Consider the following 115,343-nt stretch of genomic DNA (forward strand, 5'->3'; position numbering starts at 1 on the left):
ATTTGATTTAAATATAAGTGCGGTGGAAGAAATGAAAAAATATGGAGCCAATGGAGTATCTAAACTAAAAGATCTCATTCAAGCATTAGAAAAACCACGAGTTCTTTGGATTATGGTCCCACACTCCGTTGTTGATTCAGTTATTCGTGAGATTACACCATTTCTAAGTGAGGGAGATATCGTGATTGAAGCTGGTAATTCTCACTATAAGGAATCCATTCGTCGATACAACGAGCTAAAGGAAGTAGGCGTAAGCTTTATGGATGCCGGTACGTCTGGTGGGATGGAAGGTGCTCGCAATGGAGCTTGTTATATGATTGGAGGAGATCCTGAAGCTTGGAACATAGTCGAGCCAATTTTTAGTGATACAGCTGTAGAAAATGGGTTTTTATATGCTGGGAAATCAGGTAGTGGCCACTTCTTAAAAATGGTCCACAATGGAATTGAATACGGAATGATGGCTGCTATTGGGGAAGGCTTCGAAGTATTAGAAAAAAGCGATTTCGATTTTGACTATGAGAAGGTAGCAAGCGTTTGGAATCATGGTTCCGTTATTCGTTCTTGGCTTATGGAGTTAACAGAGAATGCATTTTCCAAAGATGCTAAATTGGATGGGATTAAAGGGATTATGCACTCATCTGGAGAAGGGAAATGGACGGTTGAAACGGCTTTGGATCTACAAGCTGCCACACCTGTGATCGCCATGTCATTATTAATGCGCTATCGCTCCTTAGACAAGGATACGTTTACAGGTAAAGTAGTGGCTGCTTTGCGAAATGAATTTGGCGGACATGCTGTGGAAAAAAATTGATTTGGATAGAACAACCCAAAATAGCTATGAGGAGGAAATGTAAGGATGACTATTTCGTTTGATTACACCAATGCTTTACCATTTATGAAAAAGAGTGAAGTAGAAGGATTAAGTGAATTTGTAAAAGTGGCTCATGGAATGCTTCATGAAAAGAAAGGTTTGGGTTCTGATTTTCTTGGATGGGTTGATTTACCATTAACCTATGATAAAGAAGAGTTTTCACGTATTAAACAGGCTGCAAAAAGAATACAAAATCAATCAGATGCCTTGATTGTTATTGGCATAGGAGGTTCTTATTTAGGCGCAAGATCGGCAATTGAAGCTTTGTCTCATGGTTTTCATAATCAAATAAACGGTAAGACACAAGTTTATTTTGCTGGGAACAATATCAGTTCCACTTATCTCACGCATTTATTGGAGCTATTAGAAGGAAAAGATATTTCGGTGAATGTGATTTCTAAATCAGGAACAACAACAGAGCCTGCCTTAGCCTTCCGTATCTTTCGTGACTATCTAGAACAAAAGTATGGAAAGGAAGAAGCAAGAACACGTATTTTTGCCATTACTGATCAGGAAAAAGGTGCATTAAAAAAACTTGCTGACGCAGAAGGATATGAAACATTTGTTATTCCAGATGATGTAGGTGGAAGGTATTCTATGCTAACAGCTGTAGGTCTCTTACCCATTGCTGTAGCAGGGCTAGACATTGATCAAATGATGGCAGGAGCTGCATCTGCTGCGCGTAAGTACAATAATCCTGAATTAATAACAAATGAATGCTACCAATATGCTGCCGTACGAAATGCACTCTACAATAAGGGAAAAGTGATTGAATTACTGGTTAATTATGAGCCGTCTCTTCATTTTGTATCCGAATGGTGGAAACAGCTGTTTGGGGAAAGTGAAGGAAAGGATCAAAAGGGGCTTTTTCCTGCCTCCGTTGATTTTTCAACAGATCTCCATTCAATGGGACAATATGTGCAAGAAGGTAGACGAAACCTTATAGAGACTGTTTTACAAATTAAGAAACCTAAAATTAAACTAACTATTCAGGAAGATCTAAACAACCTCGATGGATTAAACTTCCTAGCAGGAAAAACAATGGATGAAGTTAACAAAAGTGCATTTCAGGGTACACTTTTGGCTCATGTTGATGGGGAAGTACCTAATCTAGTAATTGAACTGGATGAAATGAATGAATACACATATGGTGAATTAGTTTATTTTTTTGAAAAAGCTTGTGGAATTAGTGGCTATTTATTAGGAGTTAATCCATTTGACCAGCCGGGAGTGGAAGCATATAAAAAGAATATGTTTGCTTTACTTGGCAAACCCGGTTATGAATTAGAGAAAAAGGCCATTATGGAACGCCTTTCTTTATCTAACAAATAGATAATACTATAGTATACTTTTATACACTATGTAAAATTATTGTTAGTATATAAAAACATAGTGCGTACTATTTAAAAAAGCAATACGATGTATAATCACATTTGTAAGCAAGAGGAACTTTAAGGGTCAATAGAAAAACTCTATATTAATACAGAGTTTTATCAAACTTTATTTCAAATCAACAATAGTTAAAAATGAAGCCGATCCCTTTAGGGGAATCGGCTCTCTTTTGTATGAAGAATATATTCAAAAAACTTTTTGGTCAAGTGCTTTGAAACTATCGACAACTTTTTATTCAAGTGTCATTCTTCTTGACTAGTTTATAGTCTCATTTCAATATTCCTCGAATCTGTTTTGTTTAAATGAAACGAGTATTTGATAAAAACGAGAGCAAGAATAACAAATAAACTACCGATCCAACTCAAATATAAAATGTTAGTATACTGTATAATGATACCTCCTAAAGCAGAACCTAGCATCATCCCAATGTTCATTAATGCTGTATTAAAACTTAGTACAGTTTCAGATGATTGTGGTTTTAGTGAAATCAAATAAAATTGCTTTGCAGGTGTTGTTGTCCAAGTCGCTGCACCCCAAACTGTCAACGTTATAAATACACCTAGTGTCGAATGCTGTGTAAATGTTAATACAAGTAATGCAACTGCATGAACGAATAAACTAATTGATATCGTTCGATTTGGTCCCCACTTGTCTACAGCGTATCCACCAAAACGTGAGCCAATAAAAGCAAAAGTGCCTAAAACAAATAAGGCTAGACTAGTCATCTCTATTGAAAAACCTGCAGAATTACTTAACAATGGAGAAATATAAGCAAACACCATGGTATAACCTAATATCCAGAAGATAGTAGTTGTTAATCCGGTGATTACCCGTTTATCCTTTATAATTTGTATCTGTTGTTTAAATGGTACGGGCTCATTACCCTTTATACTAGGTAATAATTTGTAAAGTAAAAGTAAAAGAAGTACTGTAACGAAAGCAATGATAAGAAAAATGTAACGCCAATTCAGATAAGCAGCTAAAAATGTCCCTATAGGTACACCAAGTACTAATGAAACGGTAAAGCCAGTGATAACCGTTGCCATGGCACTACCACGTTTTTCTTCTGTAGCAATTTGAGCAGCATAGTTTGTTGCAACGACAATGTAAAGCCCACCACTCATTGCCATAATGATTCTTGACAACATTAGCAGAATATAATCATAACTAAAAAATGCTACAAGATTACCTAAAATAAATGTAAAAATAGCATATAATAATACTTTTTTGCGCTTAAATTTCGCTGTTAACAGAACTAGGGCTAATGCTCCAACTGCATAAGATAATGAATAGACGGTTATCAGCTGTCCTGTTAACGAGATAGAAACATCTAAATCGTAAGAAATAATTTCTAAAATTCCAGAAACAACAAACTCTGCTGTCCCTGTAACAAACGCTCCTAAAGCTAATAGAATAATAGTTAATTGGTTTCTGTTCTTTTCCAACTTGTAAATCTCCTTTACTATTTAATGAGTTGATCTCATTTTAAATTGCATGTTAACATAAGTAAAATTGATGTTTTTAATAAAGGAGATGAGTAAATACTCATGAGCGTTGTTCGTTTTGAAATTATATCTAAAGTAATGGAGTTAAGAAGTTTTACAAAAGCTGCCGAAAAATTAAATATGACTCAATCAGCAGTTAGTCATGCCATTTCCAGTTTAGAAACAGAATGGGGCGTTTCATTAATAATTCGTGACCGCAGAAAAGGTATAGCACTTACAGAAATAGGGCAAAAAATCCTTCCACATATAAGAGAAGTGTTGAAAAGAATTGAAACAATTAACCAAGAAATTGCGTTAGCAACGAACTTAGAAACGGGGATCATTCGTATTGGTACTTTTGCGAGCGCTTCTTCCTGCTTATTACCTAAATTGCTTGCAAAATTTCAGAAAAAACATCCTAAAATAGAATTTAAGTTTTATGAAGGGACATATGAAGAGATTACGGAATGGTTACAATCTGGAATTATAGACATTGGGTTTGTTGTAAAAGGGAAGTCAAACCCTGGTATTGATCTAGTTCCTCTCTTGAAAGACAAAATGGTAGTAGCTTTTCATCCCGAGCACAAATTCCTTCACAAAGAAACGATAGATATGCACGACTTAGAGAAAGAACCTTTCATTATGCCAACTGGAATGTACCAATCACATGTAGAGGAGTTATTTGAAGAAGCACAAATCAAACCGCCTATCCGTTTTGAAGTACACGATTGCACTACCATTGCTAATATGGTACAAGAAGGGCTTGGCGTTACCGTCGGTCCAGAGTTGTTTTTGAAAACTCAACAAAACATCAAGATAGGAAAACTTAATTTAACAAATTACCGTGATGTTGGACTAGCTTGTTCTGCAATTTCTGAAGCATCTCCGGCTGTAAAAGAGTTTCTCATGGTTGCTAAAAATGTTTTTATTGAGTCCAATAATACTATAGACTCTCAAACTTTATTTAATTAATTGTTGCAACATTCCCTCCCTGTTAAAGTTTTTGAAAAATTTGGGGAAGCTCTCTCAATTCATCCAAAATTAACGTTAGTTGTTAAAGAGATAGCCTTCCCAAACAAGTTTTTAAATACAAATCCAAAAAAGTCTTATGCTATTTTATTCATTCTTACTTCATTAAATTATCGTCAATCTACTTTAACAATCCTATCATTTCTTTTACGACTGTTCTGTCAAACTCTTCTGTTCTATCTTCTTCATGAGTACCTTTATTTAAATAATTCCATTCAATAGGATTTTTGTTCTCCATGCCCAATAAAACTTTCAACGATGAAGCTACATTTTCAAATTCATCTATTGAATTTTTATCAATGAATTTTCTTAATACCTGAGTGATTGACATTAATTCCGGTGGTTTCCCTGGAGAGCGCATAGTATAATTTATTATTTAAATTGCGTTATTTTATTCTTTATTTTGCGTGAATATCAATAAAGGATTATACATATTAACATGACTAATATGTATAATCCTTTTATATTTATTCCACAAACGCGCCCGATTGCTGAACTTTTGGTGTTTTTCCAGGTGACCCCTCAACCCTCGAATTGTTTCTTAACCCCTCTTTACATTTTTTTCTATCTATCATGCCGTTTTTGGACTTATCTCAGACCTACCCACCATAAGGACACCAGTGGAAACCTCTAAGGTACTACACAACTGCGCAAGAGACATACTGGCCACCTGCTGGCTTAACCATACACATAAAGCAACTAATTCTTGCGCACGAAACTTACTATCACGTTGAACAAAGTTGGTTTCTCTAGCCAACTGTTTAAGAATATCAGAAGACAAGGAATCATGTAATGATTGGGCAAAAAGGTCAAGTTCATTTGAAATAGAAGCAGCCATTATACCCCCCATCCTTTCACTTATTTAGGAAAAGAATAGCGCTTTTTGTCGTTATGGGGGTAGTAAAATAACTTAGCTTGATGGCGATGTGGTGGGACCCCTAAATGGATAAATCATTACCCATCCCAAATACATCCTTGGAAAAATCTAATACATTCTTGTTCTTAATCTAATTGAAAACGAGAAAATATTTTCCACACTAATTCGTTACGATTTGAAACATTTACTTTTTGAAATATAACCTTCAAATGATCCTGCACAGTGTAATTAGAGATTGCTAAATTTTGAGCAATCTCCTTTGTAGGAATACCTTTTATAACTTCAAATACTACTTCTTTCTCTCTCGCTGTAAGATGATATGCTGTCATTAGAAAAGACAACATCTCTTTCGATGACGCTTCGTTTAAAGAAATTGCAATTTGTTGTTTTTGCTCGTTTGTTTTCATAAAGGAAGCTCTTATTGCAATATAGCCTGTTTCTTTAATCGGCACTAGCAAGGAGGCCTGTGCTTTCCACTTATTTGCTAATAATTTTGCATAAACGGCCTGTATGGGCTTTGGTATATAAGGTTCAGATAATTGCTCATGTATTCTTAAAATTGAAAGCAATTTTAATGCCTTATCATTCATCGAAATGGGCTTTAAATGCTGATCAAAAATAATAATACCTTGTTCACCCTCTCTTACAGGTAGTCGCTCTTCGATAATAAAATGATGGTATGCTTTTAGTGCCTCTCCTATTAACGGAATTAGCAATTTCACTTGTTCTAGCTCTGCATCCTGGAAGTAAGGATCGCCATTCGTCTCTTTTTTGAATAATGTTAAAAATCCATAGCATTGTCCTTGAAACATTAAAGCTGCCCTTATTTCATCCGTAAATCCATTTGGTTGAAGCACCTCTTCATAACGTACACTTTTAGACATCAGCTGCCCAATTGTATCACTCAGTCTGCCAATCTGTTGTCCACTTTGAACTAAGTATTCGTATTTATTGACATCTGGCTCACTATACTCTAGTTCCATAATTTTATGATGAATATCCTCTAATGAATCCTCCGTGACAGCTCCTACTGAACAATGCGTACAAGTATCAATTACTGTGCAACAATACGCATGAAAGCTTATGTGCTGCTGAAGTTCTTTAATCATATGCTCTCTATATCTAAATGAGTTTTTACTTTCCCTCAAAACTTGCTCTGACTTTCTACGCCAATACTGTATATTCTTCATCTCTTTAATACCTCCCCCCACATTTATGGGATAGTAAAGCTTAAATATATTTTTATAATTGAGAATAGTTCTTAATTATATTTTACAACAAGGAGGTACATTCGTTTGAAAAAATTTTACCCTTTTTTTTTACTTTTCATCATCACTGTACTAGGTGGTTGTGTAGAGGAGGACTCATCGCAAGATGTTGACCTTGTCAAAGAAGAAACTTCTACTACCTTCACGGCGACGATTAGCTCACCAAAATCGCCTGCTATTTTCCCGATTATTTTAGTAGCGCATGAACAGGAGGGCGCAGAGCTTATCAAATGGGAAACGTCTGATACACTTTTAACGCAAATTCAAAATGAAGAAGCACAGTTTTTCATTCTTCCTCTTAATATTGGCGCTAATCTGTATGCCAAAGGTATGCCTATTCAGCTTCTTCAAGTTAATACATGGGGCTCAATGTTTTTAGTTTCTACAAATGGTACGATTCATGACTTACAAGATCTTGCAGGAAAAACTATTTTTGTACCAAGCCAGGGAGGACCTCCTGATATTTTAACTAATTATTATCTTAATCAGGACAATATCAAAAATGTAACATTATCATTTGTCAATCTATCTGAAATTGGACAGCAAATTGCATCGGGGACTATCGAAAATGTCGTTTTACCAGAGCCGATGTTAAGCATTTTACAAGCAAATGTCCCGTTGGAATTACATACAGTGCTCGATTTCAATGAGGCATGGGAGGAACATTTTGATCAATCATTACCACAGGCTGGCGTTTTTGTAAAACAGGAATGGGCAGCAAATCATAAGCAAAGTATTGAACAATTCCAAAGCTTATCTGAGGACGCCATTACAAATCTACAGCAAAATAATGAAGCTGCGATTCCTCTAATAAGCAAATACTTTGATAGCACGGAGCAAATTATAAATAACGCACTAGCCAATAGCTCTCTACACTTCCATACAGCACAGCAGTCAAAGGAAGAAATAGAGGCATATTTTAATCTTTTAATCGATGTTGCACCTGAATCCATAGGTGGTGTTTTACCAGATGAAAACTTCTATTACACTCAATAGTACATTGCAAGGACTGGCTAGCTTACTACTGATTATATTCTTTTGGATGCTACTTGCTATCCAGTATTCAGATATTATTTTACCGAGCCCGCTTAAAATTATAGCAGTACTGAAGGAGCTTGTGATAACACCTCTATTTTGGTCCGCATTTTTTATGACGATGCTATCATTTATCAATGGCTTATTACTATCCTTATTTATAGGTAGTAGTTTAGGGATCTAACAGGATTATCTAAAACACTCAAAAACTTTATTCAACCGATTATATCCATTGTTCAATCCATTCCACCTGTTTCTTGGATATTATTTACGGTTTTATGGTTTGGTGAAAACGGAGGTGCTCAAATCTTTATTGTTATCATCACATTAGCTCCTATATTTTTCTTTAACGCGATGAAGGGAATTACCAAGACACCAAAAGAATTGTTAGAGATGGCGCAATGTTTCAACGTGTCTCAAAAGAAGGTCATACTTGATATTTATTTTCCACATGTTTTTCCATATTTACAATCTTCTCTCCTTGTTGCCATTGGGATGGGTTGGAAAACGATTGTCATGTCCGAGCTCATTGTTGGACATGTTGGAATCGGACAGCAACTGAGCCAAGCACGTATTTTTTTCAATACATCGACCGTCTTTGCTTGGACGGTTATTCTCGCCATTGTCGGATTAGGGATGGAGCGACTCGCCCAAAGATTAGTGAAAGGAAAAAATGAGCATGTTAACAATTGAAAATTTATGTTTCAAGAGAGATAGACAAGTGATTTTCCATCAATTCAATTTACAACTTATGGATCATCAAGTGACATGCTTTTTAGGATCATCTGGTATTGGAAAAACGACATTACTCAAGCTCATAGCAGGTTTACTTGAACCAATGGAGGGACAGTTACCTCGATCATCTGAGTCTTTAGGTTATGTGTTTCAAGAACATCGTCTAAAACCGAATTTAACTGTTTTTGATAATATTGCTTGGGTGATGAAGCCTGCTATTCACAAAGAACGCATAAATCAATTGTTAAAAATAGCAGGATTAACTCATGCTAAAAACTACTATCCTCATGAATTAAGCGGTGGTATGAAACAGCGAGCTTCCATTCTTCGGGCCCTCGTGAATAAGCCCGATTTGATACTGATGGATGAGCCATTTCAAGCACTCGACTCACAATTAAAAAAAGAGATGCTGCAATTCATACAAACACTTTGGAGCGAATGCAAGCCAACTATTTTACTTGTTACACATGATTTAGAAGAAGCTGTGTTTTTAGGTCATCGCATTATCGTATTGGGCAACACACCAGCCCAAATAATAGGAGATTTTACTAGGGATTCCTATCACACATTTACTCACGACATTCATCTAAAAATAGAAAAATTACTTGAAAAAGAAATGGAGGATTTTCGTGGAAACACAGAATTGGCATCATCCGATTGTTTATAATTATCAACAAACCATTCGTAACAAAATTATCGGCTACGACCTTATTTATGAAATAATGATTAGTATGTTAAAGTGCAGTGACTGTCCACAAAACATTCTCATCATTGGTGCGGGTGGTGGCCAAGAGCTGTTAACGCTAGGGAAATTATATCCCTATGCGACTTATACAGCAGTGGATACATCTATGCCTATGCTAAGGCTTGCCCAGCAGCAAATTGCACAGTTAGCTCAACAGCTTAATATCGAATGGCATAACGGCGAATTATCTTCACTTAAGGCTAACAAGTCATTTGATATAGTAACTTGTCATTTAGTCCTTCACTTTTTAAAGGAAATGAATGAAAAAAAGCAACTGCTTCAACATATTGCACATAGCTTAAAGGCTGGTGGTACTTGTTTTATCTCATCAATTAATGCAAATATAACAGGTCCTACTTTTTCACAGCAGCTTCGACTTTGGCAAGAATCAATGCGTCATAACAATCTTTCTGTAGACGATTTAAACCATTTCGAACAATCTTTTGGCTCTACTACCCACCCTATTCCATTAGACAAGCTTATAGCATTACTACGAGAGACTGGCTTTCAAACAATCATTCCATATTTTAAATCGCACATGATTGACGCATTAGTCGCTATTAAATAAACAAGGAAAGAGATAATCAAATGAACAGGAAGCTATATTAATTGTAGGAGGATACGGAGAGGTTGATGGAAAAATAACAAAACTATGGTTACCTCATTACCCGAACAAAATATACGTTGCAGGAAGGAACTTAGGAAAGGCACAGCAATTTTGCACACAGTAGCAAAACCTTACTTTACCATTGCAACTCGATGTAACAGTAACGGTAAAACATATTAACTTAACATAAATAAATGAATGGATTATTGAAAGCAACAAATGAGGAAAATCCCCTTAAACCCTTTAGACATAAGGTGTTAAGAACCCAAAATTTTTTGAACACAACCTAAGCGTATGTTTTCCGCGATTTGCTAGTATGATCCCTGTTTTACTTATTTAGTTTAGTTACTAAATAATTTAACAATGTAAAGATAGGTACTGATAGAAGTTTAGGGGGGATTTGATTGAAAGAAAAAATCATTGTGGTCGGTGGGTATGGTCAGGTTGGTAAAGTGATCTGCGATGAATTAGGAAAGATTTATCCATATAAGGTGTACGCTGCTGGACGTAACTTCCAGAAGGCAGAACAGTTCTCGATTCGTACAGGGAGAAAAGTGTTACCTCTACAACTCGACGTGAATGAACCGATAGCTGTTGCTTTGAAATAAAGTTTGATCAAAAACATCTTACAAACCCGTATTTTATGGTAAATAAGAAGAATCCATTTCAAAAAAAGATTGATCAAAATGGATTCTTCTGCAGCAGATTTAAGTTTGATTTTTATAAAAAAGTTTGATCATTTCTGTGATCTTTATTCACCGTGGAGACTTCATGTTATTCAAGTGAGTATTGTCGTGATTATTTATACGCTTATGGTACTTGTGGTTTTCCGCAAATGGGAAAATACTTTCTTTGCAAAAATATTGTTTTTTTGATTGGAGTGATCGAAATATGAAACAGACAAAGGTGGATCGTACAAAGTCAGGCAGCCAGCATCTAGGCCAATTAATTATGCTGCTCCAACGTTTAGAGAAACATCCACACACGTTTGGAGAGGCGGGTCCTTTGACACCGAGTGAGATTCATACTATTGATGCGATTGGCGTGGAAAGAGGTGTGTTAATGAGTGAACTCGCCAATCGCCTTCAGGTAACCAAGGGAGCCGTTACGCAAATTATTGTCCGATTGGAAGACAAGAACTTAGTGGAACGAACTCCAAATCCAACCGATTCAAGAAGTGTGATTGTATCTTTGACCAAAAAAGGCAAAAGTGCCTTTCGAGCCCATGAAGAGGTGCACTTACGTTTCTATAGAGAGTTGAGTTCACAATTAAATGAGCAGGAGATTGAGATTTTTGAGAAGTGTATAGAGAAGCTGTGTACCCATTTACGAAAGTAATTTTTTTGTTTATTTAGTTTAGTAACTAAATAAAATTAGCGATGGAAAGATAGGTACTGATATGAAGTTAGGGGGTATTTGATTGAAAGAAAAAATTATTGTGGTTGGTGGGTATGGTCAGGTTGGCAAAGTGATCAGCGATGAATTAGGAAAGATTTACCCATATAAAGTGTACGCTGCAGGACGTAACTTTCAGAAGGCAGAACAGTTCTCAGTTCGTACAGGGAGGAAAGTGTTACCTCTACAACTCGACATGAATGAACCGATAGCTGGCGATTTTTTTCGTGATGTTTCCATGGTTGTCATGTGCTTGGACTTGAAAAATACCGACTTTATTCAATCGTGTGTAAAGCATCAGGTTGATTATATTGATATTACAGCTGATTATTCTGTGATGTCAAAAACACAAGAGATTCGTCCTGAGGAATCGACAGTTGTCCTAAGTGTCGGTTTGGCACCCGGAATAACCAACATGCTAGTGAAACAAGGGAAGAATCAATTGGATCAGGTTGATTCCGCAGATATTTATATTTTGTTAGGTTTAGGGGAGGCGCATGGACGTGCAGCGATTGAGTGGACAGTTGATAATCTAAGTGGTGATTATTCAGTCATCGAAAAAGGAAATAGAAAACAAGTTACTAGTTTCTCTGCTGGAAAGAAGATGGATTTCTCAAATAGATTAGGAACAAAAAAAGCTTATCGGTTCAACTTTTCTGATCAACACGTTTTACCTCAGACTTTGGGTATTCCCTCTGTTACCACTCGCCTCTGTTTTGATTCAGCGGTGATGACAAGTTTAATAGCGAGTTTAAAACGTATAGGGATTGTACGGTGGTTGAAGCATCCCTTGATCAGAGAAAAGGTAGTGGATCTCTTTGAAAAATCGCAGTGGGGATCAGAAGTATATGTTGCAAAGGTAGATGTTACAGGGCAGTTGAACGGTCAGAGTGTACGTTATCTAGGTTCGATTGACGGAGAAAAAGAGTTTGTTGTAACAGGAAAAGTTGCGGCCTATGTGGCGAAAAATGTCTATGCAGGGCAATATCCACCTGGTGTATTTCATATAGAAGAGCTGTTTCAGCCAACTGATTTATTTATTGATTTAAGAAACATCGTCACATTGGAAGAAAAAATACTGGAGGTATAGAAAAATGGAGATGAAAAAAAAGGCAAAAAAAGTACCAGGTCCTAAGAAGATCCCCTTTATCGGTAATCTGCTGGAAGTAGGTTCAAAGCTACATGAATTTTTTAAAACTTGTGTAGAAAAGTATGGTCCGGTTGTTCGCATACGGTTGGATAAAGACCGCGATACATATCTGTTAAGTCGTCCGCAGGATATTCAGTATGTCCTTAAAAATTCACAGAAACTATTTTCAAAAGGGTATCATAGGGATCGGATTCTTAGTATGGTGCTAGGCAATGGTCTAGTCACGAGTGAAGGAGATTTCTGGCTCAGACAACGAAGATTATCGCAGCCAGCGTTTCATAAACATCGCATTGAAAAATATGCGGACACTATGACTCACTATGCTAGCCGAATGCTTCGCAACTGGGAAAATGGCCAAATGCTTGATCTTCATAAAGAGACGTTGCAATGTACCATGGAGATAGTTGCCAAAACACTTTTTGATATAGATCTACAAGATGCCGAACATCAGGGATCAAATCAAGTTGGTAAAGCGCTTGATCAAGTTTTTCACGAATATGTTAAGCAGTATACAAGCATTACTCGTATGTTGCTTGATATGCTCCCTTTTCCTCTACCTACTTCTGGAAATAAACGACTACAGGAAAGTATTCAGCAATTGGATCAAGTGATCTATGAAATCATTGAGCACCGAAAAAAAGAGAATAGGGATCATGGTGATCTTCTTTCTATGCTGATTGCAGCACAAGATGATGATGGAAAAGGAATGACTTCTACACAATTAAGGGATGAAGTGATGACGTTATTTCTTGCTGGTCATGAAACAACGGCTAATGTATTATCATGGACTATCTATCTACTCGCTCAACATGCAGATGCGGAAGAAAAGTTAGTTACAGAGTTAGAAAATGTGCTACAAGGAAGACTTCCTTCTTTATCCGATATTCCACATCTTTCCTACACACAAGCAGTTATCAATGAATCAATGCGCCTCTATCCGCCCGTTTGGTTTATTTCTCGTGAACCACTTGAGGATATATGGATCGATGATTATTGTTTACCAGCAGGGTGTGAAGTTGCAGTTAGTCAGTGGGTGATGCATCGGCACCCAGATTATTTTCCAAAACCGGATTCTTTTATTCCCGAACGATGGTCCCGTGAATTTGAAAAAAGTTTACCTTCCTATGTCTATTTTCCGTTTGGCGCAGGGCCACGAGTCTGTATTGGAAATAATTTCGCGATCATGGAGGCCGCTTTATTGCTGGCTTCAATTATGCAAATGATTCACATAGAACTCAATCATAAACATGACGTGGTTCCAGAACCTTCGATTACACTACGACCAAAAAATGGGATTCGTGTACGTGTCGAAAAGAGAAACAACTAATAGTTTAACCTTATTACCCGGTTTCTTAGTTTCATTATCGAGCATTCCAATTGTGTATGTAGTAGAGGAATGCTCAATTAGTTTAATTACTAAACTATAAAGGATGAGCCGATCCCATGGATATCACATTGATTTTTAGTAAAAACAAGCCATTCTTCATGATGGTTGCTATATGTATGGGTGCTTTTGTTTCCCATTTTACAGCTGGAGTTGTGAATGTTTCACTTCCACATCTCTCAAAAGTATTTCACACTAACTTAGGAACGGTGCAATGGATAACGGTTGGCTATTTACTTGCCATCGCCACACGTTCTTCTAATAGCCTATCTTTCATTTTGATTGTATGAGCAACTTCATATACGCCTTGTCCTTTATCAACTGTTAATAAAAAGTCCGTTGTCATGACAATAAGATCGCCTGTTTTTGGATCAGCCGGATGTTTAATTCCAAGCTCTTCTGCAATAACAATCGTCTCTTCTTGTGGTAATAAAGGAAATTGCTCGCGAATATCTAAGATGACATCAGAAAATTCAGTCAAATAAAAGTAGTTTCGTTCTAGGTCTGATAAAAATTCATGTTGTCTGCCAGTTTTTATACCTTTTAATCTCGTTGACCGACCTAATGAGGAAACGTCTTGAATCTTTTACCACGGCTGATAATTTGCCCCACTACCAGTTCCCCGGCCCTCTTTAATCCACTTATCAATTTTAGATGTTCTTTTTCTTTTCGACACAAAAACACCCCTTTAGATAATCATATCCAAAGGGGCAAAGCTTCGCAACTTTTTTATAAACGTCACAACTTTATTTTAAACATCGCATCTTTTTTATAAACATCGCGACTTTATTTCAAAGCTACAATAAACAGTGCTTATTCCAGGAATTAAAAACAATATTGGAGCTTCCTCTTTTGGGAGCGAATAAATAGATAGAGTCATAACTTAAAAGTTTTAATAGTCTTTTTTTAAGTATTGAATTATCAAGGTGCTGGAAAGTGCCATAACTTAGCGCCGAAAGTGATATGAGTATTAGAAGAAGTTTGCATTCTTCAACAAAATGGACCAGATAATGAAATAAGACTTTCAAATTAAGTAATAAATTTGAAATAACCGGAAATATGCAAAACAGTACAGGTTATATGGACAGAATGATTATATTATGATACTCAGGTAGTAGGTTTTGATTTTTATAGTAATTGTAGGAATCATATCCTTTTAATGCTATAATAATTGTGAAGTAATTCACAATATAAAAGGGGTGATTTTAGTGCTGATTTTCAAGTTGAAGACGGCATTATATGCATCTTTAATTTTTACATTGGGTTTTTGGCTGTTAGGATTGGTCCAGGAAGGAGAGATTTTCTTTTCCTTTATACTGGTAATAATGTTCCTTTACTGCCTGTTTGGAACTGTGATTTATGGAGTTCCGGTTTCAATTCTGTCCGACTACCTCACAAAGAAGTTAGTCCAGTGGAGGTTTGCTGCGGCGGGATTTATACATACGATTTTAGGAGCAGCAACTTATCTTATAATGGAAGGTCTTGCTTTTTTTGCTCTATTGGCAGCAGTAATCTTCTTTATGGTGGATGAGTGGAGGAAATGGGATCGGGAAATGCCTGCCGGAAAAATCGCTGCAATGAACGCCGCGGCATTTCTATTGGCAGGTTTGCTGCCGATGGGCATTCTCTGGATGCAGGGAAAAGCTGAAATGGAAGAAAAGACAATTGATCTGTATTTGATACCAAAAGGATATGTTGGACAGGTGACCATTATGCATGAGTTCGAGTATGCCCCCGAGCCAGAAACAGAAGGGAAGTATGATGTGTTCAGCGTAAACAATAAAGGATATGCTGTAACCGCTTTGCCGCCAAGTGAGGGCTTGATTGAGGACTTATACTATTTTGTTGATGAAAAGGGAAAACGTGAAGAGATTCCTGAGAGATGCATCGAGGTGGGTGGAACTGGTTCAACAATGGGGGATGGGTATGAGTATTCCTATACCCAATTTACTGTTGGATGCAGTGAAAATATTAACCAAGAAGATCTTTACTATTTAAACGAAGGACCATCTGTTGAAGACATCCTTTATGAAGAAGGCGTCTTTGATAGGGAAGAATATCAATTCGTACCGAAGGAGTAAAAATAATTTTGTGAAAATGGTTTTTTACGCACTAACTTCCTTATACTCCATAAACTAACGATCACTATATATATCAGTCGCTTTTTTAAATATGGTTTATTAAGCAAGGAAATACTGACAAACAATTAGGGTTTATAGAAGAAGATCGATATAAAGTTCTTAAAAAAGAGACTCTGTTGTTTGACCAAGACTATCTTAAAGAGTTGAGAAGGAGATATGAAGATAGTAAGAAGAAGTATGCCGTCATCATGATCATTGGTGTTTTTTTACTCGTAGGAGGTGCCATCCCTTTTTTGTTTGAAAGAAAAGATATCACTTCAGGAGAAATGGTCCCTTATTTCCCGGTTTGTGTGGTTTTGATTGCTTTTGGCTTCTACATTTTCATTCGCACCCTATCAATACTGGAGGCATATAAACTACTAGCGAAAAATGAGGAATATATTAATCGGACAGGTTTTAAGCTTCTAAAGAAAATGAGAAAAAAGGTAGATAATCTTTAATAGGTTTTTGTGTTGTTTGGTTTCTCTTGAATAGTTCTTTGCCCTATGATCAGTAAAGCAAATGACAACTTATTTCTGTGTTTTTCTTTCGGATGTCGCTCTTCAAGAAAAGGGTACAATTATGAGGATCCAATATACTATTTTTTAGTAGAGTTAAGTGTTTTACATTAAAAATTAACAACATTATTTTAACCCCGTCTGAAAATCAGAACGGGGTTATGCGTGTTTAAGGTTTTAAAACTAAATAACTTTATCGTTACACCGGTTACCGTTAATGATTACCATGAAGATGAACCAGCCCTGCAAATCTGAATTTTGGAATCAATTAGCTTCATTAGATACATAGAATTGAATGAATTGGATTAGTTGGGGCGCCGTATGCGATGAAGTTCGCACGTACAGATGCTAGCAGGGGGATAAGGGAGAGATAACGTATCTGTCATGAATAAGGATTTGCGCACATTTTACATGAAAATGGCCAGATTCTTGAATAATGGAGAGGATTCTCTGACTCGAAATCGTAACTTAATTTAGGAATAAAAAGTTGAAAATATTTAAAACTTTACTTTCACATAATATAATGGTTTATAGTTTTAATTTTATGGCTTTTTGGCATAAATTGTAGTGCGAAGTTTAGCTCTAAGGACACAACGTTCTGAATTGTCGGTGAGTACAGGTTTCGTGAAGATAGGGTATAGATGGAGAATTCTAATATATTCAGCCTTGGCTAAGAAGATATATCGATACTAGGATTGAGCAGCCATTGAATGAATTGGGGCTACCTTTGATTGCTCTAAATGGTTACATTGGGAGCATATATGCTGGTAAATATGCAAGAGCATGTAAATTTGATGTGAATTGGGTTGGAAAAGTATCTAATTTTAAATATCAGTAAGGAGTTATTGAATGAGTTTAAAAAAACGATTATTATTTGGTAGTGTTTTCTTTGTAATATCGTTAACATTAATTTTTATAAATTTTAAACCAAGCGTATTTCAGAGTAGTTTACTTACTTATACAGCTCTCTGCACAATTTTTATCATAAAGTTTATAAAGAAGGAATAGTTAAAGAAAAGCGTATGCACAGAAACCTGTGGCATACTTTTCTCGTTTTGCTATCAGCCCACAATTCGGCACTCTTCTTTGACCCCTCAAATTTTCGATTTGTAATTTTGTTGACGGAGAAACATAATCATAGTCAATACCAGCAAATGATTTAAGAATTGCCTCAAATACAACTTGTGCTCCCTCAGGAGGTACAGCCATACCAATCTGCTTTCTAACCTGTTCTTTGTTTCCACAAAAAACAAAATCATCAAGAAATGTTTGTAGTCTCGCTCTTTCTCGATTAGTTAAAGCATGTGGTTCATTCCAGTGATACATATGAGTACCATCACTACCAGTAACTGTGTATGCTGGTCGCTGCGAATCTAAACGTTTGTATATTGAGTTCAACCTAAGCTCCCATTACCTTTAGCTGTAGGTGCTCAGGAATACCTGGATACCAAGCATTTTCTCTGGAATAAAATTGAACATATCTTTTACTTTTTGAGTATGTCGTGACATTTCATGATTGGGTGCCCCTTCAGGCTTAGTGATGGGGTTGCTGCTAAGCACACCGAAAAGTAATTCTTTGAACGAATACTAATACCTACGTTCTTTTAACCAAGGGCAAAGTAAAAGTTTGGGATGTTACCAATAACCACTGTTTTTGTACTGTATCAAGTAAACTTAAAGCATACTTGATCCTACAATCTTTAGGATTTACTATAAAGACATTACCATGAGGCTTACCAAATACCTTCACCATAATGCTGTGTATATTATGAACTATTTACTTTGCGATCTAGATCAAGAACCCTGTCATCAAGCCAACCCTTGATCATTCAGTCTGTAAAAAAGGCTTTAATGTATTTGAAGGCATTTATAGAATGTTCAAATCATTCTTTGATACTTTTATGTAAAATGGTTTGATTAAGTAAAGCGACTTTAACACGAGAAAAGACAGATTATGTTTTTAAAACTAAATTCATCTTTTTTACTATTCTATTAAAGGAATAGCGCCCAGTATTGAAGAAAAGGGCCATATAATGAGGTGTGGAATAATGAATGATTTTTATACAGCATTATCTTATGTAAATAAAATGATTTACGAGCCCAATAACGTAACTGTAAAGTTGGTTCAAGAAGAAAAGCAAAATTCTAAATATGGTGCTGGTACATTTCGATTATCTTCTAAAACTGTTCGATTCAGAGTTGCAAATATAACCCCCACCAAAGTAGGGCAGTTTGTTGCATTTTGGGAAAAAGATGAAAATAATAAAAACCAGCCCTATTCATATGGGGAAGCACCTGATTTATTAGTTATAACTACTTTTAAAAATGATAGTGAGTTTGGACAATTTATTTTTCCAAAAGAAATTCTTTTTAAACAGAATATTCTTAGGTCCAGTTCAACTAAGGGAAAAATGGCAATAAGGGTTTATCCTAGTTGGGATAAACCGACTAGTAAACAAGCGATGAAAACTCAAAAAAGGCAGTTGCCTTATTTTGTTGATATGAGTAATCCGAGTGAATTACCGATTGACAAAATAATAGAATTGTATTCGTTGTAATCCTCTGCAAAACGGGCGCTTTCCTTTAGGAATGTGTCTTTTTAATTTTTCCAGAATGAGAAATGGATTTAAAAGAAATCATTTTATAGAGGGAAAACAGACCAAGAGTAATAACTCGGTCTGTTTTTTAACTATTAGATCTGTTTTTGAGTTATGTAAGTTTTTACGGTTGGTGGTTCATATGTCTTAAATTTATCAAGTAACCCTTTTGGTTCACTATCAACTAATGCCATATTACGGTACTTTTTATGTAAAAACTGTTCCTCTGACATATGATTAAATAACGCAATAAGAGGATCATAATAATGATTAATATTTAAGAGACCACATGGTTTATGATGAAGTCCTAATTGAGCCCACGTAAAAATCTCAAAGAACTCTTCTAAAGTCCCTGGCCCACCAGGCAAAGCTATAAATCCATCTGCCAAATCTGCCATTTTCGCTTTTCTCTCATGCATAGAATCTACAATGATCAACTCTGACAGGTTCTTATGGGATATCTCTCTCTTTTCTAGAAAACTTGGCATAACACCAATTACATATCCCCTTTCTTCTAAAACTGAATCGGCAACAGCGCCCATAACTCCAACACTTGCTCCACCATAAACAAGTGCAATATTTCGTTTAGTTAGTTCTTTACCAAGTTTTTTTGCACCTTCTATATAGACATTAGATGCTCCATTACTCGATCCACAAAATACGGCTAACTTTTTCAATATATCCCCTCCTCAATAATCACTATTAAAGATTATATTAAACTTTCATTTTTTTGTTAAACTTAAGTTATTGAATTGGGGGTTAGATGAAATGAATGTCACTGAATTTCAACAATGGGTAAAGGATTATTATGAAAGTAGGGGCTGGTCTGAGTTAGACATTTTTATTCGTATTGGCTTTTTAGCAGAAGAAACGGGCGAAGTTGCACGAGCTATAAGGGCCCTTGAGATAGGTAGGGATAGGCCAGATGAAGTTAAGGGTTCTTATGAGGAAAATAAACAAGAGTTAACGGAAGAATTAGGAGATGTATTAGGTAATTTAATTGTGATTGCAAACAAGTACAATATCCCTCTAGAAGAAGTGTTTCAGGTACATAAAAAGAAACTGTCAGAACGTTATTCTAATGATTAGGCTTTAAAGCCTTTTTTCGGGCGCAATTGTTGAGCAAGAAATAAAAGGGTGATACATATTATACATGACTAATATGTATCACCCTTTATTTATTGACTTTCTAGTTTTTAGGTCTTGATAAGTTTTTCTGGCTGACCTTATCATTACAAACACAGCTAATTGTCAACAGACCTTTTTAGTGCCGCTCTCTATGGAAAGCTTCCACTAGTGAAGATGCCAGACCTGCTTTTAGAGGTGAAAGTTGGACAGGATTTGGTGAGCGATTTATCTATTTATAGGGACATGACCGAGTGGGAAAATGTTATTATCGATCCTAATTTTTCTTTTGTTCAGCGTAAAACTCATCGATAGCCCGAATCCAATTCTTTCGGGCAAGGCTTGCCGCTTTCTCGTTATTCTTATTTTCAAAGGCCTGTAAAATGGCTTCATGTTCCTGTATGGAATCATTTGTAAGAATGATAGATTGATGAAAATAAAGGCGGAGAACATGAGCCTGGAGATTTGAAACTGAATTCGTAATATATTTATTCTGTGCATTCTCCACAATGATAGTATGAAACTGTTCATCTTGCTTTAAAGCTGAATAAGAATCGCCTTTTTTAATGGCGTCAGCAAATTTAGAATTAATCTCACGCAATGAATCAATCGTTTCCTGACTAATAATCGGTGTTGCCAATTCGGCAGCTAAGGCTTGCAAGACACCTAAAGGAGGCAAAATTTTGTTAATATCCTCTTGATTAACCGATGTGACTTGAGTTCCAACCCCTGGAAACATTTCAACAAACCCTTGAACATGAAGTAATTGCAGTGCTTCTCGAATAGGAGTTCTGCTTACTCCTAACGCTTGGGCAAGATCAGCATCATTAAGCTTTTCTTTAGGCTGAAGGGTGCCATCAATGATCCATTCTTGAATTTGAGTAAATGCACGATTTTTTGCAGATATACGAGTAGGGGATGAAAAATTGGTAGGGATGGGCATGATCAAAACCACCTTTTGATTTTTCATAAGGTAAATTGAAATAAATTTTATCTTCAATTACTAGTAGAACATTCTAGATAGATATATTGAAAGTGTATACGATTCTCTTTAAAAATGCAATATATTACATAAACGTACAAAAAAACATGTGATATATTGCATAAATATTTTGTATGTGATATCTTTTGGTAAGCGATATATTACATACATATACGGAAGGAGGGATAGAGAGTTTAGTAAATTAGTATAAACTAAATTGTTTGAAAATTTAAATTAAAACGATAGTTGTGATAATATCAAATGGCTTTTTACTATTTTTTGAATATAAATTCTAAAAATGTATGCTGCTTATTTTAAGAAACTGAATCATCCAGATTTATAGACTTCTAGGAGGAAATCATATGACGAATAAAATACCATTTTCATTTATAGTGACAGTTGGCTTTATGCTATTTGCTTTATTCTTTGGCGCAGGAAATTTAATTTTCCCTGCCATGCTTGGTCAATCAGCGGGAACGAATATATGGTCAGCTAATGCTGGGTTTATCATTACTGGAGTTGGCTTACCTTTACTTGGTGTCATTGCATTAGGGATATCAGGAAAAAGTGATTTGCAGTCATTAGCAAGCCGTGTACACCCTATTTTCGGTATCATCTTTACTGTTGCTCTTTATTTATCAATTGGACCTTTGTTTGCCATCCCAAGAACAAGTACTGTTTCATTTGAGATCGGGATTAAGCCGTTTATATCTGAAGAATACAGTGTTATTGGTTTAATGATCTTTACCCTTATCTTTTTTGGAATTACAGCCTATTTTTCATTAAAGTCTACTAAGATTGTTGATCTTGTTGGAAAATTTTTAACACCACTTTTATTACTTTTTATTGCGATTCTTATCATAACAGCCATTTTTAATCCTATTGGGCATTTTCAAGCGCCTGCTGAAAACTATATGAATAATGCCTTCTTTAAAGGATTTCAAGAGGGATATCTTACAATGGATGCCCTTGCAGCTTTTGTATTTGGAATTATTGTGATCAATGCGGTAAAAGAAAAGGGTGCCTCTACTAAGAAGGAAATTATGATCGCTGTGACCAAAGCAGGATTCATTGCAGCGGCACTTCTAGGAATCATTTACACATCTCTTTCCTTTATAGGGGCTTCAAGTGTAGAAGGTCTTGGATTTTTAGATAATGGAGGAGCCGTTCTTTCAGGTGCATCCAATCATTACTTCGGTTCATTTGGCGGAATTCTGCTTAGCTTAATTGTTTTTGGCGCTTGTTTAACAACTAGTATTGGACTGATCACTTCATGTTCTTCCTATTTCACTAAAGTGATGCCAAGTATTTCTTACAATAAATTCGTCATTATTTTCTCTGTTTTTAGTGCGGGTTTAGCCAACTTCGGCTTAAATGAATTAATTGCTGTCTCTGTTCCAGTTTTAGTAGCCATTTATCCATTAGCGATCTGTTTAATGGCTTTAACCTTTTTACATCCATTATTTAAGGGTAAAAAAGAGGTTTATCAAGGAAGTCTGTTATTAACGTTTATTGTAGCTTTATTTGACGGATTAAACGCTGCGGGAATTACTATTGCTCCAATCAATGACCTATTAGCTACTGTCCTCCCGTTGTATGAAGTAGGCTTAGGTTGGATCGTACCAGCTATCATCGGCGGAGTTTTAGGATATGGATTCGGGATGGTGACAAAAAGTAAATCTCCTTCTGCTCAAGTTGAGAAATATAGCTAATGGTAATAAAAAGGTCAGTCAGTTTTTTGTAACTGGCTGACCTTGATTTCTTTTAAATAGAATTTGGCGCTATTTTTATTTTATAGGAGTAATATGATGGATGATGATTTAGTGAATGAAAAGCAACTTAATTAAATTAAACAAATTATTTCAAAATAAAAAATAAAGTAGTCTATTCAATCGCAAAAGTATTTAACTATTGAATTAGAAAAATCAAAATAAGATTAAGGCATATGATCAAATCATTCTAGCGGGGAAAAATTGATATACCAATGTTTCGGAGGGTAGAATAGGGCGTGATTGCTGAACAAAAGCCAGCCGCTTTTTTACTAGACGAATCCGAATAGTACTATAAATGATTGGGTGTAAATAATAATTAAGAAAACTAGCTAATCTTGTCATGTGAAGGTAGATGGGTTTTTAAAGTTGGATATGCAAACACTTAAAATATACGTAAAGTATCGATCAAAGTGACACCGAAGTATTCAAAAGGTAGTTCAAGATCAGCAAGCAAAAGGCATGAAAAAACTTTAAAGAAGTGGAAAAAGTGCTGTTTGAAGAATTTGGAGGGATGGTAGAAGCCAGACCACAAAGCATACCAGTTACACAGAAGTCTTTACAAATATGATTTTGAAACTCGAAAAACAGGACAAGCAGATTGTAGCACTATAGCAAATGGTGATGGAATTAACTAAAGCAACACAAGAACTGCCTTATCCTGTAGATCATGCATCAGAAATTAAAGAAATTAAGGAACGTACAGAAGTCATCATGAGAATAGAAAAAGAAAAGAACTCCTTTCAAGGTTGGCAGAAGAACGAAAAGATACAGAAGAGATGGAAAAAGAAATCAAATGATTAAAAGATAAATTAGATATTGTCGTTGACTATAGTCAAAAATAAGAGAATCAACCAAAAAAGAATATATGGCAGCGATTTTCGGTTATAGGGCAGGAGTAAACCTGCTTTTTTCGTTCCTATTTTTTATTGGAGCAGCTGTTTTTCAATTTGAATAATGACGTTCATTAAAAAATGAAGCCATATCGTTTGGAAATAATGTCATGAAATCCTAAAGAATTATATAAGTGCTTTGTAACAGAGTTGTTGATTCCTGTTTCAAGTTCAATTCCTTTTAATCCTTCATTTTCAGCCCAATGAATAACATAAAGTAAGATTTTTTTTGCAATCCCGCGATTACGATGTTCATTATGAACAAATAGGTCATTCAGCCAAATGTATTTTCCGCCTTTTTTTAAGCTAATGCCAATATTAAAAAAAGCTAGACCTAAAACGGTTCCTTGCTCTTCTGCTACAACAATTTTTGATAAGGAACCTTCCTGTAGTGATTGTTGAATCCCATTTAATAATGTTTGATAAGATTCGTCTGTGTGAGTACGAGTCATTTGCTGCATTAATAAATCAGCAATCTTTTTTTGCAGTTCATCGTCTGCATGTGCTGGAACCTCATAAACCTTCATGTTTGGCCCTCCTGTTTCTCCCAAAAAATAATAAATCACTCTAAAGCACATTTTAACTGATAGAGAGTAAAAATTTAATATAAAAATATTTTTTATTTAGAGTGAGCATTATGCCGAATGATTTATATTGAGAAGTCCCTGTATGATACTCAGAAGGTATGAAATAGAGTTAAGTGGGAAGTGTCATTTATGGATAGTCATTTGTTCCTGGTTTGCTAGATTAAATGGAACTTTTTGCATGCTATTTCTTAGTTAAATAGATTCAAATTTCTGAATATTGAATCTTATATCTTGATATTCCTTTTTCCGTCCTCTTAAGTTAGACATGTAGAAACCTAACTAAAGGAGGAAAAAGATGAAGAGATTGTGGAAAGTTAGTATAGCTGTGTTAGTAAGTATTTTACTAGTTGTAGGAACCTTGCCTTTAAACGGGCAGGCTAAAAAGCCGAAAAATGAATATGATGGCTATAGCCAGGTTGATGTCGGAACGGATGGTATGGTCGCCTCAGCCCATCCACTTGCCTCGCAAATTGGAGCAGATGTCTTGAAGAAGGGCGGTAACGCCATTGATGCCGCTATCGCAGTCCAATTCGCCCTCAATGTTGTAGAACCGATGATGTCCGGCATTGGCGGCGGCGGTTTTATGATGGTTTATGATGGCAAGACGAAAGAGACGACTATTATAAACGGCAGGGAAAGGGCACCGGCCGGAGCAACACCAGATATGTTCCTGGATGAAAACAGAAAACCGATTCCATTCGCTGAGCGTTCCACCAGCGGTACGGCAGTCGGGGTCCCAGGCACCTTGAAAGGATTGGAAACCGCTCTGGAAATGTGGGGAACACGTCCGATGCAGCAGCTAATCGGTCCTGCGATAAAGCTGGCTGATAAAGGCTTCCCGATTGATTCAGTATTGGCCGATGCGATTGCCGATAATCAGGATAAGCTTAGTAGATCGGCTGCCGGGGATGTGTTTTTGCCAAATGGCCAGCCTTTGAAAGAAGGGGATCATCTTGTACAGAAAGACCTAGCAAAGACTTTGAAAATGATCCGTTCTAGCGGAGCCGATGCTTTTTATAATGGAGAAATCGCAGAAGCGCTTGCGGGTGTGGTACAGGATTTCAGCGGATCAATGACATTGGGAGACCTTGCAAAATATGATGTAACCATTGATGAACCGATTTGGGGAGACTATCAGGGATATGAAATAGCAAGCATGCCTCCACCAAGCTCGGGCGGCGTATTTTTGCTGCAGATGCTGAAAATTCTGGATGACTTCAATCTATCACAATATGATCTAAAATCCTGGGAAAAATATCATTTACTTGCTGAAACTATGCATCTAGCTTATGCAGACCGCGCGGCATATGCAGGGGACCCTGAATTTGTAAATGTTCCGATTAAGGGGTTGCTTCACCCGGATTATATTAAAGAGCGCCAGGAGCTGATCAGCCTGGATGAAGTAAACACAAATCCGGCAGCGGGAGATCCGTGGAAGTTTGAAAACATTGAAGCTAATTATGAAGCAACTTCCCAGCCAAATGACCGCCAATATGGCGAGACCACTCACTTCTCTGTAACAGACAGATGGGGAAATGTGGTTTCATACACAACAACCATTGAACAGGTTTTTGGAACGGGCATTATGGTTCCAGGATACGGCTTCATGCTGAATAATGAGCTGACAGACTTTGATGCGGTGCCGGGCGGAGCGAATGAAGTGCAGCCGAACAAGCGCCCGCTTAGCAGCATGACACCGACGATTGTCTTTGAAGACGGAGAACCTGTTTTAACAGTCGGTTCACCTGGCGGCCCGACCATTATCACTTCCGTGCTGCAAACGATTCTTTATGCAATTGAATATGATATGGAACTAAAAGCGGCAGTTGAGGAGCCTCGGATTTATACAAACAATTTGAATTCCTATCGATATGAAGAGGGAATCCCTTCAGATGTTATTGATTATCTGAAGGGAATGGGTCATAAATTCGGTCCAAGTCCGACAACAATCGGAAATGTACAAAGCATCTTGATTGATCGCGAAAATGGAATCTTCAAGGGCGTGGCAGACTCAAGCCGTAACGGCGCTGCCATTGGTGTTGATTTGAAAGGCAAGGGTAAAAGAAAATAAAATCATAGAAAAATAGCGTCCTGCTTATGTGGGGCGCTTTTTTGCATGGATTGTTTTAAAGAACGGATAAGAATTCTAAAACAGACGGTAAAATAGGAAGGTGCACGGAAATCAGGGAAAGTGATTCATATATTTTAAAATTCGCACACAAACATATTCTGGAGAATCGTATTTGAGAATCGAATAAATGTAGTAAAGGATTGTAAACCTATTTGTAAGGCATAACCTTCATTGCAAGGTGCTTGCTGCGAGCTTTAAAAATGTGCAGCAAATTCACAATGTTGGCATTCAGGGAGCTAATGGAGTTACAGCTGCACCGGAAATGATTGAAGCATCCTTGGCACATCCTTCTACACATTCAGTGTTCAACAGTTCAACGATGAATGGAAAAAGTTTTATGGGAAATTTTGATTCTCATTCCCATTATTTTCGTTATATAAAATCGAATATAAAGAATATATAGAATATTTTAAAAATACCATTTACAAACTATCAGGATTCCTTATATAATCTAAATGTGGACAGTCGACTAATTATAAGAAAATACTTTAAATGGGTGAAAGAACGTTTTAAGTTAAATGTCGACAAGCGATTTTTTTACATAAAATGTATTTAACATATCCACAAACTTTCCATTCATTTCAACTCACCATGCTTCCACAACACTCCATAGTTTCTCATAAGCTTTTTTAAGAAAATTTTCACCGTAACTTTTATATGTAGATTTAATCACCGGAAATATTAATCCATTGTAAGGGGGGAGTCCTTCTATTTTATCCTCTAGGTTATAAACTTCATCAAGAGGATGATCATGAGCCGATGGAATTATAAAAGTTTACCGATCACCCTAGTTCAATCCACAAAAAAAGGAAAACAGATATTTAAACGTAAAATAATGACGATATATACTATTCCTTTTACTCTATAGTGTCGACAATCGACATTAGATGAAATCCGATTTTCCATGTTAATCATTACAAATAAGGGGAGTGGAATATGGAAACCAAACTTAATAAAACACAAAGTACTCTAATCAATCCTCCAACTTCTTTAAAAGGAAAATTGAAGTTCGTAGGTCCTGGTCTGATCGTTGCAGCTACTGGAGTAGGTGCAGGAGATTTCATTATGGCTACGATTGCCGGTACAAGCTTTGGGTGGTCCCTGATGTGGGTCATTGCTGTTGGGGCATATATTAAATATGTGTTGAGCGAAGGGGTTGGCCGCTGGTATTTAGCTACCGGAAAGACTTTTTTGCAAGGTTGGCATTCGTTGGGTTGGTGGGCAACCGTCTACTTCGGTATTTATTCTGTGATTTTCGGGATTATATACGGTGCTGCTGAGCCAGCTATAAGTGCCTTGGTCATCACAGCGATGTTTCCGGGAACTTCCTTCGAGTTGTGGGCCATTGTTTCGGGAGTGGCAGGGTTTGTTTTGGTTTGGTTCGGGAAATATGAATTTTTGGAAAAGTTGATGACGGTACTAATAGGGATCATGTTTGTTACCGTCATCGGTTCCGCTGTCATTATTTTGTTGAATATAGGGAATGTTTCATACAGTCTGGCTCCTTCAATACCGGAAGGATCATTCTTTAAACTTCTAGGGATCATTGGCGGTGTTGGTGGCTCTATTACTCTAACCAGTTACAGTTATTGGCTGCATGCGAAAGGTTGGAAGGGAAAGAAATGGATTCCTATCATGAAGATTGATTTAGGCACAGCTTTTACGATTACTGGAATGTTTGCGATTGCAGTAATGATTATTGCTGCTGAACTGTTATTTGGTTCAGGCACAACGATCAGTGGTAATGAAGGTCTCCTTGGACTCGCGGATACTTACGGAGAACGATTCGGGAGTGCAGCCCGTTGGATTCTTTTGATTGGGATTTGGGTGGCGGTTTTTACATCTATTATTGGACCGTGGCACGGAATATCTTATCTTTTTGCCGATTTTGTGCGTATCGTTCGAAATAAAGGAAAGAGCATCGATAATGATGAACCGATTTCCGAAAAGGATCCCGCATTTCGTATTTATCTTGCTTGGATGACATTTCCACCGATGTTGCTGCTGTTATTTAATCAGCCGGTAGCCATCGTCCTTATTTACGGTGTGCTTGGTGCCATATTTATGCCTATTCTTTCGATTGGACTACTCATTCTATTAAACTCAAAACGGGTTGACCCGGATTACCGGAACGGAAAAATCAATAACATCGTTCTGGGATTAATCATAATGCTTTTTTTATACCTAGGTGCAAGTGAGCTTTATCACTCATTTTTTAGTTAAAAGTTTTCTGATCGTTTTTTTGGAAGGGGCATAGTTTTTTAAGATAAAAAATGATTTAGCAACCAATTTACATGGGAAGTATATAAGAAAAACAAATTATGTAACTATGATTCTACCAAAATATAAAAATACTTATCGAAATAAAGAAAAGGAGAGGTAGAAATATGGACATTTGTTTCAAGAGTGCTCGTGACCTTGCAGCTACCATCAAACGAGGGGAGTTATCAGCATATGAAGTGGTAGAGGCACACCTAGATCAAATTGAGCGTGTAAATCCGAAAGTAAACGCAATCGTTTCTCTAGTAAAGGATCGAGCGTTGGAGGAAGCGCGTTCAGCGGATAAAAGGTTTGCAGCGGGTGAAGAGGTTGGGCCACTGCACGGTCTTCCAATCGCATTTAAAGATACCCATGCGACGGCGGGGATTAGGACCACAAACGGCTCCCTCGTGTTAAGGGATAACATTCCCGAACAAGATGAACTGATCGTTGAGCGTCTACGTAAAGCTGGAGCTATTACGATTGGAAAGACAAATGTTCCTGAATTTGCTGCAGGAGCACACACTTTCAATGATGTGTTCGGTATGACACGAAATCCATATGACCTTAGTCGGACAGCTGGCGGAAGCAGTGGGGGAGCAGCTGTCGCGGTATCTTGCGGTATGTTACCGTTGGCAGATGGTAGTGATATGGGTGGATCTTTGCGTTTTCCGGCTGCTTTTAACAACGTTGTGGGTCTTAGGACATCACCTGGCCGTATACCGACCTATCCGAGGCAAGCCGCTTATTCCACGCTTTCGGTGCAAGGACCGGTAGCAAGAAACGTAGCTGATACAGCATTTATGATGTCCGTCATCGCGGGACCAGATGCTCGATCACCGATCTCAATCGAAGAGTCTGGAACTAGGTTTCTTGAGCCACTGGAACGTGATTTAACTGGTTTGCGGGTCGCTTGGTCTCCTGATCTTGGGGGAGCTGTCCCTGTCGATCCAATAGTGAGAAGTGTTTTTGAGCAGCAAATTAAAGTGTTCGAGGACCTAGGCTGCGATGTTGAGGAAGCAAGTCCAGACTTCGCAGGTGCTGAGGAGACCTTTAGGGTGTTGCGTGCGTGGCAATTCGAAATGTCTTACGGGGAGCTGGTTGATCAATACCGGGAACAAATCAAATCCAGCTTTGTGTGGAACCTAGAGGAAGGGCGACGTTTGAGCGGCCCTGACATTGGCCGTGCAGAACGACTTCATGGTGCTCTTTACGAACGGATGCGCGTATTTTTCGAACAGTACGATGTACTCCTGCTCCCTGTAAGTCAAATACCGCCATTTGACGGTGATCTTGAATTTCCGCAAGAGATTGTCGGAAACTCTATGGAAACCTATCTTGATTGGATGCGGTCGTGTTATTACGTTTCTGCCACTGGTCACCCAGCACTATCGGTTCCTGGTGGATTTACTCCCGCCGGATTGCCTCTTGGATTACAGATTGTTGGCAGACATCGTGCTGATTTCGAGGTCCTCCAGGTTGGTTATGCGTTTGAGCAGGCAACTGGGTACGGGAAGCGGCGACCGGCACTTGCAAAAACTCCCGAGGTATCATCTTAAGTCATGTAAAGTGAATTTTTGATAGATCAATTAAATCGTTTCTACTTAATGTTGGTGTTGATTGATAATTACAGATTACTTGTTCATTATTTGATAGAAGCTACCAGTAATCATGGCAATATAAAACACTCTTTTAAAGGGGCTGTCTGATCAGTAAATTTTACTATCAGACGGCTCATTTTTTTGATTTACCTTCAGCATTCGTACGAAAATCATTCCAGCTCACTCTTAGCATAAGGAATATCATCATTTTCCTTAACTTGAATGCAGTTATGCACAATTTTTTGATTTTACGCATGTGATTGATTAGGAAATGTACTAGAATCTAAATTCATGCACGAAAAGGACTAGGAATAATGCACGAGATTCCAAATTTATGCACATGTTAATTGTAGAGGAACGTATCAAAAATATTAACTGATACTCCTAATAAAACAAAGGCTGTCCTAAAACAAGGAAGTTAGGAATTATAGGAAACATTCCGCTACACTCTTCTTCCATTTATTAGAAAGAAACTAAGGAACAAGTTTACCATTCCTCCAGCTCTTTTCGATTAGGAGCTTGGGGTGGTTGCTCCAGCCATTTACGATCAACCATGATGTTAAACCCATCTTTGGCATAAATTAAAATTTCCCCAATGAATTTACTGTAATGAGTAGCCAAGTCCGTTCTCATAGATAAAGATAAGGCGTGTCCGATAAGTGTAATATCGATGGAATTCAAAAAATGAAAAAGTGCTACGATGAGTTTTTCAGAAAAAGGTGAAGTTGTTGAATCTGTTACTTCCATACTAACTGGAACTGTTCCTAGAAGATCTTCTTTTATCAATAGTTCGTTAAAAAATTTAATTTGTTTTTCAGATATTTCTTTCCCATTCTTTATAAAACCTTTAATCTCTTTGTCCTTTACCACTTGAAGTAAGCCTAAACAAAGCAAAATAGAAAAATAATTTCGCTCAACATTAAAAAACACCTCTGTGAGCTCAACGGCATTTAAAGGTCTTTTTTTTCCAATAACTCCATTGATATATGATTGTTTTTCGATATATTCCACTTTTTTAGGATAACTAATCATTGGAGGTCTGTCATAAATACCTTTGGATAGCATTAAAGTTGTGGAATCCTGATAAAGTTCTGAAGATTGGTTTAAAGCTTTTGTGAAAAAGTCAAGAATATCATGTCTAGCAATATTAGAGGTAACGAACGCATGGTTGATCATGCCCATTCGACTCATAGTGTAAATAAAACTTAAAGCAAAGGGATCATGAAAAAGTGGTGGAGCTGATAAATCAATATCCTCATCCGAAAATCCGTGAGGTAAGGGGATATTTTCCTCTGAAAATATTTCACTAATTTGTTTCAAATGTGCAATCGAAATGTCCAATGCTTTTTGAAGGATAGTTTTTATTTCGCCATCTTTTATATGATGAAGGAAATATTTCAACAAGCAAACGGTCATTTTTTCTTGAATGTAAGTTCCCCACAAGCCTCCAATTTCAGGACTTGATAACCTAATGTTATGATCAGTCATAGATACCTCCTAAATATAAATATATCTACTTTTTAAAGTGTCATTATATCCTAATATTATTCATTTCATTGAAAGAATTTCTTAGAAAAAGAGTTATTAAAGTTGGAAGTATAATTAAAAGGATTTTCTAATCATAGTGCCTCTTACTTATGCGACCTATCTACACGATCAAGGTCAAGCATTTGGCTCTGCCTATTTAGGATTCTTATTGCTTTCAAAAGCCTTGTAATGCTTGTGGTGAATATTATACATTCGGTAAATAAGATACCCGAACAAGATTGTGAATACTTGTTCGGGTATAGATAATAGCTAAATTTTATTTTCCTTCTAAATACATAGGAACTCCAGGGCCAACTGGAATATCCAACAGAGCAAACGCCGTAAACATAATCATCCAGGCAATAAGAAAAGCAATCGTATAAGGTAAGATCAAAGCAATATGAGTTCCTAATCCAGCTTTCTTGTCATATTTCATTAAAAAACCTAACATGACTGCCACAAATGGTTGCATGGGTGTAATCATATTTGTAACGGAATCACCAATACGGTAGGCCACTTGTATAAATGCAGGATGAAAGTCTAATAACATATACATAGGCAGTACTACAGGACCTAATACGGACCAAAGTGCTGACCCGCTTGTAATAAACAAACTTGAAAGGGAAGTTACAATGATCAGCAATAGGATAGCTGGTAATCCTTCCACATTTCCTGACTTAAGAAGTTCAGCCCCCTTAACAGCTGTAACAATGGTTAAATTACTCCATTCTAGATACGCAATAAATTGCGCAATGATAAATACTAATACAATGAATCCAGACATATCTTTTATGGATTCTCCCATATAGGTAGCCATATCTTTCACATTGTTTATTTTTTTTGCTGTTATTCCATAAGTTAATCCTATGATAATAAAGAAAAGGAATACTAGAGTATTTATCACACTCATAAATAAACTGGTTTCTTCTCCGCTAAGCGGTGATGATGGAATAAAAAAAACACAGATGATTAAGGCAAAATAGATAACGGCTGCAATAAGTGTATTACGTAAAGCTTTGTTTATTAATAGACTATCTACATTATCATTGCTCTCCACCTGTATCTCTACTTCTCCTGTATATTTTCCTAATCGAGGTTCAACAATTTTCTCAGTAACAAAGACACCGACGAATGTAAGGACAAAAACAGACGCGCTCATAAAATACCAATTATCCACTGAATTTACCACTAAATTTGGGTAGATGGTTTGGACAATTTCTGTTGAGATCCCAGATAACATGACATCAAAAACCCCAACAAATAAATTTGCAGTAAAACCACAACCAGTGGCTGCGATTCCAGCAGCTAATCCTGCCATGGGATGCCTGCCGAAAAGATGAAAGATCATGGCGGCTATTGGAGGAACAATAAGATATGCTGAGTCCGCTGTAATACTCCCCATAATTCCCATAAACATGACGGCATAGGTAATAACGGATTTAGGTGCTTTCATTAGCGTCTTTTTTATAGTGGCTTCAAATAATCCAACTTTTTCAGCCACACCAATTCCAAGAGCAAAGACTAGTACTAACCCTAAAGGTTTAAACTCTATAAAATTACTAAACAAGGAGGTTAAGATGTATTGTATTCCCTCCACAGAAATTAAACTCTTTACCACGGTATTTTCATTTGTCCCAGGATGGATGACACTTGTTCCTAAAAGACTGAATACCCAAGATGCGATGATGACAAATAAAGTAATATAGAGAAAAATTCCAACAGGATGGGGAAGACGGTTTCCTAGATGTTCAATTCCGCCTAAAATATCAAAATTTTTCTTTTTAAAAGATTGGTTGGGCTCCATAATCAAACACTTCTTCCTATACAAATTTCTCTTCGCCAAGATTATTTTGTTGCGATTTCTTATATTCTCCAAGGGCATGTATGACATGGTACGTACATTTGATACCATTCAAAAAATGATCTATTTTAATGTTTTCATTAGGAGAATGATTTCTTTGATCAAAATTTGCATAAGGCATAATAATAGAAGGAGCGTTTAAGATTTTGGTCCACACATAATCTGGTAGTGACCCAGCTAAACTTGGCTGGATTAAAGGTTCCTGATCAAATGCCTGATGAATAGCGTGGGTGACACATTTCACTATGTCCAGATTTGCTGAAGTCTTTGATGGTTTCATAGACCCTAAATACCTTACTTCAATATCAGGATCGTGAATTTGTACATGCTGACATATCTTATTGAAAATGTCCATTGGATCTTGATCAACTACTAGACGGGCATCTATTTTCACTGTTGCATGTGAGGGGATAATGGTCTTAATCCCTTCCCCTGCGTATCCACTTTGAATACCGCATATATTAAACGTGGGCTCCATTGTTAGTTTCCGATAATAATCTTCTCCCTCTAAATTCAATGGACGATAACCGATTTTCTCTCCAATATCCTTGACATCAAATGGAAGTTTATTAAGCAACTTACTATCTGTTTCAGACATTGGCAATATATGATCGTAGAACCCTTTAATGAGTACCTTGCCATTTCTATCACGCATCGTTTGTAATAAATCTATTAATTTCCAAGCAGGATTAGGCAGGATATTGCCCGTATTTCCAGAATGATTGTCCCAATCGGCCCCTTTGGCTTTTAATTCAAAAGACAACATACCTCTGACTCCTAATAATAAAAGGGGGGAACCGCTATTATGTGAAGAACCATCCGCTGTATAAACAAGGTCAGCCTTTAATAGATCCTTATTGTCCTCTACAAAGTTTGGAAGGTTAACACTTCCTACTTCTTCTTCTCCTTCAAACACAAACTTTATATTAATGGGTAAATCCTGATGGTGATCGATAAATGTTTTAATCCCAAGTAGTTGGGCTATCAGTTGTCCTTTATTATCTCCTGCTCCCCGACAGTAGATTCGTTCATCCCGTATGGTTGGTTCAAAAGGAGGCGATATCCAATCCTCGAGAGGGTCAGGAGGCTGAACATCGTAATGTCCATAGATTAATAATGTAAAATGGTTTTCATCAGTTATGGTTTCTCCATAAACAACGGGGTGCCCATTTGTTTCAATTAATCGAGTCGTAATTCCGAGATCTCCCATAAAATCCTTAAGCAATTCCGCACATTCGTGAATTCCTTCATTTTGTGCACTAATGCTTTTTTGTCGTAAAAGAATAAATAATTGTTCTAAGAACTCGTTCTTTCGACTCCAAACGTATTCGTGGATTTTTTGTATATCTACATTCATGGTTAACTCTTCTCCTCTTTATATAATAAATACGGAAAGTCAATTGTCGACTTCATTTAGAATCCAAGGGTTCTCTATTAGAAGAGGTCCATTCTGGGTTTTGACTAATACAGGTTCTCTTATTGCTTTTCCATACTCAAATAAATTCACAGCTCCCACAGGTGTTTCCATTTGCACATCAATTCTTACTTCGCTTTTTTGAAATTCAAGGAGGATAGATTGAGCCAAATTTTTTTCTAAGCGGTGGGGGGTCCGAATAATTAAATCGATGTCGCTTTCAGGTGTGACGGTTTCCTTTCCGCTTGCAAGTTCAAATCCGACGCTTCCCGTGGGTCCCCAAAGAAACTGATAGTGCTGAAGTAAACGGTCTATGCTATTAAGACATATAAAAGCTTGCACTTTTTTATAGCGATGATGTTGTTTCCATCGTTGATTCTCGGTTAGTTGTTCCGGTGTTATTTTTCTTATGAATTGACTTTTAGGAAGAAAAGCGGCAAACCTCTGATTCCTTTGTTTTCCTCTAATTCCTACAGCTATTTGGTTTTTTGGTGCGCGTGCCCGACGAACAACAACAAAGGGGGCACGGTCTAAGGAAGTTTTCACCCAATCGGGCATCGGTGAATGAATAACCAAATCTGATGAATCTGAAATTTCTAATAAATCGTGAGGGGCTAATTCCATTGTTCATCTAACCTTTGTCTGACTAATATGGAGCCTGCCCTCCCATGCGGTTCACCATCGTAGGATGAGCTATGTCTGTGGCTCAAGTCTCTTGGATTATTTTCAATATCCTCGATTGCATTCTTGATTTTTTTGATTATCATTTGACGATCCTCATTATTTGGATGATTAGCATTAACCTTCGTTATTAATTCAAAGAGGGATCCTAACTTTTCAAAGGATTGAATATCGTAAGCCATCGCTGGCACTTTTTTGGTTGCTTCTTCAAGCTCCGATAGACTCCGTTGTGTAATTCTAGCTGCAGATTGTTTAGACATTACATGTACATTCACACCCTCATCGTCTAATGCGAGAAGACGGTTCGCTTGTAAGCCGTGTGAAAGAAACGCGCCTGAAATGGCTTTTCCAGGGATAAAGGCAATGATTGGATGACCTGCTAACCTTGCAGAGGCATAGGCATCTACAGCGGCAGCGCAAGCTTGGTGAATACCTAGAAGTTCTTCACGATATCCGTAAGCTTGACCTGGTACATCAACAATTGCTACAATGGCACGCTTTTCCCCGTGTTGATCCTCTTCAATGGCTTCACGAATATGTTTAGCCAGCACCCATCCTTCTTCAAGGCCAAATTCCCCGGATCGGGCTCTTGGAAAACGATTGATTTCATTAGGAACAATGGCTAAAAAACGAATAGGTTTGTTGCCAATAAAAGTATCGGCACAAAGTACGGAAGGGATTTCACCTATATTTTCTGAGCCCTTGGCTAATAAACTAAACCATTTTCCGCCTCTACTTGTCATCTGATTTTTATTATTATTTGATCGATTTTGTTGGCGAATGGAAAAGGAATTATTTGATTTTCTCCACAATCTTTGGACATCTTCGGGTGCAAGAGGCAAAGAGGGTTCGACCAACCCTAGAAAAGCAAGAAAACGATCTACTTGAGAACTTTTTGGTGTCATATTGGTTCCCTTTTTTATAATAGAAAGAATCGCATCCTTGATCATTTGAACATCATCTTCCGTCATTATTTCGGCAAATCCTGCTGCCACTCTTTGTTTGCCGCCGACTGAATTCCAAATCTTTAGCCGGTCCATCGAATCGAGTTCACGGATCCCTGCTTCTTGCTCAATGACTTCAGGACCATTTAACCCAAGACGTCCTTCACGAGTCATGATTAAGGCACTACACAATCCAGCAGTAATGGACATACCACCGAAAGCACCTATTTTACCTGGAATGATTCCTGTAACAGGTACAAAAGAACGAAGCTCTACAATGGCCGAGCCAATTTCAGCAATTGACAGTAATCCATAGTTTGCTTCTTGAAGTCTTACACCCCCAGTATCAAATATAAAAATAGGGTAGATAGACACCCCAGCTTTATTTTCCTTTAATGCGAGCTCCAAGGCACCGGCAATCTTCGCACCCGATACTTCTCCAATTCCGCCGCCCTGAAAATTCCCTTCAATAGAAATAATTAATACTTGTTGCCCGTTTAATTCACCTTTTGCAATAATGACACCATCATCACTCTGCGGAACAATTCCTTGTTGCACTAAGTGTGGAGACTCCATTTCATCGAATGGACCTAATAATTCTTTAAATGTTCCATCATCGCATAATACACGGGCTCTTTCTCGACCTGTACATTCCACAAGACTATTTCTTAATGGAGTCAACATTACAGCTCACCTCCAATGCTTGTGCTAATCTTAATGAGACAACTCCGGGAGTTGCTCCAAAGTCATTAATTTTTATTTTTGCTGATACTTCATTTTGAGAAAAAAATCTCTCCAATACAGACTTCCATGTGTCATTAAATCCGGTGGTGCCAGTTCGGATGGTCACCTCTGTATACTCCTTGTCAGAAGGTTTCATGATGATTTCTAAATCCCCTGATCCCACTACTCCTATGTGGGCTTGTGATTCAATTTTTTTGGTTGCTGGAAAGCTATAGGTTAAGACTTCCAATAGGATTCCCTCCAATGGATTTTTTTTCATATCTGATTGTTTTTTCTTGGTAAAGATAATCAAGAAATAATGTAGCAGCCAATAGGTCAGCACTTCCACCCGGAGAAGCGTTGAATAAATGAAGTGTGTGATCTAGTTTTTCTAAAATCACCCAGTGTCCAGCATCCCACTCCAGTCCTCTTTCTAGTATTTCTTTCGCTTGCTGTTTTGTATGATATAAGGCATCCATCCCACCCCTGTGTAAAATACATGTATCGTCAATGTTTGCCATTAGGGATAGCAAAGCATTCAACCTTGATAAATCTTCCGAAATGCCTTTAGTTCTTGAGTCATGGAGGATAGGAAAAGAAAATTCTCTAATATGCGGGAATCCAAGAAGTGCTTCTCCTTTTGCACCCAACACCCCGTATTTTTCATTAACACGCAATCCATTAGTCTGGATTTTGGGTTGATGACGGTCATGAAAACGAGCAAGCCTTCCTGCAGAGTGGACGATGGTTTCCATGGTGTCATTCCTGTGCATTGCTGCGCTAGAAACAAGCAACCCAAGAGCCCAAATCGCTCCTTTATGAGTATTAATACCACCTGTTGTCTTAAACATAGTGGCTTCTCCACTTCGTCCAATGGCAGCAATCTTTTCCCGCAAGGATAGGGAAGGTTTCTCCTTATAACTTGCTTCTGCAATTGATCTGAAAGTAGAACTAAGTCCATAAGCTGATTTGATCATTAGATCTAAGGTCATATCTGTGTGTGTGCCTGAATCCTTTTTATCAACAAGCCCTGGTTTTGGGGTAAGTTCTGCTTCCTCAATCAAAGCTTTCACTGCTAAATTTGAAAGGTGTAAACTAAACTGTTGCGCATTATTCTCAATCATCGTACCCTCCTTTTTACCAGCTTCTAAATTTCATTGGTGGTTCATAAAGACCTTCCGACCAATCCACCAGGTCTGCTACATTTTTTGCAGCTAAGAGTGACCGTTTTGCGTCTGTACGGCGAATTCCTAAGTCTTCCGGCAAGGCAATTAGCCCTTCTTTTCTCAATTTGTCTGACCGTTTTACATCGTGTTTGAGACCAATAGGTGTTACGCCAGCGATGGCTTCAATAGCTCGTTTGCGTTCTTCTATGCTAGTTGCTTTATACAAGTAAGCAATTCCTTCTTCTGTTACAACATGTGTGACATCCTCTCCATATATCATGATTGGGGTCGTTGCCAAACCTGTATCATTCTTAACATCCAGCGCATCCAAGGATTCAACAAACACTGGTTTATTGCCTGTCTGGAAGGTTTCCGCTACTTGAACAACCAATTTCCTTCCCCGTGCAAGTGGATCATCATGGGTCATCATATTTAACCAGGCTGGAGTAGAGTGGCGTCTTCCACCGGGGTCATGTCCCATATTAGGTGCCCCTCCAAATCCTGCGAGTCTGCCACTTGTGACAGTGGAGGAATTTCCCATTCGATCAATTTGTAGAGTAGAACCAACAAATAAATCAACTGCATATTGTCCAGCAAGTTGGCATAGTGTCCGGTTGGAGCGCAGACTGCCATCGCGACCGGTAAAAAATACATCCCTGCGAGACTCGACATATTTCTCCATCCCCACTTCTCCGCCGAAGCAATGAACACTTTCTACCCATCCACTTTCAATGGCAGGGATTAAGGTTGGATGGGGGTTCAGAGCCCAATGTTTACAAATTTTCCCTTTCAAACCGAGTGATTCCCCATATGTAGGAAGCAATAGCTCAATAGCTGCGGTATTATAACCGATTCCATGATTTAAGGACTGTACTTCATGTCTTTCATAAATGCCGCGGATCATCATCATGGCTTGAAGCACTTGAATATCCGTAATGTGCCTTGGATCTCTTGTAAAAAGAGGTTCTAATTGGTACGGTTTATCCGCAACCACAACATAATCAATCCATGACCCAGGTATATCAACCCGTGGAAGCTCGTCTGTTAATTCGTTCACTTGAGCAATCACAATACCATCACGAAACGCTGCTGCTTCCACAAGTGTTGGAGTCTCTTCTGTATTGGCGCCAGTATATAGATTCCCAGCACTGTCTGCTTTGTCTGCTGCCACTAAGGCAATAGAAGGGATTAAATCAATGAACAACCGACCGTACAACTCCACATACGTATGGATCTCACCCATTGTTAGTTTTCCATCTTCAAGCATTTGTGCCATTCGGAGACTCTGGGGACCTGCATATGAAAAGTCGATTTTCTTGGCTATTCCTAATTCAAAGAGGTCTAAATGTTCCGGACGTGAGATACTGGATATAATCATGTGCAAATCATATAACTTCTTTGGGTTTGTTTGAGACAAAGCTTCCGAAAGAAATGCTGCCTGTTTTTGATTATTTCCTTCTAAGACAACACGATCACCCGGCGTTATCAGATTTTCCAGAGCCTCTACGATTCTATTAGTTGGAATAATGTTATCTCTAGTGATGTCTTTCATTTGCGCTATTCGTTTCTCTTTTGCCTCTAATCGGGTCTTCCATGAACGTTTCTGAACTCCTGCATGTATGGATCCCATTATCCTAACCCCTTTCATGTATGAGTAATCATTCCTTTTATCTCTGTTCGAAAAAACGTTGCGCTAAAACTGACGTATTCTCTAATCCATCTTCTTCAACTGAAACCGCTCTAGCTTGAGGAAAAGCCTTCCTTGCTAATTTGGTAAGGACGTTACCGGGGTTCATTTCAATAAACAGCCTTGTTCCATGTTCATAAAGTAAAGAAGTGGCGTCATGCCACTTAACAGGATGAGAAAGGCTGAATGCTAGATCATCCCGAATGTCACCAGACGATCTCAATAGACGGGCTGTCCGGTTACATGAGTATGGTATAACTGGGTGTTGAAAATGAACTTTTCTTAGAGCTTCATACAAGACAGCCGAAACAGATTGAAGTAACGGGGAATGGGAGGGAACCTTTACATTAAGGAGATCCGCTCTTTTAGCACCATTTTCCTTTGCGTAGTGAAGGGTCTTTTTGATTCCTATAATTGAGCCTGAAACGGTTGTTTGGCAAGGTGAATTTAAGTTTGCCACGTAAACGGAACTATCTTTGGTGGAATAGGTAGCTATTATTTTTTTAATTTCCTTTTCACTTAATCCCGTAATCACACCCATTCCATAACTAGAAGGGTAGGCTTTCTCCATCAGTTCTCCTCTTAATTTCACTAGTTTTAGTGCATCAGGAAATCCAATAACTTTAGCTGTTACTGCTGCACTAAAAGCTCCTACAGAATGACCCGCAACAAAATCCGGGGTTATTCCTTCCGATTCCAGTAGCTTAGAAACCGCTACGGAGGAAACCAACAAGGATAGCTGAACGGAGAGGGTAGAAGTCAAAGCCTCCCGTGAATCCAAATTAAATACACTTTCATTCAATAGAATACTAGCTTGTTGGATGACTTCATCAACAACAGGGTGTTTAGGTAAATAATGCAGCATGTCCTCTTTTTGTGAACCTTGTCCTGGAAATAAAAAAGCCAGCTTCATCAATATCATCCTTTTTCAAGTCTTTATTGCTCATTTTTTAACGTTAATAGTCCAACTTTCTTTTAATACTAGTAATAACGTCTTCATTATGTTGTTTTAAGACTGTAGCTGCTTCCTCTAATTTTTTATTTTTTAATAAGTCGATAATTAACTCATGTTCTTTAATAGACTTTTCTATATTTCCTTCAGTAGTGAAAGACAAGGTTTGAATTCTAAATAAAGGTAAACCAAGACGGGAATACATATTTTTAATCGTTTCACTTTTACTCATTTCAATCATGCACATGTGGAAGGAATGATTTAGTTGGGTATAATGATGAAGATCCGTATAGTTTTTCATCTCTTGCAGGGATTGGCACATTTTATGAAGAACTTCTTCGTTAACCCCGTTTCGTTGGATACGTTCCATGGCCATTGATTCAAACATTACTCTGATTTCAAGAAGGTCGTAGATTTCATTCTTGGTATAATCTTTTACAATCGCCCCTTTTCTCGGGATTCTTTCCACAAGTCCTTCAATGGCAAGAAGATAGATAGCTTCTCTAACTGGGGCGCGACTGGTTCCGAATTCATCTGCATAACTGTGTTCAATTAGTTTTTCACCAGGAGCAAGTTCTCCTTTGATTATTTGATCAGTAATATGTTCCGCTATATGATTGGATAATGCATTATTAGTAAGTTTCAACGAGTTCATTATTTTTTCTCCTTTTAAAAAACATATTGTCGACTGTCGATTTAATTGTATACCTTGTTGTTGAATTATTCAATATTTTAAGAAAATTTAAATGCGACTTTTTTATTTTAATACTTAGGAAGAACTATGAATAGTTTGCTGGTGAGAGAAGTGTTTAAAAAAGAAGCGGGGGTTATGATATGACACACTAACCACTACCGGAAAAGTTTTGCTAGAGTGTCTTATTCATCTTTCTCTTTATAAACAAGCGATGATGTAAATAAGTAGAGTAATTACCATAACCCTTCATCCAGCCGCCAATATGCTATAATCAAAACTATCAATTAAGAAAATTAAGACAAAGAATGGAAAGATGATCATACATGTATAAAATCGGAGTTGTGGGTCCTAGAGCCTCCGTCGAGCGGATGATTTCTATGGCTGAAGGATTTGGTGAAGAAGTGGAGTTTATTCCTTATCCTTATGCGGAGTTTCAAGAGACTCGTCAAATAGTTTCGCAGCATGACCATGAGGTGAATGTCTGGCTCTTTTCTGGTAAGCTTCCCTATCTGATTGCCAAGGGTGTGTTAGATTCAGATGAACATCTGGTCTATACCCAGCACACGGAGGCGAGTCTTTATAAGTGCTTTTTGCAATTAGCTTTTTACCAGGGGAGCTTTGTGGATGACGTGAGTCTTGATGAGTTGGCCAGTAATGAACTGAAAGAGACGATGGACCAGTTAGATTTTCAAGTAGGAAAAGTATATGTAGAAACCTATAATGTCGATACGTATGCCGATGATTTGTTTCATTTCCATTTTGATTTGTGGAACAGAGGCAAGACAAAAGGGGCGATTACTTGCTTTGAGGGGGTTTATCAAAAATTAAAAACCGCCGGGGTTCCGGTTTATTGGTATACCCCCAGCCAATTAGAAATCCGTCAGACGCTTCGGGTTCTGGCGGAAAAGGTGAGAACCTTTTATTTTAAAGATACTCAAATCGGCGTCACCATTATCGACATCGAATCCTTTGATAAAATTAAGCAAAAGGCGAAAAGGCCATATGATCTTCAGTATTTAGAATTGGATTTGAAAAAGACATTGATAAGACTTTGTGATACGTTAGATGGCTCTTTAATGGAAAAAGGGAATGGTCGTTATGTTATTTTTAGCACAAGAGGTGCGATCGAGCGGGGAATCGGATTGGTGAAGGAAGCTGTGGAGCAAATCGCCCTTCATTCGGAAACTCCCGTCGCAGCCGGTATTGGATATGGAGAAACGGTGTTTTCTGCAGAGGTGAATGCATTAAGGGCCATTCAACATGCTAAAGAAAAATCAGGCGGGGAGATCATCATCGTTCAAGAGGATGGAACGGTCGTTGAATCAGCAGGGGACGAAGAAGAGTTGGTCTACTCGAACCACATGAACGACGAGGAAGTTCTCAATCGACTTAAAAAAGCAAATGTAAGCTTTAAGGCATATAATAAAATGATTGCCTTGGTTAAAACAAGGGGATGGACGAGCTTTACTACTGGGGATCTTGCTGCTCACCTCGGGCTGGAAGAACGAAATACCCGCAGGATTGTGGCTTCATTAAGTGAGGTTGGCTTATTGAAGTATATTGGCGAAAAGTCCTTATCGTCACGAGGTCGACCAAGTAAAATGTATCGATTAGGTTATCCAATATAATCCATAAACGAAAAGCATCATCGCAGGTGGCGGTGATGCTTTCATTATTTTTTTAAAAATTGTTTGAAAAAAGAGAATTGTTTAAATATAATTAAGGGTAATTATCCTTAATGAACCCGAATAGTAGGGGTGATGGTTATTTATTCGCTTTATCACTAATCATGGGGAGGGTTTATGTTTAAAGGGTGTAAGTCATCATTTTTAAGAAGAATATGCTAAAAGGGGTGTAGTGTATGGATCATATGGGGGTGCTGTCTTTAATTCCTCCTATCATTGCCATTGTGATGGCGCTTTGTACAAGGAATGTCATTATTTCATTATTTCTAGGTTTATTTTCAGGTATTTTAATTTTGTCGCATTATAATCCATTAGACTCAGTGAAAACGGTGATTGGCGATTATTTCTTTGTCCAAATCACGGATAGCTATAACGCAGGAATTTTAGTGTTGTTAGTATTTATCGGAGGTTTTGTAGCCCTTTTGGAAAAATCGGGGGGAGCAGCTGCTTTTGCGTCTAAGATTGCAAGTGTCATCAAGAACAGGGTTCAGACTCAACTGGCCGCCTGGCTAGGTGGAATAGCGATTTTTTTCTCTGAGCTTGGTACACCACTAATTATTGGTCCCGTATTCGAACCGATTTTTGACAAAGCTAAGGTATCAAGGGAAAAGTTGGCTTGGATTATTGACTCAACGGCTTCACCTGTTTCTGTTATGATTCCTTTTATTGGCTGGGGTGTGTATATAATCGGACTCATCAATACAGAGTACGGTCGTTTGGATATAACGGAATCAGGATGGGATACGTTTATCCATTCCATTCCTTATTATATTTATCCAGTTTTGGCTGTCCTAATCGTTCCTTTAATCGTGATCACGAAGCTCGACTTTGGACCAATGGCAAAAGCGGAAAGACGTATTAGGGAAACAGGGCAAATCTATTGGCCTGATTCTAAACCAATGCGTAAATCGGAAGCGTTCAAGGAAATCAAGGAGACAAGTAGTAAGCCGATTCTAGTTTGGCTTCCCATTCTAGTGCTAATCGTCACCATTGTCGGTTTGTTAATTCCACTTGGATTTCCATTTAAAAAAATTGATGGAAATGATTTTCGGGTGGCTTTAACGACAGCGTATTTATTTGCAGGGTTGTCCATCATTATTTTAATGACTCTATACAAAGTGAAGAAAATAGCTGAGGCGTTTGAAATTTATTTTTCCGGTATGAAAAGAATGATGGATATTCTCATTATATTGGTCCTTGCATGGTCGCTTGGAACAGCCCTCGACAAGATGGGGACAGCGAAATATATTGTTCAAATAATGGACGGGAATATTCCTTTATTCCTGATCCCAGCGATTATATTTGTCGTAGGTGCTTGTATGTCATTTGCTAGCGGAACTTCCTGGGGAACGTTTGCGATTATGCTCCCTTTAGCGATTCCTTTAGCTTTCCATCTAGATGTATCCATGTACGCCTGCATTGGGGCGGTTATTTCAGGAGGGATTTTTGGTGATCATTGTTCACCCATCTCTGATACAACGATTTTATCTTCAACCGGTGCTGGCTCTGATCATAAAGATCATAATAAAACGCAGGTTCCCTATGCATTATTTAATGGGGCCATCACCATCATTGCCTTAGTAGTTGGAGGGTTAGTGGGTTACGAATCGGCTATATTTATCGCGGTGATCCTAATGGTTATCGGAGTTATTCTTTTCGCCAAAATCTACAATCGAAGGACTCCATTATATGATAAAAACCATTCAGCTTAAAGTATATTTGTTTAGAGGGGGATTATAGTTGTGAAGCTTTGGGGCGGGCGTTTTCGAAAGGAAGAAAATAAATTAATGGAGAGCTTTAACAGCTCATTAGCTATTGATAAAAGATTAGTCTATGAAGACATAACGGGTAGTCTTGCCCATATTAAAATGCTGGTGGGGAGTGAAATTCTTACTGAAACGGAAGGGAATAAAATCAGTGAAGGATTACATTCGATTTTATCCGATATTGAAAATGAAGATCTGTTAATAGACGGTGATTATGAAGATATTCATAGTTTTGTAGAGGCAAATTTGATTGAGATAATCGGCGAAACTGGGAAGAAACTTCATACGGCAAGAAGTAGAAATGATCAAGTGGCTGTAGATATGCGCTTATATGCGAAGAAAAAATCGGCTGAAGTGGTGGAAGCCATTGAATTCCTTCAGAATAGTTTAAAAATGAAAGCAGATGAAAATCCGGTTATGATGCCGGGGTATACCCATTTACAAAGAGCTCAAGTGGTTACGTTCAAGCATCATCTGATGGCCTATTATGAAATGGTTGATCGCGATAAAAGACGAATCAAGAACGCTATGTCGATATTGGATGAAAGTCCACTTGGCTGCGGAGCTTTAGCTGGTACAACCCATACGATTAATCGAGGTATGACTGCTAAAGCATTGGACTTTGAAAAACCAGTTAACAACCTCTTAGATGGAGTCAGTGATCGCGATTATTTACTGGAATTAATGTCGTGCTTTTCCATCATCATGATGCATCTTAGCAGGCTGAGTGAAGAGCTTATTCTCTGGAGCAGTCAAGAGTTTAACTTTATCGAAATCGATGATGCTTATTCTACCGGCAGCAGCATCATGCCTCAAAAGAGAAACCCAGATTCTGCAGAATTAATCAGAGGAAAAACCGGCCGTGTATACGGTTCATTAATTTCGTTATTAACGACGATGAAAGGTTTGCCATTAGCTTATAACAAAGATATGCAAGAAGACAAAGAACCGTTTTTTGATTCATTGGATACGACATTGTCTTGCCTGGAAATGATGTCCGAAATCATTGCTACCTTGAAAGTGAACAAAGGAAACATGAAAAAGGCCGTAAAAAAAGGATTTTTAAATGCAACAGACTTAGCCGATTATCTTGTGAAAAAAGGCGTACCATTTAGGGATGCACATGGCGTAGTCGGCGAAATCGTCATTTATTGTGAGGACAATGAAAAAGGGATAGAGGATTTATCGTTAGAAGAATTAACGTCTTTTAGTGCGGTTATTGATGAAGATATTTATGAGTATATTGATTACCAAAATAGCTTGAATAGGGGTATTAAAAAATTGTTGGTAACGTAATTTTTTTAGTCTGTTAATAATTTCTTTAGAAAAGACTCATCACCTCTTTTTGATGGGTCTTTTTCCTTTGTTTGTCTCTTTTACGATTCATACGGAATTACAGTCATTTACTATAGCAACATTCTTAATTTACTTATCTCGATGATTACTACTTTTTAGTATTCTAAAAAAACTATGTAGATGTGGTTCAACTGAGTGACTTTATCTACAAGTTATCTGCTTTCAAGTGTTAAGACCATTCACGATCAACCCAGCAAAAGGATTATCGCAGAAAATGGATATGCCGACCTTGTTTTGCTGGACGAAAAGCTAAATGTCCGTGATGTATGGGCAAGTGGAATTCGGTTTGTGAAGGATTATGAAGTGATTAATAAAGGGATGTTTGAATAAGGGCTTTGAAAAGGAGGTGATTTAAAGATAGAGGGGAAGTCGAATAAGTCGATTTTTCGGCTATTGGATGCCCTATTACTTGTTAATGAAAACTGCTATGTCAACATTCTTGAATTTCAGTTTTTCATGCTTTTCGGACAGCCCCTTTCTGATCAACCTATAAAATCAATACTATCTAAGGTGGTTAGCTACCGCTCGAATTTTGTCGAAGGTTGTTAGGTTAATAGAACAGTTGTTCAAGTTAAAATAGAGGTGCAACTGAATATTGTGAGGGTGGTTGGTTGTCAGTCTTCTTTCTGTTAAGGAGCAGGGGTAACAAACATTTTTTACACTCAAAACCAATCCTAAAAGTATGGCAACGATTTTAGACTCCCTTCCAGAGGACCAATCCAAAATAATGCGTGAGCTTTGTGAAAATCCGCCAAAAGCCAACATTGATGCTCTCTTATCGGATGGCAAAGAATCAGCCTATTTCGGTGGAATGAAGGTTGTATTTACTCCTGGACACACTCCTGGGTATATCAGCCTTTATTTGAAGAAAAGTAGAGTTCTTATTGCTGGCGATTCCTTCTTTCGGGAGAACATAGAAGCAACTTGATTGTTCCTAATGATAGTTTTACACTTTCTCCTACTTATTAGCATGTGCTAAATTTGAAATCAAGTGTGTTTCCAAGTCACTTTCGTGCATGAATTTTGATTCCCGTGCATTTCAAAATCATTCTTGTGCATAAAATCAAAAAGTTGTGCATTACCACATTCATTAGAGCCCCCAGCTTCCATTCAGCGGTCTTCCCGCCAGGAATCCTACCGATCAGTAAATAAAAAGCCACTCAAGATTGGCTCTTAAGTGGCGGTTGTTATAACAAATGATTAGTTGGTAGCAAAGTCTTTTACTAGTGCTTTTTCAACGGTCATGTAGTCGTAACCAAGGTCTTTTGCAACGGTTTCATAGGTGATTTCACCGTTTGCTACGTTGACACCTAGTTTTAGTGCTTCATTTTCAGAAATGGCTTTGAGTACGCCTTTGTTTGCAATTTGCAACGCGTAAGGAACGGTTACGTTTGTTAGAGCGATTGTCGATGTTCTTGGAACGGCTCCAGGCATGTTGGCAACAGAGTAGTGAACAACGCCGTGTTTTTCAAATGTTGGATGATCATGACTTGTCACATGGTCGCATGTTTCAACAACTCCACCTTGATCGATCGCAACGTCTACGATAACAGAGCCAGGCTTCATGGTTTGGACCATTTCTTCTGTCACAAGCTTAGGAGCTTTAGCACCTGGAATTAATACCGCACCGATTAATAGATCTGCTTCTTTCACCGCTTTGGCGATATTTAATGGGTTCGACATTAATGTTTTGATTTGATTACCGAAAATATCATCTAATTGGCGTAAACGGTCAGCGTTTAAGTCGATGATGGTGACGTCAGCGCCTAAGCCGATAGCCATTTTCGCTGCGTTTGTTCCGACGACACCGCCGCCGATAATCGTTACTTTACCGCGGCTTACACCAGGGACACCTGCAAGGAGGATCCCTTGACCGCCGTTTGTTTTTTGTAAGAATTGAGCACCGATTTGAGCAGCCATACGACCAGCCACTTCACTCATTGGAGTAAGAAGTGGAAGAGTGCGGTTTACCTCAACGGTTTCGTATGCGATGGAGATAACGCCTTTATCTTTAAGAGCTTGTGCTAAAGCAGGCTCAGCTGCTAGATGTAAGTAAGTGAATAAGATTAACCCTTCACGGAAGTATTCGTACTCCTTTGCAAGTGGCTCTTTTACTTTCATAATCATTTCAGCTTGAGCCCATACATCTGAAGCGCTTTCAATTATTTCAGCGCCAGCATTTAGATAATCTTCATTCGTAAAGCCGCTTCCAAGTCCTGCATTTTTTTCTACTACTACTTTATGGCCAGCGTTTAAGAATGATACTACCCCAGCAGGAGTAAGGGCAACGCGATTTTCATTATTTTTAATTTCACCAGGTACACCTATAATCATATCGTGAATTCCTCCTATACATTTTGTAACTTTTGTCACTTCAGTATATAAGGTTTTTTTCCCTTTTTCTTTGTTAATAAAGGAGAAAGTTTTCACGAGTTTTTGTTATTTTTCACAAAACGTTTATCCTTCCTTAAACTTTCTAAGCTTGAGGTCAAGGTAGAGCGTCATCTTTTGATTGGGATCCTTCAAATTAATCTCCCCAATTTCACTGATCCGTTTAAGTCGGTAATTCAGCGTGTTCATATGAACATTCAAGGCTTTTGCTGCTTCTTTCACATTGTTGTCCTTATTTAGAAAAACATCAAGAGATTCGATGAGATTGCTGTTATGCTTGTCATCATATTCTAGAAGCTTTTTTAGGGCATGGTTTTCGTAGTCGTCATTTGTTCGTTTTTCCAAAAGGACATCGATGAATTGATAAATACCTAGATTTTGATAACCATGAATCTCTTTTATTTCAGAAGGGAACTTTTCTTTCATCGATAACACAGTTCGTGCTTCCCGGTACGCCTTCTCCACTTTTTGATAGTCACTGTATATACTGCTATACGCTGGTTTAATGGACTTTACTCCAAATCTCTCTTCCATCTTCTGGACAAAAGTCTCTGCAAAATCATTTAATTTGTTTAAAGGCTGCTCGATCTGATGAAGGGAAATTAGTAAAATCAAGTATTGATGGTTAATCGTATAAAGAGCAATCTTCAAGCTTTGATTCGTTTGTAAAAGGTAGGAAGCCTGCTTTTCTTCTTCGTTTATGATATCTTCTTCGAACTGAAGTACCGTAACAGCAAAAGAAGAAGCGGGCGGGATTTGAAAATTATGGAAATTGTCCATGATTTCTTTATTGGACTGGAAATGACCGGTAAGCAGCTTCCAGAAGAATTCTTGAAAATGTTCTTCTTTTTTATTTTTTCTGGCTTGGTGTTGTAAAAGTTTATTCTTAGCTGCATCAGCTGCTTGCTTTAATAAAACTAAATCTTTCTCATTCAAGGGTTTCTCCACTTCTAAAGCCCAAATGAAGCCTAACACCTCTTCTTTTTGCCAGATAGAAACCGCAACTCTTCTCCCTAAACCGATTTTGTCCAAGGTTTTGACACGAATGGGCTCACGACTTTTTAAAAGAGCGGGGATGACTCCTTCTATCCAAAGGTTGTTAATGACCTTTTCCGGAACACGGCGTCCGATAATAGTCGAGATTCTCGCTGGGTCTGTTCTTTCATCATGTGTGCTGTAAGCGATTAACCGATGGTTTGCATCTTCTATTGTAATGGGACATTGAAGAACCTCGCTTACGAAATCAGCGAATTCATCTAAACTATCAAAATTTAACTTGAAAGGATCCTTCTCCATATACGCCATTTAAAATCCCTCTTTATCTATATAATTGATTTATTGATATTCTTATGAGCGTTGTGATGAGATGATTTATACAAATCAACAAAATTATAACGTAATAAGTCACCATATGGGAGTAGACTTCTTGTTACCATAAAAGCTTTCTCCTTCTTTCTCTAACTTACTATAAAAATAAGGTGTATTTCCAATATGTTTTCCAGCTTGAATAGGTCCATGAGGATCTTTTATTATCGGCTAACTACAATGATTGCGTGGATGTTATTACATAGGCTGTTTCTAGCTCATGAATAACAATAATCTAATTATCGGGGGAAATGCCAAATGTATCGATTATCGCTAAATTTGTGTACAGGTCACTGGAAAATAGATCGAAAAGGCCGACTTCTAATCGTCCATTTTCTTTAAAATATATGGGCTTTATAAAGTGGGCTATATCCCTTATAATCATTAATAGTTGATATTGATAATCATTATTAATTATGAGGTGGGGGAGAAACTATTGCTCAAAATGAAAAATGAAGCGGAATTTATTGTTACGGATGGGGAGGCAGTGGAATGTTTTACATTTCGCCTAGTTGACTATGATCAAGATTCAGACATGCTTTATGAATGGATGCACCAAGAACATATTGCCCCGTTTTGGAAGCTCGATCTGCCTAGACCTGAATTCCAAACATGGTTACATAAATCAATCGAAGCGGAACATAAGGATGTTTATATTGGTACATTTAATGGAACCCCTGTTTGTTATCTGATTGCTTACTCGGTCCATGACGATCCGATTCGGGAGTATTACAATGTTCAAAAAGGTGATTTAGGAATGCACTTGTTAATCGGATCACGCTCATTTCTAAATAAAGAAGATGGTCTTTCCATCATAAGAGCGATGATTATCTTCTTATTTGATCAGTATGGGGCAAACCGGATCATTGGAGAACCGGATATCCGCAACCGAATTGTCATCCCGATTTTGAAAAAATTAGGTGGGAAAGTGGTAGGCAGGATCGACTTACAGCAAAAGAAGGCGTCCTTAATCATTGGAGAGAGACAAGCCGTTGAGGAAAAACTAAAAGAAAACAATATTCAGGTAGAAATGGTGAACAGAATGACAGAACTTAGGAATGAATTGGTCTGATGGCGGTAAAAACAGCGGTCAACCCGCAAGTAATTCAATTACTTGAGTCCATTAGTGAAAAAATGGTTGAACTAAACCATCCACCTTTAGATGTTCTGACACCAGAGCAATCAAGGGAGTTTTATCAAATTGCAAGAAGTTATTTCACACCGATTCAGGTCAGCGGTGTAACCGTTGAAAATACGTCGATCCCTTCTACAAATGGCCATGTATTACCGATACGAATTTACACTCCTTTAGGTGAAGGGCCATTCCCGGTACTCATCTATTTTCATGGAGGGGGCTGGGTGTTTGGGGATTTGGATAGTGCGGATAATGTCTGCCGGTATTTCTCAAATAAGGCTGGTATCGTCGTCATTTCCGTTGGTTATCGCTTGGCTCCTGAACATAAGTATCCAGCTGCCTTTCTTGATGCAGTCGAGTCCGTAAAATGGACATTTGAAAACATAAAAAAATGGAATGGGGACCTGACACGGATTGCCGTTGGAGGGGAAAGCTCTGGTGGAAACCTAGCAGCCGCAGCAGCTATTTTTTTCAAAGATGATGAAAAATTCAAGCTGTCCCATCAATTCCTGATTACCCCCGTAATGGATTACAGCTTTGACACACTATCCTACAAGGCAAATTACAAGTTCAATCTGACGAATGAGAAGATGAAATGGTTTTGGGGCCACTACTTGAACGATTCCTCAGAAGGCTTAGAACCATTCGCTTCACCTCTTAAGGTTTCATGTGCAAAACACTTACCAACGACTTTACTCGTTACAGCTGAATTTGACCCTCTTAGAGAAGAAGGTTTAACGTTTGGCAAGCGATTAAAAGAAGCGGGCGTGGACGTGGAACTATTGCATTATGATGATCTGGTCCATAGTTTCATCAATATGATTGGAACGGTAGATGGAGCGAAACGAGCACTAGAAGAAATGACAATGAAATTTCGGGAATTGCTGCATAACTGAAATAAGAATAGCTCGCTTTAATCGAATAAGTTAAAAATTTAGGGGCTGTCCCATAAAGGGTTTGGAACTATTTTACTTATCCATATATATAAGTTTATAGTACCTGGCACCTTGTTAGAGTCAGCCCTGCTTATTAAAAAGGTTTAAAAGGAATTTACCCCTACAATAACCCTCGAACTGCGAATTTTCTCCAATCTCCTGTAAGATCCAGTGTAAAAATAGGTCATTCCTTGTTGCTATTTTTTTTCTAAGTGGTATGGTGAGTATGATAAATGGAAAGTGAAAAAGTATGTACAATCCTTAACACTTCAACTAAGAGTTCAATGGAGGATTTAAAAATGAATCAAGAAAATGTCAGAATAGAAAAAGACTTTTTAGGAGAAAAACCGGTGCCTGATCAGGCGTACTACGGTATTCAAACAATACGTGCGGTTGAGAACTTTCCTATTACGGGATATCGCATCGACAAAGAGCTGATTCGGGCTCTTGCTATTGTAAAGAAAGCTGCAGCGCTTGCTAATATGGACGTAAGTCGACTTTATTCAGGGCTTGGGAAGGTGATTATTCAAGCAGCAGACGAAATTATTGATGGTGACTACCATGACCAGTTTATCGTTGATCCCATCCAAGGCGGGGCAGGAACATCCATTAATATGAACGCTAATGAGGTTATCGCTAATCGTGGGCTTGAGATTCTTGGGAAGGAAAAAGGCGATTACTTCAGCCTAAGCCCAAACACTCACGTTAACATGTCACAATCGACAAACGATGTGTTTCCAACGGCCATTCATATCTCAACGCTTACCCATCTTGAAATTTTACTAGAAACGATGCAGCATATGCTTGATACGTTCCGTCAAAAAGCACAGGAATTTGATTCTGTTATTAAAATGGGGCGGACTCATTTACAAGACGCTGTTCCGATTCGACTAGGGCAAGAGTTTGAAGCCTACAGTCGTGTGCTAGAGCGTGATATGAAACGAATTGGTCAATCTCGTCAACATCTTTATGAAGTAAACATGGGAGCAACAGCGGTTGGTACAGGTTTAAATGCGAACCCTAAATATATCAAACGTGTCGTTGAACACTTAGCGGAAATTAGCGGCTTCCCATTAGTCGGGGCGGATCATCTTGTTGATGCGACACAAAATACAGATGCGTATACTGAGGTTTCGGCGGCTCTTAAAGTATGCATGATGAATATGTCCAAAATCGCTAATGACTTACGTTTAATGGCCTCTGGTCCTCGAGCAGGTTTAAATGAAATTAACATGCCAGCACGCCAGCCAGGCTCATCGATCATGCCGGGGAAAGTAAACCCTGTCATGGCAGAGCTTATTAACCAAGTAGCATTCCAAGTAATCGGAAATGATAATACCATCTGCCTTGCCTCAGAGGCTGGACAGCTTGAATTAAATGTTATGGAACCCGTCCTTATTTTTAACCTGCTTCAATCGATAAGCATTATGAATAACGCCTTCCGTTCATTCATAGATCATTGTTTGGCCGGGATTGAAGCAAATGAAGAGAGACTAAAGAAATATGTAGAAGAAAGCGTGGGACTGATTACAGCCGTTAATCCGCATCTTGGTTATGAGCCTGCCGCTCGTATTGCTCGGGAAGCCATTTTAACGGGAAAATCAGTAAGGGAACTTTGCTTAAAATATGATGTCTTAACGGAAGAAGAATTAAATCGTATTTTAGATCCATATGAAATGACCCATCCTGGGATAGCTGGAGAGGAACTAATAGGAGATTAAAAAAACTCCCTTTGCCTGTATTTAAGGTAAAGGGAGTTTTTTTAACTACTTTTTCTAAAAAGAGGAGAGGAAGGAAGATAAAGCGGAAAAGTTAATCCAATAAATTAGGTACGATAATCGACTCCGATCAAGGCCAAAACCTGGTAGGAAGGCATTAGAACGGTCCTTCATGAGGTCGAAGAAAAATTGGTGAAAGGTCGTTCATAAAGCCGATGAAGGCCCAAACCACTTGGAAAAGCAGGGGAAAGGTCGTTCATGAAGTCGATGAAGGCCTAAACCAGTTAGGAAAGCATTCGAAAGTTCCTTCACATATCCGATGAAAGACAAAAACCCTTTAATAACTTGTGAATGAGTCAGTTATTTTTCCTTTTTTTCCCCCTCGAGTGAACCCTTTACCATAGAGGAGAAGTTTTATCTTTTTAATCAAACGTTTGATTAACGATCATTGTAGCAAAATTAGCTTTTTCGCCACTTTATTTTTAATAATAACCTTGTCTTAATAGGATGTTCTGCATTACATATTTTTACATTCATTTAAAATACTCCTTATACCCATACTAAAACAAAGATATAGTTTTCTTACAGGGGTAGTAGATTCATGGATTGTCGTTCTATTTTTTTCTATTAAGAAAGGTGACTGGAGAAACTGGGAGAAATACTATCCTACAATGCTATACATATCTTTATTAACCTTTCTTTATGAGTTTATATCTCATAGTCATTTCCATTTGTGGGAACTTGAAGAAGGTCCTTTTTTTAATCTGATGAATGTTCATTTTGTACACAATCTTATCATTAACCCTCTTATAGCGATGCTTTTTTTGTCAAATTACCCAAGTGGTTTTAAAAGGCAAATGATCTATACACTAAAATGGATGTTTCTTTTTTTGTTAGTAGAGTGGGCCTGTGAACATTTTGGTCTCATTTCTTATCATAATGGATGGCATTTTGGATGGTCATTTTTATTTGTCATGATCATGTTTCCTATGGTAAGGCTTCATCATGTTCACAAACTTTGGGCATTAATTCTGTCAGTCATTTGTGCTGTGTTCTACTTAATTGTTTTTGACTATTTATAGAAGAAAAAACACTTGAACCTATGTGCGATCGGATCTACTCCTTTTTATTAATAGCTTGTATAGTGATACGGACAAACATCATTAGAAAAAAGGTACTTATAAATGTGTGTAGCCATGTCCATGTATGGTATTCAATTAAATCAGTATACCGCTCAAAAAAGACTTCAATCATAGTTAAAAGGGATGTGTAGAATAGACATTTTAAAACCATATAGAGATAGCTGGACTGATATGTTGATTGATAAAAGTAAATACAAACAACTGGAAATAGGAGATACTCATAAAGAAAGCTTGATGTGTAATATTTACTTAAAAATCTTATAGGATACTCGAGCATTTTCTCTTCGACAACAAGGACACCAAGGAATGTTGAGGAATAAGAGGTCAACAAGAAAATTAAAATCCAATTTTTGATGGGTGGTTTTCTTAAACTAAAAATCAATAGGACGATCCCAACGATAAGCAGGAACCACAAAATTAGTCTTTCCATAGATCTATGACCCTCTATCTATAATTTTCTACATGAATAATTTTCCCTTCAAAAATGAAATAATCTTCCTTTAACCCGCATTAGGACGGGGCTATACTTGTTTAAAGTTTTTCATTGTAATATGTAATATCCTTCAAAAACTCTATTACTATAAGGTCTTTCGATCATTAGATTCTGGGGGCTGCTCCATCCACTTTTTCTTAATCATCGTTTTACTAAAGCTAGCAAGAAGCATTAAATCTTCCATAATGGCCTTTTCACAACCCATCGCAATATCCGCTCTTAAACAAGCTACAGCTGCTGTTCCATAATAAGATACTGCAACAGCCACAAGGAATCCTGAATGAAATAACATCAGTTTATCGGAAAATGGCGCAATTTTGGAATTCGTAATTTCTGATTCAAGTGAACGAGGAGAATGAAGATCTTCATTAAGTAACAGGTTAGAGAACTTTCCAATATGCTTGTTTGCAGCATTTATACACTTCTGAAGAACTTGATTAACCTCTTTGTCGTTCCCTACTTGTTGAAAAGCGATGAAAGTTCCTTTTGCTACCATACTTTTTTGTAAGTTAAAAAAAATATTGCCACATTCGATTGAATTCAATGCTCTAGGTTTCCCTAGAACATCCGTAATATATTGAAATTTATTAATAAATTGTACATCGTCAGGATTCGTATACAGCGGTGGTTTTTCATAAAGTTTTTTCGATAATAGAACTTCTATCGATTTGTTATAGAGATTCATCGTATCGATATTACATTGATAATAAAAATCTCTAATTTCCTGACGAATAGAACAACTAAAAGCGAGGCTATATGCTTGTGCCCCGTGCATGGACAATGTATGAATATATTGAATACAGAATTTGTCTGTAAATAATGGAGGTGCCTCTAAATTAACATCCTCATCAGAAAACCCTTTAGGAATGGGGAAAGCTTCCTTGATAAAAAGGTCCCTCAATCGTTTTACATGATTTTGCGAAAACTCAAGAGCCTTTACAAAAATTTTATGGACTTCAGGGTCTTCAATAATTTTTAACATGTACTTGGTGACACAAATTTGCATGGTCTCACGAGTGTAATGGACCCATAAGTTTGAAATTTCCGGTGATGTTAATCGATGGTTATCTAAGTGCATAGTACAGCTCCTATTTTAAAAATGGATATATTTCTTATATTCACCAGTTTTCCTGAAAGTATTAATTAACTAAGTGAAATTAAATGGTAGATTCTATTATTAATTCTTCGGTTAATTGAAGTAATCCAAAACATAAAAGGCTGAAGATTTCTTTTTGATTGTTGAGTATTATAAGGTCATCCTTATATACAAAAGAATGGCGCCCTTTTCTGGAATATTTACAACTTAGCTGGACTTTAAATCACTAACAATAGAGACATATGATAGTAAAAAAGTTAGAATTATATGTACATGCTTTTGCTGGGGTAAGACAGAGTTGCTGTCATATTCCATTAAGTAAATGAAAATAGAAACGATGAGTCAAGAGAAATATAGAATGTACAAAAAGTACGTTTAGTTTTACGGTGAATAAATCCTACGAGCAATATGAAGTGGTAACGCGTGTTGAGTGATAAAAGAGTACTTTATGAACGATCGCCGAGAGTCTATTGATAAAGGAAGTCGATTATATAAATGTATAAAATTGGATTAGTCGGTCTAAAAACTTCTATAGAACAAATCATAGAGCTTGCAGAAGAATATAAATATAAGTTGGAATTTATCTCTTTTCCCTATGTAACAACCGACGAAATAAAGAAAATGGTAGAGGAAAATAATTCTTATGTACATGCCTGGCTTTTTTCTGGTCCAATTCCTTATGAAATAGCGAAAAAAACTATAGGTACAGATAAAATCATGGTCCATGCTCCTGCTACAGAATCAGGTTTTTATCATTCCCTATTAGAGATGATCTATGAACAAGGAAAAATTATTAAGGAGCTAAGTATTGATGCGATGTCACTAAATGCAATGTCCTCCATCAATATCGTCGAAGAAGCTGTACCACAGCTGAATATAAAACCCTTAAAGATTCATACGAAAGTGTTTGAGGCAGATGTTGATCTGAATGACTTGTTACATTTTCATCTGAACTTATGGAATGAGGGAAAAACAGAAGGGGCTTTTTCTTGTTTCCCATCCGTGTGTGAAGCATTAAGGGAAAAAGGAGTTCCAGCTTATCGGATGTCAATCAGTAAGATGGAAATTCAACAAACGCTTCGGATTCTTTATGAAAAAGTTAAGGCCTCCTACTTTAAAGATACACAAATTGGAGTCGAAATCATTGAAGTTGAATATTTTAACAGAGTAGCAGAGGAAATGAAAACCCCTTATCACTTACAATACTTAGAACTTCGGCTAAAAGAAATGCTGATACAACTTTGTCAAAAAATAAATGGTTCTTTTTCAGAGAAAGGAAACGGGATCTACATGATTTTTAGTTCCCGCGGCGCCATTGAACAAGAAATTAATACACTTGAAGATACCATCCAAAATTTAGCTTTTGAAGCTGGTACACCCGTCGCTGTTGGAATTGGTTTTGGTGAGACTGCCTATTCGGCGGAAACCAATGCTTTTCGTGCTATTCAACATTCAAAAGAGATGAAGAAGCGAGAAATTGTAATTGTTCAAGATGATGGGAAGATTGTTGAATCGCCAGGCAAACAAAAAGAGCTACACTATACCAGCCGTACCTATAATGAACGGCTTCTCGAAAAGCTGAAAAAAGGGAATATCGGTGTGAAAACGTATAAAAAGATAGTAGCTCTTATTCGAAGAATGGGATGGCGCGAATTTACCACAAAGGAATTAGCGACACATCTTGAAATGACAGAGCGTAATGTTCGGCGCATTGTTGCGAGTATGTGCGAAGTTGAATTGGCACAATGCGTTGGCGAAAAGGCACACCCCACCCGTGGGAGGCCTAGTAAAATTTATAGATTGTTATAAGTACCCAGATTAGGGTGCTTTTTTTTATTCATTTCTGTTAAAAGGGGTCCGGAATCACTATGAACGACTATGTTTTGCGGGTCCTTCTATATATAGGTTGTAGTTCCTGACACCTTGGTTTGGGGACAACCCTATTAAATTTAGCCGGGTGATTTTCTAATTCGATTATTCAGAAATTTGTTGAAATTTAAGCTGTGAAATATTATACTCCATTTAAGGAATTTTTTCCTTAATATAACCTAAAAAGAGTTGGGTATATAATTTGTTTGAAAAAAAGGGAGTTGTGAAGGGTGTCTCAAATGACGATAATTCATCATTTAATCAAGGCTTCTAGAGAGGAAGTGATTGGATGGCGGAGATATTTTCATCAGTATCCAGAGCTGTCTTATCAGGAAGAAAATACAGCACAATTTGTTTATGAAATGCTTCAAACATTTGGTGATTTAGAAATTACACGTCCAACAAAAACGAGTGTGATGGCTCGTTTAATTGGTCCTAAGCCTGGGAAGGTGATAGCATTGCGAGCAGATATGGATGCGCTTCCAATTGAAGAGGAGAATGACTTTGATTTTGTGTCACAGAACCCAGGTGTCATGCATGCTTGCGGACACGACGGGCATACGGCGATGCTGCTTGGCGCAGCTAAACTGTTAACTCAATTAAAAGAACACATTAAAGGGGAAATTCGATTTCTTTTTCAACACGCTGAAGAGTTATTTCCAGGTGGTGCACAAGAAATGGTGAAAGCTGGTGTATTGGATGGGGTGGATCATGTTATTGGGATTCATCTATGCTCGCCTATTGAGATTGGGAAAATGGCGATTTGTCATGGACCGGCTACCTCAGGGTCTGATACATTTGACCTTCGCATTCAAGGAAAGGGCGGCCATTCTTCTGAGCCTCATGCAACGGTTGATCCAATTGCAGTTGGATCACAAGTCATTAACAACCTTCAGCATATCGTTTCAAGAAATCTTGATCCGCTCGATAAGCTAGTAGTATCCGTGACGAAGTTTCATAGTGGAACCGCTTACAATGTGATTCCTGATATCGCAACCATAAGCGGGTCTGTACGAAGCCTTAATCCGGAACTCCGTCAACAGATTCCAAGTTTAATTGAAAAGATTGTTAAAGGGGTTACGGAAGCCCATGATGCCTCATTCGAATTTGATTATCATTTTGGCTACAGCTCCGTTGTAAATGACGATTATGTAAGAGAAGTAATCGAGGAAACCATCATTGATGTATGGGGAAAAGATACTTTGCTGAAGCTACCGGCGCTTATGAACGGCGAAGACTTTTCCGCATTTTCAGACATAGTGCCAAGTTGTTTCATCTTTGTTGGGGCTGGAAATCAGAAAAAGGGAATGATCTACCCACACCATCACCCGCGTTTTTCCATTGATGAAGATGCATTAGAAAGGGGTGTCGAATTGTTTGTTCAAACCTCTTTCAGATTACTGGCGGAGTCGGAAAATAAATAAAAATGTAATTTATTTCTAACCAAAAAAATAGGAAGGCAAAGGGGTGTGAAAAAAATGATCCATGAACCTGTCGTAGCAGCAGTGATTATCTTGGCATTAATCGCTGTAGGTGAAATGATTTCTGTATTTACAAGAGCAAGGGTTTCTATGTTCCTTGTTGCCATAATAGGTTATCTATTGTTAATTTGGACGGGTATTCTACCACAGGATCTAATCGGAGATTCTAAATTTATTGAGGTTGGTATTGTATTAGGAACAGCACCAATCATTATTCACATGGGCACGTTGATTCCTTTGAAAGCTATTCGTAGTCAATGGAAGGCCGTGACCATTTCTTTAATAGGAATTATCTTTGGTGCTGGTCTCATTCTACTTTTGATTACAATGGTATATAACTATAAAATCGCTGTTGCTGGAGCTGGGCCACTTACTGGAGGAATGATCGCTTTTCTTGTAACCTCTGAAGGGCTAAAAGAAGTGGGATTAACAAGTCTGGTAACCATATCTGCTTTAATACTATCATTGCAATCACTGTTTGGTATGCCTCTTTCCGCAAATTTGTTACGTCGTTATGCATTAAAGTTTCGGAATGCAGGAGATGCCGGAACCTATACAGCTTCCACGCTGGAAGTAGGTGTAGAAAAAGTTTTCGATACAGAAAAAGTAGCGGGGAAAAATTCCACATGGATTCCGGAAAAATATCAAACCAAGCTTGTTCTTCTTTTCCAGCTATTTATTGGTGGGGCCATTGCCGTGGTATTAGATCAACTTACTGGTATACCATATAGTCTGTGGGCGTTAGCTCTCGGGATTGGTGGGAGATTGATTGGTTTTTATCCAGACCGTGTTATGGAACGTGCTAACGCTTTCACAGTCGGGATGGCTGGACTCGTCATTATGATTATTGCCACCATGAATGAAACTACATTCAGTATGTTTATTGGTTATCTTCCTGAAACATTCTTAATAATATTTATCGGAATATTAGGGATTTTAATGGGCGGATTCATAGGTTCAAAATTGTTTAAATGGGATCCTTTAAAAGGTCTTCCTGTCGCACTGACAGCTACAGTGGGGTTCCCTGGTGATTACCTTATTTGTAAAGAAATCAGTAGAAGCGTCGGCAGGAATAAAGAAGAAGAAGAAAGGATATTAAATGAAATATTAACCCCAATTTTAGTCGGTGGATTTACAACTGTAACAGCGGGATCCGTCGTAATTGCGAGCATCTTAATCAAAACTTTGTAGACGTTTTGTTACAAAGCCTCTGTGTCAAGTCCTTAACCGCTTTCTACGCATACATGTACACAAAGAGAAAGGGTGCATTCTATCTACCTTTTGAATACTTTAGATTTTTAAGAATAACACAACAGCCGTGGGTATGGTTGGGACCTGAAAGGCTGAAGCAATAGTTTTATCAGGTAAATAAGCCTAGCATACCCGCCCCTCTACGTAAATTCCTATCTTTTTGTAAGTTGAAAACGGGTTCTGATAATGTTGAGAATATTGATAAATAAAAAAACAGGTGTGAAATCACATTGATTTCACACCTGTTTTTTGCCGCTAAAAGTATTACATATAATATCTGATGTTGTTTAAGGGTGGGATGATCTATTACAAGTTTTTCTGTTTTATAATTACTTTTTTCTAAGATCTCAGCATCTTCATTGACAAAGCTTTTAATGAGGAATAAAATTCAAGTATTCAATAAACTAGTTGAATAGATTGATGGTGAATGTTGCATGACAAATGAACGAAATTTAAAAGATTTATTATATCAAGAGTTTGCAAGAATCGGGAAAAGCCTTTCTAGCCCGAAAAGATTAGAAATTCTTGACCTATTATCTCAAGGTCCAAAGTCTGTAGAAGCTTTATCAAAAGGAACGTCTATGTCTGTTGCGAATGTATCCCAACATTTGCAAACACTTTCTAATTCTAGATTAGTAAGGTTTAAGAAGAAGGGGAATTACGTCATATACGAGCTTGCAGATGAGGCGATTTTGGGCTTTTTAGGTTCTTTGCACACTTTATCAGAAAAACAGTTTGTACAGGTTCAGCAAATTAAACAAGAGTTCTTAAATAATAAATTTGAGGTGGATGGGGTTTCCCTTCCAGAACTTAAAGATCGAATGGAGAAAGGTGAAGTTTTATTAATAGATGTGCGACCGAAGGAAGAATATGAAGAAGCTCATATACCTGGTGCTGTTTCTATGCCGATTGAAGAATTAAAAGAGAAACTTTCTTCTTTACCAACCGATAATGATGTCGTTGCCTATTGTAGAGGCCCTTACTGTTTAATGGCGGTAGAAGCTGTAGAACTTTTAAGGTCCAGAGGGGTTAAGGCATTTCGTTTAGAAGAAGGTGTTCATGATTGGAAACAGTTCATGGACCAACTTACCTAATGGAATGTGGTAAAAATCAAGATCATTAGGCGAACATCTTCATGTCCAATTTTTACAATGTTAGATTGGTATTGCATGTAGAATGGGCTGACTAGATGTTTTATAGACTGTAGACGAATTTTTAAGAAGAAGGTGTAGGCAAATGTCTAGTAATGCGTATGATTTGGCCCAGAATGATGTAGATTCTTCAGAAAAACAAAAAATGTTATATAAACGCACATTATGGATTGTATGTATTTCACAAATTTTTGGTGGGGCAGGGTTAGCTGCTGGAATTACGGTGGGGGCACTTCTAGCACAGCAAATGCTTGGAACAAATGCATTTGCAGGACTTCCAGCTGCTTTATTTACTTTAGGCTCTGCGGGAACGGCTTTAATTGTAGGGAGACTTTCACAGCGTTATGGACGTCGAACCGGGCTCACGACTGGTTTTATAACAGGAGGACTTGGAGCCATCGGTGTGGTGATTGCCGCTGTAACCAATAGTATTTTCCTCTTATTTGCTTCCTTATTTATTTATGGTGCCGGTACAGCGACAAATTTACAGGTCCGTTATGCAGGAACGGACTTGGCGAATAAAAAACAACGAGCGACTGCTATTAGTATTACGATGGTTTCGACAACGTTTGGTGCCGTTGCAGGTCCCAACTTAGTAGGGGTAATGGGCAATTTTGCTCTTTCTCTTGGCGTTCCAGCACTTGCAGGTCCTTTTATTTTATCTGCAGCAGCCTTTATCTTAGCCGGTCTTGTACTTTACGTATTCCTTCGTCCAGACCCTTTACTTATAGCCAAGACGATAGACTCATATAAAAAAGAGCATTTGGCAACGGATGATCCAATAAGAAATAAAAGGGGCGTGGCGGTCGGTGCCACAGTGATGGTCGTTTCTCAAATTGTGATGGTGGCCATTATGACCATGACCCCTGTGCATATGGAACATCATGGGCATGACCTAAGTGAAGTCGGTCTCGTGATTGGTTTTCATATAGGGTCCATGTACCTTCCTTCACTCGTGACAGGAGTTCTTGTCGATAAAATTGGTCGAACTGCGATGACAGTTGCTTCTGGAGCTACCCTTTTACTAGCGGGTGTAATAGCAGCGATGGCTCCAAGTGATTCTATGATTCTCCTAGTCATTGCGCTTTCTTTACTTGGATTGGGATGGAATTTTGGTTTGATAAGCGGGACTGCTCAGATTGTGGATTCAACGGAATCCTCCACACGTGCTAAAACTCAAGGCTCAGTGGATGTTTTTATTGCACTTGCTGGTGCTTCTGGTGGAGCGATGTCTGGGATGGTGGTAGCGAATTCAAGCTATGCCACCTTATCCTTAGCTGGGGGAATTTTATCCTTATTCCTCATTCCTGTCGTGGTATGGTTTCGTAGGGATAAAAAAATGAAGGAAATAGAAAATGAATAGTAAGATCCTTTATCGTCTATAAAATACCTTACTTTAAAAAACCGTTTTCGACGGTAGTCAAAAACGGTTTTTTATATTTTCTAAAATAAGGCTTGTCATTCATCTTGTGCCCAACCATTTTCCATCCCAGTGTACATCTTTATTTTTGGATTATGGTTGCCTTGGCACTTAAAATTGATACGGAATGCGTCAGACAAATAGCAAGGTTATCTTCATTTCGGAATAGTTCAACAAACTAAATTACTTGTGAGGCTCAGCAGGATGAACAATGGTGTTCAATAATCCCCCAATGATTATAATCATCGCAGATAGATAAAACCAAAGCATTAATACGATAATACTTCCTAACTGACCATAAAGGACGGAATAATTACTCTTGCTTACATAAGAGGCAAACCATAATGAAACCATTTGCCAACCTATAGTTGAGAAAATAGCTCCTGGTAAGACGTTTGCCACTCTAAGCTTGACATTAGGGGCGAAAAAGTAGAGACCTATAAAAAAGAGAACGATAAACAAGGACCCGATTCCCCACTGAATAAAAATCCACAGGTCTTGAAACCTCTCAATAGAGAAAACTCCCTCTAGGTAATGCCTCACCACTCTTTCAAAAACAGGAATAACAACCGAAAATAGAATGGCAATCATAAAACCGATTGTAAGTAGCAAACCTTCTATCAATTGCTTTAGAAAGTTTTCTTTCGCTTGAAAAGCATAGGCATCATTGAGAATGCGCTTAATGCATTGAAATCCCATAGAAGAGAGCCATAGGGTAATGATTAAACTAAACGACAGAAGATCCTTTTTTTGCTTCACTAATGTATAGGACAAGGTATTTTCTATCAACTTATACGTCCCTTCAGGAGCAAAAGGCCTGACCAGATCTAATATATATTCTTCCTGGAGAGGCAAATAAGGAATCAGGGAATAGATGACTAATAGAAACGGAAAGATCGACATTAGAAAATAATAAGCCATTTGAGCAGAGAGATCGTACACCCTGAATTTGAAAAAACGGTAGCCTAATTGGTGAAGGATAGAAAGGATATTCATCATCAATACTCCTTGTCTGGATTAGTCGCAACTATACTTGTCCTGTATTATTCTTACTCTCTACATTGGTTAATATAGAACAAAGATTATTTAAAAATGAGCATACCGGCGTTTAGCTATATTTTGAATAGCGAAATACTGTTTGCTGGCGGTATCCATATAAATAGAATACCCTTATTTTAAAGAGTCAAAATTCTATTTATCATTCTGAGTGAGGAACAACGATAAAGAAATTCAAATAAAAAAGCCTAATTTCTCGCTTGAAATTGAGAGGAATTAGGCTTTAATTCTTATTAGAGTGTTACTTGCACTACAAGTGGATTACAGATACGAAAGTTGTCCATTCAATTCACGAAAATTGGTTGACGATCCTTACATATTTTCCATGATAGTTCTCCCATTCTCCTTTTGGAAAGTCCATCTGTTGACCTTCCAGTAAAGCACTAAACATATCAAGACATACATGCCATCCGGCAAGATCTACAGAAGTATGGTCACTCAGGCTAGGAATAAATTCTTTTAATACTAATAAACAATCATCGTCTTTAGGAAAAAGCTCGAATCGAACCCAACCTTCTCCCCATTCGAATTGCAAGTATGCCATTTCTTTAAAGTCCATAATCGCAATATCAAAAGATTTCCCTGTCCCATCGTTCATATTGAACTTAATTGTTCCTCCTTCTCGCAGGTCTACAACTTGAAGGTTAGACATCCATTTTTCCAAATTACCATTTTCCGTTAAAGTCACCCAAACGTTTTCAACGGAATGATGTAATGGCCGATTATATGTAGCGATATAGCCACCTTTAACCATTTCTACTACTGCTAGCATAAAATTCCTCCTCCTCATCCAATAATAGTTCTGGCTCTAACTTGTCCGTCTTCTGCGAATTCTCGTATTTATATCCTTATATTACTGGGTGGTAGTGGAAAAGTCGAATTAATATGGTGCAGTGAAAAACGCAAAGGGAAAATGATGATAGGAAAGGGGCTCTTTGATGACATGAAAAACCGCGAAAGGGAAAATGATGATAAGCAAAGTTCTCTTTGGTGACATGAAAAACCGTGAAGGGGAAAATGATGAAAAGCAAAGCTCTCTTTGGTGACATGAAAAACCGTGAAAGGGAAAATGATGAAAAGCAAAGCCCTCTTTGGTGACATGAAAAACCGTGAAAGGGAAAATGATGATAAGAAAGGGGATCTTTGGTGACATGAAAAACCACGAAAGGGAAAATGATGAAAAGCAAAGCCCTCTTTGGTGACATGAAAAACCGTGAAGGGGAAAATGATGATAAGAAAAGAGCTCCATAATGCCGTGGAAAATTAAGAACCCTTCTGTATTAAAGCAGCTTTTCAATTTTTTGTTTTAAAGAGTAATAATAATGAAATTAGGGTAAAACATCGTTATTTTGCAGATAATACCTTTACTATTACTTAATGGAGGTAACTATGGAATCCGAACATAACATTAAATTGAGCGCTACAGAGATTTCACAGCTCTGGTCGGCTTATATGAATAGTAGTATGAGTAAGTGCCTATTTACCTACTTTTTAGAAACTGTAGAAGATACACAAATCCGTCTATTATTAGAACAAAGTTTAGAGCTTGCTGATACCCATCTAGTAAAGCTAACAAAGATGTTTCAAAGGGAAGGTTATCCTCTGCCATATGGATTTAAGGTAGAAGAAGATGTTAATAAGGCTGCCCCAAGATTGTTTTCTGATAGTTTTATTTTGTATTTCGTCTATAACATGGGAATCATTGCTTTTAATTTTTACTCCCTTTCCAAGACATTGACGGCCCGCTCAGATATTAATACCTACTTTTCTGAATGTGTTTTGGAGCTTAATCAGTTCGATACGGAGGCAAAAAACCTTTTGTTATCGAAAGGTTTATACATTCGTTCTCCCTACTTAAATCCACCAAAAGAGGCTAGTTTCGTTAAGAGTCAAAAATTTATGGCAGGGTGGTTTAGTGAAAAAAGACCATTATCTGCTATTGAAATCACAAATGTTTTTGCTAATTTACAGAGAAATGCATTAGGGGAAGCTACTATGATGGGGTTTAGCCAGGGGGCTCAATCCAAAGAAGTAGGTAGATTTATGGTAAGGGGAAGAGATATTGCCCATAAGCATACAGAAATATTTAGCTCGATATTAGGCAAAGATCATTTACCGGTACCTATGAGTTGGGACACAGAAATTACCGATTCTAGGGTTTCTCCTTTTTCTGATAAACTGATGATGTTTTCTACTACTTCTTTAATTGCTCTCAGTATAGGATTTTATGGAACAAGTGCTTCAACTAGTGCTAGAAAAGACTTGTCCCTTCATTTTGTCAGGTTATCTGCTGAACTTGGCAAATACGCAGAAGATGGAGCAACTATTATGATCAATAACGGTTGGCTTGAGGAACCGCCACTTTCCGAGGATCGTGATAAATTAGCAAATACTTAATTTTAGCGATTTTCAGGGAAAAAAAGCAAAAAAAACAGCTGTATAAGTGAATTTTATGGGGAATAGAAGGTAAGGGCTGTCTGTCTTAGAATTCATCAATAAATCATTCCAGCTTACCCCATGCATAATTTGTCTCGAAAGTGGTAATTCACAACTTTTTGATTTTGTGCACAAAAATCTAAAAGAAATGCACCAGTACAAGAATCTTATTTTGTGCACAAAAAATGACTAAGAAACGCACGAGATTTAAAATTTATGCAATATATGGGGTTATATTCAAGAAGAGAAACAAACTAACAGCATAATTTAAAAAGCAGAAGTTGTTAGAATGAGAACAACTTCAGTTTTTTTAATAGGTTCACATTAGATAAGAAAAAAGTAATTCCAATTTTAAATCCCTATTTGAATAAATACTAAAAGATAGTTAGATAATAGAATAGATTTATTTACTGTTGAATATATAAGCAAATTATTATATATTAATATCCGGATGGAGCAGGGAGGTGTGCGTTCATGCAAGGAACGATTATTGAAATGGAAAAAGCGGCAACGATTTTAAAATTGTTAGGTGACAAAACACGTCTAACCATGGTGAAAATTTTAGACTCAAATGATTGTTGTGTTTGTGAATTTGTTGAAATATTTAAAGCTAGTCAGCCTGCGATTAGTCAACATGTACGAAAGCTAAAAGATGCTGGAGTAGTCGGCGAAACAAGAAGGGGACAATGGATTATTTACTCATTGAATAAAGATAGTGACTATTATCCATTAGTTCAAAGCCTACTGCAAAATCTTCCAGATCAAGATTATCGATTAGAAGAACTGAAAGAACAGGGATTACGGATTTCGTGTGATTAAGAGGAGGTTTCAATTTTGACATCAGTCATTTTAGCATCATTAATTTTTTTAACAACACTCGTCTTGGTTATTTGGCAACCAAGAGGTTTATCGATCGGATGGTCAGCCTGTGGAGGGGCAATTCTCGCTTTAATTGTTGGAGTAGTTGATTTTAACGATGTCATCGATGTGACATCCATTGTATGGAACGCTACCTTAGCCTTTATTGCCATCATTATTATTTCCTTAATACTAGATGAAATTGGATTCTTCGAATGGGCAGCTCTCCATATGGCAAGAACAGCGAAAGGGAACGGGGTTCGAATGTTTGTGTATGTATCGGTACTAGGTGCATTGGTAGCAGCATTTTTTGCGAATGATGGGGCAGCTCTTATATTGACTCCGATTGTATTGGCCATGGTTCGAAACCTCAACTTTAACGAGAAAATGGTTTTCCCGTTTATTATTGCAAGTGGATTTATCGCGGATACTACATCTCTGCCACTAGTGGTGAGTAATCTGGTCAATATCGTCTCGGCAGACTTTTTTGGGATTGGATTTGCAGAATTTGCTTCAAGGATGATCATTCCAAACCTTTTTGCATTAGGTGCCAGTATTTTGGTTTTATATCTGTTTTTCCGAAAAAGCATTCCGAAACAATATGATATGGCTCAGTTAAAAGAGCCTGTGGAAGCTATTCGAGATATAAGAATGTTTCGTTTATCTTGGGGTGTGTTAGGAATACTTCTCATTGGGTATTTTGCTAGTGAATTTACAGGTGTTCCTGTGTCCATCATTGCGAGTGTTGTGGCCATTTTCTTTCTTCTTATGGCCAGAAAAAGTCAGGCTGTGAACACTCGTACCGTTATTAAAGGTGCTCCTTGGGCAATCGTCTTTTTCTCCATAGGAATGTATGTAGTAGTGTATGGCTTAAGAAATGAAGGGCTAACGACTATTTTAGCGGATCTTATTCAAGTTACAGCTGATCAAGGCTTGTTTGCTGCAACTGTAGGTATGGGCTTTATTGCAGCCATTCTTTCCTCGATTATGAATAATATGCCGACGGTTATGATTGATGCCCTTGCAATCGCAGATACCGATACAAGTGGTGTGATAAGAGAAGCCCTTATTTATGCCAATGTCATTGGATCCGATTTAGGTCCGAAAATCACGCCAATCGGATCGCTTGCAACGTTGTTATGGTTGCATGTCCTATCGCAAAAAGGTGTTAAGATTTCATGGGGAACTTATTTTAAAACAGGACTTATTTTGACGATCCCAACACTGTTTATTACATTAGTTGGTCTCTATATATGGTTGTTCATTATCTACTAAACACTAAAGGAGAAATTCATCATGTCGAAAAAAACAATCTATTTTTTATGTACAGGTAACTCTTGCAGAAGCCAGATGGCAGAAGGATGGGCGAAGAAATATTTTGGTGATGAGTGGGAGGTCAAAAGTGCTGGTATTGAAGCACACGGTTTGAATCCTAATGCGGTAAAAGCGATGAAGGAAGCTGGAGTGGATATTTCCAAGCAAACATCGGATATTATTGACCCTGAAATCCTTCATAATGCGGATTTAGTGGTTACTTTATGTGGGGATGCGGCTGATAAGTGTCCTATCACACCACCGCATGTGAAACGAGAACATTGGGGCTTTGACGATCCTGCAAAAGCGGAAGGAACAGAAGAAGATAAATGGGTCTTCTTCCAAAGAGTACGTGATGAAATTAGAGATCGAATGAAACGCTTTGGTGAAACAGGACAATAATCCAATTAAATAGGGCTGTCCCAAAAGGGGGCGGAACCATTATGTTTGTCCATATAGAAGATGTTTTGAGCTTTTCTTCTAAATGGAAGTCGGGTTCCTGACACCTTTGTTTAGGACAGCCCCGTTTTTTATGAGCATTTAATAGAATTTTCATGTAAATTACCTTATACTTAAGTTTTCTTACCCACGTTCTAACCCAACTACTTTTACCAGACTGTATTTCTTCATATTTAGCTTCTAATATTTTTTAGTGTTTGCAACATCAGCTTCCAAAAATCTTCTAAACATCCAATTCTAATCCAAAATATGTTTGAAAAATAACAACTTCTATAAAGCTAGTTGTTTACCAAGAAAACCTTATAGAAGTTGAATTTTTTATTATAATAGATTGGATTATTGATTTTTGTTGTTAAAGCTAACGGCAATTTGAGTTCCTACTTTAGCATTGTGTTTTACTAATTCGATATTGGCATCAAGACTTTTGCCGTTCGTTAATTCTTTAATTTTTCCTAGCAGGAATGGGGTGCTATCTTTACCAAAAATATGATTTTCTTCTGCTTCTTTGATGGCTTGGTCGATGATTCCGTTGATATACTCTTCGTCCATTGCATGTTCTTCAGGAATCGGGTTGGCGATTACCGCTCCACCTTTAAGGTTTAATTCCCATTTCGTTTTTAATGTTTCCGCAATTTCATCGATTGAATCAGTAGAGAAGTTTAATAGGTGCTCACTATTTCTTGTGTAGAATGCTGGCAGACACTCTGTTTCATATCCAATGACAGGAACTCCTTTTGTTTCAAGGTATTCTAGTGTAAGAGCTAAATCGAGGATGGATTTAGCACCTGCACAAATCACGGCTACATCCGTTTGCGCTAATTCTTCAAGGTCAGCGGAGATATCCATAGTCGTTTCTGCCCCTTTATGAACTCCACCAATACCACCTGTTACAAAGATTTTGATATCTGCTAAATCAGCACAGATCATCGTTGTTGCAACTGTAGTAGCGCCTAGTTTTTTTGTTGCGATAATTTGGGGAAGGTCACGTCTTGATACTTTCGCCACATCTGAGCTTTTACCGAATAATTCTAATTCCTCATCTGTTAAACCAATTTTAATTTTTCCATCAATGATCGCGATGGTTGCTGGAACAGCCCCGTTATCACGAACAATTTGTTCCACTTCACGAGCTGTTTTTACGTTTTGCGGATAAGGCATACCATGCGATATTATAGTAGATTCTAATGCTACGATTGCTTTTCCTTCCGCTTTTGCTTGTTGTACCTCTGCAGATAATTCAATATATTTTTTCATTTACATTGCCTCCATATCTAACATTAGTTGTTTTTGTGATAACTCTTGTCTAACGGTATACTTTGACATAATCGTTTTATGGGCATTGACCAAACCAGATTTGATAATGTCCTCAATTTCTTTCTTCTGTAACCAGGAATAAATAACTCCTGAACAGAATGAATCTCCTGCCCCTGTAACATCAGCGACCATTGGTGTTTCAATCGCTGGAAAATATTGAATCTCCCCATTTTCACTGCCTGTCATTACACCCTTTGATCCATTCGTTACAATGACATTTTTTACTCCTAACGCTAACCATTTTTTTACTGAGTTTTCCCAATCTTTTTCATCAATGATTTTACTATTCATAAACGTTTCTGTTTCATCTTTATTGACGATGAGCCAACTTACCGCACTCAACGTTTTGGGAAGCCGATCCATTTTGGGAGATGATACAGGGATAATGACTAAAGGAATACTATGTTTTGATGTGAAAAAACAAAGGAAATCAATGGTTTCACATGGACAGTTCAAATCCACCACAATACATTTCGCTCTTCTAAGAATATGACTATTTTTTATCAACAGCTCTGGTGTAATATTTTCAAAAACGTCCATATCTGCTAATGCAATCGATAAATCTCCATTCCTATCTAAAACGGCTGTATAAGATCCAGTCGATGAATGTTCAAATTGAGCGACATGTTCTAAATTCATAAATGGTGACGATAAATCATAAATCTCTTCCCATTCTGAATCATGGCCACTTGTTGAAATCAAGGTAACTTCCTCACCTAATCTCCCTAAATTCTCAGCAATATTTCTTGCTACTCCACCAACCGTCCTAGTAGATGTGACGGGATTAGACGTTTCATTTGTCATTTCATATTTTGCATAGAATTTCCTATCTACATTAGCTCCGCCAATGCAAATAATAGGGGATGTTTCATTTAAAACATAAGCTTTACCAAAAACATACTCTTTCTTAATGAGTCCAGAAATAATCGTCGCAATCGACGACATTGGCAATCCGACTATTTCCGATAACTCATGTTGTGAAATAAATGGATTTTCCCTAATCATCCCTAAAATGAATTCTTCATTTTCATTCATATCAGAAGTCATCGTTACACCTCCTTTTAAACAAATGTTTATATATTGAACATATGTTTAGAATACGTTTTCAATTTTGGGTTGTCAACAGTGTTCTCAATGAAAATGAAAGCGTGATTCCATTTTTTAACTTCAAAAGTTGTGAAGAAAACGAATGAAAAGGCAGTCATGAAAGGATTAAAAGTAAATAAGGGGAGTAACTCACTACTAAATTTTGGCGACGGTAGGGGATCATCGATTTTGCTTTATCCCATTTTCAAAAGTACAAAAATCTTTTTTATTCCATCAAATCTGTACTCTTATAATCATGTTACGAAAAGTCTTTATAAGTGCCGTCAAAAGGCTACTCTCTCATAATTACATGACGAAAATCTTTTTAATACCATCAAATCGCTGCCCCACTCATATTCAAGGCATAAAAAATTTCATATTCCAAGGTTGAGCCAAACAAAAAAATGCCTCATCCGCTTTCTTTTTGGTTGAGGCATTGTCTATTAAGTTTAAAGAAATTGCTGGTTATGTAAACATTGTTGTTATTTGAAAAGGGGGTGGCTGGTTGCAGCGAAAGGATGATCGCTTTCCGCGGGTCGGGCGGTGAGCAGCCTCGTCGCCTTGCTCCTGCTTAGGTCTCACCTGTCCCGCTTCTCCCGCAGGAGTCTCTTACCTGCAGCGAAGGCCAACCTTTTTACAAAAATTTATGATCTTAAAAAACAACAACCTTTTAGAAAACAGTCAAAGAATACAAGCGTTAACTAACGTGTTTTTTATATTCACCCATTATGCTTGATTTATTTTTCGCAAATGGTTTTGAAATTTTAGCCAATAAGCGATTATTATCTAGCAATGTTGGTAGACTCATCCCAAGAATAATAATGACAATTCCTACTATTTGCAGCGTAGAAACGGTTTCACTTAATAATAGGACGGATACCATCACAGCGATTGGCAATTCAATAGCACTCAAGATCGATGACATCCCTAGCCCAACTTTAGGGACGGCTATAGAGAATAAGAACACTGGAATAATGATACCAAATAGCCCTAATGCCAAACCGTAAATCCAAAGCCCTTCGTTAAATAAAGTCCCATTCCAAATAATTTCTGGAGACTGAAATACAGCAGACATCATAAAAGCAAAGAAAGAAACCAATACTAACCGATTTGAGGTTGTCATACTTGCAGTTGCCTTTCCATTAGCAAATAAAAATAGGGAATAACAAAGAGCAGCGGCTAACCCCCATAACCATCCTTGTAAAGGGATCTGAGATAAATCAACATCAATCAATCCAGCTGCTGGTATGGTTCCCGCAATTAAGATGATTAAAGAGATCAATTCAACCCGACTGGGAAATTTGCGTTTTGTTATACAAGAAATCAACATACCGATCCATGTAAATTGAAAGAGTAGAACAACGGCTAAAGAAGCAGGTAAATAGTTTAAGGAACGACCGTATAAAATATTTGTCAAACCAGTAAAAACTCCAGCTAGGATGAGGATTTTCACTCCATCCAAGCTTAATCTTGGTTTGTTTGTTAGCAAGAAAATAAACACTGCGATACAAAAACCGATAAAAAACTGACTTGTTACTGCTTCCGAAACCGTAAAACCACTTTTCATGGCTAGTTTTATAATGGTTGAAACGACACCATAACTACTAGCTGCAATCACGATCAACAAAGGGTACAGATACCTTTTCATCCTTCTCCTCCTATATTTTTTATCTATTTATGATTCTTTTAATGTTCATCTGGAAAAAAATCATAATCTCCAATATAAAACACCACTAGACTTTTTTGCAATCTCTTTTTTGGATATAATGGATGGACTATAGCATCTGTCTGTATGATTTTAGGTCTAACGATTAAAATTAAAGCTTTTTAAAACATTTGTTTTAGTAGAGGGGAGGCTGCTTCATGGATAAGGAGAAACAAATTTTAAATCTGATTAGAATGAATCCTTTTATTTCTCAGCAAGAATTGTCTAGTAAAGTTGGATTATCAAGACCTGCCGTTGCTAATTATATTGCTAATCTGACGAGACGCGGTGAAATCAAAGGGAGGGGTTATATTCTCCGGGAAGAATCATCAATCGTGTGTATCGGAGGGGCGAACACCGACCAGAAAGCACGATCAAATCAGAAGGTACGTTTATATTCCTCCAATCCAGTAAAAATCACTGAATCTTGTGGCGGTGTGGCGCGCAATTTTGCCGAAAACTTAAGTCGGCTTGGCTGCAGCACTTCTCTTATGGCTTGTGTTGGAGACGACAAAGAGGGGAACTGGATACTGAAGGAAACGAAAACGGGAGGAGTTGATATCAGCCAGGTATGGGTGTTCCCAACAGAACGGACAGGGACGTTTACCACCTTATTAGACATTAATGGTGAAAGTATTGTCTCTATGGCTGATATGAATATATACGAAAAAATAACCCCTTTCATGTTCGAGGAAAAATGGTCCCATATCGCTGCCTCACAAGCTGTTTTCTTGGATACGAATATTCCTCAGGAAAGTATACGATATTTGATTAAACGTTGCAGTGAAGAAAATCTTCCTTTGTATATTGACCCAGTTTCTTCAGCCAAGGTGCAAAAGCTTCCCGTACGGCTTGAGGGAGTTGAGCTACTTCTCCCAAATAGAGAAGAAGCAGAAATACTTGCTGAGATGAAAATAGATTCCATCAAGGATTGTCAGTTAGCCTGTGAAAAAATTAGACAACGTGGTGTTCAAAAAGTGATGATCACGCTTGGGGATCAAGGGGTATATTATTTCTCTCCTGAGGAATCAGGGCATTTGCCTCCTTTCAAAACAGATGTCGTGGATACCACAGGGGCTGGTGAAGCCTTTGCTTCATGTGCCATATATGGAATCATGAACGAAGAATCGTTATTAAGTGCTTGCCAATTAGGCCTTGCTGGTGCTGCCCTTACCCTTCAAACGGAAGAGTCAATATCATCACATTTAAAACCCGATAAAATTCATGAAATAGTAAAGCAGTTTACAAGGTAAAATGTCTTTATGTGCTTAAAGCCAGCCTATTCAAGCTTATCATTAAGCTTGGATTGGCTGGCTTTTATAAAAATATGGAAACTCACGGAATTTTCCTAACTATTAACAAAATATGACAAGTGGTAGTGGTTTGTGTAAATGATTGTTAAATATTGTTAATATATGTTGTAAAATTCCATTTTCGAATATATAGTAAACATGAAATAGGACTTTTGCTATATGGAAAGTTCTGTTTTCAAAAAATTAATATCGAAAAGAGGTTATTACGATGGATAGCAATACGAAAATTGTCCAAAGTACGATGGCTCTTATACCTGCGTACCATGAGGTATACAAAACGATCATCTTGGACCAATCGGGTGAAAAGAGGTATAGCACGAAATCGATTCGCGAAATTTTAGAAGAGAACTGCATTGCCAATGGAGCTACTTATGATGGAAGAGTGAAGTCGGTTCGAAAGGCACTCGGTTATGATAAAAAAACACCGCTCATGATTAGCCAACAAGATCGCATCTTTGCCTACCCTACCATATCCCCTGATCATTATGACTGTATTTGGATTTTCTACCGCCACATTGAAACTTTTTCTATGATAGAAGGAAAGCCATATGTCCATTTTAAAAATGGAGATAAACTCAAGGTCAATTGCTCATTAGATACTCTAAAAAAGCAACGTGACAAAACAGCAAATACGATGTTTTATTTTTCCCAGCCTACAAATCTTAGTATATCTATCAATCAGCAAGGGGTGAATAGTTGACCTCAGTATCGTAAAGGTTTTACATAGGTTAATAGAGAAAAACTCTATTAGGGTATCCTCTCATCCACCTTCTCGCTATATAAAAGGTGAGAGGAGGTGATACACATGGCAACAGCGGATTTAACAAGCATGAGACTCCGATTGACATATGATGACGGCGTTAGTGAAGATGGGAAACAAAAATTTCAGTACAAGTCGTACAGTAACATCAATACGGCTGCAACCCCAGACCAGATTTACAATGTATCTCAATCACTATCAGGCTTATCGTCAAAAGGCTTAGTCTTTATTGAGAAAACGGAAAGCTTCGATATTAAGGCCTAACTAAAAAGGTAGAAAATCGTAGGAGGGAGGCATAATAATGGCCAAAACCTTGGAACTTCAATTTACCACCCAGCTTGGTAAATCAGCTAATGTTTCTATAGATGATCCAATCGAACCGCTTGATACAGCCAAAGTAAAGCTGGCGATGGACAGTCTTATCGCAGAAAATGTGATTCAAAGCTCAAGTGGTGCTCTCGTAGCTAATAAGGGCGCACGTGTTGTTGAGCGAAATGTAACAGAATACGAGATTCTTTAAATAGTAGTGTTGTCCTTTTGGAGGTTACTCTGGGAGGGCACGCTTTTTCCTTTTTCAAACCCTTATGCCATCCCGTATAGGAAATAAATGATAAGCAAAAAATTCAGTCAGTATAACAGAGGAATTACATTGCTAAAAACCGCAGTCATAATGGGCCGTGCTCGTACATAACGCAGACTGAAGCAGTTGCTCGATGGTCACAAGATAGCACAAAAAAGTTGAATACGAACTCGTGGATACTGCAGATTTCAATTTACCTTTATTGGAAAAATAAACCATAAAAAAAGCTTCTCGTTGTCTTTTCGGCAATGGGAGCTTTTTGATGAAGAATCTATCGAACTAATCCCTTTATATACATGTAAGTATAGGAAGTTATTTTTTTATGTTTTTCATTTTTTTAAACATACGAGTTGAATGAAATGTTGTGGAGGTATCCTGTCCAAGTTTTAAAAAGGTGACTAGTTGCCATGCTAGTTTATCTTTTTAAAAAGGGTAAAAACAGTTGGGCAATTGTCCCAGTTTTCTGTTAAAGTTGACAATAGTTAAGGGGGACTGGAAAGTATATAAATATAGAATATAGATGAACTCCCCGCCGGGACGTGCCTGTTTGGACAAAAGAAAATCAGGCTACTCTTTGTGGTTTGATTGCATACCGTTCTTCTACAGCAATTGGTTTAAATTAATCCGTTCTTTGAGAATGAAATTTATATACAGACTATACATTATGGGGAAAATAAACCATATGACTTATTGAGAATTTTCTTGCTTTCTTGTACGGTTAAGTTGTTGGATGGAAACGTAACCAGAGTGTACGCTTTATTCATCGATAATTTAAAAAGAAAGGAGACTAACAATATCAATTTCTGTAAGCGTTTTATCGTTTTGGAAGGCACCTTTATTTCTTGGTAATCCTTATATGGTAAAAGAAACATCTACTAAGTATTAGATTCACTACCTCTAAGCATATCCACATCGTAGAGCTATTCCGCTATAACCCTAAAAATTAGCCGCTCCTAAATTTAATTATTTCCACAACTGCTCATAAATGTATGGCTAATTTGATGATTTAGAAAAGAGAGGAGAAAATGCTATTATTAATTATCAGTTTCTAAGAACATTTCTAATTTTGGTATTATTTTTACTGGCTCTTCCGTTTGCTGTGTCAGCAGAGGGAGATTCCGGAGCCAACGATAGCAGCAATAAGCCGCACCTTGACTACCAAGGTAAAACTCCTGAATTCCGAAATGTATCTGTACATGATCCTTCCATCATAAAAGATGGAGATACCTTTTATGTGTTTGGCACTCATATTGAGGCTGCCAAATCAACAGATTTAATCAATTGGACAAACTTTACCAATGGTTATAGCACGCCAAACAATGCGTTATATGGAAATTTATCAGAAAATCTAGCTGAGTCTTTTAAGTGGGCAGGTGAGGATGATGCTGATAGCGAAGGCGGTTATGCCGTTTGGGCTCCAGATGTTTTCTGGAATGAAGACTATGTAAACGAAGACGGTTCCACTGGGGCTTATATGATTTATTACAGTGTATCTTCTACTTATATCCGTTCCGCTATTGGATATGCGGTATCTAAAGCTATTGAAGGACCGTATGAGTATGTAAACACGATCATCTATTCAGGTTTCACAGAAGAAGAAGCGTATGACAATAATAGTGAAATAAATAAAAAATGGACCAGCACACATATTGATGAGCTTATTGCTCAGGACACGTTAAGCGGACCAAACTCTGATTGGTTTAATGACAACGGGTCCTATAATAACAGCACGTTTCCCAATGCGATAGATGCTAACTTGTTTTATGACGATGATGGCAAGCTATGGATGGCGTATGGTTCTTGGTCCGGCGGAATTTTCTTGTTGGAAATCGACAAAACAACAGGAGAGCCCATCTATCCGGGTGAAGATGGGACAACAGATGATGGCAGACTTGTTGACCGGTATTTTGGCACAAAGATTTCAGGAGGATTTGGAAAATCCGGAGAAGGTCCTTATGTGGTTTATAACGAGGAGACAGATTACTACTACTTATATGTAACGTATGGCTGGTTAGGGGCTGATGGCGAGTATAATATGAGGGTTTTCCGCTCATCTAATCCTGATGGTCCATACGTTGATGCAGCAGGACAAAGTGCTGTGCTGCCAGGGGACGTCGATCATTCTCCTTATGGAAACAAGTTAATGGGTCACTTCTTATTTGAAAGGAAAGTGGGTGATCCTGGAGCAGGCATTGGTTACGGATATGTTTCTCCAGGACATAACTCCGTTTATTATGATGACAAAACAGGAGAACAGTTTTTAGTTTTCCATTCCCGTTTCCCTGAAAGAGGAGAGGAACATGAAGTACGAATCCATCAAATGTTTATGAATAAAGAAGGCTGGCCGGTCGTTGCCCCTTATCGTTATGGAGGAGAGACCCTAGAAAAGGTGAACCGACAGAATCTCTCAGGTGACTATCGATTCATTAACCATGGCAAAGATATTTCAAATGAAATACACAAGGATGTTACCATAACACTTGATAAAAATAATAATATTAGCGGAGCAGTCAGTGGTAAGTGGAAGAAAACCGGCCATAATGAAGCGGAATTGACCATTAATGGGGAAACTTATAAGGGCGTCTTTATACGCCAGTACGATCCGGTTTCCAAACGTTTCTTAATGACATTTACGGCTTCGTCTGAAGATGGTAGATCCGTCTGGGGTAGTAAGCGGGAGATGGGTAGAACGGACGCAGAAATTGTAGCGGCCGTGAAAGAAGACTTAAGCTTAGATAATCTAAACAATGTAGTTACCGATTTAACGCTTCCTACCGAGGGCACTCGGAATACACAAATTTCGTGGAGTTCTTCTCAGTCGGATGTGGTTTCTGAACAAGGTGAGGTAACACGTCCTGAAGCTGGCGGTGGAAGTATTAAGGTTACGTTGACAGCTACGATAACGAAAGGCGATGTAACCGAGTCGAAAAGCTTTACTGTTACCGTGTTACCGAAAGACAAGAAAGAACTGACAGCCCATTATTCGTTTGAAGGGGATTTAACAGACAGTACCGGAAACTTTGGGATTGGTACCTTAACTGGGAACCGCATAGATAATACCGGCGGTTCGATTAGCTACCAAGAAGGGAAAGTTGGCCAGGCAGCCGTGTTTGACGGAAATTCCGGTGTTCTTCTGCCGGACAACCTAATCACAGGAACTAGTTATTCTGTTTCACTTTGGTTAAACCCAAGCCGTTTGACTGGTCATACTACTAGCTTTTTTGGGGCACGGGATTCAAGTAATTGGATTAGTTTGTTACCTGGTGGATTCCCTGGTGATAGCAACGCCGTTGTTTGGTCTGGGGGATCTAGTTTTACCGATGCGAACACAGGTATCCAGCTTCCAACTAAGGAATGGACCCACCTAGCGTTTACGGTAGAGGATGGAGAAATAACCGTTTATGTGGATGGAAATGAAGTCCTGAACGAAACGGGTTTCAATAACGTCTTTACTACAAGTAACAGCCAGTTTAGTTTAGGTGTCAACTGGTGGGATACGCCTTATCAAGGGGTGATGGACGAGTTATTTATCTACAAAGGGACGCTTTCAGCTGAAGAAGTTGAAGATTTGGCAAATCCAACGTCTGACTAAGTTGTCCAGAAGAATTTAGATAGAAAGAAATAGAGGGGCGATCTCTTATTAAGAGAAAGCCTCTCTTTAGTATAAAGGTATAGTTTATACGCACAAGAGTAACCAAGAAAGCATTTAGAATCAGGTATATACCAGTATGTTTAAAAAATGTTTATTGAGTCTAATGATACATAATTAGAAGGTTTCCATTTTTTTATTAATACTATATGTGAAATATGATAGTGAAATGTGATATGCTAACTTATACGAATATGTTTGTGGACGGAGGGAAAAAATGGAGACAAAATATAGTATCGTCAAAAAATCAATCAAATCAAAAATTCTCGACGGTACGTATGAACCACATGAGAAAATTGCTTCTGAAAGTGAAATGATGCGCCAATTCAATGTAAGCCGGCATACAGTAAGATTAGCGATAGGTGAACTTGTGAGTGAAGGATGGCTATATAGATCGCAAGGAGCTGGAACATTTTGTGCAGATCGAAATGAACAACAACGTAAAGAAGTTGGTTCAAGAAAAAATATTGCCATTGTCACTACATATATTTCAGATTATATCTTTCCATCTATCATTCGTGGTGCTGAAGCGTCCTTAAGTGAACAGGGATATCAAGTCACCCTTTTTAATACGAACAATGATCACGATAAGGAACGGGAATACCTGGAAAAGATCATTACTCAAGGATTTGATGGAGCGATCATCGAACCGACACAAAGTGCTTATACCAACCCGAATATCAATTATTACTTGAATTTAGAACGATTAAATATTCCTTATATTATGATTAATGCGTATTACGATGCTCTAGAACCAGTCAGAGTCGTCGTTGATGATGAGCGAGGGGCCTTTTTACAAACAGAGCATTTAATTGAAAGAGGTCATCGGGAAATCTTGGGGTTCTTCAAAACAGATGACATGCAAGGGACACTCAGAATGAAAGGCTATTTGAAGGCCCATCGTAAATACAACGTGCCGATCAACCCTAAACATATGGTATCCTATAATACTTTCGAAAAACATGATAAACCTATCGAAGAATTGAAAAGCTTTTTAACTCAACCTGGACAGCGACCAACTGCCATTGTTTGCTATAATGATGAACTCGCAATGAAATTACTAGATGTAATACGTGAAAATAACCTCCGTGTTCCAGAGGATATATCAATTATTGGTTTCGATAATTCAATTTTGGCAGAAATGTCAGAGGTGAAGTTAACCACCATCGAACATCCTAAATCTGATTTAGGAAAAACAGCTGGAAAGCTAATTTTAAGCTTAATCAAGCCAAGACAAATGACAAAAGATGCAAGTCAAGAAGTGAAAAGTGTGATTTATTCCCCTGAACTTGTTTTGCGTAGCTCCACCAAAGATATCAATGGTTCAAGGAAAAATTTAAAAGATGCAACATAAAGAGTAAGAGGAAGTGCCTTTGAAATCAAAGGCACTCTTTTTTTATCTAGCAAATTCCTGACACTTATAGGTATGGGTTTTTAAATAAGTAATTCAAGTTTTTAACTTGTACGTATATATGAGGGTGTGTATAATAATTTCTAAAAGGAGGGCGTGAGATGAAATTACAAACCATTTGTAATATTGACGTGATAACGAAGGTGGGCGAGAAGCCTTCGTTGCCATCAATGATGGAAGTGAACATTAATGATGATGTAACAGTGAAAGTCCCTGTGGAGTGGGAGGAAGTAGAAATACAAAACTATAGTCTGCCTGGAAGATTCGAGGTGAAAGGGACTGTTCAAGAAAAGCCTTATCCCAATCCACTAATAGAACAGAGAGCCGATCCCTACATTTATTTACATGATGACGGATATTATTACTTCACAGGTTCACACCCACTTTACGACAGAATTGTCTTAAGGAGGGCACAATCAATCGAAGAGCTGTCCGGAGCGGGGGAATCTGTGGTTTGGGAAAAACATGGAAAAGGTATCATGTCTGAGCATATTTGGGCGCCAGAGCTCCATCATATTGATGGGAAATGGTACATTCATTTTGCTGCAGGTGATAAAGAGGATGTATGGGCGATTCGTCCGTATGTACTAGAAAATGATCATGAGAACCCGCTTAAAGGGGAATGGATTGAAAAAGGTCAGATCAACACGGCCTTCCAAAGCTTTTCACTTGATGCCACTACATTTGAACATCTCGGAAAACGCTTTCTTGTCTGGGCGCAAAAAGTGGAGCAAGATACGATATCCAACCTTTACATTGCTGAAATGGAGAATCCATGGACGATTAAGGGCGAACAAGTATTGTTAGCAACACCTGAGTATGACTGGGAGCGCCAGGGATTTGATGTAAACGAAGGTCCGGCGGTGATTTATCGAAACGGTAGGGTGTTCATCACATATTCGGCGAGTGCAACCGATGATCGATATGCCATGGGTTTGTTAGAGGCTGATGAAAAAAGTGATTTATTAAATCCCTGCTCTTGGACAAAGTATTCAGATCCTGTTTTTGTTTCTAGTGAAGAAACGGAGGAGTACGGTCCAGGACACAACAGCTTTACGACAGATAAAGACGGAACAGATATACTCGTCTATCACGCACGTCCGTATAAAGAAATAACGGGTAATCCTCTTTATGACCATAATCGTCATGCACGTGTACAAAGGCTGTTATGGAAAAAGGATGGAACGCCTTATTTCGGTTATCCTGGTTTTAGTCTAGAAAAAAGGAGGGTGAAAGCGACTGTTCTTGTGAAATAAACATTTGAATTCAATGTTATGCGTATGTAAATAGCACGTGCGAAATGGTTGTCGTCCATCCTTTAAGTAGATCTCGATGGGAATTCGTTAGAGAAGAGGAAGGGCACTGTTCTACACTGAATGACAATTAAAAAGGGAATGTCCTGAAAGGGTCTGGAACCACTACGATTATTCAAATATAGAAGATGTTTGAGATTTCTTCTATATATTGAAGTTGTGGTTCGTAACACCTTGGTTTGGGGCAGCCCCTTTTTTTACTTTCATCAACTTGTAGAAAGTTATTGTTTAAATAAACTGCGCATGATAACAAGGTTTTGAATGACATGTGTGAATTTATTTTATTTTCTGTAAAATTTCCTATTGAATGTACGTACAAATTGTTTTAATATAAAATAAAATAACTATAAATATACGTATAAGTAGAAAGGAAGGTGGATGGAAATGCTGGAAGATTTAAAGCAACAAGTACTTGAAGCAAATCAGGCTCTCCCAAAATATAAACTTGTTACTTTTACTTGGGGAAATGTAAGCGGTTTTAATCAGGAAAAACAATTGGTTGTTATAAAACCGAGTGGTGTACCTTATGACGAACTTACTATAGAGAACTTAGTTGTTGTTGATCTTGAGGGAAACGTTGTTGAGGGAACTTTAAAACCGTCATCGGATACCCCCACTCATATTGTTCTGTATCGCCATTTCCCAAATATTAGAGGAGTTGTACATACCCATTCCCCATGGGCAACCAGTTGGGCCCAGGCTGGTCAGGGTATTCCTTGTCTAGGCACTACGCAGGGTGATTATTTCTATGGAAAGGTCCCTTGTACGCGGAGCATGACCGACGCTGAAATCCAGAAAGACTACGAATGGGAAACAGGCAATGTCATCGTAGAAACGTTTAAAAAGCAAAATATTGATCCTTCCACAATCCCTAGCGTACTCGTTCATAGCCACGCGCCTTTCAATTGGGGGAAAGATCCCCTTGAGGCAGTGCATAATGCAGTGGTCTTAGAAGAAGTTGCAAAAATGGCTTACCATACGTATCAAATTAACCGTGACATACCTGAATTGGATCAAGCTTTATTGGATAAACACTATTTACGGAAACATGGAGTAAATGCTTATTACGGGCAGTGAAAGTGAAAGGAGGAACTCTTTATGACAAAGAAATACGCCATCGGAATTGATTATGGTACAGAGTCAGGTCGTGCTGTCTTAGTATCTCTTGCAAATGGTGAAGAAATAGCTGACCACGTGACCACTTATCGTCATGGAGTCATTGATGAACATTTACCTGAAACTAGAGTGAAATTAGACTATGAATGGGCACTTCAACATCCTGCTGATTACATCGAAGTGTTAACGCAATCAATCCCTGTTGTTTTAAAAAAGGCTCAAGTGGACCCTCAAAATGTCATTGGCTTAGGCATAGACTTTACAGCCTGTACGATGCTTCCGATTGATGAGGAAGGCGTCCCGCTCTCCTTTAATGAAAGGTGGAGAAATCATCCGCATGGATGGGTGAAATTATGGAAGCATCATGCCGCTCAGGATGAAGCGAATAAGCTTAACCAAATCGCTGAAAAAGGGGCAGAACGATTTTTAAAACGCTATGGTGGGAAAATTTCATCTGAATGGATGATTGCGAAAATCTGGCAAATCCTCGATGAGTCGCCCGAAATCTATCAAGCTACCGACCGTTTTGTAGAAGCTACGGATTGGGTGATTTCCCAATTAACAGGAAACCTTGTACGGAACAGTTGTACAGCGGGGTATAAGTCCATTTGGCATAAGCAGGATGGTTATCCTAGTGAGGCGTTTTTCCGATCTCTAGATCCTAGATTAGAAGATTTGACGAAGACAAAATTACGAGGGGAAATCGTCACCCTAGGCACTAAAGCCGGTGGACTAACAAAGGAGATTGCCCGCCAAATTGGTCTTTGTGAAGGAACTGCCGTAGCAGTTGGCAATGTGGATGCTCATGCTTCCGTTCCTGCCATGGGCGTCGTATCTCCTGGAAAAATGGTGATGACCATGGGGACTTCTATTTGTCATTTAGTACTTGGTCATGAGGAAAAGCACATCGAAGGAATGTGTGGAGTCGTAGAAGATGGAATTATTCCAGGTTTTTATGGATATGAAGCAGGTCAATCAGCTGTTGGTGATATATTTGCCTGGTATGTGGACCAAGCCATTCCTGCATATGTGAAAGAAGCCGCTGAAAAAGACGGGATGAATGTCCATTCCTACTTAGAGGATAAAGCTTCTAAATATCGTCCAGGAGAAACAGGACTATTGGCATTGGACTGGTGGAATGGGAATCGTTCTGTACTTGTGGATACTGAATTAAGTGGTCTTTTAATTGGAGCAACTGTACAAACGAAGCCGGAAGAAATCTACAGGACGCTCATAGAAGCGACTGCTTTTGGAACACGGAAAATTGTAGATGCTTTTCACTCTAATGGTGTACCGGTAGATGAATTATATGTTTGCGGAGGACTCCCGCAAAAAAATAAATTGTTGCTGCAAATTTATGCGGATGTAACGAATCGTACGATCAAAGTTGCGGATTCCAAGCAAACGCCTGCTTTAGGAGCTGCTATGTTCGGAGCTGTGGCTGCGGGTCGCATGGAGGGTGGATTTGAAACGATTGTAGAAGCTGCAGAACAAATGGCGCGGCTGAAGGAAGAAACGATTGAACCGATAGCTGCCAATGTCGAAATCTATGATCAATTGTATCGTGAATATTCTACTCTCCATGACTATTTTGGACGTGGTGAAAATAATGTCATGAAACGTCTGAAAGCGCTTAGAACCAACGAGAATGCTAGGAAGGGGAGATTTTATGTTGAAAACTAAACCTTATGAATTTTGGTTTGTAACCGGGAGTCAGCATTTGTATGGGGATGATGCCTTAAAAGAAGTCGGGAGTCATTCTAAAGAAATGATTGATCAAATGAATGAACAGGGCGATTTATCTTACCCGATTGTGTTTAAATCTGTTTTAACTACTTCGAAGGACATCCATAAAATAATGGTAGAAGCAAATGCTGATGAAAAATGTGCAGGGCTGATAACATGGATGCATACCTTTTCACCAGCTAAAATGTGGATTGCTGGATTGAAGGCGCTGCAGAAGCCACTGCTTCATTTGCATACGCAATATAATAGGGAAATCCCTTGGGAGTCTATTGATATGGACTTTATGAATTTGAATCAATCCGCTCATGGGGATCGGGAGTATGGCTTTATGGTTTCACGGATGAATATCGCTCGGAAGGTTGTTGTTGGTCATTGGCAAGACGAATCCGTCATTGAGAAGGTTTCGGGCTGGATGAAAACGGCTGTTGCTTTTACCGAAGGAACGAACATCCGTGTAGCCCGGTTCGGGGATAATATGCGTAACGTAGCCGTTACAGATGGTGATAAGGTAGAAGCTCAAATGAAATTCGGTTGGACGGTTGATTATTATGGAATCGGTGATTTAGTAGAGGAAATGGAAGGAATAACAGACAAGCAAGTGGATGAACTATTTCGTGAGTACCAACAGTTATATGACCTCCCAGAAGAAGCGGGACAGGAGGGTGAAGTGCAGGGTTCCATTAAAGAACAAGCACGCATAGAACTCGGCTTGAAGTCTTTTTTGAACTCGAGAAATTATAATGCTTTTACTACCAATTTTGAAGACCTTCATGGGATGAAGCAATTACCTGGTTTAGCTGTTCAACGCTTAATGGCCGAGGGATACGGTTTTGCAGGAGAAGGCGATTGGAAAACAGCCGCCTTGCTTCGGATGATGAAAATCATCGCAAACAATGAAGGTACCTCATTTATGGAAGATTATACGTACCATCTAGAAAAAGGGAAAGAAATGATATTAGGATCACATATGTTAGAAATCTGTCCTACCGTTTCAGCTACAAAACCGAGAATTGTCGTTCACCCCTTATCTATGGGTGATCGTGAAGCTCCAGCTCGACTTGTATTTGATGGTCAAGGAGGAGAAGGGATTAATGTGTCGCTTGTGGAAATGGGTGGACGTTATCGATTGATCATTAATGAACTGCAGGCACATCAGCCAGAAGTCGAAACACCTCTTTTACCAGTGGCAAAGGTGATCTGGGAACCGAAACCGTCCTTATCGGAAGCAACAGAAGCATGGATTCATGCAGGGGGAGCCCACCATACAGTATTTTCGTTCCATGTGACTACCGATCAACTTTATGATTTTACTGAAATGGCGAAAATTGAGTGTGTTGTTATTGATAAAGATTTAAAAATGAGGCAGTTCCGTAATGAGTTGAAATGGAATCAAGCTATCTGGGGTTAAGGAAAAGAGGGTTGTCCATAAGGAGGCAGGAACCACTATGATTGTTCATATATGGAAGGTGCCTTGAGGTTTTCTTCTATATATTGAAGTTGTGGTTCCCGGCACCTGGGTTTTTGGAAAATCTCTTCTCTTCTATGACTCATGTGATTAATTAAGAAATTATACCTTACGATGACAGTTAGAGAGTAATGAGTGGTTTAAACTATCTGATTTTATATATACGTACAAGTTAATTCCGAATTATCGAAAAACTCATTGACCAATTTAAGGTTGATTGATATCATTCTATTTAACCCAATCTTATTCATTAACAGAAATAGTATTTTAGTCTGTTATGTATGCGCTATCATTTTTGAATTTTAGAATCTTTTTATATAGGCAGATTAGAAGCTGCTTTCTACAGGGCAGTATTCGTTATTGAAGGAAGTCATTAAAATCTCTTTATTCTAGAAAGGGGAAAGTATTGTGAAAAAAAGCTTGTTAGTTCTACTTTTTGGTCTACTATCACTAATTTTGGTTGCATGTGGAGGAAAGGATGAAGCCTCTAGTGAAGCGCAAGAGGAGGAAGTAATTGGAGGAGATATCGAAGGAGCTACGGAATTGACCTTCTGGACATTTGTCGGCCAACACGTAGATTTATTCAGAGATTCGGCTGAACGATGGAATAAGGAAAATCCCGATCGTCCTATCAAACTAGTAGCAGAGACGTATCCTTATGATCAAATGCATAATAATTTACTGATGGCTTTACAGGCTGGAAAAGGAGCTCCAGACATTGTCGACATTGAGCAAAGTAAGTATGCTAATTATATGCAAGGAGAACCACAACTTTTACCCCTAAACGATTATGTAGAACCAGTTCTTGAAGATTCTGTAAGTTCCCGTTTTGAAATGTATGCTAAAGATGGGAAATACTATGGAGCACCGACACACGTTGGAGCTACAGTAATGTACTACAATACAGAAATCATGGATCAAGCAGGGGTAGATATTGATTCTATCCAAACATGGGATGACTTCGTAGAAGCTGGAAAAAAAGTGGTTGAAAACACGGATGCGGTTATGTGGAATGTGGGGACTACTGACTATTTAATGGACTTCTTCCCAATGGTTTCACAACGTGGTTCCGACTTCTTTAATGAAGAGGGTGAGGTTATATTAGATAATAAAGCAAATATAGAAACCCTACAATTTTTGCAAGACGTCCTTTATAAACATGAAATCGCTGAATTAACTCCTGGGGGTATGAACCAAACGGAAGAGTACTATGGTTATATGAATGATGGGAACGCAGCAACAGTTCTTGCTCCACTATGGTACATGGGACGGTTCCTTGATAATATGCCCGATTTGAAAGGGAAGATGGCCATTCGCCCACTTCCGGCATGGGAGGAAGGTGGAGATCGTACAGCTGGCATGGGAGGAACAGGAACAGTTGTTACCAATCAAACGGAACATGCAGAGCTTGCGAAAGAATTCTTGGCATTTACGAAATTATCTAAAGAAGGAAATATCAATCTTTGGAAGGTGTTAGGATTTGATCCACCACGCTGGGATGTGTGGGAGAGTGAAGAAGTAAGAGAAGACAATAAATACTATGAATACTTTGGTCCAGGAACTTTCGACACACTTCTAGAAATAAAAGATGAAATCAATGAAATTCATTTAACAGAGCATACTCCTGATGTTGCAACGGAATATAATACAAATGTGGCTGAAAGCGTATTGAGGCAACAAACTCAATCGCCTGAAGAAGCATTGAAGGCAGCAACAGATAAAATTAGAGGTATGAAATAAGTGTAATGAAAAGGCAGTGAGGGATGTGTTTCCTCCCTGTCTTTTTTTGTACTGGCGGTTTTTAAGTGAAATTCAGATAATTCATAAAAATATAAAAAACTTATTGAAAAAAGCGCTATATTTAGCTATACTTTTAATTGGCAGCTTATACGTACATCTTAAATTTTTTGGTGGATTGGTTATAAAGATGTTCGTATATCAACCTTTATTCGGTAAAAAAACTCTTTGATATTTGAAAGCGTATACAAGTAGTAGCAACTATTTATTACTCACTTTCCGATATTAATTTTAAAGAAGGAGTGGATAGAATGCCAGATTCTATGAGAGCGAGTATGATACTGGATAAAAGTTATCAAATCGCACCTGTAGATGAAAGAATATACGGCTCGTTCATTGAACATTTAGGTAGGGCCGTATATGGAGGGATTTATGAACCTGATCATCCAAAAGCGGACGAGCAAGGGTTTCGAAAAGATGTCATTGACCTTGTAAAACAGCTACAAGTTCCTATTGTACGGTACCCAGGTGGTAATATGGTTTCCGCATATAATTGGGAGGATGGGGTTGGACCTAAAGAAGAAAGGCCGCGCAGACTTGAACTCGCTTGGCGTACTGTGGAAACCAATCAAGTAGGTACGAATGAATTTGCGGATTGGGCGAAAAAAGTTGACGCTGATGTCATGATGGCCGTGAATCTCGGTACACGCGGTATTGATGCAGCCAGAAACTTAATCGAATACACTAATCATCCCGGGGGTACATATTGGAGTGATCTCCGAAGATCACATGGATATGATCAACCGCATAATATCAAAACATGGTGTCTTGGTAATGAAATGGATGGTCCCTGGCAGGTTGGCCAAAAAACAGCCTATGAATATGGGAGAATCGCTAAAGAGGCAGGAAAGGCAATGAAGCTTGTCGATCCAACCATTGAACTAGTGGCATGCGGAAGTTCTAATACGGACATGCCAACATTTCCTGAATACGAGGCGACTACATTAGATCTTGCTTATGAGGAAGTGGATTTTATCTCCCTACATCAATATTACGGTAACCGTACCAATGATCCAGCCAATTACTTAGCTAAAAATATGGATATGGACCACTTTATAAAAACGGTCATCTCCACTTGTGATTATATTAAGGCAAAGCATCGTAGCAAGAAAACAATCAATTTAAGTTTTGACGAATGGAATGTCTGGTACCACTCAAATGAAGCAGATAAAGAAATAGATCCATGGAGTGTGGCTCCACCACAGCTTGAAGATGTTTACAACCTCGAAGATGCATTGTTAGTCGGAAGCATGTTAATTACATTTTTACAGCATGCGGATCGAGTAAAAATGGCTTGTATGGCACAGCTTGTCAATGTTATTGCACCAATAATGACGGAGAATAATGGCCACTCATGGAAACAAACCATTTATTATCCATATATGCACACATCAATATTCGGAAGGGGAATATCACTAAAGCCTATCCTTTCTTCTCCAAAATATGATAGTAAAGATTTTACCGATGTTCCTTATGTTGATAGTGCAGCTGTTTACAATGAGGAAAAAGAAGATGTCACCATTTTTATCGTAAATAAACATTTAGAAGAGTCTATCGATCTATCCATTGATTTACGTAGTTTTGAAGGGTACAGCTTCTCAGAACATATTGTTTTAGAACACGATGATTTAAAAGCAGTCAATACATCCTCCGTAGAATCTGTGAAACCTCATTCAAACGGAGTTTCTGAATTCCAGGGTGGATATTTGAATACGCGATTATCGAGAACTTCCTGGAATGTTATTCGTTTGAAGAAAGCGTAAGATCGAATGTTGTTTCAGTGCAATCAGAATAAAAGCAGCTACAGCTCCAACACTTCGATTAGTTACTGAGGAGGAGGATCCTATGAAAACGGTGTACACCAGAACAAAACTGCAATCGAAGGCTCAAAAAGATCCGAGCAAATTATTAAGAATCTTAAATTCTAAAAAAGTAGTTCCATACATTTTTGTTTCGCCATTTATTCTTTCATTTTTGGTCTTGACGCTATACCCTGCAATACAGGGAATCACAATGAGTTTCCAAAGTATTTTGCCTGGGCAAGTTGAATTCATTGGTATGCAAAATTACACGAGGGTACCGAACGCAACCTTTTACAAAGCTTTATCAAATACAAGCATCTATGTCATCCTGACTGTATTGATCCTCACGATTGTTCCTATGATGCTTGCTGTGTTTTTAAACTCAAAAATCGTTAAATTCAAAACTCTATTTCGAGCTTCGCTGTTTGTTCCAGCTTTAACATCCACAATTGTAGGTGGTATGATTTTTCGTTTAATGTTTGGGGAACAAGAATCAGCCGCTGCGAATCAATTCATCAGTTTTCTTGGGTTTGATCCAGTCAACTGGCGCTTTACTGCCTGGTCTGGAATGTTATTAATGGTATTATTAGCATCATGGCGTTGGATTGGAGTAAACTTGCTTTATTTTTTGGCAGCGCTTCAAAATATCCCTGATGAATTGTACGAAGCTGCTGATATCGACGGGGCATCTCGCTTTCAAAAGCTGTTATTTATCACCCTTCCGCAATTGAAACCGATTATTATTTTTGTGAGTACAATTACGATCATCAATGGATTTCGAATGTTTGAGGAAAGTTTTGTTTTCTGGGAAGCTGGCTCTCCAGGGAACATCGGTTTGTCCGTAGTAGGGTACATTTACCAGCAGGGAATTCAACAAAATGATATGGGATTCGGTGCAGCCATTGGCGTTGTGTTGATGTTGATCATCTTTGTCGTCAGCTTCATCTACCTTATCATGACAGGTGCCTTCAAGAAGGGGGAAGCTTAAATGAAAAAGAAAAATACGGTTCTCAAGTGGTTCGCCAATATCGCATTTGTGATCATCTCTTTAATCGCCTTGTTTCCCATTATCAGCTTATTCATCTCATCCTTTATGCCTTCCTCTGTTCTGATGAGGAATGGAATTACATTTAATATCAATGTGGAACAATTAAGTTTCGATAACTATACCTATATCTTAACCCAATCAGCTGATTATTGGACATGGTATGGGAATAGCTTAATCATTTCATTGATTACGATCGTTCTTTCGCTTATTTTTTCATCAATGGTCGGCTATGCATTGGCTATGTATGACTTTAAAGGTAGTAATCTATTCTTTGTTCTCGTCTTGTTCATCTTGATGGTGCCATTTGAGATCTTGATGCTACCTCTATTTCAAATGATGATTGATACTCAACTGATTAATACTTACTTTGCTGTCGTGCTCCCGATGGTCGTTGCGCCGGTGGCTGTCTTTTTCTTTAGACAATATGCGTTAGGACTGCCGAAAGAACTTATGGATGCGGCACGGATTGATGGTGCAACGGAATATGGTATTTTCTTTAGAATAATGCTGCCATTAATGGGGCCCTCACTTGCGGCCATTGCGATATTGCAAGGCTTAGCGAGCTGGAATAACTTCCTTTGGCCATTATTAGTTCTTCGCTCGAATGATATGTTTACGTTACCTATTGGGTTAGCAACATTGTTAACGCCTTATGGCAATAACTATGATGTCTTAATCGCGGGGTCTGTTATGACCATCATTCCGATCATCTTATTATTCATCTTCTTCCAACGTTATTTTGTATCTGGCTTAACGGTTGGTGGAGTAAAAGGATAATCTTTTACGGGCTCTCTATACAGGGGCCCGGTTATTTCTTCTATTCATTTTTTCATAATATATTAGGGTATCAGTTGTCAAAAAGGTGGTTTTTTTGCAATGAAAGCTAATGGAGTGGTTACATCAATCGATCAATTATTGAGCTGGGTGACACGTCTGGCCTGGTTAAATTTATTATTTATCATTGGAACACTTGCGGGTTTTTTTCTACTGGGTCTCTTTCCGGCTTTGACTGCCTGTCTTGGAGTTGCAAGAAAATGGTTGAAAGGAAATAGGACTCTTCCAGTATGGAAGACTTTTTGGCACTTATACCGAAATGAGTGGAAGCTCGCCAACGGGTTAGGACTTGGGTTATTGTTCGTGGGGGGGATTCTTTACCTCAACTATCTAATTATTAAGTCAGCAGAGGGTGAAGTGTTATTTATCATTCCGTTTGCTTTTTATGGAATATTATTTTTTTATGGTTTAATCGTCCTCTGGATCTTTCCGCTAATTGTCCATTATAAAGCTAAACTTAGCCAGCAGATAAAAAATGCAGTCATCATAGGGGTAACAAAAATATATATATCTTTCGGGATGGCTGTACTATGGTTTGCTGTCGGTTATTATTCACTTATGCTTCCCTCGTTATTTCCGTTCTTTTCCTTTACTTTCCTATTCATTGGGTGGATGTGGCTGGCACTACAAGTGTTTATGAAAATCCCGTCTACTAAAAATCATTGATTTAAAAAACTACCCGGACTTTTATTTTAGAAAAGGTCCAGGTAGTTTTTTTGGAATCTTCTAAAATATATTGACAAAGATTCGGAGCTCTTTTACTCTATATATACGTACAAGTCTTGTTTTTTTAAATTTATAACAATTTCATATACGGTTAAGTTGTTGGGAGTAGCCGACACAGTTTATCGTCCTTTAATACCCTTTTGGATGGATAAATATTCTCGGTGAAGAGACAAAATGAATTTTATTTAGAGGTGATCGAATGGGAAATAGAATTGTCCTTAATACAGATGTTCATGAAGGAAAAATCAATAAAAATATCTATGGCCATTTTGCTGAACATTTAGGTCGGTGTATTTATGAAGGGATTTGGGTTGGCGAGGATTCACCGATTGCAAATACGAATGGAATCCGGAATGATGTATTGGAAGCTCTTCGAAAAATTAACATACCTGTGCTTCGTTGGCCGGGAGGTTGTTTTGCAGATGAATATCATTGGAAAGATGGTGTAGGACCACGGGTTGACCGGAAGCGAATGGTCAATACACATTGGGGTGGTGTGGTAGAGAATAACCATTTTGGAACACATGAATTCATGATGCTTTGTGATCTGTTAGGAGCTGAGCCTTACATTTGTGGAAATGTTGGTAGTGGTACAGTGCAAGAGATGGCAGAGTGGGTGGAATACATGACATTTGATGGAGAATCCCCTATGGCAAATTGGCGTGTGGAAAATGGTCAAGAAGATCCGTGGATATTGAAATATTTTGGGGTAGGAAATGAAAATTGGGGCTGTGGAGGTAATATGCGGCCGCAATATTATGCTGATTTGTACCGCCGTTATCAAACGTACGTTAGAAATTACGGGGGTAATCAAATTTACAAAATCGCGGGTGGAGCCAATATCGATGACTATACATGGACAGAAGTTCTGATGGGCGAGGCTGCACAATTCATGGATGGACTTAGTCTCCACTATTACACAATCCCAGGAGATTTTTGGAAAGGAAAAGGTTCAGCTCTCAACTTTGAGGAAAGTGAATGGGATATCACGATGCTGAAGGCGCTTTATATTGAAGAGCTAATTAAAAAACATGCAACTATTATGGATAAGTATGATCCGGAGAAACGAATCGGGCTGATCGTTGATGAGTGGGGGACATGGTTTGATGTTGAACCAGGAACAAACCCTGGTTTCCTATACCAACAGAATAGCATTCGTGATGCTCTAGTTGCTGGCGTAACATTGAATATTTTCAATAACCATTCTGACCGGGTTCAAATGGCGAACATCGCTCAAACGGTAAATGTCTTGCAAGCTATGGTTTTGACAGAAGGAGAAAAAATGATTCTGACGCCAACCTATCACGTCTTCGATATGTATAAGGTTCACCAGGACGCAGAGAAACTTTCCATTAAGGTTGAATCTGATCATATAGCTTTTGATGGTCAAAATTTTCCACAAATCCATACCTCTGCATCTCTATCTAAAGATGGAACCGTCAATATTAGCTTGTGTAATTTAGATAAACAAGATCAAGCGACTCTTGAGCTTGATATTAGAGGTGGAACATATTCCGATATCTCAGGAGTCATTCTCACAGCTCAAGCAATGAATGAACATAATACTTTCGAACAACCTGAAAATGTTAAACCTGAGAATTTTACAGATTTTCAATCAAAGGAAGATGGATTAACTGTGAAATTACCTGCGATGTCCGTTGTGGTGCTATCTTTGAAAGCTTAATTAAGAGATCAATATGAGACAACTTCTCCCATAGGCTTTATTAATAATAGAGAGTGAAGAGGGATAGGATGAAAGACTTTAAAGCGATTGACCAGTTAGCTAAAGAGCTTCATGAAGATCGTTCACAGCTTCCATATATTGAAGTTCGTAAAGGAGCTCTACAAGCAATCACACCATATATAAGAGAGCAAGGGTTTCGACACATCACTATTATTGTCGACGATAATACTTGGGAAGCAGCAGGAGAAAGGATTTTTCATGAACTTGAAAAACATCAGATAGGCGGAGAGGTCGTTTTGATCAAGTCGAATGAACATGACCAAGTACTCGCAGATGAAGATGCGATTGTGCAAGTTCTGGTAGAAACATCTCAGCAATCCAATGCTTTGATTGCTGTAGGAACAGGAACGATTCATGATATTACTCGGTTCTGCAGTCATAAAATGAATATCCCTTTTCTTTCAGTACCTACGGCAGCGTCAGTAGATGGTTATACATCGAAAGGGGCTCCCCTTATTTTACGCGGCTTCAAACAGACGATTCAAACAGCTTCCCCGATCGCCGTTTTTGCAGATATTGATATTATCAAGAAAGCTCCTCGGGAAATGACAGCAGCAGGATTTGGAGATATTCTAGCAAAAAACACATCGCTCCTAGATTGGAAAATTTCCCATTGGATCAATGATGAGCCTTATAATGGACGAGCAGCGGATTTAACCCGTAATTCTTTACAGTTGTGTATCGATCATGTAGAGGAAATTGCCCAAGCTGATGATGAAGGGATTCGTTTATTGATGAATGCGTTGATTGAATCAGGACTCGTGATGCTACTGCTTAACTTTTCTAGATCTGCTTCCGGAGGAGAACACCATTTATCTCATTATTGGGAAATGGATTTACTAAAGCGGAATGCTCCCCAAGTTTTACATGGGGCGAAGGTAGGGGTAGCAACTGCGATCATCACGGAGCTTTATCAATCGTATGCTAACGATCTGGATGTGTTTGGTGCGAATACTGGTCAAATAGCGGAAGAGATCCATCATTTATATAAACCGGACCAAATGACACAATGGCTCCAATTGGTTGGAGGGGCGACGACTCCTTATGAATTAGGGATTGACGACGATTTAGTACAAAAAAGCTTGAATGAAGCCTTTCGGTTGCGTGATCGTTACACAGGATTATATTTGATCAACCAGGCTAAGTCTAAGGAGATTCTTTATCCTGTGAGTAAGAATATTGAGTTGTAAAGGGTGCAATCGTGCAATGCAACAAAATGTCCAGCAATTGATTGAAGAACAACTTTCGTTAGAAACGGACCTAGTATCTGATCGAACGTATCAAGCTAGATGGGAAATTTGTTCTGCCTGCCCTTCGCTATATGCGGATACTACGTGTCTTCATTGCGGTTGTTTTGTTCAGTTTCGTGCAAGGCTCGCTTATAAAAATTGTCCAAATCCTGGTGGTAGCCATTGGTGAAAAGGAGTTGATGGGATGCATATCGATACACAGACTGTTCAAGTCCATGGACAATCCCAGTGGACGCTGTACCGTCTTAAAAATGACCATGGAATGAATGTTGATTTTTTAAATTATGGGGGAATTATTACTAAGATTTTAGTTCCAGACAGAAATGGCTCGTTTGAGAATGTAGTCCTTGGATATGAAAATTATGAAGACTATGTAGAAAATCGGGGTTTTCTCGGTGCGCTGATCGGTCGGGTAGCAGGTCGAATTAAGAACGCTACCTTTGAAATAGAAGGAAAGTTGTATCAGGTAGATAAAAATGAAGGCGACCATCACTTACACGGAGGTAAAAATGGTTTCCATCAGGCGCTATGGGAAGCGACTCCTTTTCAGACGGACGAGAAAGTTGGTGTGAAACTTACCCGTCATAGCAAAGATGGAGAAGAGGGCTATCCTGGAAATGTGATTGTAGAGGTGACCTATTCACTTACTAATGACAATCAATTTGTCATCGACTACCGAGCGAATACGGATCAAATGACTCCTTTAACGTTAACCAATCATTCTTATTTTAACTTAAGTGGAAATGCCCAAAGGACCATTCATGATCATCTAGTATCATTAGATAGTTCCCAATTTGTTGAATTGGATCATCAATTAATTCCTACAGGAAAATGGATGTGTGTGAGTGGGACAACCTATGATTTTCGCAAAAAGCGGAAATTAAGAGAAGGTTTTACTTATAAGGTTCAACAACATGAGGTAGCAAACGGTGGATATGATCACTATTTTTTATTCGATAAAAAAGCAGAACATGACATAGTTCTTGAGGACCAAGAAGCTGGACGGTCGATGACGATACAAACCGACCAACCAGGTGTTGTGATGTATACATCTAATATTCTCCCAGAAGGAATAAGCTTATCAGGAGGAGAAACACGAAAGTACGCAGGGATATGCTTAGAAACACAAAGTTCTCCCGCCTCATTACATGATAATGGTTTTCCGAATGTTTTGGTAACTCCAGATACTCCGTACCATAAGCAAACGGTGTTCACTTTTCGAAATGGGGAAAATGAATGAGTACTTATGATGAATTGCAAGGGTTCCTTATTGATTTAGATGGAACCGTGTGGAAAGAGATGAAGTTAATCGAAGGAGCGGCGGGGACAACCCGAGTGTTACCAAGTGATCGAAACAGAGTGGTGGCTTTAAGCAATCGCGGGACGCATTCCCGCATTTAAACAGAGTTGTTTGTACATGGGAGTTTATGAAGGTACGGTTGTTATGGTTTAACAAAATCAGGTTATCAAAATGATGAATAGTTTCCTAATGATACCTTCACAATCGTGCGCATTTCCAGAGTAAGAATCATCACCACGGACCTATTTTAATCCATATCTGATGTTGAAGGGGCTGTCCCAAAAGGGGTCCGGAACCACTATGATTGTAAATATATAGAAGTTATTATTTTGAGGTTTTTTCTATATATTGAATGGTGGTTCCTGACACCTTGGGTTTGGGAAAGCCTCTTTTTAATTCTGCTTGGAGGTTATACAATCGTAAATTTGTCGATTTAAAAATTCAAAGGAAATTTCAGGGATATTCTTAGTGCTTATAGAGAAAATTAAGAGATAAGAATAAACCTAGGGGGATAGGTACGATGACGAATAAAGTGAAAATGAGCTCAGCAGAACTCGGTGCCTTATGGACAACCTACAACAAAAAAACAATGATTATGAGGATATTGGAGTACTTTATCGCAAAATCGGATGATCAAAAAGCTAAAGACCTCATGTCAGGGTTATGGAAACAGCTTGATGTAAAAGTCAAAGAGATTAAAACGATGTTACACAATGAAGGGGCAGTACCACCCGTTGCCTTTACTATGGAAGATGTGAATCTGGAGGCACCGAGGTTATATGATAATGGATTTGATATCATGTTCTGTCGAATCTTAAAGGAAATCAGCATGGGAATGTATGTACTCCATATGACGATTTCTTATCGTGAAGATATTGTTAAACTTTATAAGCAACTGACAGAAATAACCCAGTTTTATTATAATCAGTTCACACAATATCTTCTGGAAGAAGGGCTGTTGCCACGGCCAACGTTTGTTAACATGCCAAAATCGGTAGATGATTTAGATGACAAATCCTATTTGAAAGGGTCCAATCTTTTGAGGAGCAAGCGGGATCTAAATGTGGTGGAGTTTGGACTTCTCTATCATGCAGTTGAGACCAATATAACCGGAATGCAACTGATGACAGGATTTGCCCAATGTTCAAAGGATAAAGAAATAAAGAAATACTTTATAAAAGGGAAAGAGCTTTCAAAAGAAATATTAAATGAAACAGTGGATATCCTCCTTCAGAGTGATATTCAACCACCAGCGACACCAGGGGGGACGATTACAAGTTCAAAAGAAGCTCCATTTTCGGAAAAGCTCATGTTGTATTGTACATACCTTTTGTGCAGCTTTAGTATAGGAGGGAATGGTTTTGGAGCGGGGCTTAGTTTGCGTAATGATTTGAATGTGAAATTCGGGATATTTGGAAAGGATACTTATGAATTCATGCGAGAAGGTGTTAAAATCATGATTTCTAACGGCATGATGGAAGAACCACCTCGAATGGATATTAATCATTTAAATCATTAGTAATCTCTTGAAGTTTTACTTTATTAGTAAGCAAAGGATAAGTACTAGGAGGAATATCAATGGAAACCAATCATCACCCTAAATTAACGTCTACTGAAATTTCAAATCTTTGGACAACTTTCCAAGGCGGTACGATGACTATATGTGGTGTGAAGTATTTTTTAGCAAACGTTAAAGATAAAAGTATCCGTGATCTCTTACAGTATTCGTTAGATTTTACTAAAAAACGTCTTCAAACCATTACCCAAATATTAAATGCTGAAAATTACCCTATTCCAGTTGGTTTTACTGAACAAGATGTGGATACAGAGGCCCCTAGGTTATTTTCTGATTCCATGATTCTATTTTATATGTTGAATATGGGAAGGCTTGGTCTTACTGGAGAAAGTCTGCTATTCTCACTTTCAGCACGGGATGATATTGCGGCTTTCTACTCGGAATGTGTCACACAATCGAAAGAGCTTGTAGACAGGGGAAGAAAACTGGCTATCGATAAAGGTATTTTTATTCGTCCCCCTTACTTACCAACCCCGAATCAGGTGGATTTCGTAAAGAAACAAAGCTTCTTAAATGGTTGGTTGGGAGACCGCAGACCTCTTTTAGGAATTGAAATCGCTAACCTTGTGTACAATTCCGAAAGAAATGCGCTTGGTGAAGCTTTGATAACCGGATTTAGTCAAGTTGTGAGATCTAAGGATGTTCGTCAATACATGTTAAAGGGAAGAGAAATTTCAGGAAAGCACTTCGAGATATTCAGCTCAGTTCTACATGAGGAGCATCTGTCGGCAACATTAAATATGACCTCGGAGGTAACGGATTCCACGGTTCCTCCATTTTCTGATAAATTAATGATGTTTCACATTGCAGGGCTTGTCGCGTCTGGGATTGGCCAATATGGAGCAGCCACGTCAGTTAGTCCAAGGCGTGATTTAGGAATGATGTACACTCGGCTAATGGCAGAAATTGTGAAATACTCGGAAGATGGAGCCAATATTATGATTGACAATGGTTGGATGGAGCAACCCCCAATGGCAGCGGACCGTGATGAATTAGCTAAAAGAAAAGGATAAGTGTATGGAGAAACTCTTATGGAGTATTGCATTCCCTGGGTTTGGACAATTATTAAACGGCAGATATATAAAGGGGATTATGATCATCGCATTGGAAATCCTAATTAATGTGCAAGCCAATTTTAATACAGCGATTATTGCTAGTTTTCAAGGGGACATTTCAAAAGCGATTCAAGAAACGAATGATCAATGGCTAATGTTTTACCCATGTTTATATTTCTTTGCCATCTGGGATGCATATAAGGATGCAGGGGGAGGAGAAAATCCTTATTCCTTTCTTCCGTTTGTTTTTGGAGCCTACTTCGTAACGGTGGGATTAATTTTTTCCTCGAATTTGAAATTGTTTGGTGTATTGGTTGGTCCCGTTTGGCTGCCAATGCTTTTTTCAATTCCAGGTATAGGAGTCGGATTGTTATTAAAAGAAACAATATCTAAAATTAGAAACCATTAAGCTGATAAGGGTCTATCCTATCAGTTTTTTATTTTCTTTAGGTTTTCATTAGGAATATAAAAAAAAACCATAGATAGGGGACACGTGCATTAACTCCATGTTCTCATGCATAAAATTAGATTCTTGTGCATTGACTAGTCATTTTCGTGCACAAAATCAAAAAGTTATGCATTACCACATTTAAGAAAAGGAAGATAATGATTTTTCTTATGATGAAGTAAACTAGAATGATTAATTGTTTGAATTCTAAAGGAAAAACAACGAATGAGTGATAAATTTAATCAAAGTTAGTGAAAAAGAAGAACATATTAATCAGGGGAAATCGTTTTTGGTGTAGTAGGAAAAAGCCAAATAAAGAGAAACGCTATTTATCAATATTTCTAAAATCAAATTGAGCTGTCTGATTGTAGATAGATGACTTATCAGACAGCTCCTTCCTTGCATTGACTTAAATTATATAAATGTTTAATTTAGTATTCCGAAATGCCTATTATACTACTTAAGAAATCTTCTTTAATTCCTCTGTTAAACGTAGGAATTCTTTCTTGTTTCTGTTCTGTAATGACTGGTCGATTTTCTGTTGGATTTTCTCTTTTCGGAAATCAAAAAGTGCTTTGTCTAACACCATTTCAGCAAATAGAGAATCCATAGCATTTACCTCGTGTTGTGGTGAATTGAGCAATTTCTTTTCCATGAAAAATCAACTCCTTGACCTTTTTTCTATTATACTAACCATTTTCGTAATATTCAAAACATTTGTTTTGGTAATTTGATACATTCACGAAAAAATTTTGGGGTCAGCATTTAGAAATATTATTAGAATGGTATGTATGATAACCAAAAGAGGGGGCTATCCGAATCAAATATTATTTTAATTATCAAATAGCTGTCCAAAATAATATGACAAAGAACAAAAAGTCCTCAGCCATTTATCGGTAGTAAATGACTGAAGACCTTTTATACGAGGTTTTATGACCATACTTTGTTGAAAATAGTCCTCCGTTAGCATTATAAGCATTATATTATTTATAGTTTTTTTCAACAAATGTCCAAATTAGAAAAATGAAACTAGATGTACCAACTACAATAAAAAAACTATTCGTAATAAGATGAAAATCCAATTCATGAATAGTTTTGTCAACTTCACCATTATGAAGAGTCAAACCCTTGTATTCGAGCGCAAAGTAAGAGATGATGATTCCGATAAAAAAACCACCTAATAAAGAAATCCAACCTTTTATAAAAGGAATCCTCCCTTTTTTCTATATAATATTCCTAGGATTTTTGATGGATTCCGGTTGAATTAAAGCCCACGAGTCGATTTAGGAAGGGAATAGTTAAGCAATTCTTCATAATAATTATTAGGATTGCTTATTTTGTTTTCAACAAAAAATTTCGCCATTGTTGAATCTCAGCAATATAGTCACTTTCCGACAGCTGGTATTCTCCATTATACATTGTTGAACAAGCATTATACTTTATACTACCTTCTACCTTGAACGTCTCAGTTTGCAAATCGACTACCCCCAAAAAGCATCTATGAGGCTGTCAAATCGATAACAACGGATTTTCATGCCCTCAAAGAGCATCTATGAGGCCGTCAAATCGACATCCGAGCATTTTCACGGTCCCGAACTCTCTTCTGAATACCAAATGTCAACTTTCATATTAATTCTGTATTCAAAGTAAACACCATTATATAAACAGACGTCTTCTTTGATTAGATTACTCTTTGAATTTATCGGCTGCTTAATTCCTGATTTTGAAAAATATTCCACTAAACCTATAAAACAGATGTTATGATATTGTTTGTGCTACAAAGTACAGAGAGATTTTTGAAAATAACCATATCATTATAGTAGGTGAAGTCATGGAAATTTTAAAGGAAGTATTGGAGTGCCGGCTTCAACATGAAGGGCTTCGTTCGGTGATTCCAAGTGTTGAGGACTGTAGGCGCAGGCTCGTTTATGAGCAGCAAGATCGGCTTTTAGAATGGCTCGTTTTTGAAAAAGAGAATCGGAATTATGGTTGTTTGATTGAGCATCAAGCCGATCAAATGAAAATATTGTCTGACAGCACAACTATTGAACAATGTAAGTCGTATGAAGGGGAGGCACAGGCCCTTTATGAGATAGGTGATGTGTTCTTTAATCCTGAGCGAAATCGACATTTGTGGCCAACCTATATGAAGAAAAATAAACGGTTTGAGGCCTTTCAAACTTATTTAGAAGTTTTTGCTATTTTAAAAGATTCTGAGGATATACTGACGTCTATACAGGTGGATCAGGAAGAAGCTGAATTTGTTGTGGCGCTTTTTGAGAGATTGCGGGACTTTTATGAAATAGGGAACGATTCATCAAGCTTATTATTGTGGAGAGAGACCAAGCATCTCTGTATAAATAAGTGGCTTAAAGACTTGCATTCTGCATTTATCATTTTCCGAAAGCTTACAAAGCTACCTTTCCAAAAAGCACATAAGCTTGGTGTCTCAAAAGTAAGATTGATGACAGGGGTGGGGTGGCGTTGGCTCCATTGGCAGGTCTACACTTATTGGCATGATGAATATTTTTATTTGTTCAGTCGTTTGAAATCAAACCCGGAAGATTTTGAAAAAATGGAGCAAACCTTAATGAACAAAACGAGTCATGCAGTATACCCACTATTCCCAATGGGGGCTAAGGTCTCTGAAATGACGCTTTCATGTGATCGTGAGTCTTTCCGTTTTCCAAAGGAGGGGGACCTATGATTCTTACATACTTTTTAATTTTACTTGGAAGTATCCCGATGGTCATGTTTCTATTTGCAGTTATTGAGCATCGTCATTATCATATTCTTTTTCGCCATTTGCTCGTTTGTGCTTTGGTGTGGCTTGTTGTATACGGAATAGCGACTGTAATCAATCTTCAATATTGGTTCGACTACCAATTGACGTTTTTGCCGAAGTGGGAAGAAGTGAAGATCATGATGTTTGTCGTGGCTGGACTTTTTGTGCTTGTGTTTTTAGTAACAAGCATTATAAGCCTTATACAGCGTACTCCAGTTCGAGAATGGATGGGGAACCATGGAAAGCTTTATCTCGTAATTGGCTCTTTATGCTTTAATATCCTAATGATTTTTATTTTCATTATGCCGGCGGGGCAAAAGTATGATTATAGTGTGATTCTAGATCGCGCGCAGGAGCAATTTGAGGAAGTGGAGCCTTCTGAAGATAATCCGGTTGCGGCCGTCTTAGCTGCATCCCAGCAAAACTGCTTATCAAGCTCATCGACCTGCCGAAACTCAAGCTATGATAATCTAGTGATGGTCAAAAACTTTGAGGATCACGATCTGCTGGTGGAAATGGAAATTGCCTTTTTAAACCGTGAAAAAGAAGTGATGGAGGTCTTCGAATTTGGTCCCATTTATTTAGAAGCAGGGGAAGCCGTACCTGTGGTTTCTAAAAGTGAAGGAGAAAAATCCAGCGCCTGGGACCGTTGGACGAACTATACAGAAGACCATACCGCTTTTATTCAATATCGATATCGGTGGAAGTCTGAACCAAGGAATTAGGCATCCTAACGAAAAACGGACTGCCCTTAAAATGGCAGTCCGTTTTTTTACCCTTATTTAATATCCCAGGTTGAAATTAAACCTTAATCTCACATTGTGGATTCCAGTCTACCTCCCACAAATTATTTCAAGCAAATAGACTGATAAGATTTCCATCAGGATCCTTTACAATCGCATATCGCTGCCCCCAAAAAGCATCCCAAGGTTCACGGTGGCCCTCATATCCGTGATCCACTATCTTCTTATACAAATCATTGAGTGAGTCCTTGTTTTTACATAAAAACGCTAACTCAATTCGATGACCAGCAGGTTCTTCCCAGCCACCATATATTTCATGAATCATATCCTGTGTGTCAAAAGCTAAGCGGACGCCATCTTGATTCACTTCGACATGCTGTTCCCCATTCATATTTTCCGGAATTGAAAATCCAAGAACCCGATAAAAATCTAATGCTTTTTTCATATCCTTCACGACAATCCCTACCATATCTAATTTAATACTCATTGGTTCCACTCCTATCAATCATTATCGTCTTACTAGGTTCAATGAATAGATTACCTTTATTAGCTGCATTTGTATTGTAAAAAACGGACATTAATTGGAATCATACGTAAATAGTTTAGAAGGTGATAGGCCGTAAAGATGTTTAAAGCTTTTGATAAAATGAGGTTGATCATAATAGCCATATTTTAATGAAAGTTCACTTAAATGAAGCTGAGGCTTCAGATATAGTTCTTGCAGTAGATTTTGAAATCTAATGATATTTACTAATTCTTTGGGGCTGACTCCGAACTCCTTTTGAAATCTCCTTCTTATATGCCTTTCACTGAAACTGAGCTCTTCCGATAATGACCGAATTGAAACCATTCCCTTATGGAAAAACATATACTGCATACTTGTTTCCAGTAAGTCATCTTTTTTTGCTTCATTCAACAATAGGAACTTCAGTAACGTTGATTCAATCTTTTCGATTATTTCTGATGTTCGAGAAGATGAAAGGATATCTTCAACAAGATAAGCACTATCATTTCCCCAAATATCTTCTAGAAAAACCTGATTTCCTATAAACTCAGAAACAGGATAGGTAAAAAAAAGATGTGCTGTATCTATAAAAAAGCGAATACCGAATAACGAACAGTTTTGAGAAAGGTTCATCACTTCAAATTGGGTCATCAACCCTGTAGCAAAGGCACCTTTAGATAAAGAAGGTGATTTCAAGTCAAAAATAATATCCACACAGCCATCTGGTATAATACGATGCAATTGATCTATATGCGAGGCATTGAACTCAACGGTCCAATAGCAAGCAATATAAGATTCCAGACTCTTAGATGGGAAATATTCTCGATATCGATAATTCGAGTTTACTAGTCCATGTTGTAGTGTAGGGGGTTGTAAAGGATGAAAAAGTCGCATATGGTTTCACACTTTCTATACGGTTATTATTAACTTTACCAGAAAACCACCAACTCCCATACGTCGTTGTATTATTTTTTACCAACTTTTATTTTGAAAAAACATCAACGTTTTATGGGGATCATTATTGTTAATATTTTCAATGAGGCATATTATTAAGTTAAAAGAAAGGAGATATGTATATTGATTTTGAAGCATCGCTATGAGCCGGTAGAATTAAAGATTATGAGATCTTTAAATGTTCGAATGAATCTAGCAGCCAAAGACGAAAATTACTATTTAAACCTTGAAAAAGGCTATGAAGGTGAGCGAAAGTTTGACGAATGGATCAAGAGCTTTTCAGATGACTACCTTGTTCTAAATGATTTATTACTAGAATATAACAACACTTTATTTCAAATCGATTCATTGATGATTTCCTCAAATAAGATTTCCCTTTTTGAAGTAAAAAATTATGAGGGTGACTTTTTTATCGAAGCAGATAGGTGGTATTCGATATCAAAAACGGAAATAAAGAATCCTTTGCTTCAATTGCAACGAAACGAATCCTTATTTCGACGATTACTTCAGGAACTTGGATTTGCTTTTCCCATTGAAGCCTATCTTATCTTCGTAAACCCCGAATTTCAACTCTACCAAACACCTCTAAATCTCCCTATTATTTTTCCGTCACAGCTTAATCGCCTTATGGATAAAATAAAAAAGAAACCCTCTCGTTTAAAAGATGTACATTCAAAATTAGCGAAACAATTACTATCTCTTCATTTAAAAGAACCCCCTTATAATCGGTTACCTGAATACCACTTTGATCAACTTGAAAAAGGGATTGCTTGTCCATTGTGTCATAGATTTTATCATCACCTTACGAAAACAACCCTACTATGTACTAGCTGTGGTGGAAGCGAAGAATACCCTGTTGCAGTATTACGGAACGTGGAAGAGTTTAAGCTTCTTTATCCAAATGGAAAAATTACCATTAACCATATATATAAATGGTGTAGCCTCATTAAGGACAAAAGAACCATTCGAAAAGTTCTTTCAAACCATTTTAAACTAATTAGACAAGGTAAATCCTCTCATTATGTGAAAAATGATTAATTAGTTCAAACAGAATTCCCCCAAACTTAGTTCCTTTACTACTTTTGAATAATATCTACTTTTTGATACCGTGATTTCGGCTCTTGTTCAATTTCACGGTATTATTCGTATTTTTTTATGCCTTCAATCGGATTCTGCGCAATTTTTTGGTAGTTATCAATTTTTAATGCTGTCATTTCAGCATTTGCGTTGTAACATGTCACGAAAGCTCTCTATTCGAATCTTCAAATTTGCATTCGAGGTATAACATGTCACGAAAGCACTCTATTCGGATCATCAAATTTGCAATTCAGGTATATCATGTCACGAAAGCACTCTATTCGGATCATCAAATTTTCATTCGAGATTTATCATGTCACAAAAGCACTCTATTCGGATCATCATGATTGCATTTGCGTTGTATCATGTCACGAAAGCACTCTATTCGGATCATCATGATTGCATTTGCGTTGTATCATGTTGCGAAAGCACTCTATTCGGATCATCGTGTTTGCATTCGCGATGTATCATGTCACGGAAACTCTCTTTTCGAATCATCAAATATGCATTCGAGATTTATCATGTCATGAAAGCACTCTATTCGAATCATCATGATTGCATCCCAGCAGAATCACGTAACGAAAAGCTTCAATTTAATGCCGTCATATCGCGATCTGACAGAATCATGTCATAAAAGATTACTATTAGTACGTCATACCGCCATCTACACAGAATCACACCAAAAATCCTCATGTAATGTCATCATTGCCCTATCCATCCTCACAATTTAATAAGCTTGTACTCCCCTAAAATTAGGATGATCCCATTCCTCTAAAAATATTGAAAGCGTTTCTGCAAAATAGTATCTTAAAAAATGAGAATGGCAAAAGAAATTAACCATAGCGGTAAGGATTTGATTAGTGGAATACAGGTTAACCAGACTATTCATCTACAACCGTATCAGTCCATGTGGGTTAAATTATAAGAGTACTGTATAAGGTTGTTCCAAAACCAAGGGGCTTAGAGACGAGAAGAAATCATTAAACTGCCTCCTATCTGGTGGTAAGCCCCTTTTGGAACAGCCCGGTTATTTATAGGAACTTGAAAGGAAGGTACAGATCAAATGAAAGTTCTCGTTGCAATCGATTCGTTTAAAGGAAGTGTTTCTTCTGTTGAAGCGAGTAAAGCCGTTTCATTAGGAATACGAGACGTTTTTACCGATGCGGAAATTTTGTCTGTACCTCTTGCTGACGGTGGCGAAGGAACGGTGGAAGCATTGGTTCATGCAGCAGATGGACATGTTATCAAACAAAGAGTTACTGGATCATTAAACCAGACTGTTGATGCAGAATACGGTATTTTAAGTGATGGAAAAACAGCCGTTATTGAAGTATCATCTGCTTGTGGCTTGCCGCTTGTTCCTATCAAGCATCGTAACCCCTTGATAACGACTACTTATGGTGTTGGCGAACTAATTTGTGACGCGATCGAAAGGGGATGCCGCCATTTTATCATCGGGCTTGGGGGAAGTGCCACCAATGATGCTGGGATTGGGATGTTGCAGGCACTTGGTTATAATTTTTTAGACAAAAATGGGGAATCGGTTGGTTTGGGAGGGGGAGAGCTGCGGCGTATTCGAAAAATTGATACCACTCATGTTCACCCTGTCTTGAAGTCGTGTACCTTTAAAGTGGCTTGTGATGTTACGAATCCTCTTTATGGACCAAATGGAGCAACCTATGTATATGGTCCCCAAAAGGGAGCAACACCTGAAATGTTGGAAGAGCTTGATGCAGGAATGGAAAGCTTTTCACAGGTTGCTTTTCATAAAATAGGGTTGGATATCCAAAGCATTAATGGAGCAGGAGCGGCAGGGGGACTTGGAGCTGCCTTTGCAGGGTTCTTACAAGCTCAACTTCAATCAGGAATTGAGCTAGTCATGGAATTAGCGAACATTGAAGAGAAACTGGGGCATGTCGACTTTGTTGTGACAGGTGAAGGGAAAATTGATGGGCAAACCTCAATGGGAAAAGCACCTCTTGGTCTATCAAAGCTTGCTCAAAAACACGGTATCCCAGTGATTGCACTTGCCGGAGCTATTTCAGAGAAAGGTTCTACTTTGAATTCACAGGGAATCACTGCTTTGTTTTCCATCATGAACGAACCGATGTCTCTAGAAGAGGCAATGGCTAAAGATGTCACTTCTGATCATTTACGCTTTACTACTTGTCAGTTATTTCGGTTGATTCGAGCCATTAGATAAGGAATCGAATGTAATGCTCATACCATCCCTTTACGAATCCACTTAGTTGTAAGTAAAAGCTATTAATCTTTAGGTACACCATTCCCATGTCCGAACGAAATAGTCATCTATCATTTGGGGTGTCAGCAGCAAGCGCAAGCTCTTAGGCCTTCGAGATAGAAACAAAGCCATCTAGAAAGGGAAAGGAGCCTTTCTGGGTGGCTTTGTTTTATGTTTGTCAGAGGCAGACAGGACATGGAATTACAAGCCGTTTATCCTTTATCACCTTCCCCTTTTCTTGCATGTAACTAAGTCTTACCATTGTATTAATATTCGAAATATAATATAAATATAGACAAATTCTGCTATATTGAATTATAATAAAAAAATGAAAATAGAAAATGATTCCGCATTTTGGAAAAGGGAGTTTTTAGTAGGGGAAAAGAGCCTTTAATGTAAGCGTTATCTTAGAGGGGTAACGTAGATAACAAAAGGGGGATATACAGCTTGGATCATATTATGGATTTGATTGGAAAGATTACAGGGTTTATATGGGGACTTCCAATGATGCTGTTATTATTGGGGGGAGGGCTATTCCTAACGGTTCGTTTAGGGTTTTTTCAATTCCGTTATTTTCCTCATATTCTTAAACAAACATTTGGAAAGATATTCAGTAAACCGGATTCATCTGAAGGATCATTGACACCCTTCCAAGCGGCTACTTCTGCCTTAGCTTCTACCGTTGGGGCAGCGAATATTATTGGAGTACCAGTTGCCATTGCGTTTGGTGGACCTGGGGCCATTTTTTGGATGTGGGTTGTATCATTAATAGGAATGGCGGCTAAGTATTCGGAAGTCGTATTAGGGGTTAAATATCGACAAAAAAATGAATATGGTGAATGGGTTGGGGGCCCTATGTATTACATAGATAAAGGTTTAGGGTGGAAGCCTGTCGCATCTTTTTTTGCGTTTGCCTTAATGATGCAAATCGCGGCGAGTACGATGGTGCAATCTAATTCGCTAGCCACAACAGTAGAAGGAGCTTTTAACGTTCATCCAGCGGTAACAGGAATAGTGGTCATGTTGTTTATCGGAATCATCGTTTATGGTGGGATCTCACGAATAGGAAAAGTTGCGGAGAAGTTTGTCCCAATTATGGTTGGAATTTATATTACTGGCTCCATCATTGTTGTTTTTTCAAATGCTTCAGCTATTCCGTCCGTGTTTTTACTGATTTTTGAACATGCTTTCACACCGGTTTCTGCTGCAGGGGGATTTGCTGGTGCAGGTGTAGCGGCAGCTATCCGCTGGGGGTTAGCAAGAGGGGTTTATTCGAATGAATCCGGGATGGGAACAGCCCCGATCGCCCATGCGACGGCAAAAATTGACCACCCAGCTAAACAAGGATTTTGGGGTGTTTTTGAAGTGGTTGTCGATACATTAATCATTTGTACAATGACGGCAATCGTTATTTTAAGCACCGGGGTTTGGAAAGATACAGCACCTGAGCAAGCTTCAACGATGGTGACAGAAGCATGGGGTCAAGTATTTGGGAATGAAATTGCCGGGTCCTTCATGACGATTTCTTTATTTTTCTTTGTCCTTTCGACCGTTGTCGTCATTATTTATTATGGGGAAAAACAAGCAGAATACTTGTTTGGTACGATGTTCTCCAAAGTAATGCGGTTCGTGTATGTGGCGGCGATTTTTATCGGAGCGATTGGCGGACTAAAGTTAGTGTGGCAGTTCCTCGATATTTTATTGGCATTTGTCATTATACCGAATGTCCTTGCGCTTTTATTTCTAAATAAAGAAGTTAAGGCTGTGACGAACGATTATTTTCAAAACATTTATAAGAAGAAGGATTCTTCATCTTCGTCTGATTCGTTCACTAAAAAGGCGCAATAGTGGTCAATATATGAATTCGTTTGTTGAATATACCTATGATAGAATAGTATTATAACTGTTTATTAAGAATAGGAGAAAATGCGAATGGTTCAATCGATTGACCGTGCCATGCAAATCATTCAAATTCTAATTTCCAATCCGCATAAGATGGATTGGTCGATCACAGAATTAGCAGAACAAACAGATTTACCCCTAAGTACGATGCATCGCTTGTTGAGTTCGTTAGTGGACCATGGACTTGTTATGCAAAACCCAACTACTAAGCATTATAAAGCAGGGTACTTATGGATGGAGATAGGGTTAAAAGTTCTTGACAGTATAGACTTCCGAACGGCTGCCCTTCCTGTGATGGAAAGTTTGGCTATGGAAGTGGAAGAAAGTATTTATTTAAACATCCAGGATGGAGCCCATGGTATCACGATTGAAATTGTTGACAGTCCATTGAAGGTCCGAATTGCAGAAACCCTCGGTATACGCAGTCCTTTATATATTGGGGCACCAAATAAGGCTATATTGTTCTATTTAAATGATGAAGAAAGAGAGCAAATATACCGCAGGCTTGATTTAACAAAAGAAGTTAAGGATGCTTTAAAGACACAAATTTCTGAAGTTCGAAAAGTTGGTTATGCTATCAGTGAAGGGGAACGAACAGAAGGGACTTCTTCCGTTGCTGCTCCGGTCTTTGGCTATGCAAATAAAGTGCTGGCAGCAGTCAGTATTAATGCCCCAAGCTTTCGTTTTACTGAGGACCGCCTTCCTGTCTTAATTGAAAAAGTGAAACAAGCAGCCCAGGATATATCGGTAAGAATAGGAAAATTCCATTAAAGAATGCCTCCAGGTTTTTAATGCTTTGGAGGCATTTTTTTTTTTGAAAATGAAACTAAAAACAAGTGACAAAAGGGTCTAAATGGATTATATTTTAACTACAAACAAAAATAGAAAACGTTTCCGTAATTCGGAAAAATCGTAAGGGGTGACAGGGATGTATCATCAGCTCAAGAAAATGGATATAGCTGAACAAGCCGAATTTTTAACGCGTTATTTGGTTGGTATCCAAAGTATTAATGGGACCAAAGGGGAAGTCGAGGTGGCGGAATCTATTCTGCAAGTCCTTCAAAGCTTCCCATATTTTCGGAAGAATCCCGAATTAGTATGGGAACAGTTTATTCCAAACGATACGGTAGGTAGGAAAAATATCTTTGCTCTTGTTCAAGGTAAGAAAGCATCCAATAATACTGTAATTTTCCACTCCCATATTGATACGGTTGGAATTGAAGATTTTAGTCATTTAAAATTTGCTGCTTTAAATCCGGATATTTTGGAAGCATTTTTTTCCACATATGAACTTGACAAGGATGTGCAAGCCGATGCCAGGTCAAGGGATTGGATGTTTGGAAGAGGTTCTGTTGATATGAAAAGTGGGGCAGCTGTCCACCTGGCAAATATCCTGTATTTTACCGAACATGTTGATGAGCTTCCAGGCAATATCCTTTTGATGTTTAACCCGGATGAAGAAAGTCAGCACAAGGGGGTTATTTCGGCTATTTCGGAGTTGAAAAGATTGAAGGATGAATACAGATTAGAATATGTATCGGCCATCAATAATGATTTTATCACTCCACTTTATGAAGGAGATCCTCACCGATATATTTATACGGGAGCTGCAGGTAAAATTCTTCCTAGCTTTTATATATATGGTCGTGAATCCCATGTGGGAGATACGCTTTCAAGCCTTGATCCAAACTTTGTTGCAGCAGAAATTACACGCCGTATTCACAATAACTTAGAGCTGGCAGAAAACATTAAAGGAGAACTGACACTCCCTCCGACATGTCTGCAGCAGCGTGACAATAAAGAGTTTTATACGGTCCAGACAGCTACAAGCAGCTATTTGTACTTTAACTTCTTTCTTTATGAAGCATCGGCTAAAGAAGTAATGAATAAACTGATCGAGATTACAAAAGAAGCGTGTTTCGATGCCGAGTATCATTTATATAAACAGTACCAGGAATTTTTAAACCGTACAGGCTTGCCAGGAAAGGAACTTTCGTGGCACATCGAGGTCACATGTTTAGCGGATTTTATAAATGAATTAGAGGAAAAAGGGATTCAAGCTGTTCAAACGGCAAAAGAAGTACATGATACACATCAGGATATGGAGCCAAGAAAGCTTTGCTTCAAAATTGTAGAAGCTTTACAAGATCTAGACCCAGAAAAAAAGCCAAGGGTGATTATTTTCTTTGCTCCTCCTTATTTGCCGCATAATTATTTGAATGAAGGAAATCAAAGAGATGAGAACCTTCTGAAATGTATTGAAGCAGTTTTAGCAGACATGGAACAAAAGACGGGTGAACAATTTGCTTTGAAAAAGTTCTTCCCGTATTTGGCAGATGGCAGTTTTCTTTCCTTGCACGAATCAGATGAAGAACTAAGGTCGTTAATTGATAACTTCCCTGAATGGGAATCCATTTACCCGGTCCCTGTAAGAAGCATTCGTGAAATGAATATTCCTTCCATAAATATGGGGGTTTATGGGAAAGACGGACATAAGTGGACAGAGCGAGTCTATAAACCGTATACCTTTCATGTCCTTCCTGAACTCATTCGTAATACTGCCATAAAATTATTAGAACAGGAAGAAATCACTGTGTTAAATGCATAAAAAGAATTACCCTTCATGTAAAAAATCTGATGGGGACTCAAGTGATCGATTTAAATGTTCGGAAGATAAATGGCTAGTTTATGAGTGGTGTAAGGTTGTGCATAAGGGTAAAAAAAACGGGCGTATTACCTGAATTAGGGTAAGCGCCCGTTTTGGTGTTAAAACCGAAGTTAAAAAATAAGGATATGTACAACTTGATAAATAAACCGAAGTTTTACCATCATCCTAAAGTTGTAGGAAACCTCCTTCCATTTATCGATTCCTGAATTTTATTAAACCTTTACAATGAAGAGGAAGAAGTAAGGAGACTACATTCAGTTTGGTAGAGTGAGGCTTTGATAAGATTTTTGAGAAAAGGAAGTGGAACCTATGAAACTAAACCATATCAATCTTACGGTCACTAATGTAAATGCAGCACGAGAGTTCTTAGAGAAATATTTCGACCTGCAAACTAAGAGCACACATGGCGATTCTTTTGCCGTAATGACGGACGAAGACGGATTGTTGCTTGCCTTGATGAAAGGGACCGAGGTCAACTATCCCAAATCCTTTCATATAGGTTTTTTTCAAGAGAGTAAAGAGCGAGTAAATGAAATTAATCAACGCTTGAAGGATGATGGATTTGATGTGAAACCACCAAGAATGGCTCATCGTTGGACATTTTATGTTAAAGCACCCGGCGGATTCATGGTGGAGGTTCTCAATTGAATGGAGCACCATTCTATATCGTACTCGTTTATTTATTCGAGGATGTTTCTAAGGATATGTAATAAAAATTAAAGTGAAATTTAGATAAAATGCACCTTACAGAGTAACCTTTTTACTAGTGATCTATAAGGTGCTAAGATCCATTAACTATTAGAGTCAGGATTTTCGGATCCCTCCAGAACCTTTGTTTCTTGTGGCTGC

At 38.1% G+C, this 115,343-nt stretch carries 101 protein-coding genes and 6 pseudogenes (2 of these 107 only partly in view); 74 read left to right on the forward strand and 33 right to left on the reverse strand.

Annotation, left to right across the window (positions count from 1 at the left end; translation table 11 throughout):
- Positions 1–811, forward strand: the 3' portion of a protein-coding gene (gnd, locus tag JOC86_RS09185) for a phosphogluconate dehydrogenase (NAD(+)-dependent, decarboxylating) (RefSeq protein WP_205171075.1). It extends 83 nt beyond the left edge of the window; the window shows 811 of its 894 coding nt (coding positions 84–894); its start codon lies off the left edge, out of view; its stop codon occupies positions 809–811.
- Between the two features lie 45 nt (positions 812–856).
- Positions 857–2,203, forward strand: coding sequence for a glucose-6-phosphate isomerase (locus tag JOC86_RS09190; RefSeq protein WP_205171078.1), 1,347 nt, complete (start codon positions 857–859; stop codon positions 2,201–2,203).
- A gap of 320 nt (positions 2,204–2,523) precedes the next feature.
- On the opposite strand, the gene JOC86_RS09195 is transcribed toward JOC86_RS09190, so the two are convergent.
- A complete protein-coding gene (locus JOC86_RS09195; RefSeq protein WP_205173461.1) occupies positions 2,524–3,717 on the reverse strand; it encodes an MFS transporter in 1,194 nt (397 codons plus the stop codon).
- Between the two features lie 93 nt (positions 3,718–3,810).
- Here JOC86_RS09195 and JOC86_RS09200 point away from each other — a divergent pair, with 93 nt between their 5' ends.
- Positions 3,811–4,719 (forward strand): LysR family transcriptional regulator, encoded by a 909-nt coding sequence (locus JOC86_RS09200; RefSeq protein WP_205171080.1) that lies wholly within the window; start codon positions 3,811–3,813, stop codon positions 4,717–4,719.
- A gap of 178 nt (positions 4,720–4,897) precedes the next feature.
- Here the strand turns inward: JOC86_RS09200 and JOC86_RS09205 are convergent, their stop codons facing one another.
- The 3 genes and pseudogenes from JOC86_RS09205 to JOC86_RS09215 form a co-directional block, all read right to left on the reverse strand.
- On the reverse strand, positions 4,898–5,107 hold the full coding sequence (locus tag JOC86_RS09205; protein ID WP_205171081.1) for a hypothetical protein: 210 nt from the start codon (positions 5,105–5,107) through the stop codon (positions 4,898–4,900).
- A gap of 276 nt (positions 5,108–5,383) precedes the next feature.
- Positions 5,384–5,614 (reverse strand): annotated as a pseudogene (locus tag JOC86_RS09210) (IS4 family transposase); the annotation flags it as partial.
- Positions 5,615–5,778: 164 nt separating this feature from the next.
- Complete coding sequence (locus tag JOC86_RS09215) at positions 5,779–6,843, reverse strand: helix-turn-helix transcriptional regulator (RefSeq protein ID WP_205171087.1); 1,065 nt, start codon at positions 6,841–6,843, stop codon at positions 5,779–5,781.
- A gap of 105 nt (positions 6,844–6,948) precedes the next feature.
- Between JOC86_RS09215 and JOC86_RS09220 the strand changes: the two genes are divergently transcribed.
- The 10 genes and pseudogenes from JOC86_RS09220 to JOC86_RS24645 form a co-directional block, all read left to right on the forward strand.
- The gene (locus tag JOC86_RS09220; RefSeq protein ID WP_205171090.1) at positions 6,949–7,917 is read left to right on the forward strand and encodes an ABC transporter substrate-binding protein; all 969 of its coding nucleotides are present in this window, start codon (positions 6,949–6,951) and stop codon (positions 7,915–7,917) included.
- Positions 7,892–8,140, forward strand: coding sequence for a hypothetical protein (locus JOC86_RS09225; protein WP_205171092.1), 249 nt, complete (start codon positions 7,892–7,894; stop codon positions 8,138–8,140). The genes JOC86_RS09220 and JOC86_RS09225 overlap by 26 nt, the downstream gene beginning before the upstream one ends.
- Positions 8,141–8,157: 17 nt before the next feature.
- Positions 8,158–8,649, forward strand: a pseudogene (locus JOC86_RS09230) (ABC transporter permease); the annotation flags it as partial.
- Positions 8,636–9,358: an ABC transporter ATP-binding protein gene (locus tag JOC86_RS09235; protein WP_205171103.1), complete on the forward strand. Its 723-nt coding sequence runs from the start codon at positions 8,636–8,638 to the stop codon at positions 9,356–9,358. The pseudogene JOC86_RS09230 and the gene JOC86_RS09235, both read left to right, overlap by 14 nt.
- Positions 9,321–10,004: a class I SAM-dependent methyltransferase gene (locus JOC86_RS09240; protein ID WP_338021740.1), complete on the forward strand. Its 684-nt coding sequence runs from the start codon at positions 9,321–9,323 to the stop codon at positions 10,002–10,004. The genes JOC86_RS09235 and JOC86_RS09240 overlap by 38 nt, the downstream gene beginning before the upstream one ends.
- A gap of 443 nt (positions 10,005–10,447) precedes the next feature.
- Positions 10,448–10,651 (forward strand): Rossmann-fold NAD(P)-binding domain-containing protein, encoded by a 204-nt coding sequence (locus tag JOC86_RS09245; RefSeq protein WP_205171106.1) that lies wholly within the window; start codon positions 10,448–10,450, stop codon positions 10,649–10,651.
- 283 nt (positions 10,652–10,934) lie between these two features.
- The gene (locus JOC86_RS09250) at positions 10,935–11,381 is read left to right on the forward strand and encodes a MarR family winged helix-turn-helix transcriptional regulator (RefSeq protein ID WP_239587499.1); all 447 of its coding nucleotides are present in this window, start codon (positions 10,935–10,937) and stop codon (positions 11,379–11,381) included.
- Positions 11,382–11,463: 82 nt separating this feature from the next.
- Positions 11,464–12,528, forward strand: a complete 1,065-nt coding sequence (locus JOC86_RS09255; RefSeq protein WP_205171126.1) for a saccharopine dehydrogenase family protein — start codon at positions 11,464–11,466, stop codon at positions 12,526–12,528.
- A gap of 4 nt (positions 12,529–12,532) precedes the next feature.
- Positions 12,533–13,915 carry a cytochrome P450 gene (locus tag JOC86_RS09260; RefSeq protein ID WP_239587500.1) on the forward strand — a complete coding sequence of 461 codons (1,383 nt, stop codon included), beginning with the start codon at positions 12,533–12,535 and terminating at the stop codon, positions 13,913–13,915.
- Between the two features lie 158 nt (positions 13,916–14,073).
- Positions 14,074–14,223: pseudogene (locus JOC86_RS24645) on the forward strand (MFS transporter); the annotation flags it as partial.
- On the opposite strand, the pseudogene JOC86_RS25145 reads toward JOC86_RS24645, so the two are convergent.
- Positions 14,220–14,648 (reverse strand): annotated as a pseudogene (locus JOC86_RS25145) (TnsA endonuclease N-terminal domain-containing protein); the annotation flags it as partial. The pseudogenes JOC86_RS24645 and JOC86_RS25145 sit on opposite strands and share 4 nt — an antisense overlap.
- A 532-nt stretch (positions 14,649–15,180) precedes the next feature.
- Here JOC86_RS25145 and JOC86_RS09270 point away from each other — a divergent pair.
- Positions 15,181–16,053 carry a DUF6843 domain-containing protein gene (locus JOC86_RS09270; RefSeq protein ID WP_205171129.1) on the forward strand — a complete coding sequence of 291 codons (873 nt, stop codon included), beginning with the start codon at positions 15,181–15,183 and terminating at the stop codon, positions 16,051–16,053.
- Between the two features lie 134 nt (positions 16,054–16,187).
- A pseudogene (locus JOC86_RS09275) lies at positions 16,188–16,553 on the forward strand (helix-turn-helix domain-containing protein); the annotation flags it as partial.
- Positions 16,554–17,618: 1,065 nt separating this feature from the next.
- Here JOC86_RS09275 and JOC86_RS09280 read toward each other — a convergent pair.
- Positions 17,619–18,143 (reverse strand): annotated as a pseudogene (locus JOC86_RS09280) (DNA cytosine methyltransferase); the annotation flags it as partial.
- Between the two features lie 515 nt (positions 18,144–18,658).
- Between JOC86_RS09280 and JOC86_RS09285 the strand changes: the two are divergent.
- Entirely contained in the window at positions 18,659–19,168 is a 510-nt protein-coding gene (locus JOC86_RS09285) for a MepB family protein (RefSeq protein ID WP_205171135.1), read from the forward strand.
- 134 nt (positions 19,169–19,302) lie between these two features.
- Here the strand turns inward: JOC86_RS09285 and JOC86_RS09290 are convergent, their stop codons facing one another.
- Positions 19,303–19,884 (reverse strand): LOG family protein, encoded by a 582-nt coding sequence (locus JOC86_RS09290; protein WP_205171144.1) that lies wholly within the window; start codon positions 19,882–19,884, stop codon positions 19,303–19,305.
- Between the two features lie 91 nt (positions 19,885–19,975).
- On the opposite strand from JOC86_RS09290, the gene JOC86_RS09295 reads away from it, so the two are divergent.
- Complete coding sequence (locus tag JOC86_RS09295) at positions 19,976–20,296, forward strand: MazG nucleotide pyrophosphohydrolase domain-containing protein (protein WP_205171146.1); 321 nt, start codon at positions 19,976–19,978, stop codon at positions 20,294–20,296.
- 159 nt (positions 20,297–20,455) lie between these two features.
- A complete protein-coding gene (locus JOC86_RS09300) occupies positions 20,456–20,647 on the forward strand; it encodes a hypothetical protein (RefSeq protein ID WP_205171148.1) in 192 nt (63 codons plus the stop codon).
- On the opposite strand, the gene JOC86_RS09305 is transcribed toward JOC86_RS09300, so the two are convergent.
- On the reverse strand, positions 20,610–21,275 hold the full coding sequence (locus JOC86_RS09305) for a GntR family transcriptional regulator (RefSeq protein ID WP_205171151.1): 666 nt from the start codon (positions 21,273–21,275) through the stop codon (positions 20,610–20,612). The two genes, JOC86_RS09300 and JOC86_RS09305, sit on opposite strands and share 38 nt — an antisense overlap.
- Positions 21,276–21,676: 401 nt before the next feature.
- Here JOC86_RS09305 and brnQ point away from each other — a divergent pair, with 401 nt between their 5' ends.
- Together brnQ and JOC86_RS09315 are read left to right on the forward strand one after the other, a co-directional pair.
- On the forward strand, positions 21,677–23,026 hold the full coding sequence (gene brnQ, locus JOC86_RS09310; protein WP_205171153.1) for a branched-chain amino acid transport system II carrier protein: 1,350 nt from the start codon (positions 21,677–21,679) through the stop codon (positions 23,024–23,026).
- Between the two features lie 681 nt (positions 23,027–23,707).
- Positions 23,708–23,887 carry a hypothetical protein gene (locus JOC86_RS09315; RefSeq protein WP_205171154.1) on the forward strand — a complete coding sequence of 60 codons (180 nt, stop codon included), beginning with the start codon at positions 23,708–23,710 and terminating at the stop codon, positions 23,885–23,887.
- A 163-nt stretch (positions 23,888–24,050) separates the two neighbouring features.
- Here the strand turns inward: JOC86_RS09315 and JOC86_RS09320 are convergent, their stop codons facing one another.
- The gene (locus tag JOC86_RS09320) at positions 24,051–24,503 is read right to left on the reverse strand and encodes a GNAT family N-acetyltransferase (RefSeq protein ID WP_205171155.1); all 453 of its coding nucleotides are present in this window, start codon (positions 24,501–24,503) and stop codon (positions 24,051–24,053) included.
- 355 nt (positions 24,504–24,858) lie between these two features.
- Between JOC86_RS09320 and ggt the strand changes: the two genes are divergently transcribed.
- The 4 genes from ggt to JOC86_RS09340 all read left to right on the forward strand — a co-directional run bounded on the left by ggt (position 24,859) and on the right by JOC86_RS09340 (position 30,512).
- Entirely contained in the window at positions 24,859–26,634 is a 1,776-nt protein-coding gene (gene ggt, locus JOC86_RS09325; RefSeq protein ID WP_205171156.1) for a gamma-glutamyltransferase, read from the forward strand.
- A 238-nt stretch (positions 26,635–26,872) separates the two neighbouring features.
- Positions 26,873–27,097: a hypothetical protein gene (locus JOC86_RS09330; RefSeq protein ID WP_338021741.1), complete on the forward strand. Its 225-nt coding sequence runs from the start codon at positions 26,873–26,875 to the stop codon at positions 27,095–27,097.
- A gap of 533 nt (positions 27,098–27,630) precedes the next feature.
- Positions 27,631–28,917: an Nramp family divalent metal transporter gene (locus tag JOC86_RS09335; protein WP_205171157.1), complete on the forward strand. Its 1,287-nt coding sequence runs from the start codon at positions 27,631–27,633 to the stop codon at positions 28,915–28,917.
- 164 nt (positions 28,918–29,081) lie between these two features.
- On the forward strand, positions 29,082–30,512 hold the full coding sequence (locus JOC86_RS09340; protein ID WP_205171158.1) for an amidase: 1,431 nt from the start codon (positions 29,082–29,084) through the stop codon (positions 30,510–30,512).
- Between the two features lie 528 nt (positions 30,513–31,040).
- Here JOC86_RS09340 and JOC86_RS09345 read toward each other — a convergent pair.
- From JOC86_RS09345 to JOC86_RS09390, 10 genes are all read right to left on the reverse strand, one after another.
- The gene (locus JOC86_RS09345; RefSeq protein ID WP_205171159.1) at positions 31,041–32,042 is read right to left on the reverse strand and encodes a DUF3231 family protein; all 1,002 of its coding nucleotides are present in this window, start codon (positions 32,040–32,042) and stop codon (positions 31,041–31,043) included.
- Positions 32,043–32,358: 316 nt separating this feature from the next.
- Positions 32,359–33,885, reverse strand: coding sequence for an AbgT family transporter (locus JOC86_RS09350; RefSeq protein ID WP_205171161.1), 1,527 nt, complete (start codon positions 33,883–33,885; stop codon positions 32,359–32,361).
- Between the two features lie 16 nt (positions 33,886–33,901).
- Positions 33,902–35,299: a M20/M25/M40 family metallo-hydrolase gene (locus JOC86_RS09355; RefSeq protein ID WP_205171163.1), complete on the reverse strand. Its 1,398-nt coding sequence runs from the start codon at positions 35,297–35,299 to the stop codon at positions 33,902–33,904.
- 39 nt (positions 35,300–35,338) lie between these two features.
- On the reverse strand, positions 35,339–35,980 hold the full coding sequence (locus JOC86_RS09360) for a malonate decarboxylase holo-ACP synthase (protein ID WP_205171165.1): 642 nt from the start codon (positions 35,978–35,980) through the stop codon (positions 35,339–35,341).
- Complete coding sequence (locus JOC86_RS09365; protein ID WP_205171190.1) at positions 35,971–37,665, reverse strand: biotin-independent malonate decarboxylase subunit beta; 1,695 nt, start codon at positions 37,663–37,665, stop codon at positions 35,971–35,973. Before JOC86_RS09365 ends, JOC86_RS09360 begins: the two co-directional genes overlap by 10 nt.
- Positions 37,643–37,954 carry a malonate decarboxylase subunit delta gene (locus JOC86_RS09370; protein ID WP_205171194.1) on the reverse strand — a complete coding sequence of 104 codons (312 nt, stop codon included), beginning with the start codon at positions 37,952–37,954 and terminating at the stop codon, positions 37,643–37,645. The genes JOC86_RS09365 and JOC86_RS09370 overlap by 23 nt, the downstream gene beginning before the upstream one ends.
- Positions 37,935–38,828, reverse strand: coding sequence for a triphosphoribosyl-dephospho-CoA synthase (locus JOC86_RS09375; protein ID WP_205171197.1), 894 nt, complete (start codon positions 38,826–38,828; stop codon positions 37,935–37,937). The genes JOC86_RS09370 and JOC86_RS09375 overlap by 20 nt, the downstream gene beginning before the upstream one ends.
- Before the next feature lie 13 nt (positions 38,829–38,841).
- Positions 38,842–40,500, reverse strand: coding sequence for a malonate decarboxylase subunit alpha (mdcA, locus tag JOC86_RS09380; protein WP_205171200.1), 1,659 nt, complete (start codon positions 40,498–40,500; stop codon positions 38,842–38,844).
- 37 nt (positions 40,501–40,537) lie between these two features.
- Positions 40,538–41,470: a malonate decarboxylase subunit epsilon gene (mdcH, locus tag JOC86_RS09385; protein WP_205171203.1), complete on the reverse strand. Its 933-nt coding sequence runs from the start codon at positions 41,468–41,470 to the stop codon at positions 40,538–40,540.
- Between the two features lie 43 nt (positions 41,471–41,513).
- A complete protein-coding gene (locus JOC86_RS09390) occupies positions 41,514–42,164 on the reverse strand; it encodes a GntR family transcriptional regulator (protein ID WP_205171206.1) in 651 nt (216 codons plus the stop codon).
- Positions 42,165–42,526: 362 nt separating this feature from the next.
- Here JOC86_RS09390 and JOC86_RS09395 point away from each other — a divergent pair, with 362 nt between their 5' ends.
- The 5 genes from JOC86_RS09395 (at position 42,527) to JOC86_RS09415 (ending at position 47,938) form a co-directional block, all read left to right on the forward strand.
- Complete coding sequence (locus JOC86_RS09395; protein ID WP_205171209.1) at positions 42,527–43,831, forward strand: helix-turn-helix domain-containing protein; 1,305 nt, start codon at positions 42,527–42,529, stop codon at positions 43,829–43,831.
- A gap of 233 nt (positions 43,832–44,064) precedes the next feature.
- On the forward strand, positions 44,065–45,600 hold the full coding sequence (locus JOC86_RS09400; protein WP_205171212.1) for a Na+/H+ antiporter NhaC family protein: 1,536 nt from the start codon (positions 44,065–44,067) through the stop codon (positions 45,598–45,600).
- Positions 45,601–45,630: 30 nt separating this feature from the next.
- Positions 45,631–46,950, forward strand: coding sequence for an argininosuccinate lyase (argH, locus tag JOC86_RS09405; RefSeq protein WP_205171215.1), 1,320 nt, complete (start codon positions 45,631–45,633; stop codon positions 46,948–46,950).
- A 195-nt stretch (positions 46,951–47,145) separates the two neighbouring features.
- Positions 47,146–47,340, forward strand: a complete 195-nt coding sequence (locus JOC86_RS09410) for a hypothetical protein (RefSeq protein ID WP_239587502.1) — start codon at positions 47,146–47,148, stop codon at positions 47,338–47,340.
- A gap of 352 nt (positions 47,341–47,692) precedes the next feature.
- Entirely contained in the window at positions 47,693–47,938 is a 246-nt protein-coding gene (locus JOC86_RS09415) for an MBL fold metallo-hydrolase (protein ID WP_205171218.1), read from the forward strand.
- Between the two features lie 272 nt (positions 47,939–48,210).
- Here JOC86_RS09415 and ald read toward each other — a convergent pair whose 3' ends face one another.
- Together ald and JOC86_RS09425 are read right to left on the reverse strand one after the other, a co-directional pair.
- Complete coding sequence (gene ald, locus JOC86_RS09420) at positions 48,211–49,344, reverse strand: alanine dehydrogenase (protein WP_205171222.1); 1,134 nt, start codon at positions 49,342–49,344, stop codon at positions 48,211–48,213.
- 123 nt (positions 49,345–49,467) lie between these two features.
- Positions 49,468–50,697 (reverse strand): PucR family transcriptional regulator, encoded by a 1,230-nt coding sequence (locus JOC86_RS09425; protein ID WP_205173467.1) that lies wholly within the window; start codon positions 50,695–50,697, stop codon positions 49,468–49,470.
- A 514-nt stretch (positions 50,698–51,211) separates the two neighbouring features.
- Here JOC86_RS09425 and JOC86_RS09430 point away from each other — a divergent pair.
- The 4 genes from JOC86_RS09430 (at position 51,212) to JOC86_RS09445 (ending at position 55,636) form a co-directional block, all read left to right on the forward strand.
- Entirely contained in the window at positions 51,212–51,838 is a 627-nt protein-coding gene (locus tag JOC86_RS09430) for a GNAT family N-acetyltransferase (RefSeq protein ID WP_205173468.1), read from the forward strand.
- Positions 51,838–52,797: an alpha/beta hydrolase gene (locus tag JOC86_RS09435; RefSeq protein WP_205171224.1), complete on the forward strand. Its 960-nt coding sequence runs from the start codon at positions 51,838–51,840 to the stop codon at positions 52,795–52,797. The genes JOC86_RS09430 and JOC86_RS09435 overlap by 1 nt, the downstream gene beginning before the upstream one ends.
- A gap of 323 nt (positions 52,798–53,120) precedes the next feature.
- Complete coding sequence (aspA, locus tag JOC86_RS09440; protein ID WP_205173469.1) at positions 53,121–54,557, forward strand: aspartate ammonia-lyase; 1,437 nt, start codon at positions 53,121–53,123, stop codon at positions 54,555–54,557.
- A gap of 623 nt (positions 54,558–55,180) precedes the next feature.
- Positions 55,181–55,636 (forward strand): CBO0543 family protein, encoded by a 456-nt coding sequence (locus tag JOC86_RS09445; protein ID WP_338021751.1) that lies wholly within the window; start codon positions 55,181–55,183, stop codon positions 55,634–55,636.
- A 34-nt stretch (positions 55,637–55,670) separates the two neighbouring features.
- On the opposite strand, the gene JOC86_RS25150 is transcribed toward JOC86_RS09445, so the two are convergent.
- A complete protein-coding gene (locus JOC86_RS25150; protein ID WP_338021742.1) occupies positions 55,671–56,126 on the reverse strand; it encodes a CBO0543 family protein in 456 nt (151 codons plus the stop codon).
- A gap of 148 nt (positions 56,127–56,274) precedes the next feature.
- A complete protein-coding gene (locus tag JOC86_RS09450) occupies positions 56,275–57,267 on the reverse strand; it encodes a DUF3231 family protein (RefSeq protein ID WP_205171226.1) in 993 nt (330 codons plus the stop codon).
- A gap of 513 nt (positions 57,268–57,780) precedes the next feature.
- Between JOC86_RS09450 and JOC86_RS09455 the strand changes: the two genes are divergently transcribed.
- The 5 genes from JOC86_RS09455 to JOC86_RS09475 all read left to right on the forward strand — a co-directional run bounded on the left by JOC86_RS09455 (position 57,781) and on the right by JOC86_RS09475 (position 64,400).
- On the forward strand, positions 57,781–59,094 hold the full coding sequence (locus JOC86_RS09455; protein ID WP_205171228.1) for a helix-turn-helix domain-containing protein: 1,314 nt from the start codon (positions 57,781–57,783) through the stop codon (positions 59,092–59,094).
- Positions 59,095–59,393: 299 nt separating this feature from the next.
- Positions 59,394–60,578 (forward strand): amidohydrolase, encoded by a 1,185-nt coding sequence (locus JOC86_RS09460; protein WP_239587504.1) that lies wholly within the window; start codon positions 59,394–59,396, stop codon positions 60,576–60,578.
- Between the two features lie 54 nt (positions 60,579–60,632).
- A complete protein-coding gene (locus JOC86_RS09465; RefSeq protein ID WP_239587505.1) occupies positions 60,633–61,826 on the forward strand; it encodes a hypothetical protein in 1,194 nt (397 codons plus the stop codon).
- Between the two features lie 494 nt (positions 61,827–62,320).
- Positions 62,321–62,980: an ArsR/SmtB family transcription factor gene (locus JOC86_RS09470; RefSeq protein WP_205171240.1), complete on the forward strand. Its 660-nt coding sequence runs from the start codon at positions 62,321–62,323 to the stop codon at positions 62,978–62,980.
- Positions 62,981–63,122: 142 nt separating this feature from the next.
- A complete protein-coding gene (locus tag JOC86_RS09475; protein ID WP_205171242.1) occupies positions 63,123–64,400 on the forward strand; it encodes an MFS transporter in 1,278 nt (425 codons plus the stop codon).
- Between the two features lie 240 nt (positions 64,401–64,640).
- Here JOC86_RS09475 and JOC86_RS09480 read toward each other — a convergent pair whose 3' ends face one another.
- Entirely contained in the window at positions 64,641–65,453 is an 813-nt protein-coding gene (locus tag JOC86_RS09480; protein ID WP_205171245.1) for a YihY/virulence factor BrkB family protein, read from the reverse strand.
- 349 nt (positions 65,454–65,802) lie between these two features.
- On the reverse strand, positions 65,803–66,285 hold the full coding sequence (locus JOC86_RS09485) for an SRPBCC family protein (protein ID WP_205171248.1): 483 nt from the start codon (positions 66,283–66,285) through the stop codon (positions 65,803–65,805).
- Positions 66,286–66,902: 617 nt separating this feature from the next.
- On the opposite strand from JOC86_RS09485, the gene JOC86_RS09490 reads away from it, so the two are divergent.
- The 4 genes from JOC86_RS09490 to arsC all read left to right on the forward strand — a co-directional run bounded on the left by JOC86_RS09490 (position 66,903) and on the right by arsC (position 70,523).
- Complete coding sequence (locus JOC86_RS09490) at positions 66,903–67,910, forward strand: DUF3231 family protein (protein WP_205171251.1); 1,008 nt, start codon at positions 66,903–66,905, stop codon at positions 67,908–67,910.
- Positions 67,911–68,423: 513 nt separating this feature from the next.
- Entirely contained in the window at positions 68,424–68,768 is a 345-nt protein-coding gene (locus JOC86_RS09495; RefSeq protein ID WP_205171253.1) for an ArsR/SmtB family transcription factor, read from the forward strand.
- A 15-nt stretch (positions 68,769–68,783) separates the two neighbouring features.
- On the forward strand, positions 68,784–70,082 hold the full coding sequence (locus tag JOC86_RS09500; protein ID WP_205171255.1) for an arsenic transporter: 1,299 nt from the start codon (positions 68,784–68,786) through the stop codon (positions 70,080–70,082).
- A gap of 21 nt (positions 70,083–70,103) precedes the next feature.
- The gene (gene arsC / locus JOC86_RS09505) at positions 70,104–70,523 is read left to right on the forward strand and encodes an arsenate reductase (thioredoxin) (RefSeq protein WP_205171270.1); all 420 of its coding nucleotides are present in this window, start codon (positions 70,104–70,106) and stop codon (positions 70,521–70,523) included.
- A 393-nt stretch (positions 70,524–70,916) separates the two neighbouring features.
- Here the strand turns inward: arsC and JOC86_RS09510 are convergent, their stop codons facing one another.
- From JOC86_RS09510 to JOC86_RS09520, 3 genes are all read right to left on the reverse strand, one after another.
- A complete protein-coding gene (locus JOC86_RS09510; protein ID WP_205171272.1) occupies positions 70,917–71,834 on the reverse strand; it encodes a pseudouridine-5'-phosphate glycosidase in 918 nt (305 codons plus the stop codon).
- The gene (locus tag JOC86_RS09515) at positions 71,835–72,929 is read right to left on the reverse strand and encodes a carbohydrate kinase (RefSeq protein WP_205173472.1); all 1,095 of its coding nucleotides are present in this window, start codon (positions 72,927–72,929) and stop codon (positions 71,835–71,837) included.
- Between the two features lie 748 nt (positions 72,930–73,677).
- Positions 73,678–74,628 (reverse strand): EamA family transporter, encoded by a 951-nt coding sequence (locus tag JOC86_RS09520; protein WP_205171274.1) that lies wholly within the window; start codon positions 74,626–74,628, stop codon positions 73,678–73,680.
- Positions 74,629–74,843: 215 nt separating this feature from the next.
- On the opposite strand from JOC86_RS09520, the gene JOC86_RS09525 reads away from it, so the two are divergent.
- From JOC86_RS09525 to JOC86_RS09635, 23 genes are all read left to right on the forward strand, one after another.
- Positions 74,844–75,938, forward strand: coding sequence for a PfkB family carbohydrate kinase (locus JOC86_RS09525; RefSeq protein ID WP_205171276.1), 1,095 nt, complete (start codon positions 74,844–74,846; stop codon positions 75,936–75,938).
- 268 nt (positions 75,939–76,206) lie between these two features.
- Positions 76,207–76,698: a competence protein ComK gene (locus JOC86_RS09530; protein WP_205171289.1), complete on the forward strand. Its 492-nt coding sequence runs from the start codon at positions 76,207–76,209 to the stop codon at positions 76,696–76,698.
- A 105-nt stretch (positions 76,699–76,803) separates the two neighbouring features.
- Positions 76,804–77,022, forward strand: a complete 219-nt coding sequence (locus JOC86_RS09535; protein ID WP_205171292.1) for a DUF1659 domain-containing protein — start codon at positions 76,804–76,806, stop codon at positions 77,020–77,022.
- A gap of 37 nt (positions 77,023–77,059) precedes the next feature.
- The gene (locus JOC86_RS09540; protein ID WP_205171295.1) at positions 77,060–77,278 is read left to right on the forward strand and encodes a DUF2922 domain-containing protein; all 219 of its coding nucleotides are present in this window, start codon (positions 77,060–77,062) and stop codon (positions 77,276–77,278) included.
- A gap of 1,126 nt (positions 77,279–78,404) precedes the next feature.
- Positions 78,405–80,930 (forward strand): LamG-like jellyroll fold domain-containing protein, encoded by a 2,526-nt coding sequence (locus JOC86_RS09545; protein WP_239587506.1) that lies wholly within the window; start codon positions 78,405–78,407, stop codon positions 80,928–80,930.
- A 274-nt stretch (positions 80,931–81,204) separates the two neighbouring features.
- Positions 81,205–82,341, forward strand: a complete 1,137-nt coding sequence (locus tag JOC86_RS09550) for a GntR family transcriptional regulator (protein WP_205171298.1) — start codon at positions 81,205–81,207, stop codon at positions 82,339–82,341.
- Positions 82,342–82,499: 158 nt separating this feature from the next.
- Positions 82,500–83,654 carry a family 43 glycosylhydrolase gene (locus JOC86_RS09555; RefSeq protein WP_205171316.1) on the forward strand — a complete coding sequence of 385 codons (1,155 nt, stop codon included), beginning with the start codon at positions 82,500–82,502 and terminating at the stop codon, positions 83,652–83,654.
- Between the two features lie 441 nt (positions 83,655–84,095).
- Positions 84,096–84,788, forward strand: a complete 693-nt coding sequence (gene araD, locus JOC86_RS09560; protein ID WP_275583389.1) for an L-ribulose-5-phosphate 4-epimerase — start codon at positions 84,096–84,098, stop codon at positions 84,786–84,788.
- A 21-nt stretch (positions 84,789–84,809) separates the two neighbouring features.
- Entirely contained in the window at positions 84,810–86,510 is a 1,701-nt protein-coding gene (locus tag JOC86_RS09565) for a ribulokinase (RefSeq protein WP_205171319.1), read from the forward strand.
- The gene (gene araA / locus JOC86_RS09570; protein ID WP_205171322.1) at positions 86,497–87,981 is read left to right on the forward strand and encodes an L-arabinose isomerase; all 1,485 of its coding nucleotides are present in this window, start codon (positions 86,497–86,499) and stop codon (positions 87,979–87,981) included. Before JOC86_RS09565 ends, araA begins: the two co-directional genes overlap by 14 nt.
- Positions 87,982–88,446: 465 nt before the next feature.
- A complete protein-coding gene (locus JOC86_RS09575) occupies positions 88,447–89,778 on the forward strand; it encodes an extracellular solute-binding protein (RefSeq protein WP_205171325.1) in 1,332 nt (443 codons plus the stop codon).
- A gap of 308 nt (positions 89,779–90,086) precedes the next feature.
- Positions 90,087–91,598, forward strand: a complete 1,512-nt coding sequence (gene arfA / locus JOC86_RS09580) for an arabinosylfuranosidase ArfA (RefSeq protein WP_239587507.1) — start codon at positions 90,087–90,089, stop codon at positions 91,596–91,598.
- Between the two features lie 82 nt (positions 91,599–91,680).
- On the forward strand, positions 91,681–92,625 hold the full coding sequence (locus tag JOC86_RS09585) for a carbohydrate ABC transporter permease (RefSeq protein ID WP_205171327.1): 945 nt from the start codon (positions 91,681–91,683) through the stop codon (positions 92,623–92,625).
- Positions 92,626–93,462 (forward strand): carbohydrate ABC transporter permease, encoded by an 837-nt coding sequence (locus JOC86_RS09590; protein ID WP_205171331.1) that lies wholly within the window; start codon positions 92,626–92,628, stop codon positions 93,460–93,462. It begins immediately after the preceding gene.
- A 99-nt stretch (positions 93,463–93,561) separates the two neighbouring features.
- Positions 93,562–94,185: a YesL family protein gene (locus JOC86_RS09595; RefSeq protein ID WP_205171333.1), complete on the forward strand. Its 624-nt coding sequence runs from the start codon at positions 93,562–93,564 to the stop codon at positions 94,183–94,185.
- A 259-nt stretch (positions 94,186–94,444) separates the two neighbouring features.
- Positions 94,445–95,929 carry an alpha-N-arabinofuranosidase gene (locus JOC86_RS09600; protein WP_205171335.1) on the forward strand — a complete coding sequence of 495 codons (1,485 nt, stop codon included), beginning with the start codon at positions 94,445–94,447 and terminating at the stop codon, positions 95,927–95,929.
- 68 nt (positions 95,930–95,997) lie between these two features.
- Complete coding sequence (locus JOC86_RS09605; protein WP_205171336.1) at positions 95,998–97,179, forward strand: sn-glycerol-1-phosphate dehydrogenase; 1,182 nt, start codon at positions 95,998–96,000, stop codon at positions 97,177–97,179.
- Between the two features lie 16 nt (positions 97,180–97,195).
- Positions 97,196–97,408 (forward strand): DUF6171 family protein, encoded by a 213-nt coding sequence (locus JOC86_RS09610; RefSeq protein ID WP_239587508.1) that lies wholly within the window; start codon positions 97,196–97,198, stop codon positions 97,406–97,408.
- Between the two features lie 15 nt (positions 97,409–97,423).
- A complete protein-coding gene (locus JOC86_RS09615; protein ID WP_205171341.1) occupies positions 97,424–98,479 on the forward strand; it encodes an aldose epimerase family protein in 1,056 nt (351 codons plus the stop codon).
- Positions 98,476–98,640: a hypothetical protein gene (locus JOC86_RS09620; RefSeq protein ID WP_205171343.1), complete on the forward strand. Its 165-nt coding sequence runs from the start codon at positions 98,476–98,478 to the stop codon at positions 98,638–98,640. The genes JOC86_RS09615 and JOC86_RS09620 overlap by 4 nt, the downstream gene beginning before the upstream one ends.
- 419 nt (positions 98,641–99,059) lie before the next feature.
- Entirely contained in the window at positions 99,060–100,058 is a 999-nt protein-coding gene (locus JOC86_RS09625; RefSeq protein ID WP_205171345.1) for a DUF3231 family protein, read from the forward strand.
- A gap of 59 nt (positions 100,059–100,117) precedes the next feature.
- A complete protein-coding gene (locus JOC86_RS09630; RefSeq protein WP_205171348.1) occupies positions 100,118–101,128 on the forward strand; it encodes a DUF3231 family protein in 1,011 nt (336 codons plus the stop codon).
- Between the two features lie 4 nt (positions 101,129–101,132).
- Complete coding sequence (locus JOC86_RS09635; RefSeq protein ID WP_205171350.1) at positions 101,133–101,579, forward strand: hypothetical protein; 447 nt, start codon at positions 101,133–101,135, stop codon at positions 101,577–101,579.
- A 499-nt stretch (positions 101,580–102,078) separates the two neighbouring features.
- Here the strand turns inward: JOC86_RS09635 and JOC86_RS09640 are convergent, their stop codons facing one another.
- Together JOC86_RS09640 and JOC86_RS09645 are read right to left on the reverse strand one after the other, a co-directional pair.
- Positions 102,079–102,273 carry an IDEAL domain-containing protein gene (locus JOC86_RS09640; RefSeq protein ID WP_205171352.1) on the reverse strand — a complete coding sequence of 65 codons (195 nt, stop codon included), beginning with the start codon at positions 102,271–102,273 and terminating at the stop codon, positions 102,079–102,081.
- 677 nt (positions 102,274–102,950) lie between these two features.
- Positions 102,951–103,094, reverse strand: a complete 144-nt coding sequence (locus tag JOC86_RS09645) for a hypothetical protein (RefSeq protein WP_205171354.1) — start codon at positions 103,092–103,094, stop codon at positions 102,951–102,953.
- A 355-nt stretch (positions 103,095–103,449) separates the two neighbouring features.
- Here JOC86_RS09645 and JOC86_RS09650 point away from each other — a divergent pair, with 355 nt between their 5' ends.
- Entirely contained in the window at positions 103,450–104,325 is an 876-nt protein-coding gene (locus JOC86_RS09650) for a hypothetical protein (protein ID WP_205171356.1), read from the forward strand.
- A complete protein-coding gene (locus tag JOC86_RS09655; RefSeq protein ID WP_205171358.1) occupies positions 104,322–105,128 on the forward strand; it encodes a hypothetical protein in 807 nt (268 codons plus the stop codon). The genes JOC86_RS09650 and JOC86_RS09655 overlap by 4 nt, the downstream gene beginning before the upstream one ends.
- Positions 105,129–105,255: 127 nt before the next feature.
- Here the strand turns inward: JOC86_RS09655 and JOC86_RS09660 are convergent, their stop codons facing one another.
- Together JOC86_RS09660 and JOC86_RS09665 are read right to left on the reverse strand one after the other, a co-directional pair.
- On the reverse strand, positions 105,256–105,633 hold the full coding sequence (locus JOC86_RS09660; protein WP_205171369.1) for a VOC family protein: 378 nt from the start codon (positions 105,631–105,633) through the stop codon (positions 105,256–105,258).
- 90 nt (positions 105,634–105,723) lie between these two features.
- A complete protein-coding gene (locus JOC86_RS09665; protein WP_205171371.1) occupies positions 105,724–106,545 on the reverse strand; it encodes a response regulator transcription factor in 822 nt (273 codons plus the stop codon).
- Between the two features lie 183 nt (positions 106,546–106,728).
- On the opposite strand from JOC86_RS09665, the gene JOC86_RS09670 reads away from it, so the two are divergent.
- The 7 genes from JOC86_RS09670 (at position 106,729) to JOC86_RS09700 (ending at position 115,142) form a co-directional block, all read left to right on the forward strand.
- Positions 106,729–107,643, forward strand: a complete 915-nt coding sequence (locus JOC86_RS09670) for a nuclease-related domain-containing protein (protein WP_205171374.1) — start codon at positions 106,729–106,731, stop codon at positions 107,641–107,643.
- Between the two features lie 508 nt (positions 107,644–108,151).
- The gene (locus JOC86_RS09675; protein ID WP_205171377.1) at positions 108,152–108,316 is read left to right on the forward strand and encodes a hypothetical protein; all 165 of its coding nucleotides are present in this window, start codon (positions 108,152–108,154) and stop codon (positions 108,314–108,316) included.
- Between the two features lie 429 nt (positions 108,317–108,745).
- Positions 108,746–109,885 (forward strand): glycerate kinase, encoded by a 1,140-nt coding sequence (locus JOC86_RS09680; RefSeq protein ID WP_205171379.1) that lies wholly within the window; start codon positions 108,746–108,748, stop codon positions 109,883–109,885.
- 486 nt (positions 109,886–110,371) lie between these two features.
- Positions 110,372–111,772, forward strand: coding sequence for an alanine/glycine:cation symporter family protein (locus tag JOC86_RS09685; RefSeq protein ID WP_205171381.1), 1,401 nt, complete (start codon positions 110,372–110,374; stop codon positions 111,770–111,772).
- 84 nt (positions 111,773–111,856) lie between these two features.
- On the forward strand, positions 111,857–112,597 hold the full coding sequence (locus JOC86_RS09690; protein ID WP_205171383.1) for an IclR family transcriptional regulator: 741 nt from the start codon (positions 111,857–111,859) through the stop codon (positions 112,595–112,597).
- A 157-nt stretch (positions 112,598–112,754) separates the two neighbouring features.
- Entirely contained in the window at positions 112,755–114,434 is a 1,680-nt protein-coding gene (locus JOC86_RS09695) for a M20/M25/M40 family metallo-hydrolase (RefSeq protein ID WP_205171385.1), read from the forward strand.
- A gap of 369 nt (positions 114,435–114,803) precedes the next feature.
- Positions 114,804–115,142, forward strand: coding sequence for a VOC family protein (locus tag JOC86_RS09700; RefSeq protein ID WP_205171387.1), 339 nt, complete (start codon positions 114,804–114,806; stop codon positions 115,140–115,142).
- Between the two features lie 143 nt (positions 115,143–115,285).
- Here JOC86_RS09700 and JOC86_RS09705 read toward each other — a convergent pair whose 3' ends face one another.
- On the reverse strand, positions 115,286–115,343 hold the final stretch of the coding sequence (locus tag JOC86_RS09705) for a hypothetical protein (RefSeq protein ID WP_205171389.1). It continues 692 nt past the right edge of the window; only the last 58 of its 750 coding nucleotides appear in the window; its start codon lies beyond the right edge, outside the window; the stop codon is at positions 115,286–115,288.

Source organism: Rossellomorea pakistanensis (genome assembly GCF_016908495.1).
GTDB classification, from domain to species: Bacteria; Bacillota; Bacilli; order Bacillales; family Bacillaceae_B; genus Rossellomorea; species Rossellomorea pakistanensis.

Excerpts from the sequence above, each read along its gene's own strand:
- JOC86_RS09190 (WP_205171078.1), top strand. The coding sequence starts at position 857 with ATGACTATTTCGTTTGATTACACCAATGCTTTACCATTTATGAAAAAG.
- JOC86_RS09200 (WP_205171080.1), top strand. The coding sequence starts at position 3,811 with ATGAGCGTTGTTCGTTTTGAAATTATATCTAAAGTAATGGAGTTAAGA.
- JOC86_RS09205 (WP_205171081.1), bottom strand. The coding sequence starts at position 5,107 with ATGTCAATCACTCAGGTATTAAGAAAATTCATTGATAAAAATTCAATA.
- JOC86_RS09215 (WP_205171087.1), bottom strand. The coding sequence starts at position 6,843 with ATGAAGAATATACAGTATTGGCGTAGAAAGTCAGAGCAAGTTTTGAGG.
- JOC86_RS09225 (WP_205171092.1), top strand. The coding sequence starts at position 7,892 with ATGAAAACTTCTATTACACTCAATAGTACATTGCAAGGACTGGCTAGC.
- JOC86_RS09235 (WP_205171103.1), top strand. The coding sequence starts at position 8,636 with ATGTTAACAATTGAAAATTTATGTTTCAAGAGAGATAGACAAGTGATT.
- JOC86_RS09250 (WP_239587499.1), top strand. The coding sequence starts at position 10,935 with ATGAAACAGACAAAGGTGGATCGTACAAAGTCAGGCAGCCAGCATCTA.
- JOC86_RS09260 (WP_239587500.1), top strand. The coding sequence starts at position 12,533 with ATGGAGATGAAAAAAAAGGCAAAAAAAGTACCAGGTCCTAAGAAGATC.
- JOC86_RS09285 (WP_205171135.1), top strand. The coding sequence starts at position 18,659 with ATGAATGATTTTTATACAGCATTATCTTATGTAAATAAAATGATTTAC.
- JOC86_RS09295 (WP_205171146.1), top strand. The coding sequence starts at position 19,976 with ATGAATGTCACTGAATTTCAACAATGGGTAAAGGATTATTATGAAAGT.
- JOC86_RS09305 (WP_205171151.1), bottom strand. The coding sequence starts at position 21,275 with ATGCCCATCCCTACCAATTTTTCATCCCCTACTCGTATATCTGCAAAA.
- brnQ (WP_205171153.1), top strand. The coding sequence starts at position 21,677 with ATGACGAATAAAATACCATTTTCATTTATAGTGACAGTTGGCTTTATG.
- JOC86_RS09315 (WP_205171154.1), top strand. The coding sequence starts at position 23,708 with ATGGAATTAACTAAAGCAACACAAGAACTGCCTTATCCTGTAGATCAT.
- JOC86_RS09320 (WP_205171155.1), bottom strand. The coding sequence starts at position 24,503 with ATGAAGGTTTATGAGGTTCCAGCACATGCAGACGATGAACTGCAAAAA.
- ggt (WP_205171156.1), top strand. The coding sequence starts at position 24,859 with ATGAAGAGATTGTGGAAAGTTAGTATAGCTGTGTTAGTAAGTATTTTA.
- JOC86_RS09335 (WP_205171157.1), top strand. The coding sequence starts at position 27,631 with ATGGAAACCAAACTTAATAAAACACAAAGTACTCTAATCAATCCTCCA.
- JOC86_RS09340 (WP_205171158.1), top strand. The coding sequence starts at position 29,082 with ATGGACATTTGTTTCAAGAGTGCTCGTGACCTTGCAGCTACCATCAAA.
- JOC86_RS09345 (WP_205171159.1), bottom strand. The coding sequence starts at position 32,042 with ATGACTGATCATAACATTAGGTTATCAAGTCCTGAAATTGGAGGCTTG.
- JOC86_RS09350 (WP_205171161.1), bottom strand. The coding sequence starts at position 33,885 with ATGGAGCCCAACCAATCTTTTAAAAAGAAAAATTTTGATATTTTAGGC.
- JOC86_RS09355 (WP_205171163.1), bottom strand. The coding sequence starts at position 35,299 with ATGAATGTAGATATACAAAAAATCCACGAATACGTTTGGAGTCGAAAG.
- JOC86_RS09360 (WP_205171165.1), bottom strand. The coding sequence starts at position 35,980 with ATGGAATTAGCCCCTCACGATTTATTAGAAATTTCAGATTCATCAGAT.
- JOC86_RS09365 (WP_205171190.1), bottom strand. The coding sequence starts at position 37,665 with ATGTTGACTCCATTAAGAAATAGTCTTGTGGAATGTACAGGTCGAGAA.
- JOC86_RS09375 (WP_205171197.1), bottom strand. The coding sequence starts at position 38,828 with ATGATTGAGAATAATGCGCAACAGTTTAGTTTACACCTTTCAAATTTA.
- mdcA (WP_205171200.1), bottom strand. The coding sequence starts at position 40,500 with ATGGGATCCATACATGCAGGAGTTCAGAAACGTTCATGGAAGACCCGA.
- mdcH (WP_205171203.1), bottom strand. The coding sequence starts at position 41,470 with ATGAAGCTGGCTTTTTTATTTCCAGGACAAGGTTCACAAAAAGAGGAC.
- JOC86_RS09390 (WP_205171206.1), bottom strand. The coding sequence starts at position 42,164 with ATGAACTCGTTGAAACTTACTAATAATGCATTATCCAATCATATAGCG.
- JOC86_RS09395 (WP_205171209.1), top strand. The coding sequence starts at position 42,527 with ATGTATAAAATCGGAGTTGTGGGTCCTAGAGCCTCCGTCGAGCGGATG.
- JOC86_RS09400 (WP_205171212.1), top strand. The coding sequence starts at position 44,065 with ATGGATCATATGGGGGTGCTGTCTTTAATTCCTCCTATCATTGCCATT.
- JOC86_RS09415 (WP_205171218.1), top strand. The coding sequence starts at position 47,693 with ATGGCAACGATTTTAGACTCCCTTCCAGAGGACCAATCCAAAATAATG.
- ald (WP_205171222.1), bottom strand. The coding sequence starts at position 49,344 with ATGATTATAGGTGTACCTGGTGAAATTAAAAATAATGAAAATCGCGTT.
- JOC86_RS09425 (WP_205173467.1), bottom strand. The coding sequence starts at position 50,697 with ATGGAGAAGGATCCTTTCAAGTTAAATTTTGATAGTTTAGATGAATTC.
- JOC86_RS09430 (WP_205173468.1), top strand. The coding sequence starts at position 51,212 with ATGAAAAATGAAGCGGAATTTATTGTTACGGATGGGGAGGCAGTGGAA.
- JOC86_RS09435 (WP_205171224.1), top strand. The coding sequence starts at position 51,838 with ATGGCGGTAAAAACAGCGGTCAACCCGCAAGTAATTCAATTACTTGAG.
- aspA (WP_205173469.1), top strand. The coding sequence starts at position 53,121 with ATGGAGGATTTAAAAATGAATCAAGAAAATGTCAGAATAGAAAAAGAC.
- JOC86_RS25150 (WP_338021742.1), bottom strand. The coding sequence starts at position 56,126 with ATGGAAAGACTAATTTTGTGGTTCCTGCTTATCGTTGGGATCGTCCTA.
- JOC86_RS09450 (WP_205171226.1), bottom strand. The coding sequence starts at position 57,267 with ATGCACTTAGATAACCATCGATTAACATCACCGGAAATTTCAAACTTA.
- JOC86_RS09455 (WP_205171228.1), top strand. The coding sequence starts at position 57,781 with ATGTATAAAATTGGATTAGTCGGTCTAAAAACTTCTATAGAACAAATC.
- JOC86_RS09460 (WP_239587504.1), top strand. The coding sequence starts at position 59,394 with ATGACGATAATTCATCATTTAATCAAGGCTTCTAGAGAGGAAGTGATT.
- JOC86_RS09465 (WP_239587505.1), top strand. The coding sequence starts at position 60,633 with ATGATCCATGAACCTGTCGTAGCAGCAGTGATTATCTTGGCATTAATC.
- JOC86_RS09470 (WP_205171240.1), top strand. The coding sequence starts at position 62,321 with ATGACAAATGAACGAAATTTAAAAGATTTATTATATCAAGAGTTTGCA.
- JOC86_RS09475 (WP_205171242.1), top strand. The coding sequence starts at position 63,123 with ATGTCTAGTAATGCGTATGATTTGGCCCAGAATGATGTAGATTCTTCA.
- JOC86_RS09480 (WP_205171245.1), bottom strand. The coding sequence starts at position 65,453 with ATGAATATCCTTTCTATCCTTCACCAATTAGGCTACCGTTTTTTCAAA.
- JOC86_RS09485 (WP_205171248.1), bottom strand. The coding sequence starts at position 66,285 with ATGCTAGCAGTAGTAGAAATGGTTAAAGGTGGCTATATCGCTACATAT.
- JOC86_RS09490 (WP_205171251.1), top strand. The coding sequence starts at position 66,903 with ATGGAATCCGAACATAACATTAAATTGAGCGCTACAGAGATTTCACAG.
- JOC86_RS09495 (WP_205171253.1), top strand. The coding sequence starts at position 68,424 with ATGCAAGGAACGATTATTGAAATGGAAAAAGCGGCAACGATTTTAAAA.
- arsC (WP_205171270.1), top strand. The coding sequence starts at position 70,104 with ATGTCGAAAAAAACAATCTATTTTTTATGTACAGGTAACTCTTGCAGA.
- JOC86_RS09510 (WP_205171272.1), bottom strand. The coding sequence starts at position 71,834 with ATGAAAAAATATATTGAATTATCTGCAGAGGTACAACAAGCAAAAGCG.
- JOC86_RS09515 (WP_205173472.1), bottom strand. The coding sequence starts at position 72,929 with ATGAATGAAAATGAAGAATTCATTTTAGGGATGATTAGGGAAAATCCA.
- JOC86_RS09520 (WP_205171274.1), bottom strand. The coding sequence starts at position 74,628 with ATGAAAAGGTATCTGTACCCTTTGTTGATCGTGATTGCAGCTAGTAGT.
- JOC86_RS09525 (WP_205171276.1), top strand. The coding sequence starts at position 74,844 with ATGGATAAGGAGAAACAAATTTTAAATCTGATTAGAATGAATCCTTTT.
- JOC86_RS09530 (WP_205171289.1), top strand. The coding sequence starts at position 76,207 with ATGGATAGCAATACGAAAATTGTCCAAAGTACGATGGCTCTTATACCT.
- JOC86_RS09535 (WP_205171292.1), top strand. The coding sequence starts at position 76,804 with ATGGCAACAGCGGATTTAACAAGCATGAGACTCCGATTGACATATGAT.
- JOC86_RS09540 (WP_205171295.1), top strand. The coding sequence starts at position 77,060 with ATGGCCAAAACCTTGGAACTTCAATTTACCACCCAGCTTGGTAAATCA.
- JOC86_RS09550 (WP_205171298.1), top strand. The coding sequence starts at position 81,205 with ATGGAGACAAAATATAGTATCGTCAAAAAATCAATCAAATCAAAAATT.
- JOC86_RS09555 (WP_205171316.1), top strand. The coding sequence starts at position 82,500 with ATGAAATTACAAACCATTTGTAATATTGACGTGATAACGAAGGTGGGC.
- araD (WP_275583389.1), top strand. The coding sequence starts at position 84,096 with ATGCTGGAAGATTTAAAGCAACAAGTACTTGAAGCAAATCAGGCTCTC.
- JOC86_RS09565 (WP_205171319.1), top strand. The coding sequence starts at position 84,810 with ATGACAAAGAAATACGCCATCGGAATTGATTATGGTACAGAGTCAGGT.
- araA (WP_205171322.1), top strand. The coding sequence starts at position 86,497 with ATGTTGAAAACTAAACCTTATGAATTTTGGTTTGTAACCGGGAGTCAG.
- arfA (WP_239587507.1), top strand. The coding sequence starts at position 90,087 with ATGCCAGATTCTATGAGAGCGAGTATGATACTGGATAAAAGTTATCAA.
- JOC86_RS09585 (WP_205171327.1), top strand. The coding sequence starts at position 91,681 with ATGAAAACGGTGTACACCAGAACAAAACTGCAATCGAAGGCTCAAAAA.
- JOC86_RS09590 (WP_205171331.1), top strand. The coding sequence starts at position 92,626 with ATGAAAAAGAAAAATACGGTTCTCAAGTGGTTCGCCAATATCGCATTT.
- JOC86_RS09595 (WP_205171333.1), top strand. The coding sequence starts at position 93,562 with ATGAAAGCTAATGGAGTGGTTACATCAATCGATCAATTATTGAGCTGG.
- JOC86_RS09600 (WP_205171335.1), top strand. The coding sequence starts at position 94,445 with ATGGGAAATAGAATTGTCCTTAATACAGATGTTCATGAAGGAAAAATC.
- JOC86_RS09605 (WP_205171336.1), top strand. The coding sequence starts at position 95,998 with ATGAAAGACTTTAAAGCGATTGACCAGTTAGCTAAAGAGCTTCATGAA.
- JOC86_RS09610 (WP_239587508.1), top strand. The coding sequence starts at position 97,196 with ATGCAACAAAATGTCCAGCAATTGATTGAAGAACAACTTTCGTTAGAA.
- JOC86_RS09615 (WP_205171341.1), top strand. The coding sequence starts at position 97,424 with ATGCATATCGATACACAGACTGTTCAAGTCCATGGACAATCCCAGTGG.
- JOC86_RS09620 (WP_205171343.1), top strand. The coding sequence starts at position 98,476 with ATGAGTACTTATGATGAATTGCAAGGGTTCCTTATTGATTTAGATGGA.
- JOC86_RS09625 (WP_205171345.1), top strand. The coding sequence starts at position 99,060 with ATGACGAATAAAGTGAAAATGAGCTCAGCAGAACTCGGTGCCTTATGG.
- JOC86_RS09630 (WP_205171348.1), top strand. The coding sequence starts at position 100,118 with ATGGAAACCAATCATCACCCTAAATTAACGTCTACTGAAATTTCAAAT.
- JOC86_RS09635 (WP_205171350.1), top strand. The coding sequence starts at position 101,133 with ATGGAGAAACTCTTATGGAGTATTGCATTCCCTGGGTTTGGACAATTA.
- JOC86_RS09640 (WP_205171352.1), bottom strand. The coding sequence starts at position 102,273 with ATGGAAAAGAAATTGCTCAATTCACCACAACACGAGGTAAATGCTATG.
- JOC86_RS09650 (WP_205171356.1), top strand. The coding sequence starts at position 103,450 with ATGGAAATTTTAAAGGAAGTATTGGAGTGCCGGCTTCAACATGAAGGG.
- JOC86_RS09655 (WP_205171358.1), top strand. The coding sequence starts at position 104,322 with ATGATTCTTACATACTTTTTAATTTTACTTGGAAGTATCCCGATGGTC.
- JOC86_RS09660 (WP_205171369.1), bottom strand. The coding sequence starts at position 105,633 with ATGAGTATTAAATTAGATATGGTAGGGATTGTCGTGAAGGATATGAAA.
- JOC86_RS09665 (WP_205171371.1), bottom strand. The coding sequence starts at position 106,545 with ATGCGACTTTTTCATCCTTTACAACCCCCTACACTACAACATGGACTA.
- JOC86_RS09675 (WP_205171377.1), top strand. The coding sequence starts at position 108,152 with ATGTCACGGAAACTCTCTTTTCGAATCATCAAATATGCATTCGAGATT.
- JOC86_RS09680 (WP_205171379.1), top strand. The coding sequence starts at position 108,746 with ATGAAAGTTCTCGTTGCAATCGATTCGTTTAAAGGAAGTGTTTCTTCT.
- JOC86_RS09690 (WP_205171383.1), top strand. The coding sequence starts at position 111,857 with ATGGTTCAATCGATTGACCGTGCCATGCAAATCATTCAAATTCTAATT.
- JOC86_RS09695 (WP_205171385.1), top strand. The coding sequence starts at position 112,755 with ATGTATCATCAGCTCAAGAAAATGGATATAGCTGAACAAGCCGAATTT.
- JOC86_RS09700 (WP_205171387.1), top strand. The coding sequence starts at position 114,804 with ATGAAACTAAACCATATCAATCTTACGGTCACTAATGTAAATGCAGCA.